Source organism: Roseovarius sp. E0-M6, from assembly GCF_037083845.1.
Taxonomy (GTDB): Bacteria; Pseudomonadota; Alphaproteobacteria; order Rhodobacterales; family Rhodobacteraceae; genus Roseovarius.
On record NZ_JBAPLA010000005.1, the window covers coordinates 56542 to 169285 of the forward strand.

A 112744-nucleotide genomic window follows, 5' to 3' on the forward strand; every position below is an offset into this window, starting at 1 on the left:
CCGCACCGCGCGCCGATCCCTGCGCGGCCTTTCGACAGTAGGGGCAGGCCCGTCGCGGCCCTTGTGCCTGCGCGATGCGCGCCATAGGTTTGAAGCGCAATTGCGAGGAGCCTGCCGATGCTGGCGCAGAGACGTATCCTGTTGATCATCGGCGGAGGTATCGCCGCCTTCAAGTCGCTTGACCTGATCCGGCGGCTGCGCGAACGCGGGGCGCTTGTGACGCCTGTGCTGACGCGGGCGGGAACCGAGTTCGTGACGCCGCTCTCGGTGTCGGCGCTGGCGGGTGAGAAGCTTTATTCGGATCTGTTCGACCTGACCGACGAGGCCGAGATGGGCCATATCGAGCTGTCGCGCTCGGCCGATCTTGTGCTGGTGGCGCCCGCGACGGCGGACCTGATGGCCAAGATGGCGCAGGGACATGCCGACGATCTGGCCTCGACCCTTTTGATGGCCACGGATACGCCGGTGATGATCGCGCCCGCGATGAATGTCCGCATGTGGGAGCATGCTGCCACGCAGCGCAACCTTGCCACATTGCGCGCAGATGGGATCACCGTGGTCGGACCCAACGAAGGGGATATGGCCTGTGGAGAGTTTGGTCCGGGCCGGATGGCCGAACCGCTTGAAATCGTGGCCGCGGTTGAGCGGGCGCTGGCCGAGGGGCCACTTGCCGGGCGGCGGGTTCTGGTGACCTCGGGGCCGACCCATGAGCCGATCGACCCGGTGCGCTATATCGCGAATCGATCTTCGGGGGCGCAAGGGGCTGCCTTGGCCGCGGCGCTGCGCGATCTGGGGGCCGAGGTGATCTTTGTGACTGGCCCTGCACGGGTGCCGCCGCCTGCGGGGGTTACGGTTGTGCCGGTGGAGACAGCTCAGGAAATGCTTGTCGCTGTGGAGAGCGCGCTTCCGGTGGATGCGGCGATCTTTGCCGCCGCCGTGGCGGATTGGCGTATGGCACAAGCCTCCGACCGAAAGATGAAAAAGACCAAGGGCGGGTCGCTCGAACTGCACTTCGCCGAGAACCCGGATATCCTTGCCACGGTGAGCCGGCTGGAGGCGGATCGCCCCGCATTGGTCGTGGGATTCGCCGCCGAGACCGATGACGTGATCGAGAACGCCAAAGCCAAGCGCCAGCGCAAGGGATGCGACTGGATCGTGGCCAATGATGTGAGCCATGCGACCGGGATCATGGGCGGACAAGAGAACGACATCACCCTGATCACCGGTGACGGCGCAGAGGACTGGCCACGGATGGGCAAGGCGGACGTTGCGGCGCGACTGGCCGCACGGATTGCGGAGGTCGTGACCGGCGCATGAAGATTTTGAACAAGATATCATCATGGTGACATTGCAAGTCATGTGGGACGATGGCGCGGACCGGTCGCTGGGCCTGCCGGCCTATGAAACGGCGGGCGCGGCGGGCGCCGACCTGCGCGCCAATTTCGCGGAACATGCCCGCGCCGGTGTGACCCTTGACCCGAGTGAACGGGCGTTGGTGCCGACGGGCCTTAGGATTGCGGTGCCCGAGGGGTATGAGGTGCAGTTGCGCCCGCGTTCGGGTTTGGCGCTGAAACACGGGATCACGCTTCCCAACAGCCCCGGCACGATCGACAGCGATTATCGCGGGCCATTGGCCGTGATCGTGATGAATGCCGGGCAAGAGCCGTTTCATATCGCGCATGGTGATCGTATCGCGCAGATAGTTCTTGCCCCGGTGGTGCAGGCAGAGTTCGTGCTGAACGAGACGCTGACCGGGACCGCGCGGGGCGCGGGTGGGTTCGGCTCAACTGGAGTCGGCTGATGGCGCTGGTTCTGGCGATGGCGGCGGCGCTTTGGGGCCTTGGGATGTTGCTTGGCACGCCGGTGCGTGTGCGGCTGACGATGCTCGGGATGCTTTGGCTCGGGGTTGTCGTGTTGCATGTGGTGCTGCCTGACGGCCATCCCCTGCGCGACGCCACGGGCGAAAGTGCCGTGCCTTGGGTGATGCTGGGCGTGGCGGGCGCGATCATCTTTGCATATTTCCAATTGGTTGGCTGGCTGCGCGAAAAGGCCGAGGCGAGGACTGTCAACGCCGCGCCCGAACCGGGCAGCGGCAAAACATTCACCGAGGCCGAGCTTGACCGTTATGCGCGCCATATCGTGCTGCGTGAAGTGGGCGGACCGGGGCAAAAGCGCCTCAAGCAGGCGCGCGTGATGGTTGTGGGCGCCGGAGGGCTGGGTGCGCCGGTGCTGACCTACCTTGCCGCCGCCGGGGTGGGCCGGATCGGTATGATCGACGATGACGAGGTGGCCAATTCCAATTTGCAGCGTCAGGTGATCTTTCGCGACGCGCAGATCGGCATGCCCAAGGTGTTCGCCGCCGAGGAGGCGGTGCGCGCGCAGAACCCGTATGTGGAGCTGCGGCCCTATCAACGCAGGCTGACGGATGACATCGCCGCGGAGCTTTTTGCCGATTATGACCTGATACTTGACGGGACCGACAATTTCGAGACCCGTTACCTTAGCAACCGGGCGGCGGTTGAAGCGGGTAAGCCCCTGATATCCGGTGCGATTTCGCAGTGGGAAGGGCAGGTGAGCGTGTTTGATCCGGCCAAGGGAGCGCCCTGTTACGAATGCATTTTCCCCGAGGCCCCCGCCGAAGGGCTGGCCCCGTCCTGTGCCGAGGCGGGGGTGGTCGGGCCGTTGCCGGGGGTTATCGGGTCGATGATGGCGGTCGAGGCGGTGAAGATCATCACCGGCGCGGGCGCGCCTCTGCGGGGCGAAATGCTGATCTATGACGCGCTTTACGGCGAGAGCCGGAAATTCACGCTCGCACGCCGCGAGGATTGCCCGGTCTGTGGCAACCAAGGAGAGACGACATGAGCAACGCCCTATTGCAGGATTGGGACACGCCCCACCGGATCGCACCTTTTGACCGTATCGCGGACGCGGATTTCGCGCCGGCTTTCGACGCCGCGCTGAAAACGGCGCGGGCCGAGATCAAGGCTATTGCGGAAAACCCCGAGGCGCCGACATTCGCCAACACGGTCGAGGCGCTTGAGACGTCGGGCGAGGGGCTGGACAAGGTTCTGGCGGTGTTTTTCACGGTGGCCGGGGCGGACAGCAACCCCAAGCGGCAGGAATTGCAGCGCGACTTCAGCCCGAAATTGGCGGCGTATTCGTCGGAGGTGACGGGCAATACCGCGCTTTTCGCGCGGATTGAGGCGCTTTGGCAGGAGCATGACGCGCTCGACCTCAGCCCAGAGCAGGCACGCCTTCTGATGTTGACGCGGCGGCGGTTTGTGCGGGCGGGGGCCGCGCTTACAGGGGATGAGGCCGCGCGAATGAAGGACATCATGGGGCGGCTGGCCGAACTGGGCACGGCCTTTGCGCAAAACCTTCTGGCCGATGAGTCGGGCTGGCACATGGAGCTTGACGAAGCGGATCTCGAGGGGTTGCCACAGTTCGTTGTGACCGCAGCGCGCGCGGCGGGAGAAGAGAAGGGCGCGGGCGGACCCGTTGTCACATTGTCGCGGTCGCTGATCGTACCGTTCCTGCAATTCAGCCCGCGCCGCGACCTGCGCGAGAAGGCGTTTCGCGCGTGGGCCGCGCGGGGGGCGAATGGCGGCGAGACCGACAATCGCAGCATTGCAGCCGAGACGCTGAAACTGCGCGAGGAGCGGGCGGGGCTTCTGGGATACGAGAGCTTTGCGGCCTTCAAGCTTGAGACCGAGATGGCGGGCACGCCTGCGGCGGTGCGTGATCTTCTGACGAGCGTTTGGGGCCCGGCGAAGCGCCGCGCCGAGGCGGATGCCGAGGTTTTGACGGGCATGTTGCGTGCCGATGGCATCGACGGGCCGCTCGAGCCGTGGGACTGGCGCTATTACGCGGAGAAGCGGCGCGCGGCGGAGCATGATCTCGATGAGTCCGAACTGAAACCCTATCTTCAGCTGGACCGGATGATCGAGGCGGCCTTTGCCTGTGCGCACCGCCTTTTCGGGTTGGAGTTCGCGGCTTTGGATGTGCCGCTTTATCATCCGGATTGCCGCGCATGGGAGGTGACGCGGGATGGGGCGCAGGTTGCGGTGTTCATCGGTGATTATTTCGCCCGCGGCTCAAAACGGTCGGGGGCGTGGTGCAGCGCGATGCGCGGACAGGCGAAATTCCCCGAGGTCCAGGGCCCGGTGGTGATCAACGTGTGCAACTTTGCCAAGGGCGATCCCGCGCTTCTGAGCTATGATGACGCGCGCACGCTTTTCCACGAATTTGGCCACGCGCTTCACCAGATGTTGTCGGATGTCACCTATGAAAGCCTGAGCGGCACGAGCGTGGCACGGGATTTCGTGGAATTGCCCAGCCAGCTTTATGAGCATTGGCTCGAGGTGCCCGAGGTGCTGAGCGAGTTCGCGACCCATGCCGAGACGGGGGAGCCGATGCCGGAGGACCTGTTGAACAAGGTGCTTGCGGCGGCCACTTTCGACATGGGGTTTCAGACCGTGGAATACGTGGCTTCGGCGATGGTCGATCTGGCCTTTCATGAGGGCGGTGCGCCCTCGGACCCGATGCAGGCGCAGGCCGAGGTTCTGGAAAACCTCGGTATGCCGCATGCCATCACGATGCGCCACGCGACGCCCCATTTCGCGCATGTCTTTGCGGGGGACGGATATTCCAGCGGGTATTACAGCTATATGTGGTCCGAAGTGATGGATGCCGATGCCTTTGCCGCCTTCGAGGAGGCAGATGGTCCGTTCGACGAGGAGCGCGCGCAGGCGCTTGAGGCGCATATCCTGTCGCAGGGCGGCTCGGAGGAGGCAGAGACACTTTATCTTCGCTTCCGCGGCCGGCTTCCGGGGGTTGAGGCGCTTCTCAAGGGGCGCGGACTTGCGGCCTGATCGTTTGAGTTGCGCCCGACCGGGGCTTGGGCCATGATTGCCCGGTCAGGGGGATGATCCACGATGCGCAAGTTTCTGGTGGTGCTGGACGACAGCCGTGAATGTCTGAACGCGATGCGGTTTGCGGCGATGCGGGCGTCGCATACGCAGGCTGGCGTAGAAATCCTTGCCGTGATTCCGCCCGAGGAGTTCAATCACTGGATCGGTGTGGGTGACATCATGCGCCAAGAGGCACGTGAGCGAATCGAGGCCCATTTCGAAGTGTTCGCCAAATGGATGCGCGACAAGCAGGGCGTCGACCCCGAACTTGTCATCCGCGAAGGCGAGCCGGTGGCCGAGATCATCGCGCAGGTTCAGGACGACCCCGAAGTGGGTGTTCTGGTTCTGGGGGCAGGATCTGATCGCAAGGGTCCGGGGCCGCTGGTGACGCAGTTGTCGCGCAATTCGGGATCGCTGCCGATTCCGATCACCATCGTGCCGGGCGACCTGAGCAAGGAACGACTCGAGGCGATCACCTGAGCAGGGGCGAATTTCGGCCTGAAACCCGTCGCCTTCAGGCGCGGTTACGTGATCTGCTCCAACGCTTTGATTTCGCAGGTTGCAGACGCTCAAAACCGGCTTATATTTTTGAACGGCATCCGCCGAGAGGCGGGGGAGTTTGAATTTAGAATGGTTCCAAATCTTGACACCGGGGGCTGGCAAGCGCATATCTCGGGTCAGATAGAAAGGACCGCCCGATGTTCATTCAGACCGAATCCACCCCCAACCCCGCGACCCTGAAATTCTTGCCGGGGCAGACAGTGCTGGCGTCAGGCACCGCAGATTTCCCGAGCGCGGAGACGGCTGACAAATCGCCTCTGGCCGAGCGTATTTTCAAGGTGGCCGGTGTGACCGGCGTGTTTTTCGGCCATGATTTCGTGACCGTCACCAAGGAGGACGCGACCGAGTGGGACCATGTGAAACCCGCCATTCTGGGTGCGATCATGGAGCATTTCCAATCTGGCAAGCCGATCATGCTTGGCGATCAGGATGCTGCCTCGGGTCATGCGGAACACACCGGAGAGAATGGTGAGATCGTCAGTCAGATCAAGGAGTTGCTTGATACACGCGTGCGCCCGGCCGTGGCGCAGGACGGGGGCGACATCACCTTTCACGGGTTCGAGCGCGGGGTTGTCTATTTGCACATGCAAGGGGCCTGTGCGGGCTGTCCGTCCTCGACCATCACGTTGAAGATGGGGATCGAGAACCTGCTGCGCCATTACATCCCAGAGGTGACAGAGGTGCGACCGGTTGCCGTCTGACACGCTGACACTTGGGATCGATACATCGGCCGCGCATTGCGCGGCCGCTTTGCTGTCGGGGGATCGGGTTCTGGCGTCTTGTGCGGAAACCATGACGCGCGGGCAGGCCGAACGCCTGATGCCCTTGATCCAAGAGATGCTGAGCGTTGCCGGGGTGGATTGGAGCGATCTGAGCCGGATCGGTGTTGGCGTCGGGCCGGGGAATTTTACCGGTATCCGCGTCGGTGTCTCGGCGGCGCGGGGTCTGGCGCTCGCGCTTGACGTGCCAGCGATCGGAGTGAGCGGTTTCGAGGTGATCGCCGATGGCGACGCATCGGGCCGGGCCGTGGTGCCCGCGCCGCAAGGTCAATTCTATGCTTTGGAGGCGGGCCGGCCCGTTCTTTTGCCGGAAAGCGCGTTTACGGGTGAGAGGCTTGCCCATCTGCCGGACCCAGCGGAGATGGCGATTGCGGTCGCCCGCTGCGCGCAGAAGGGTGAGGCGGATGCGGTGCCGCTTTATGTCAAACCGGCAGAGGCCGCGCCGCCGCGCGACACGCCCCCAGAGATCGTCGATGATCCGGTCTGACACGCTTGCCCAGTGCCATGCGCGCGCCTTTGACGGTGAGGGCCGGGCGTGGCACGCGGATGAGTTTGCCGAGCTTCTGGCATCGCCGCAGGTGATTGCCGCAGGCGATGGGCGGGCCTTTGCCATGGCGCGCGTGGTGGCTGACGAGGCCGAGATTCTGACCGTCGCGACCGACCCCGCCGAGCGGCGCAAGGGGCTGGCGCGGGCGGCACTGTGCGAGGTCATGTCCGAAGCCCGAGCGCGCGGGGCCTTGCAGGTGTTTCTCGAAGTGGCGAGCTACAACAGCGCAGCGCGCGCGCTTTATGCCGCTGAGGGGTTTTCCGTTGCCGGGCGACGCCGGGGATATTACCGGCGCGCAGATGCCACGGTGGACGCGGTGGTGATGGTGCGCGCACTCTGAACGCTGCGGCGCGGGCCGAACCGATGCTGCTGGACGCCGATGTGACTGTGATGTTTCATGGCGGTTCCACGTCAACTGCCGGGAGCATGCCATGACCGATTTCCTTCCCTTCTTGCCGGGCTTTCTTGCGGCTTATGCGATCCTGGTGGTGGCGGCCTCGTCGCCCGGTCCGGCGGTTGCGATGCTTCTTGGGATCGCGATGGGGCAGGGGCGTGCGCCCGCGCTTGTCGCGGGGATGGGCATCGCCACGGGCAGTGTCGTCCTGAACCTCGGGACGCTTGCCGGGGTGGGCCTGATCCTGACACAGGCGGCGTGGGCTATGGCGGTGCTTCGGGTGATCGGTGGCGCCTATCTTTTGTGGCTGGCATGGGGGGCCTTTCGCAAGGCCGTGCATCCGCCCCGCATCGATGCCGCGCCGGTCGCCCAGCGCAGCATGTGGCGGCATTTCCTCAAGGGTTTCGCGCTTCAGGTCACAAACCCCAAGGCGATCGTCTTCTGGCTGGCTATCGCGTCGGTGGGGGCCACGGCGGGTGGCGGCCCGGGGGTTGTCGCGCTTTTCGTTGCGGGGGCTTTCGCCATCTCGTTCGGCTGTCACGGGGCCTGGGCGCTTGTCCTGTCGTCGGGGCCGATCCGGCGGGCCTATGGCGCGGCGCGGCGCTGGATCGAAGCGGCGCTGGGGGCGTTCTTCACCTTGGCCGCGGTCAAACTCGCAACCTCGGGCGAGAGTTGAGGTCCGGGCTGACGCCGCTTTTGCCAAGGGGTCAGGTTGCAAAAAATTCATATGACCTGAGCAAATGCGGGTGGACCGGCCCCTTGCGCGGGCTTAGGCTTGGCGCTACGAGACGTCATGCAGATTTACCTCCCCATAGCCGAGGTTTCGGTCAACGCCTTCCTGCTGCTGGGCCTTGGCGGAATCGTGGGTATCCTGTCGGGCATGTTCGGGGTTGGTGGCGGCTTTCTCATGACGCCGCTTCTTTTCTTTATCGGTATCCCTCCGGCGGTTGCGGTCGCGACCGAGGCCAACCAGATCGTTGCCTCCTCCTTTAGCGGGGTTCTGGCGCATTTCAGGCGAAAGACCGTCGATTTCAGGATGGGCACGGTCTTGCTTATCGGGGGGCTTGTTGGGGCCGCGTTGGGCGTTTTGGTGTTCAACTATCTCAGGTCTCTGGGTCAGGTCGATCTTCTGGTTAAGCTTTGTTACGTGGTGTTCCTGGGTATCATCGGCGCGATGATGTTCTTTGAGAGCCTGCGGGCAATCCGCAAGAGCCGCTCGGGCGTCAAAATACCCACCCGCAAGAAACACGGCATCGCACACAAGCTTCCTTTCAAGATGCGGTTTCGCACCTCGGGGCTCTATATCAGCGTGATTCCCCCGCTTCTGATCGGGGTGGCTGTTGGTATTCTGGCGGCCATCATGGGTGTGGGCGGCGGGTTTATCATGGTTCCGGCGATGATCTATCTTCTGGGCATGCCGACCAAGGTCGTGGTGGGCACGTCGCTTTTCCAGATCATCTTTGTCACCGCCTTTACCACGCTTTTGCATGCGACGACGAACTACACGGTCGATATCGCGCTGGCTGTGCTGCTGCTGGTGGGGGGCGTGATCGGGGCGCAGGTGGGCACGCGCATCGGCACGCGGCTCAACGCCGAGCAGCTTCGTATCCTGCTCGCGCTGATGGTGCTGGCCGTGTGCTTCAAGCTGGGTCTTGATCTGTTGATCAAGCCTTCTGAGCTTTACTCGATCGGTGCGGGTGGGGGGCATTGATGCGGTGGCTCATGCTCATGTTCGCCCTTGTGACCGGCCCAGCTTGGGCCGAGGAGGTCGTGCTCGGGCTGAGCCGGGACAAGGTGGCGATCACCGCGACCTTCGAAGGTTCGGACATCCTGATCTTTGGCGCGGTGAAGCGCGAGTCCCCGATTCAGGAGAAAGAGCCTCTGGAGGTTGTTGTTTCGGTGTCAGGCCCGTCGAGACCGGTGACGGTGTGGCGCAAGGAGCGTCAGTTGGGAATCTGGGTCAATTCCGAGAGCGTCGAGGTGGATGGCGCCCCAAGCTTTTACGCGGTGGCCAGCAGTGCCCCGCTGAGTGAGGTTCTGAGCGAAGGCGAGGATCTGCGCCACCAGATCACCCTGTCGCGGGCGATCCGGTCATCCGGCGCGCTGCATGGGTTCAAGGATACGCGGGCCTATACCGACGCGCTGATCCGTATCCGCGAGAAACAGGGCGCCTACACGGTGAATGAGGGGGGGGTGGTATTTGATGAGCAGACGCTTTTTCGCACGTCGATCTCACGTCCCGCGAACCTGACCGAAGGCATGTATCTGACGCGGATATGTCTCACACGTGGGGGGCAGATCGTTTCGGAATATGATGCGTTCATCGATGGCCGCAAGGTCGGGCTTGAGCGGTGGCTCTATACGCTCGCGCATGAGCGGCCGCGTTGGTATGGTCTCATGTCGCTGGCGATCGCGATCGCCGCGGGGTGGGGCGCTTCGGCGATATTCCGTGTGTTGCAACGCCGTTGATCCGACGGCCCGCCCCATGGCCTGGGCAGATCAGAATTCGTATCCAAGCTTTCGCAGGGTGGCACGATCCGGCAGGCCGGTTTCAGGAAGGCCTTCGGACGCCTGAAATGCCGCCATGGCCCGGCGCGATCCGGGGCCCCATTGACCATCAGCTGCGCCCGCCTCGAAGCCGCCGGCATTCAAAAGTTTCTGGATGGCGCGGCGATCATCGCCCGAAAGCGAGAGCGTGGTCCAGCCACAGGCCCCGGCCACGGCATCGAATGCTTCCCTTTGACCGGCAAGTTGAAACAGGGCGTCGTGGTGACGGCCGTTCTTTTCGGTGAGGCGGAGGAACACGCGCTCGGAGTCGTAAAGGGCGCGCATCATGTCTTGGGCAGGGGCTCCGAACAGGCCTGCGCCCTTGTTCGTGGTGAGCGCGCTCCAACGGTCGGCGCGGGCGGCCTGATCGTCGATCCGCAATGTCATCGCGAAGGAATTGCGTTGCAAATCCGGGACGAGGTAATCGTTTTGAACGAAAATGAGCGCGCTTTCGCCCTCGATACAGCGCGCGACGAGCGCGGTAAAGCCGCTCAGTTCGCGCGCGTCATAGGCGGAATAGTTGATCGCGGTGATCTGCGGACTGTCGTCGATGGGGGCGCGGCTTGCCTCGATGGTCCACCAGCCCGAGATGCGGCCCCCGTCACGGTTGGCCAGTTCGAAGGGCGCCAAGGTATAATCCACATCCGGGTAGCGCGCATCGGCCCATGCGACTGTGCCGGGCTCGGCTGTTTGGGCGGTATCGGTCCGGGCCGTCTGTGCGCTGCCGGTCTGGGGCGTCACCTCGGGCGTGGTGGCTGGGGGCATGTCGGCCACTGGGATCGCTATTCCGTATTTCGCCTGAAGATAGGCCATCTGAAGCTGGGCAAGGCTTAATCGTTCGGTTTCAACCCGGCTGCGCGCAACGGCCTGAACAAGGCCGGTCGTTTCGCTGGCGTCCGACAGCGCGAGGTCGATGCGCTGTTGTGCTGCGACCATGTCTTCGAGGATTTGCGCCGCAAGCTTGGGATCGGGTTTCGTGGCAGGGATGGTCACGTCGAGAGGGGCGTCGCCTCTCTCGGCACGTTGTTGGTTCTCGATCAACTGGCGCGCCAGCAGGAGCGCCTCGCGCCGGGCCGCGGCAAGCCCGTGGATCAGCCCGCCGGAATACTTGGCAAGCGTCGCGTCAACTTCGGCGAGGCTTGTCTCGATCCGGCTTAGCTCACTGTCGAGGTCGGAGTCCTGCGCAAGTCCGGGCGTGGCTAGCGTGCAGCAGAGCAGCAACGTGGCGAGCGGTTTGGGCAACATGGATCTCCCGGGTGGTGGCGCAAACGCGAGTTTAGCGGGGCGCATGTGGCGGGCAAGGTCCATGAGCGTGCAAAAGATAGGGATAGGGGCGCGGTGGTTTGAGGGCCACACCCCCCGAAAGCCCGGCGGCACAGAAGGTTCTGTGAGCATCCAAGCGGGCTTCGCGTGGGATATTCCGGCCAAGGTGAGAGGCCCATCCACCGGATGTCAGAATTGATTTACGCCAGTAGCCATGTTTGTTTTGTGAACAGGAAAGCAAAAGGAATCAGTATGATGCATGAGGAAGGAAGAAGTTTAGGCGGGGTGCGCTCAGGGCGCATTGCCCTTGGGTTTGCAGCTTTGGTGATGCTTTTGGGTCTTGCCGTTCCGCAACAAGCTATTTCGGCCGACCGCACGTCATGGACCAAGCGCGTGGAGGTCGCACGGGGGGAGACCGCCGAGATACAGATCATGTATAATATCGACAGCCGGACATGCGAATGGCACGAAAATCCGCCCAAACCACGGTTCAGAACCGCGCCGGCACTGGGAGAGGTAGCGTTTCGGAAGGGAACCACGACACCGCATCAATGCCCCAGCAAGGTGATCGACGCGCATATCGCGCATTATACCGCAGGCAACCGGCCCGGCACCGACAAGTTCCAGATCAACTGGAAATCGACGGAAGGCAGCAGGAAGGTGTTCCGTGTCACCTATATCGTCAACGTCAAATAGGGACGCAACCGGAGCTTTGCGGCGCCATATCGAAATACGTCCGGAGTGGCGGCTATGAACTTTGGGCCGTTGCTATCACGCGCTTTGATGGCGCTTTTCATGCTTCTACTCGCCGGGGCGTCGGCGGCAAGGGCCGAGCGCGATGTGATCATCTTTGCCGATTTTGCCTGCACCGAATCCGCGGCGGGCGATCCTGATGACTGTTTGGCCGTCAAGGCGCTGCAGGACGCGCAAAACATCAACATACTCGCTGTTGTGGCCAGCGGCGGCAATGCCACCCGGCAGGTCTCTCATCGGCTTGGTCGCATGCTGTTTCCCGACCTGCGCATTCTTCCGGGATCGAATCCGCGCGTGCGGTGGCGCACAAAGACGCATGAAATCGTGGCCGATTTGGCCATGAGGGCCGGGGCCGGCGTTTCGGTTCTGGTTCTTTCGCCAGCGGGTGACTTTGCGATGACCCTGCGACAGCGGCCCGGACTATTGGATGTCATCAAGGACGTCGTGCTTGTCGCCGGGCGCGCGCCGGGCGATCGCTTTGAAATGGTCCCGGGAGGGCGGGTTTTGCGCGATATGAACTATGAGAAGGACCGGCGCGCGATGCAGGAGGTTTTGCCACGCCTGTTTCGTCATCGCGTGGCCACCCGGTTTGTGGGGTTTCGGGCGGCGGTGAACACAACCCTGCCCAAGGGTTTCATGGATCGCCGTTTCGTGCCCGACGCGCAGCGCGCATGGGCGAGAAAGACGCGATTCTGGTTCGGGGCGCGGTTGCCACCCTTTGATGTGGTCGCGGCGATGGCGCTGACCCGTTATGTGCGGCGCCTGCAATGCCATCCCGTGAAGGTCGAGGCGGGTCGCGATCTTTTGGTGCGCCCGGCGCGACGGTCTTATTTCAGCTTCTGTGATTGAGGGCGCTGCGCGGCGTTTGTCTGTCTATTTTTCCGCGCGTTCGGCCCCGGCCTCGATCGCGGCGCGTATCCGGCGTTCGAGCGCGCGCTGTTTGGCGTCGGAATGGAATTTCAGGCCGAACATGTCCTTGACGTAAAAGGTATCGACCACCTGTTCGCCGTAAGTCGCGATCACCGCCGAGTTGATATAGACGTTGGCATCCGCAAGAGCGCGGGTCAGATCATAGAGGAGTCCCGGGCGGTCGCGGGTGTCGACCTCGATGATGGTGTAGATTTCGGACCCGTCATTGTCGAACGTGACATGGGTTGGCACCCGGAAGGCGCGATCGCGTTTGCGCACCGGAAAGCGCGAGACGATGGCGTCGCGCGGGATGATCTCGCCCTTGAGTGTCTTGTGGATCATGTCGCGCAGGCGCGGCAGGCGGGCGGCTTCGAACGGGTGGCCGTCGGCATCCTGTACCCAGAAGGCCGCCGTGGCAAAGCCGTCCTTGGTGGTGTAGGTGCGCGCGTCGACGACATTCGCCCCGACAAGCGCGAGAGCCCCGGCAAGCCGTGAGAAGATACCGGGATGGTCAGCCAGCGCGAAACAGGCGCGGGTGGCATCGCGGTCTTCGTCGATGGCAAGGTCGATGCCGATGCCGTTCTCTTCGAGATTGCGCAGCAGGGTGGCAAAGATCACATGCGCGGTCACATGCAGCCCCTGCCAGTAAGGGGGATAATGGCGCGCCGTCTCGAGCTTGAGCGCGGATTTATCCCAATCGACGAGTGCGGCACGCAGATTGCGCTTGGCCTCGGAACCGCGCTGTTCGCGGTTGAGGTCTTCTAGCCCGCCTTCCATCGCGCGGCGCGTCTGACGATAGAGCGCGCGGATGAGCGAGGCTTTCCAGTTGTTCCACGTGCCGGGACCGACGCCATTGATATCGCAGACCGTGAGCACGCAAAGCAGGTCGAGCCGTTCCCGCGTCTGCACAAGCTTGGCGAAATCGCGCACGGTGCGCGGGTCGGCGATGTCGCGTTTCTGGGCCATGTCGGACATCAGAAGGTGATAGCGCACCAGCCATTCGACGGTGTCCACCTCCTTGGGCTTGAGGCCGAGGCGCGTCGCGACCTTGCGCGCGATCCGGGCCCCGAGGATCGAGTGATCTTCGGGGCGGCCCTTGCCGATATCGTGCAGCAGAAGCGCGACATAGAGCACCCGGCGGTTGATGCCCTCGTCGAGGATCGAGGAGGCGATGGGCAACTCTTCCACAAGTTCGCCGCGTTCGATCCGGGCAAGATAACTGATGCATTGGATCGTATGCTCGTCCACCGTGTAGTGGTGATACATGTTGAACTGCATCATCGCCACGATGGGCTCAAACTCGGGGATGAAGGCCGACAATACGCCCAGTTCGTTCATCCGCCTGAGGGCGCGCTCGGGATTGCCATGCTTGAGCAGAAGACCGAGGAAAAGCTTGCGGGCCTCGGGCGTGGCGCGCATTTCAGTGTCGATCAGGTCGATATTGGCGGTCACAAGCCGCATCGCGTCGGGATGAATGAGCAGGCCGGTGCGCAGGGCCTCTTCGAAGAGGCGCAAAAGGTTGATACGGTCCGACAGGAACACCTCTTCGTCGGTGATCGCCAGACGCCCGTGGACCTCTTCGTAGCCGGGTTTGAGCTTGCGTTTGCGGCGCAGGAGACGTTGCAGGAGCGGCTCGGCCTTGACGTGCATCGCCTCAAGCTTGGTCAGGAAGATGCGCGTCAGTTCACCCACCGCGTTGGCATGGCGGAAATAGGCCTGCATGAAATGCTCGACCCCGCGCCGGCCGGCGGTGTCCTCGAACCCCATGCGCGACGCGATCTCGACCTGAAGGTCGAAGCTTAGTTGATCGTTGGGCCGTTTCGTCGCGAGATGAAGCTGACAACGGACCGCCCAGAGGAAATTCTCGGCCTTGGCGAAGAGGTCGAATTCCTCTTCGGTGAACATCCCGTGGTCAACGAGTTCGGACACGTGATCGACGCGGTGCAGATATTTGGCGATCCAGAAGAGCGATTGCAGGTCGCGCAGCCCTCCCTTGCTCTCCTTGACGTTGGGTTCGACCATGTAGCGCTGACCGCCCTGTTTCTCGTGCCGCTCGTCGCGTTCCTCGAGCTTGGCTTCGATGAATTCGCGTGCGGTGCCGCGAAACAGATCGCGCCAGAGACGATGGTCGAGATTGGCCGCAAGCCGCGCATCGCCAGTGATGTAGCGGTGTTCGAGAAGCGCGGTGCGGATGGTGAAATCCTCGCGTCCGAGGCGCAGGCAATCACGGATGGTGCGGCTTGCGTGGCCTACCTTGAGACGCAGATCCCAGAGGATGTAAAGCATCGATTCGATGACGCTCTCGGCCCAGCCGGTGATCTTGTAAGGTGTCAGAAACAGCAGGTCGACATCGGATTCGGGTGCCATTTCGCCGCGTCCATAGCCGCCCACGGCCAGCACGGCGATATGTTCGGCCTCGGTCGGGTTAGGGCGCGGGTGCAGGTGGTGCGTCGCGGCGCGGAACGTCGCGAGCACGATCTGATCGGTGAGCCAGCTGTAGGAGCGTGTTGCGGCGTGCGCCGCGAGGGGCGTGTCGGCAAGCGCGTCGGCGATGGCCGCGCGCCCATTCTTGCGCGCCGTCATGAGGCAGGCCACCACCGCGTTGCGCAGTTCGCGGGCATCTGAGGACGTCTCGGCGGCGGTGTCTATGGTGGCGCAGACCGCCTCTTGGTCGAAGATCGACCGGGCATCGCAGATAAGATCGTCCGGAAGGGGGGCCGCGTCTTTCATCGGCGGCGCCCCTCCGCTACGTGGAGTGTCGTGCGCGCGGAGCGGATCAGAAGCCACCGCTGCCGAAGCTGCGCGGAGCCGGATCGAGAACGACCACCTGCTGGTCACGGATGGTTGCTATCGCCAGCGCGCGCTGATTGGTGCCGTCCGGCAGCAGGCGGAATGCGCCCCCCGTGCCCTGAAACCCCGCCGTCTGAGTGAGCGAGCCACGGGTGAGCGCATCGGACCGCCCCGACCGTGCCAATGCGCCGATGGCGGCGATGCCGTCATAGGCCAGACCGGCGATGGCATGGGGATCATTGCCGTAGGTCTCCTTGAACCGGTTGCGGAACCGGGTCGCGCGGTTGGTGTCGGGAAGGGTGAACCAGCCGCCCTGCAGACCCGGAAGCGCCAAGGTTTGCGGTGGTTGGTCCCAGCGGGTAAGTCCCGCCCACTGGATCGCCTCGGGGGTGAGCCCGTTCTCGGGGAGCATCTGCGCGAAGAGTGGCAGGGCCCCTGCGGTGTTCGAGGTGAGCATCAGAGTGTCGGCATTGGTCTGACGTGCGGTCGATGTCACACGCGGCACGGCGGCCACCACGCCCTCTTGCGAGAAATTGTAGCCCACGCGCCCGGCAACGGTCATCCCGTTGGCCGCAGCGGCGCGCGAAATCGCCTCCTGCCCGATCTGCCCTGCGAGATTGTCGGAACTGACGATCAGAACGTTGGATTTGCCGTTGCGCCGTGCATAGCCGAGAATCCGGTCGGCGGTGTTGTCGAAGGTATTGCCCAGCACGAACAGGTTGCCGCCCGCGATGGTCGCGTTGTTGGAAAAGGCCAACACGTTGACATCGCGAGGGGCCATGGCCACGGCCACCGCATTGGCGGATTCGGCGTGCAGCGGCCCGAGGATGATGCGCGCGCCGTCCGAGACCGCGTTGAGCGCGGCCTGCTGGGCCTTTGCGGCCTGTCCTGCAGTGCCGTAGACGCGCAGGTCGATGCGAACGCCATCCAGATCGCTCACCGCGAGGCGCGCGGCGCTTTCGAGATCGCGGGCAAGCGCGGCCTCGCCGGAATTGGCCGACCCATGTGGCACCAGAAGGGCCACGGGAATCGGCGTGGAGGGGTCGATCTGCTGACCACTGCCGGTGCCGCCAGCCCCGGGCACCGCGACACCGTCACAGGCGGCATGCCACATCATGGACATGAAAATGAAAAGACGGCTCAACACCTTGCGGGCATCGGACAAAACGGCAAACATGGATAAATCTCACTCCCTCGGGGTGCGGCGTGGTTCTCCCGCCGCGTTTCGAGTGGCGATAATAAACTTTGAACCGGGCGGGTCCAGAGATGAATCCCATCACAACGCGAATGCCCGCCGGGCTTTACCTTGTTGCGACACCTATCGGCACGGCGCGCGACATCACCTTGCGCGCGCTTGACCTTTTGACGTCGGGCGACGTGCTCGTCGCCGAGGATACGCGCAGCCTGCGCAGGCTGTTGGAAATTCACGGCATCGCGCTTGGGGACAGGCCGCTCTGGTCTTATCACGATCACAGCGGCGAGAAGACCCGCACGCGCATTCTTGATGTTCTTGAGGCGGGAAAATCAGTGGTTTACGCATCCGAGGCCGGGACCCCGATGATCGCTGATCCGGGCTTTGATCTTGTGCGTTCGGTGCAGGGCGCGGGGCATTCGGTAACCTCGGCGCCGGGCCCGTCTGCCGTGATCACCGCTCTGACACTGGCCGGATTGCCGACGGACAAGTTCCTCTTTGCCGGATTTCTGCCCAACGCCCGGTCTCAGCGAAAAACCGCGCTTCGGGCGCTCTCGGATGTGGAGGCGACTCTGGTTTTTTACGAATCGCCCAAACGGGTCGCGACGATGCTCTGCGATGCCTCCGAAACGCTCGGCGGTGGGCGCGATGCGGCGGTCTGCCGGGAATTGACCAAGAAGTTCGAGGAGGTGATGCGCGGCACGCTCGACGAATTGGCGGAACGCTGTGCGGCGCGCACGCTGAAAGGCGAAGTGGTTGTGCTGGTAGGTAAGGGCCATTCGGAAAAAATTAGGGAATCTGATTTAGAAGACTTGGTGAAAGAGGCGCTTGCGCAGATGTCGGTGCGCGATGCGGCGGATGCGGTGGCGGGCCAAACGGGTGCGAAACGGCGGCAGGTCTATCAGCTTGCGCTTAAACTGGCAGCCGGGACCTAAACGTTTTCGCCCTTAACCTGAGACATGAGCGAAAGGCGTTAAGCCGGGGACGGTTTGTGTCGCTGATTTGATCGGCTTGACGAAGCGTTAACGATAAACTGCTTATGGTGTGAAACGGCGATGGAACGGTGGTAGATTGGCACGAATTGAGGCCCGACGACCTATACAGCCGGGATATGACGAGAGCGTGTTTCACGAGAGTATCGGGAATGCCCAAAGAAATGACTGAACAGGCCTGATGACGAAATTTGACGGTGATGGTGGAGGACTGATGCGATGAGTATGAAGGCACGGACTGCTTGTTCTACGGCGCGGGTAACGCGGGATCGCCCTGCTACGGGCAGCGCGGCACAGTCGAAACGTGATCGTGGGCTGCTCGCCTACCTCGCCGGCAGCGCCGCGGAAGAGCAAGTGATGCTGGATTATCTGTCGCGTGGCGCAGTCTGCCTTGAGCAGCGCTGGCGCGGGCAATCGGGCGAGATCGATCTGATCTTTCGGGACCAAGGTGTGGTTGTATTCGTCGAGGTGAAGACATCGCGCACACATGACCGCGCGATTGCCAGCTTGCGGCCTGCGCAGGTGACGCGGATATACAACGCGGCTTCGGAATATCTGGCGCATGTGCCCGAGGGTCAGCTTGCCGATATCCGCTTTGACTTGGCCACGATGGATGCCTTGGGCGGGATCGGAATCATGGAAAACGCCTTTGGCCAAATGTGACCTGATCCGATTTCCGAATTGAACCGGGCTCTGTGTTGACGCAGTAATGGTGCGAGCAACAAGGGATGAGCCATGAAAATCGCCTTTCAGATGGACCCGATCGGCCCCATCGACATCGACGCCGACAGCACGTTTCGCCTGATGCTCGAGGCGCAGGAGCGGGGATACGAGCTTTTCTATTACACGCCGGACCGGCTCGCCTATGACGATGGGCGGGTGACGGCGCGGGGCTGGCCGGTGACGGTTCAACGTGTCAAAGGCGATCATTACACGCTGGGCGAAGAGCAGCGTGTGGATTTGGGCGATTACGATGTTGTCTGGCTCAGGCAGGATCCACCCTTTGACATGTTCTATATCACCACCACCCACCTTCTTGATCGGCTGGCGCCCGGCACGCTGGTGTTGAACGACCCGTTCTGGGTGCGCAATTTCCCCGAGAAGTTGCTTGTTCTTGATTTTCCCGACCTGATGCCGCCGACCACGATCGCTCGTGATCTCGGCACGCTGCGGGCCTTCAAGGAGCGCCATGGCGATGTGATCCTCAAACCGCTTTACGGCAATGGTGGGGCGGGGGTGTTTCTATTGGTGGAGAGTGATCGCAACCTCACATCGCTGCACGAGATGTTCAGCGGGTTCAGCCGCGAGCCATTGATCGTTCAGAAATTTCTGCCCGATGTGGCCAAAGGCGACAAGCGCGTGATCCTTGTCGACGGCGAGCCGGTGGGCGCGATCAACCGCGTGCCCGCCAAAGGCGAGACACGGTCCAACATGCATGTGGGCGGTCGGCCGGAAAAGATCGAGATGAGTGCGCGGGATCATGAGATATGTGCCGCGATCGGCCCGCTCCTGCGCGAAAAGGGACAGGTTTTCGTGGGGATCGACGTGATCGGCGACTATCTCACCGAAATCAATGTGACCTCACCCACGGGCATTCAGGAGCTTGAGCGGTTCGACGGCACCAATGTGGCTGGCCTTATCTGGGACGCTGTTGAGAGGCGCCGCGCATGAGCCTGATGCGCCCTTTGCTGAATCTCTGGCTGCGCCTGACCGAAAAGACGCATCTGGCGCGCGCGGAGGACCCCGAGACGCTGCGCCGATCATTCGAGAAAAAGGGCCGGTTCTTTTTTCATGGGCCGCGCGGGGCGGTTTATGACGAAGGTGCGCTCGAGCATGAGGGGCGCACGGTGCCGGTTTTGCATGTCGAGGCGCAGGAGGCCGGCGATGGGCCGATCATCCTTTATTTTCATGGTGGCGGCTATGTCTTTGGAAGCCCGCGCACACACGCGGCGATGTTGGCGCGGTTGAGCCGCGAGACGAAGTTGCGCACCGTGCTGCCCGATTATGCCAAGGCGCCCGAGCGGCCATTCCCCGCCGCTCTCGACGATGCGCTTGCCGCCTATCGGGCGCTTGAATGGCACGAAGAGGGGATCGTGCTGGGCGGGGACAGTGCTGGTGGCGGGCTGGCCCTCGCGCTTCTGGGCGAGATCACGCGGCTGGGCTTGCCGCAGCCAAGGGGGGTCTTTACCTTCTCGCCGCTTGCCGACATGACCTTCTCGGGCGAGAGTTTGGTCGAGAACGCCAAGAGCGACGTGGTACTTCCCGCAGCGCGGGCGCGCGAGATGGTCGAAATGTACATGGCGGACCATGATCCCGAAGATCCGCGCGCGACGCCGCTCAATGCCGACTTCAAGGGCGCGTGCCCCGTCTGGATCGTGGTGGGAGATACGGAAATCCTGCGTGATGACGCGGTGCGCATGGCACGCCACCTGCGCGGCGAGGGGGTCGAGGTTCATGATCGGGTCGAGCGCGGCGTGCCGCATGTCTGGCCGCTGTTTCATAACCTCTTGCCCGAGGGGCGGGCCACCTTGCGTGATCTGGGGGTCTGGATCAGGTCTCTTTGAGATTGGTGATCCGGTAGGACACAGCCTCGGCCACGTGCGGGCGGCGCACCTCGACCGCGCCATCCAGATCGGCGATGGTGCGTGCCACGCGCAGAACCCGATGATAGCCGCGCGCCGAAAGACCGAACCGGTCGGCCACGCGGATAAGCAGGTCGCGCCCCTCGGCATCGGGGGTGGCGATCTCTTCGAGGGCCTCGCCTTCGGCATCGGCATTGAGGCGCATGCCGGGCCGGTCGCCCAAGCGGTCCTGTTGCACCGCCCGTGCCGCGGCCACCCGTGCGGCAACCTCTTCCGAGGTGTCGCCACCGGCGGGCAGGTCAAGATCGGCGAAGGCCACCGGCGGCACCTCGATGCGCAGGTCGAACCGGTCCATCAGAGGGCCCGAGATGCGGCCCAGATAATCTTCGCCGCAGTGGGGCACGCGCGCGCAGGCGCGAGCGGGATCAGGCAGGTAGCCGCATTTACACGGGTTGGCCGCCGCCACCAGCATGAACCGGCATGGATAGCGGACATGGGCATTGGCGCGGGCGACCACCACCTCGCTGGTTTCGATGGGTTGGCGCAAGGTTTCGAGCACGGCGCGGGGAAATTCGGGAAATTCGTCCATGAAAAGCACGCCGTTATGCGCGAGACTGATTTCGCCCGGACCTGCACGCCGCCCGCCACCCACGATAGCCGCCATCGACGCGGTGTGATGGGGTTCGCGAAACGGGCGGGTGCGGTTGATGCCCCCTTCGTCGAGCAGGCCGGCAAGCGAGTGGATCATCGAGGTTTCCAGCGCCTCGGATGCGGCCAGCGGAGGCAGGATGCCGGGCAAACGCGCGGCGAGCATGGATTTGCCCGAGCCGGGCGATCCGGTCATCATCAGGTGATGTCGCCCCGCCGCCGCGATTTCGAGCGCACGCTTGGCGCGTTCCTGACCCTTGACGTCGCGGAGGCAACGGCCGGTTGGATCGCTCGTCACCTCGCCGGGTTCGGAGGGCGACAGGGGGGACTGGCCGGTATAGTGGCGCACCACCTCGCCGAGGCTGGCTGCGCCCAGCACACGCGCGGCCTCGACCCACGCGGCCTCGGCGCCTGACGCGCGGGGACAGAGAAGCGTGCGGTTTTCCTCGGCTGCGGCCATGGCGGCGGGCAGCGCCCCGATCACCGGCACGAGTGATCCGTCGAGCGAAAGCTCGCCCAGTGAGGTGGTTTCCTCGACCGCGTCGCCGGGAATGATTTCGAGCGCGGCAAGCAGGGAGAGCGCGATTGGCAGGTCGAAATGGCTGCCTTCCTTGGGTAGGTCCGCCGGGCTCAGGTTGATCGTGATCCGCTTGGACGGGAGTGCGATGGACATCGCGCTCAGGGCGGCGCGCACACGGTCGCGCGCCTCGGAGACGGCCTTGTCGGGCAGGCCGACAAGCGAGAAGCCGGGGAGGCCGGGCGTCACCGCGCATTGCACCTCGACGGGGCGGGCGTCGACCCCCTGAAAGGCCACGGTATATGCGCGGGTGACCATCGCAGCGCCCCCTTTCGAAGATTGCGAAGGGTTAACGATAGGGGCGGCTGGTTTACGAATGGTTAACAAAGTATTTGCGGATTTGGACGAGGCTTCGCACCCGCTCGGTTACTTTTTTGCCATAAAGCTGCGCCGTGATGCGCGGCGCTTCTTGTTTCGGGGGGCCGCGCCATCTACATCAGCGGTCATGAAGCTCTGGACCTCCCTGAAAATGCGCCTGCCCTGGCCAAGCAAACACCCGCGCGTTGCGGTGGTTCGGCTGTCTGGCACGATCGGCGCAGGACCGCGCGCCGCGCTGAGCGATGAAGCGTTGCGCCCGATCCTTGAAAAGGCGTTCAAGCGGGGCAAACCCGCCGCTGTTGCGCTGGTGATCAACTCGCCCGGCGGCTCGCCCGTGCAATCGGCGCTTATCGCCGCCCGAATCCGGCAACTTGCGGACGAGAAGGGCATCCCGGTGCATGCGTTCGTCGAGGATGTGGCGGCCTCGGGGGGATATTGGCTGGCCACCGCTGCCGATGACATCTGGGTCGATTATGGTTCGATCGTTGGGTCAATCGGCGTTATTTCGGCAGGGTTTGGCGCGCATATTTTCCTGTCGCGGCAGGGGTTCGAGCGGCGGGTCTATACCGCCGGCAAGTCGAAGAGCATGCTTGACCCGTTCCAGCCCGAGAAGAAAGAGGATGTGGCGCGGCTCGAGGATCTTCTGGACCAGATGCACGAAGGGTTCATCGCACAGGTCAAGGAGCGACGCGGCGACAAGCTTACGTCGGAGCGTGATCTTTTCACCGGAGAGTTCTGGATCGGAAAACGCGCTGTGAGCCTTGGTCTGGTGGATGGACAGGCGCATCTGGAGCCAAAGCTTCGGGCGCTTTATGGCAAGGATGTCAAGCTTTTGCGATATGGGCGCAAGAAGGGTTTGCTGTCGCGCTTCGGCGCGAGCATGGCCGAAGACGCGCTGGGAGCGGTTGAGGACCGGGCGGAGTTTGCGCGGTTCGGTATCCGCCAATGATCGTCAAGATCGTTTTCTTATTCCTGATCGGGATGGGCGTGCTTGCCATGTTCGGGCGGCTGCGGTTTCCGGGACAGAAGCGGCTTGAATCCGCGAAATGCAAGGGCTGCGGGCGCTACCGGATAGGCAAGGGCCCTTGCCGCTGTGGGAAGGGCGGGCGCGGATGATCGTGTGGTTGTATGCCGGGTTGGGCCTTTTGATCCTGCTTCTGGCGGGTGACTCTCTCGTCAAGGGGGCGGTCAACCTGAGTTTGCGGGTCGGCGTTCCGGCGCTGATCGTGAGCCTGACCATCGTGGCGTTTGGCACGTCGGCACCCGAGCTTCTGATCGCGGTTAACGCGGTTCTGGGGGACAAGCCGGGACTTGCACTGGGCAATGTCGTGGGATCGAACACGGCGAATATTCTTCTGGTGCTGGGTGTGCCGGCGATTCTGTCGGTGCTTCACACAAGTCAGTGCAACACGCGCAAGACCTTTGGCTTCATGATGCTGGCGACGGTCGTCTTTATCGCGCTGGCCTTTCGTGGGGCCTATGACATCTGGGCTGCGGCGGTGCTTCTGGCACTTCTGACCTATGTGCTTGTGGATGCGTTCCGTGATGCAAAATCACACCGGCGCGCGGCACGCGATGGCGCCAAGGCGCGGCAGGTCGATCTCGAAGAAGAGATCGAAGGTGTGGACCCGGACATGCCTTGGTGGCAAATCATCGTCTTTTTGCTGCTTGGCCTTGTGGGGCTCCCGTTGGGCGCGGATCTTTTGGTGCGCAATGCCTCGATCATCGCGGCGAATTATGGGGTGAGCGACGCTGTGATCGGTCTCACGCTGGTGGCTCTGGGCACGTCTTTGCCCGAGTTGGCGACAACGGTGATGGCCGCGATCCGAAAGCAGGCTGATGTGGCGTTGGGCAATGTCATCGGGTCCAACATGTTCAACCTGTTGGCCATTATCGGGATTGCCGCGCTGATCGGCCCGATCCCGGTCGCCCCGGAATTCCTGCGCTTTGACCTTTGGGTGATGCTCGCGGCGTCGCTGATCTTGGTCCCGTTCGTGATGTTCCGGCATGATATCGGACGTGTCTGGGGTGTTCTTCTGAGCGCGAGCTATTTGGTTTACATATATGTGGTGCTGATATGAGCGGCAGGGCACTTGTCACCGGGGGCGCGCGCCGGCTTGGTCGGGCGATGGCGCTGGAACTGGCCGAGCGTGGCTATGATGTGGCGGTTCATTATTCTGGCTCCAAGGCCGAGGCGGGCGACGTGGCCGATACGATCCGTGCCATGGGCCGGAAGGCCGCCACGATTCAGGCCGATCTTACCGACGAGGCACAGATTCAAGGTCTTGTTCCGCAGGCGATGGACCTTCTGGGCGGCCCTGTCGAGGTGCTGATCAACAACGCCTCGATCTTTGAATACGACACGATCAAAAGTGCAACGCGCGAAAGCTGGGACAGGCATCTGGAAAGCAACCTGCGTGCGCCCGTGGCTTTGACGCAGGCGGTGGCGGGCGCGATGCCACCGGCGGGCAGGGATGACCGTGACGAGCCTGTGGCGCGCGGATTGGTGGTGAACATGGTAGATCAGCGGGTGCGCAAGCTCACGCCGGAATTCATGTCATATACGATCGCCAAGATGGGCCTCTGGGCCTTTACCCGCACCGCGGCGCAAGCATTGGCACCGCATGTCCGCGTCAATGCGATCGGACCGGGCCCCACGCTCAAGGCGGCTAAGCAGAGCGAGGCGCATTTCGCCAAACAGCGCGAGGGCACAATCCTTAGGCGTGGTGCCAACGAAGAAGATATCGTAGGGGCCCTGCGCTATTTCCTGGAGGCGAAGGCGGTCACCGGACAGCTTCTTTGTGTCGATGGCGGGCAGCATCTTGGCTGGCAGACGCCGGATATACAGGGCGTAGAATAGGTTTGACCGTATCTGAGTTGTGCACTGACGAGGGTTTTGTCATGAAGCTGTTAAAAAACCTTAATGTTATCAAACATTTGCCGGCGGAATAAAAAACTACCCCATGGTTTCAATGGGTTAAGTAACTGCCTAAATTTTAGGCAGTTTAACGAAGCGGGCTGGATACAACGGAAAATTCCAGCTCACGGAAAGTTATCGCCAGAGTTATCCACAGAAACCGGGGACATGTTTCCTCTTGATCAAGTGGAGATATGATGCAGGGGCAAACCCGGGAATCGGCACAGGCGCAATGAGCGAGAACGCATCCCAGAAAACCGGCCATGAGGTGATCCGCGATTACGTCAAATCGCTGGATGGAAGTCCGGGCGTTTACCGGATGCTCGATTCACAGGCGCGGGTGCTTTATGTCGGCAAGGCACGCAACCTGAAGGCACGGGTGAGCAATTACGCCCGCCCGACCGGTCATACCGGGCGGATCGAGCGGATGATCCGCGAAACCGCGTCGATGATGTTCCTGACGACGCGGACCGAAACCGAGGCGCTGTTGCTTGAGCAGAACCTGATCAAGCAGCTCAAGCCGCGCTATAACGTTCTGTTGCGGGACGACAAAAGCTTTCCCAACATTCTTGTCACCTGCCATGACTATCCGATGATCAAGAAGCATCGTGGCGCGAAACGCGAAAAGGGGGCGTATTATGGCCCCTTCGCGAGCGCCGGGGCGGTCAACCGGACGCTGGCACAATTGCAGCGCGTGTTCCTTCTGCGCAATTGCAGCGATGCGATGTTCGAGACCCGCACGCGGCCCTGCCTGCAGTATCAGATCAAACGCTGCACCGCGCCATGCGTGGGTTATATCAGCAAGGAGGACTATGCCGGGCAAGTCCGCGACTCCGAGCGGTATCTGTCGGGCAAATCCACCGAGATACAGGAAAAGCTGGCGGCGCAGATGGCCGAAGCGTCGGACGCGATGGAATTCGAGCGCGCCGCGGCCCTGCGTGACCGGATAAAGGCGCTGACCCAAGTGCAGACGGCACAAGGGATCAACCCGCGCACGGTGACCGAGGCGGATGTCATCGCGCTCAACCTCGAAAAAGGTCAGGCCTGTGTGCAGGTGTTCTTTGTGCGCGGCGGGCAAAACTGGGGCAATCGGGATTTTTATCCGCGCGTCGGCCCCGAGGTGGAGGAGGGTGAGGTGCTCGAGGCCTTCATCGGGCAGTTCTACGACGGCAAAGAGCCGCCGCGGCAATTGATCCTGAGCCATGCCATCGACAACACCGATCTGATGCAGAACGCGCTGAGCGAGACGCTGGGCCGCAAGGTTGAAATCCTTGTGCCGGTGCGCGGTGAAAAGGCCGAATTGGTGGATGCCGCCCTGAGGAACGCGCGGGAAAGTCTGGCGCGCCGCATGGCCGAGAGCGCGACGCAGGCCAAACTGCTTCGCGGTGTGGCCGAGGCGTTCGACCTTGAGGCTCCGCCCGAGCGCATCGAGGTTTACGACAACAGTCACATACAAGGGGCGCATGCGGTGGGCGCGATGATCGTGGCGGGCCCTGAGGGGTTGATGAAAGGCCAGTATCGCAAGTTCAACATCAAGGGTGATGACCTGACCCCCGGTGACGATTTCGGCATGATGAAAGAGGTTCTGAAACGCCGGTTCAAGCGCCTTCTGAAGGAAGACCCCGAGCGTGAGAAGGGCATGTGGCCCGATCTTCTCTTGATCGACGGCGGGGCGGGGCAGGTCAGTGCCGTGGCGCAGATCATGCGCGAAATGGGTGTCGAAGACATCGCCATGGTGGGTGTGGCCAAGGGCATCGACCGCGACCATGGCAAGGAAGAGTTTCACCGTGTGGGGCAGCGCCCCAAGGCTCTCAGGCACAATGACCCGGTGCTCTATTTCATTCAGCGTCTGCGCGACGAGGCTCACCGGTTTGCCATCGGCACCCACCGCGCCAAACGGGCGAAAGCGGTCGGCGCGACCCCGCTTGACGAGGTGCCGGGCGTGGGGGCGGCGCGCAAGCGCGCGCTTCTGGCCCATTTCGGCAGTGCCAAGGCGGTAAGCCGCGCCAACCTTGCCGATCTCAAGGCGGTGGACGGCGTATCCGCAGCGCTCGCCCAGAAGGTATATGATTTCTTTCACGAGAAGGGTTGATCCACGCAAGTGGCATGGAAAACGGGCTTTCCCCATAGGGACGTGCGGGGTAGACAGGCGGTATGACTGTCACCCTCCCAAACGTGCTTACCATTCTGCGCCTCGTCGCCGCGCCGGCGATCGCCGTGATGTTCCTTTATTTCAACCGGCCCTGGGCGGATTGGTTCGCGCTTGTGCTATTTGTCAGCGCGGCGATCACCGACTGGATCGATGGCTATCTCGCCCGAAGCTGGAAGCAGGAGACGAAGCTGGGTGCGATGCTGGACCCGATTGCCGACAAGGCGATGGTGGTGATCGCGCTTATGGTGATCGTGGGCTATTCGTCGATGTCGCCATGGCTGGTGCTGCCGGCGACCTTCATCCTGTTCCGCGAGGTGTTCGTCTCGGGGTTGCGGGAGTATCTGGGCGATGTGGCGGGCACGCTCAAGGTTACGAAGCTGGCCAAATGGAAGACGACCGCGCAGATGGTCGCGATTGCCTGCCTCTTTGCACAAGGCGTCTTTGAGCATTATTTTGGCATGTCGGTCTTTGGCATGGATAACGCGATGGTGCTGGATATCCTTCAAGGCCGGGAAGAGGACGTTCTTGGCCTTTGGTGGAAGATGGAAGGCATGATCTGGGCTGGGCGGCTTGGCCTATGGCTTTTGTGGCTGGCGGCGGCCCTGACGGTGCTCACCGGGATCGACTATTTCGCCAAGGCGTTGCCACATCTGAAGGAGCGTGACTGATGGATGTTCTATATTTCGCATGGGTGCGTGAACGTGTGGGTCTGCCGCGCGAGCGGGTCGAGACGACGGCCGCCACGGTGCGCGATCTGGTGACCGAGTTGAAGGCCCGCGAGGCGCGATACGAGGCGGCGTTTGCCGACGAACGGGCGTTGCGCGTGGCGGTGGATCAGGAATTGACCGATTTCGACGCGGATCTGAGCCGCGCGCGCGAGGTGGCCTTTTTCCCGCCGATGACCGGAGGCTGAGCCGATGGAGATACGTGTCGAGGCGCACCCCTTCGACCTTGGAGCCGAGACCAACCGGTTTGCCGCGCGCCAGAGTGATATGGGCGCCGTCGTCACCTTCACCGGCATTGTGCGTGATGTGGCGGGCGGCCTCGATCACATGGAGATCGAGCATTATCCGGGCATGACCGAAAAGGCGCTGACCGCCATGGCCGAAGAGGCGGTGGGCCGCTGGGACTTGGGCGATGTTTTGATCATTCACCGCCACGGGCCCATGCGCCCGGACGAGATGATCATGATGGTGGCCACCGCCGCCCGGCATCGTGCCTCGGCGTTTGAGGCTGCTGAATTCCTGATGGATTACCTCAAGTCGCGCGCGCCTTTCTGGAAGAAGGAACACGCCGCCGACGGTGCCGGATGGGTCGCGGCGCGGGACGAGGACGAGGACGCGCTGTCACGGTGGGAGCCGTGACGTAGGGTCAGAATTGTGCGCGTCTGGGGGATGCGTCAATGTTCCTGCAACATTGACAGGAGGCCCCATGTCCGAGCTTATTCAATCCTATGTCACCCGGCTTGATCCCAAGGCGAAAGGTGCGATTCGCGGCACCGCCAAACTGAGCGTCACTGGCGAGGGGTGTGTCATGCTGGACGAGTTCGGCGCGCGGGCGGGGGATGAGCCTGCGGACGTGGTCCTGATGGCCCGGGACGAGGTGTTTCGCAGCATCCTGTCGGGCGACCAGAACCCCGTGATGGCCTATATGTCCGGCAAGCTGAAGGTCGAGGGGAACGCGCAGCGTGCCCTCAAGGTGAGCGCGATCCTCACCGGCTAAGAGGCGCCGCCTGCCCTTAGGGCTGTGGCGGGCTTCGATCACTCTTCGACGACAGTGGCCTGCATCGCCATCAGAATGAGCATGAGCGCGTCCGACTGATTGCGCTGCGTGGTCATGTCCATTGAGGCCGTAATCAGTGCGGCCGGATCACCCGTAAGGCTTTTTAGCTCTGCATCGTCTTTCTGATGGCTCAGGCGACAGGTGAGATCGGTGTAAAAGGATTCGTTGAGATATCCCGCCAGACGCGAGATTTGTGGGTCTTCGGCCCCCATCAACGCATCCTGCACCGCGATCCGCAGGTCGAAATCAATGCCGTCGCAGGGCATCGCGCTTGCGCTTCCCGGTCCAAGGGCGAGGGCGGTGAAGGCGGCGATCACATAGCGTTTCATGGCTGAACTCCTGTCGTTGCGAGGTCGTGTCCGACCGTGTTGCGGACATCGTCGAGATAGTCGGCGAAACAGTCTTCGGCCGTGCCCCGCGATTGGATGATCTTTGAATAATATGGGGTTTCGATTCGGACAATGAAACCCGCCTGCTCAAGTGCTTCGATCACGCGACGGCCGGTTTCGGGCGAGAATAGCAGGATCGTCAGGCGCTGAATGTCGGCCTGATCGAAGCCGGGCGTTGCGGATAGCAGGTTAGCCTTGGCCTTGTGCATCTGAATCGGTGAGAAAAGCCCGCGTTCGAGTCGCGGCACTTCGAGCCCCATGAGCCGACGTTTTTCGGGTTTGTCGATGAGGTCGCGCAGTTGGGTATTATGCGCCTCGATATAGGTTTCCAGCTTGGCGGGCTGTGCGACAAGATCGAAGGCGCGCAGCAGAAAAAGAAATTCCGACAGCACGAATACATTCTCGCTGCGCAGGGTTTTCAGCAGGAGCGGGTCCGGTTCGAGGGAGGCGCGGCACAATTTGTTGTGGAATTCTGTCTTTGACCGACGCAAACTCTCCAGAGTGTTTATGTTTCTCAGATCTGTCATGGGCATGTGAAACGATATTTAGGGGGGCATATCAATGTCAGAATGCCAACTGGAATTTAGGTGGGCAACTAAAAATTAGCATAGCCTTCCCACATTGAGTAGTTGCCGGAGACCTCCTATCCTTTGATCCATGAGACGCAAATCGCTACAAAGGAGCAATACAATGTTTAAGACTTTTAAGATCACCGCCGCCGCCGTTCTTTTGGCAAGTGCCGCACCCGTCTGGGCCGAGATGTCCGACATGGGCGCCTTTCGCGCGCTGAGCGCCGTCGAAGTTGCCGAGACCCCGGTCACCGCGCAGATCAAGCCCATCGAAGTCGCCGATGTTGACAGCGCCGCCAAGGGCGTTCTGAAGAAAGGCGACCGCATTGCCTTTGAAATCGAAGGCGTCGAAGGGGCCAAGGTCTATATCCTCAACATGGACAGCGCGGGCACGATCCAGATGATCTATCCCAACAAGTTCGCGACCGGCGAAGGCGCACAGGAAGAGGCCACGATGATGGTGCCCTCCGAAGGCGCGAAATACGAGTTCGAAGTGAGTGGCGACGGTGGCACCGAAATGGTCAAGGTGATTGCCATCGACGGCGACAGCAGTGCCTATGACGCGATGATCGCCGCGCTTTTCGACGAAAAATCCGCCTTCCCCCGCGCGCTCGAACCTGCGGAAAAGACGGTCAAGAGCCTTGAGGATGTTTTCGCGGCCGGAAGCGCGCAAATCCGGGCGGCGACGCTGGAATATGTCGTCGCTAAGTAATCGCGGGCGTAAGGAGTATTCAGAATGCACAGCATCAGGACATATAGCGCCCCGATGAATGTTGCGCGGATCTGCCTTCTGGCGGGGCTCATGGCCATGGCCGCCCCGCTTAAGGCCGCAGACTGTGGCGACACGCCCGCAGTTCTGGGCGAAACGGCGGATGCGGACATGATCCGCTGCGCCCTGAGCCGCGCGCAGGCCGAGAACAGCGCCCGGTCGTTGACCATCGTCGAGGCCGAACCCGAGATCGAACCCGTGGCGTTCGCCATCAATTTCGAGTTCGGCAGCGCCGAGATCACGCCGGCATCGCGCGAATTGCTCGCGCGGGTGGCCAAGGTCATCGCCGAGGACGAAGAACTTCGCGAGGCCGCCTATTTCGTGGACGGGCACACCGACGCGGTGGGCAGCGAAACGGATAACGAAGCACTCGGCCGCGAACGGGCGCAGGCCACGGCGGGCGCACTTCTGAGCGGGGTCGATTTTGCCATGACGCTCAAGGTGCGCAGCTTTGGTGAGGCGCAGCTTGCCGATAGTGACAACCCGGAAGCCGCGACCAACCGGCGCGTTGAAATCACGCCGGTCGGGCGCAACTGACAAAGGAGACGGCACGATGACAGGTTCTGGAACAGTCCGGCGCGGAGGCCGCGCAGTGGCCGTGCTGACAGCGGCGATGCTGGTGCAGGGATGCGCGAACGGCTTGCCGATCTTCGGTCAGTCGGCACGAACCGAGCAGGTCATCGTGCCGGAACCCGAGCCGACGGTTTCGTCGGCGCAGTTGAATGCGAAGGCGCAGGCCAAACCGGCCTCGACCACCAAGACGAAGGCCGCGGTCAAGCCACAGACGAGGAGCACCTCATTGGAGACCGACACCGCCCATGATCTTGATTTGAATGTCACGTATTTCGTGCGACTTATGGTGCCGGTGGGGTCGGAATTGACCGTCGCCACCAAGGGGGACGGCAATTCGACCAGCAAGACGGTCAAGACATCAGGTGGTCCGCCCTATGCGGTGAGCCTGCCGGTGCCTGAATCCAAGGCCGGCTATCCGATGAAGGTCACGGCGACGCTGACTTCCACTATCGGGCATGTCCTTGAGGGTGAGGTGACACTCCCCAAGGAGCCGGGCGGCGAGGTTGAAATCGTCATGGTGCCCAAGACGTCGAGCTGAGGAGGGAAATTCGATGAAGACAGGATTGAGAACAACATTTTTTGCGGCCATGGTGGCCGCGCTGCCCGGTGCCACGATGGCAGAGTGCATCAATGCATATATGACCGGCCTAGACGAATACGAGGCGGGCCAGCGGACCTCAAAGCCGAGCTTTCGGATCAATGAATTGCTGGTGCTGTGCTTCACGCCAAAGCAATCTGGATTTGTCTCGGTGTTTGACGCGCCAATCGAAGGCGATTTTCAGCAGCTTTATCCCAACAAGCTGACCCATCCGGGCGGTGAGACCTATGCCGAGGTGGCCGCGGGCGAGGAATATTGCTTTGGCACGCGCGACACCTTCCCACTCTATCATCCCGAGGATGAGGGCGTGGGCATCGGCAAGATATCCATCGCGCTGACAAGCCGCGAGGATTACCAGCTTGATGGCAGCGATTATGCCATTCCGGGTCAGAAGGTCGCGAAAAAGACGATGCGGCTGCACCTGAGCAATCACAAACGGTCGCAGGCGAAGTGTTCGGCACGCGACGTCACCTATCTTGATTATCGTATTACCAATTGAGGGGATCTGACATGAGGAATTTCCTGACCAAATTCGTGCTGTCAGCAGCCGTGACACTTGGCCTGACGGGCGGGGCCATCGCACAGGCGCAGATGGAGTGTATCGACCCGAAATCAGATCAGCCGGTGCTTCGAATCGTGAACGGCGACCGCGCCAAACCGAGTGATTGGCCTTTCATTGTGGGGCTTTATCACAAAGGGGCCGGGATTCAGTTTTGCGGCGGATCGCTCATCAATCAGCAATGGGTGCTGACGGCGGCGCATTGCTGGGGCGATGCACAGCCGCAGGACGTGACGATTCACCGCTCCGGCAGCAATGGCAAGCTCGACCCGAACGGGCGGGGTATTGCCAAGCTTATCGTGCATCCCGGTTATAACCCGTCCGACTATAATGTGCATGATGTCGCGCTTCTCAAGCTGTCGGGCAAATTCAACATCCCCAACAGCCAGTTGGCGATCCTGCCCACCAAGGCGGTCGAGAAAAAGCTGGCCGGCGTGCGCACCTGTTCCGAGGTCGCGGGCTGGGGCGCGCTTGAATCGGGCGGGCAATCGTCGAGTTACCTGATGGAGGTGGATGTTCGCCAGCTTTCCAATGACGTTTGCAAACGGGGCTATGGCGATGGCATCCGGTCCGGCCAGGGCCCTCATCTTTGTGCGGGCTACGAGGAAGGCGGCAAGGATAGCTGTCAGGGCGACAGTGGCGGGCCGCTTATCGTGCGGGACGGGCCAACTGGCTTCCTTCAGGTCGGCGTGGTGAGTTTCGGCAAGGGCTGTGCGTGGAAGGGGTTCCCCGGCGTCTATGCCCGGGTCTCGGATCACCGCGACTGGATCTTCAAGATGGTCGCACAGAACTGATCCATGCGACGCTGGTGGACATATGTCGCGGGCGCCCTGCTGGGGCTGGGGGCGATGGGCGCCCCTGCCCATGCAGGGTGTACCGGGGCATATCAGTATCCGGTGGCGGATATCGAAAGCGATATCATGCGGTCGATCCTCGTCTCGACACAGGCCGACATTCAGGAGTTCTTCAATTTCCGCTTTGACGCGTTCTGTATGGATAGCGAGGAATATGGCGCCTATTATGACGTGCAGGAAAATACCCTTGTCGTTGGTGTCGAGTTCTTTCTGGATGTGGCGAACCCGCCGGGCAACATAAACCGTGCGATCGCGATTTTGGCACATGAGGCCGCGCACGCCTTTCAGGCCAAGCACGGCCTTTTGAACATGCTGGTCGAGACGAACCCGCACCGCGTCAAATGCATTGAGCTGCATGCGGATTTTCTATCGGGCGGTTACATGGGCTGGCGATCCGAGAAATATGATATCGACGTCAGCAAGATGACCGAGATGTTTTACGGGTTTGGGGATCAGTATACCGATCAGGACACCCATCACGGGCTTGGACCGGAGCGGTTCATTTCATTCCGTCAGGGGTTTCTGACGAAGGTTGACGACGAAATAACATTATCAAGCGTGGGGATTGCATATGTTTCACAAGCAAAATGCGATGATTAGAGCGGGTTTCGTGGTGCTTGGGCTGGCCGTGGGAGCGGTCTTTGGTTCAGGCGCGCAGGCCCAGCAATTCAAGATGAACATCGGCTGTCCGACGTTGGGTAGCGAGGATCTTGGCAAGTATACGATCGACCAGTTGAACGAAGCTTGTCACAACAGCTCGAGCGGGTCGTCCTCGTCAAGCTCGAGTCAGCCGGTGCAGGTGGCCTCGGCCGAGGGGGGCGCGGCGCTGAGCTGTGGGCAGCACAAGGCGCTGGCCGCCTTCGCCCGGATGAACCCCGGTTTTGTCGAGGGGGAAACCAGTCAGGCAATCGTCGCCAAATACTGTGGTGACGGGGTGCCGGACAATTCGGTTCCACAAGGAAGCCAAGCGGGCGGTGACCTGCTGTCTGGGGTGTTCCGGTTCGAGCGCGGCTATCACACGCAATATTCAGGGGCCAAGCGGCGTATCTGCCAGCCCTATTATTCGGGCGATGCCTATCTTGACCGGGGCAAGATCACCTTTACGTCGGGCGGTCACACATGGCGTGGCACGATCAGCCAGAACTCGTTCGTCTCGATCACTCGCGACGGCGTGACTCCGCGCCCCAAGAACCCGACGAGCATTTCCGGCCCGATGTTGGAGGCGGAACTGTATAACGGGTATTGTGGTTACGGATTTTTCCGTCTGTCGGCGAAATAATCAAAAAACAGGGAGGCCAGTATGAGCAAATTGATCACATGGGGCGCGGCGGCGTTGATGGCGCTTGCCGCCAATGCCGCCATGGCACAGGACACGACCGACGACAGATGCCTCTCGCCGGCGCAGGTGCGCGACAATGACGTTGCCCGCAACGCGGGGGCCATGGGCGAGGGGATCTGTATCTCACAGCTTGAGATTGAGGAGAATGGCCTTGCTTGGCGGTTCACGGTGGTCGAGAACACGGCGCATGCCAAAGGGCCGACGATCTTCCTGTTGCACGACAATGAGCAGGCGGCTTTCGACACGGCCTTTTACGGTATCCGCAAATATGGCGGCAAGCTGGTGGCGGTGGAAGCCGCCGACTCACGCGAATTCAAGGGGCAGGATCCGAACCGTAATTTCGGCACCACCGCCGCCGCGACCGCGCCTTGTAGCCAGATGCGGCGCAAGCCCGCGCCGATCTTTACCGGGGTTCTGATGGACCTTCAGGCGCGGCACCCCGGCTTTATCCTGACACTGCATAACAACGCGAACGGGCACAGCGGCAATGGCGGTAGCGGCGGAATCAGCGCGGCACGGCAAAGCGCGGTTATGAATGGGATGATGGCGCCGAATGGCGGCGATGAGGATGATGCGATCCTTCTGGCCGGGACCAAGCCGTTTGACCAGAACAACGAGGCGCGCAAGACCGTCGCGAAGCTTCACAAGCAGGGTGTGAACGTGATCTATGAACATGTCCGCCCCGACCGAAACGATTGTTCGTTTTCGAACTATGTCGTGCTCAACAATCTGGGGACGTATTACAACATCGAAGCCCAGCACGGGCATGGCGCACAGCAAAAGCGTATGCTGGATATTCTCATGGGGCTGGAGCGGGTCCGCGTTCGCGACAAACGGGTTCAGTAAGCCCAGAGGCCCCGGCCATCCGCCCTTTGGGCTCAGCGCATAAGATCGGGTAGATCGCCCGTCAGGCCCGCGGCCTCACGGATCAGGCCGCGGCGCAGTCCGGGAAGCGCGCCAACGACGCCCATCCCGATATCGCGGCCCAGCCGCAGGATCGGGTTGTCATTTGAAAACAAGCGGTTGGTCAGGTCCGTCGCCATAGCGAGCGTTGCCGTATCGAAACGACGCCATTGCTGATACCGGGCCAGCACATCGGCGGCCCCTATGTCTTCGCCGCGATTGCGCGCGTCGCTCAGAACCTGAGCGAGCGCCGCGACATCGCGCAGCCCGGCATTCAGACCTTGGCCCGCAATGGGGTGCATGCCATGCGCCGCATCCCCCACCAGCGCCACGCGGTCGGCGACGAAACGGTCGGCCAGACTTAGCCCCAAGGGATAAGTATAGCGTTTGCCGCGCAGTGCGATATCGCCAAGGAAATCTCCGAAGCGGGGGCGCAGAACTTCCATGAAATCGGCATCGTCAAGCGCGTGGAATTCGGCGGCGGTCGCGTCGGTTTCGCTCCAGACGATTGAGCTGACATTGCCGGGGAGCGGCAGGATGGCCAGCGGCCCGGATGGCATGAAGAACTGATGCGCGATGCCGTGATGCGGCGCCTCATGCGCGATCGCGGCGACGAGCGCCGTCTGACCATAGCCCCAACCGGTGCGCCCGATGCCGGCGCGCGCCGCCGTGCCCGATCCGCGCCCGTCACAGCCGACAAGCAAGCCCGCTGTCAACGTCTGGCCCGAGGCGAGCCTGATCAGTGCATGGCCCGCGCCCACCTCCTGTGCGACAACACGCTCGCCCGAGATGGGCGTGATGCCGGGCGTTTGGCGAAGGGCCTCAAGCAGCGCGCGGCGCAAAAAGCGATCCTCGCACATATGGCCCATCGGGCCTTCCTCGATCTCGGCGTGATCGAAATGCAGGAAGAACGGAGAGAGCGGCCCTTCGCCCGCGCGCCCGTCCGAAACCTTGATTTCGAGCATGGGTTGCGTGTTCCGGGCGATCCCGTCCCAGAGCCCGAGCCGGGACAGAAGCCTGACCGAGGCCAAGGCCAGCGCATAGGCGCGCCCGTCGAAGGCGGCGTTCTTGCGCACGGCTTCAGGTTCGGCGTCAACGATGGTGACACTGAAGCCTGCTTGGGCGAGGGCAAGGGCAAGGCTGGGCCCGCCAAGGCCGCCACCGACGATCAAGATATCGCTGTGTTGTTCCATGTCGCAAATATGGTGGGTTGCGCGGGATTGTCCATGCGTGACCGTGACGCTACCGTCGCATCGAACGCGAAAGAAGGAATGAGTGATGCAAGAATGGCTTTGGGCAAGCGCCGGGGAACTGGGCCGCGGGATCGGCGCGGGCGAGATTGACGCAGAGGCGCTCACAGACACCTACCTGAGTGCCATCCAAGCCCACCCGGACCGCGACCGCATCTATACCACCGTGACCGAGACCCGCGCCCGCGCCGAAGCTGCCGCCGCGGCGAGGCGCGCCCGCGCGGGTCAGAGGCGTGGACCGCTCGACGGGGTGCCGGTAAGCTGGAAAGACCTGTTTGACAGCGCGGGAACCGCAACCGAGGCGGGGTCGAAACTGTTGGAGGGGCGGGTGCCTGAGCAGGATGCTGAGGTTCTGCGCGCCGCGACGATGGCCGGGCTGGTATGTCTGGGCAAGACGCATATGAGCGAGCTGGCCTTTTCGGGGCTGGGGCTCAACCCGATGACGGCGACGCCGCCGAATGTGAATGATGCGAATGCGGTAGCGGGCGGGTCGTCTTCGGGGGCGGCGGCAAGCGTGGCCTTCGGCCTTGCCGCCAGCGCCGTCGGTAGTGACACGGGCGGCTCTGTCCGCGTGCCCGCAGCGTGGAACGACCTTGTGGGCCTCAAGACCACCGCCGGACGCGTCTCATTTCGCGGCGCCGTGCCGTTGGCCGAACGATTCGACACGGTTGGCCCGCTGGCGCGGAACGTGGAGGATTGCGCTTTGATGCTGGCTGCGCTCGAGGGGCGGCACGACCCGGTGGACCTTCGCGATGTGAGCCTCAAGGGCATGCGCCTGGCCGCGTTGCAAGGGCTGGTGATGGAGGAGACGCGGGACGCCCCGCGCAAAGCTTGCGCGTATGCGATTGACCGGTTTCGCGATGCGGGCGCCGAGGTGGTCGATTTCGTGTCGCCCGAGATTGACGAGGCGATGCCCATGTCGGGCGTGCTCTTTACATCCGAGGCCTATGGGATCTGGGGGGAGCGGATCGCGGCGCATCCCGAGAAGATGTTCAAGCCGGTTCGCGAGCGGTTCGAGCAGGGGCGCGCCTTTGGGGCCGCCGATTACGTGGCCGCATGGCGGCGGCTTGAGGTGTTGCGCGCGCGTTGGGCCGCCCGGACCGCCGGGTTCGATGCGGTGATCCTACCCACCGCCGCCAACATGCCCCCCGATGCGGCCCGGTTGATGGAGGATGGCGAGTACTACGTGGCCGAGAACTTGCTGACCTTGCGCAACACGCGGGTGGGCAATCTCATGGGGCTTGCTGCGATCACCTTGCCGACCGGACATCCAAGCTGTGGCGTGATGCTTTGCGGTGTGGCGCATGGCGAAGAGCGGCTTTTGCGGGTTGCCCGCGCGGCCGAGCTGGCGCTGTCTTAAACCGTTGAATTTGAGTATTTTTGGAGCATCGAGGCACGAATGCCAAAAATGCCACAATTTCGGGGGCTTGCGGTGGTTTTACTGGACCTGAGGCGCGTCCGCAGGTAGTTTCGGGGGAAACGGGGCGGCAATGATCCCGTGAACCTGAGGCAGTATCGAGATGTTTCCCGAGCGGTTTGAGACCCTTCCGGAGTATGCGTTCCCGCGTTTGCGGGCGCTTTTGGACGCGCATGCGCCCGGTGGCGATGTCGTGCATATGACGATCGGAGAACCGAAGCACGCCTTTCCGGGCTGGATCACAGATGTGATCGCGCGGGAGGTTGCGGGCTTTGGGCGCTATCCGGTGAACGAAGGTATGCCCGAACTGTGCGAGGCCGTGGCGGATTGGGTCGCGCGCCGCTATGGGGTGAGGGTTGATCCGCAACGCGAGGTTCTGGCCCTGAACGGCACGCGCGAAGGACTTTATAACGCGATGATGGCGTTGTGCCCCGAAGAGAAAGCCGGGCAGCGGCCGGTCGTGCTGATGCCCAATCCGTTTTATCAGGTCTACATGGTGGCGGCGTTGAGCGTGGGGGCCGAGCCGGTCTTTCTCAACGCGACGCGCGACACAGGGTATCTGCCGGATTTCGACGCGGTGCCCGCGGAGGTGCTCGAGCGGACGGCGGCGGTTTACCTTTGCTCCCCGTCCAATCCGCAGGGGGCGGTGGCCGACAGGGCCTATTGGGCGCACCTGATCGATCTGGCCGAGCGGTATGATTTCAGGATTCTTGCCGACGAATGCTATTCCGAGATTTATCGCGACACGCCGCCGGCCGGCGCGCTTGAGGTCGCGCGCGAGGTCGGGGCCGATCCCGAGCGGGTGTTGATTTTTCACAGCCTGTCGAAGCGGTCGAACCTTCCGGGGCTGCGCAGCGGCTTCGTGGCGGGCGGGCCCGAGTGCATCGCGCGCATGCGGCAATTGCGCAATTATGCCGGAAGCCCGCTGCCGATGCCGCTTCAGCACGCGGCGGTGGCCGCGTGGTCCGACGAGGCGCATGTGGACGAGAATCGCGCGCTGTATCAGGAGAAATACGCGATCGCCGATGACATCATGAGCGGGATCGCGGGATATAGCGGTCCCGAAGCCGGGTTTTTTCTGTGGCTTGAGGTCGAGGACGGCGAAGCCGCGGCCCTCAGGCTTTGGCGCGAAACCGGCGTCCGGGTTCTACCCGGCGCCTATCTGAGCCGCGATACCGCCGGGGGCAACCCCGGCAAGCATTACATCCGGGCCGCGATGGTGGCCCCAAAAGACGAGATGGCACAAGGGCTTGGACGCCTGCGTGACTGTCTCCTGAACTGACGAGGACGAGGGCAACATGGCATATCAGGCACGCGGACGCGATCCGCTCTTGGACAGCAACATGGCGGAAGTGATCGAGAAGCGCGGCAAGGAATTGCTGGGTTTCGGGCTTCTTGGGCTGGGCGCGATCGCGGTGGCCATGTTCGCGAGCTACAGCCCCGATGACCCAAGCTGGCTCTCGGCGGTGGATGCGCCGGTGCAGAACTGGCTTGGCGCCTTCGGGGCCAAGCTTTCGGCGGCGTTCTTTATGATCGTGGGCTGGGGTGCGTGGGGCATTGCGGCGCTTCTGGCGGTATGGGGGATGCGGTTCATCTTCCATCGAGGTCAGGATCGGGCGATGAGCCGGGTGATCTTCTCGCCGATCTGGATCGCGGTGCTTGCGCTTTACTGGGCGTCTTTGCCGCCGAGTGTGAACTGGGGTGAGGCCCACAGCTTTGGCCTTGGGGGTCTCTTTGGTGATACAATCCTCGGGTCCATGCTGGGTATTCTGCCGTTTTCGGCCAGTACCGGGCTCAAGCTTCTGGCATTGGCGCTCGGGGCTCTTTCGGTGGTGATGGGGGCCTTCGTGCTTGGATTTTCGCGCGATGAACTGCGCCGGATCGCGCGGTTCCTGATCGTGGGGGTCATCATGACCTATTCCTGGCTTGCCGGGTTGGCGGGACGGGGTGCCAGTGGTGCGCTTCATGCCGCCCGCACTGGCGCGGAGCGTCGCGCAGACCGGAGCGCGCGCCGTGCGGAGGCATCTTCGCAGATGCCTGACCTGCCCGAGGAGCCGCGCGTGACGATCGTGCCGCCACGCCTGAGCCGCAGCACGGGCATGCGCTATGAGGAACAGGTGACCGAGCCTGTGATGGCGCCTGCCCGCCCGTCCGAGCCGGCCCCGGCCGAGCCGCAAAAGACAGGCGGCCTTCTGTCGCGTATGCCGTCGTTGATGCGGCGGCCCGATCCGGCCCCACAGGCGGAACCGCAGATGCACACCGACGACCCGGCGCCGCAGCCGCAGGGCGAGGACCGGATCAAGGCCAAGATCGCCGACGTGATCAAAACGCGCGTGCGCCAGAACCCAGGTCTTCAAGCCGAGACCGTCGCGCCGCTGACCAAGGGGCGTGGCCGTGGGCCGATCCCGCTTGTTCTGGATACCAGCGTGCCGCGTGTGGCGCGCGACCTTCCGCCCGAGCCGCCGCTGACCGCCGGTGCGGCCCTGCCGCCGGAACCGCCCCTCACGGCGGGCGGTTCGCAGGCCACCGCATCCGACTGGATGTCGCAGGAGGCGCCCTATGTCGCCACCGAGGCCCAGATGTATCACGATGAGAACTTGGTCGAGGATATCGCGCCGATGGACACCGCGCCTGTTGCGCCCGCCACGCCGCGCATTCCCGTGCCGGAGCCCAAGAAAGTGGTGCAACATACCGCGCGGAAGGCCCAGCAGCCTTCGGCCCGCGCCGCCGCCGAAGCACAGCCCAGCTTGCAGTTCGACGAAAAGCCGGATGTGCAATACGAGCTTCCGCCGCTGAACCTGTTGACCAGCCCCGAAACAATCCAGCGCCACCACCTGAGCGACGAGGCTCTGGAGGAGAACGCGCGGATGCTCGAGAATGTGCTCGATGATTACGGCGTGAAGGGCGACATCGTGAGTGTCCGCCCCGGCCCCGTGGTGACGATGTATGAGCTTGAGCCTGCGCCGGGTCTCAAGGCGAGCCGTGTCATCGGCCTTGCCGATGATATCGCGCGCTCGATGGCGGCGCTTTCGGCGCGGGTTTCGACCGTGCCGGGGCGCAGCGTGATCGGCATCGAACTTCCCAATGACAACCGCGAGATGGTCGTCCTGCGCGAGATCCTTGCCACCCGTGATTTCGGCGATGGCAATCAGCAGCTTCCGCTGGCCTTGGGTAAGGATATCGGCGGCGATCCGATCGTCGCGAACCTTGCCAAGATGCCCCACCTTCTTATTGCCGGGACCACCGGATCGGGGAAGTCGGTGGCGATCAACACGATGATCCTGAGCCTTCTTTACAAGCTCACACCGGATGAATGCCGTCTGATCATGATCGACCCAAAGATGCTTGAGCTCAGTGTCTATGATGGCATTCCGCATCTTCTGAGCCCCGTTGTTACCGACCCCAAGAAGGCCGTGGTGGCCCTGAAATGGGTCGTGGCCGAGATGGAAGAGCGGTATCGCAAGATGTCCAAGATGGGCGTGCGCAACATCAACGGCTATAACAGCCGTGTCGAGGATGCGCTCTCGAAGGGTGAAATGTTCAGCCGCACGGTGCAGACCGGGTTTGATGATGAAACCGGCGAGCCGGTGTTCGAAACCGAGGAATTCGCGCCCGAGAAAATGCCCTATATCGTCGTGATTGTCGACGAGATGGCCGACCTGATGATGGTCGCGGGCAAAGAGATCGAGGCCTGCATTCAACGCCTCGCTCAGATGGCGCGGGCGTCGGGCATCCACCTGATCATGGCCACGCAGCGCCCTTCGGTCGATGTGATCACCGGCACGATCAAGGCGAACTTCCCGACGCGTATCAGTTTTCAGGTGACCTCGAAGATCGACAGCCGCACCATTCTGGGCGAGATGGGGGCCGAACAGCTACTGGGGATGGGCGACATGCTCTATATGGCGGGGGGATCGAAGATCATCCGCTGTCATGGTCCTTTCGTGAGTGACGAAGAGGTCGAGGAGGTGGTGACCAACCTCAAGGCCTATGGTCCGCCGTCTTATGTGGGTGGCGTGGTCGAGGGCCCTGACGACGAAAAGGCCGACAATATTGATGCGGTGCTTGGCCTTGGTGGCAATACCGACAGCGAAGACGCACAATATGACGAGGCCGTGCAGATCGTCCTTCAGGATCGCAAATGCTCGACCTCGTATATTCAGCGCAAACTGGCCATCGGGTATAACAAGGCGGCCCGCCTTGTGGAGCAGATGGAAGAAGAAGGCCTTGTGAGTTCGGCCAACCATGTCGGCAAACGTGACATTCTCGTTCCCGAACAGTGAGGTGGTGAACTTTGCGCGGTGCTCGGGCGTTGTGGCTTGAACCTTCAGGAGAGTAAGCCGCGATGAGCGAAGGGCAGAACGCTGGCGATCTTGTGGATGCGGTGGTGGACCTGGCGGATGAAAGCGATCAAGTGTCGATCCGCGACATGGTCGAAACCATTGGTCATCGCGGGTTTGGGCCGCTGATCTTCGTGCCCGCGTTGGTGGTGGTGTCGCCGCTGGGCGGGATTCCCGGTGTGCCGACGTTGTTTGCCTTGGTGATCGCGCTTATCGCGTGTCAGATCCTGGTGGGGCGCGGGCATATCTGGTTGCCTGACCCGGTAGGCGCGCGATCGGTCGACAATGAAAAGCTTCGCAACTCCGCATGCAAGGCGCGACCGGTGGCGGATTGGATGGACAAATGGCTGGGTCGCAGGCTAGACTCCCTTACCGGGAAGACCGCGCGCACGCTGGCTGCTGTCACGGTTGTCGGTCTTTGCATCCTTGTGCCGCCGCTCGAGCTTATCCCGTTTGCCGCGCTGGGCCCGATGCTGGCGGTGGCGGTTATCGGCCTTGCGCTTACCGCGCATGACGGCGGCTTGATGCTGTTGGGGCTATGTGGCGCGACGGTGGCCTTGATAACCGGGGTCAACATGCTGATATCCATCTGAGACCGCGTGATATCGCATAACACGACCGCCGGACCTAGGTTCAGCCGCATCCAATACCGAAGGAGCGAATCAATGACATTCAGAACCCTGCTGGCGGCTTGTGCCGCAGTTCTGGCAACCACATTCCCGGCTGCGGCCGAGAAGCTGCCGTTGACCGATCTGTCGCGCTATCTCAACAGCCTCAAGACCGCGAGTGGTGAGTTCACGCAGATCAACGATGATGGCACGATCACCAAGGGCCGGATCATCATCAAGCGGCCGGGCCGGGTGCGTTTCGAATACGCGCCGCCGGACAAGACGTTGGTTGTAGCGGACGGATCAACCGTGGGTGTGGTCGATGGAAAGTCGAACGAGCCGCCGCAGGGGTATCCGCTGAACAAGACGCCGCTGTCGATCATCCTTGCGCGGAATGTCGATCTGACGCGGGCGCGGATGGTGACGGGCCACCGTAGCGAAGGCAATAAGACCATCGTGCGTGCCCAAGACCCGCAGAACCCGGAATATGGCAATATCGAACTCGTGTTCACAGGCGATCCGGTCGAACTCAGGCAATGGGTGATCAACGATGGCAACGGTTCACGGACAACGGTTGTCTTGGGTGATCTGAAAGAGGGGGGGGCTTATGGCGACGACCTGTTCGTGATCCCCGGTCTTGAGGATGTCGGGCCCGTCGACCGCTAAAGCTTTGCGCCGAAACGCCTTTAGCTTTGCAGGTCGATATTGTGTTTTTGGAAGGCGGTTGTCGCGTTGGTGTGCGGATAATCCTGTGAAGGTACAGGGACACCCAGAAACGCACAGAGCGGTTCCCATCCTGAGCCTAGGTCGTGGATCAGGAGCCGGTCCGCCGGGATGGCGGATTTCACCTCGGCAAGATGTGCGTCAAAATCTGCTATTGCGCGCTCTTTGGTGTCAAGCCGGTCGCCAAGGAAGACATCGACGAACTCTTGTATCTGGCGCATATGCGGCGCATCGGGCGGCATTTCGGTCTCGCGAAAGATTTTGATCGTCTTGCAATAGGATGCATACCATCCTTCGGGGTCACGCACCGACAGGATCACCTTTGCGTTCGGGTATTGCTTGGCCGACTCGCGCCAAAGATGGGCGCCGGGCCAGTCGACCTGAGAGCGATACCCGGCAAATAGAAGATCCAGATCAAGGGGCGCGCCGCCGCAGAAATAGTCATGCCACGGCTGCGCCTTTTCAGGATTGTCACGAATTTCATGCATGTGATGGCAGGGCCCGAAGCCAAGAATGGTCAAGGCTTCCCGCAGGGAGTCCGTGCCTGTGCGGCCAAAACCAGCACCGATGATTTCCAATGCCATCCGTAAATAACCTTTGTTGGATATGTCCTTAAATTTATGTGTGGTTGATACAGTGTGCCTCAACGTGGTTCTTGGCAACGAATATTTTTCTGAGGAATGACCTCTTCAATTGCGCTCATGCTGCGGGAGCGACAGCGCCAGCATCAACCTTGCCACCCCGGCTGGAGTGGCAAGGCCGGGCCCGATCAACACCGCATCCGCAAGGAGCATGCATATCGGGCGCTGGCTTGCTTTTCGCCTGATCGTTTCAGCCGCAGCGGCGCAGTTGTCTGCGATACATCGCGGCCCGGCTCTCAAGTTCACCCGAGACGCGCATCAGCCACGGCTTATTGCGGTAGGAGCCGCGTTTATAGCCGGTTCGACCTTCGTGATAGGCGAGATACTGATTTCGCGTGTCACTGAGTGAAATACCCAACCGTTCGCGAGAGCCGTTCATGTACCAGCCCATGAAATCGGTGGCGTCGCGGATATTGTCGCGCCGTGCGCGCCCCCGGCCCTGATCGACGAGATATTCGTCCCATGTGCCATCAAGCGCCTGACTATAGCCGAAGGCCGAGCTTTGCCGGCCCGTCGGAATAATGCCCAGCGTATAGCGCAGCGGTGTGCGCGCATCGCTGTCGAATTTGCTTTCCTGATAGATCGTGGCCATCTGCACGTGAACGGGCACGCCCCATTTGCGCTCGGTCGCGCGGAATGCCCTGAGATAGCCGGGTCTCTGACTTAGGATCGTGCAGGCATTGTCGAGCCCGGAGGGCGATTCACCCAAGCCGCCGCCACGGCCACAGGCCGCGACAAGCATCAACAATACCAGTGCGCGAAGGGATCTGCTCATCTGCCTCTCGCTTTCGGTTTTTTTATGTTTTCCCCAGTCTATCGCATTCGTCGCGCCCTGTGAATCGCGAATTTCACACGCTCAGAGCAGAAGCGCGAGAAGCAACGCAAGCCCCGGAGCGGCAAGCAGGGTCGAGGTCAGCACGAGCCCTGCGGCAGCTTCGTCATCGGCCCCGTATTTCGCGGCCAGAAGGTAGGATGTGACAGCGACGGGTGTCGCCATCTGCACCACGAGCACGCCAAAGGCCACGGGCGGCAGATCAAGGACACACCCGATGCCCCACGCGATCCCCGCGCAAAGGATCAGCTTGACCACGCTCAGCGCCATGGCATGCCCGAGCCGCGCGGCCGACAGGCGCGCCATGGCGACGCCCAGCGTGATAAGCATCAGCGGAATGGCCATCTGCCCCGCAAGATCGAGCGTGTTGGTGATCACCGGCGGCGTCTGCCAGCCCTGCCAAAGAAAGAGTCCGCCAAGGCAGGTGGCCCAGATCATCGGTTCGCGCAGCATGCGGTGCCACGCCCCATGCCCGGCGACCATCCGGATGCCCACAGTGAACATCAGGATGATCGACACGGCGAGGATCACCACCGCGATTTCCAACCCCTTCTGACCAAAGGCGAAAAGCGCGAGCGGCAGGCCAAGATTGCCCGTGTTCCCGAAGGTGAGCGGGGCGAGGTAGCTGCGCAGGTCGAGGCGCAGCGCGGCGAGCAGCGGCAGGAGCATTGCCGCGATGGCGACATGGGCCAGAACCGCCGCCAGCGTGACCTCGGCCAGAGCGGCGAGATCGGCCTCGGCGCGCATCAGCGCGGTGAAGATCAGGCAGGGCAAGGCCAGCGTCATCGCGAGCCGCGTGACGAATTGCAAAGGATAGTCGAATCCCAGTCGGACCCACGCGAATCCGACCCCCGCCAGAAGGAAAACGGGCGCGACGATACCCAAGACTGTCATGGTGAGGTTCACAGACTGTTTCCCGCTGTTTCCGGTTAGACCATTGGACAAAACGCCCTTGAAACCATTAGGATCACCCGTTAGGGGCTGCAATGTCATGTTGAAAACGCGCGCGAAATATAATCTCGGACAGGTGGTCCGGCACAAGAAACACCCTTTTCGAGGGGTCGTTTTCGATGTCGATCCAGAATTCGCAAATACGGATGAGTGGTATTCTTCGATCCCCGAAGAAAGCCGTCCGGTCAAGGATCAGCCGTTTTATCACCTTCTGGCCGAAAACGATCAAAGCTACTATGTCGCCTATGTCAGCGAACAGAACCTTGTCGCCGATTACTCCGGCGTCCCGGTTGAACATCCCGATATCCCGGACCTGTTCGGCCCGTTCGAAGACGGGCAGTATCCGCTTCATTTCCAGTTGAATTGATTGGGTGGCGGGCCGGGCTGAAGCCCGACCTACCTTTACGGGCCGCGTAGGCCCGCCTATCAATACCCGAGCGCGCACCCGTCCTTGCGCGGGTCCGATGCGCCCTCAAGCACGCCGTCGGCCCGCATGAGGATGGCCTGCGCCCCGCCGATGGGATCGTTGCCGACAAACACGTCATGGCCCAGATCGGTCAGCGCCCGGCATGTGACCGGGTCATAGCCACGCTCGACCTTGAGGCGCCCGCCCTCGGCAAAGGCGCGGGGCGCGTCGATGGCCGTCTGTGGGTCCATTCCGAAATCGACAAGGTTCGAGGCGAAGCGCGCATGGCCCGCTGGCTGATAGGCGCCGCCCATGACACCGAATGGCATCGTCACCTCACCGTTTTGTCCCAACATGCCGGGAATGATCGTGTGCATCGGCCGCTTGCCGCCCTGCATTTCATTGGGGTGGCCGGAGGTCAGGGTGAAGCCCGCGCCGCGGTTCTGCAAAAGGATGCCGAACTTTTCGGAGGCGATGCCGGAGCCGAAGCCGTGAAAGATCGAATAAATGAGTGATACGGCCATGCGATCGCGGTCCACGACGGTGATATAGACCGTGTCGCGATGAACTGCCTCGGTCAGGGGCGCGGCATCGGGCATGGCGCGCCGCGGGTCGATCAGATCGGCAAGGCGGGCGGCGGTTTCGTCGGACAGCATGAAGTCAAGCCGGGCGGTATGATCAGGATCGGCAATGATCCGGTTGCGCGCGTCATAGGCCAGCTTGGTCGCCTCGGCCTCGAGATGGAGGCGTTCGGGCCCCATCGGATCGAGCGCGGCAAGGTCGAACCGCGACAGGATGTTGAGCATAAGGATCGCCGCTGGCCCCTGTCCGTTCGGCGGATGCTGAATGATATCGGTGCCTTTGTATTGCCCTTGCACGGGTGTGGCCGGGGATCCGGTATGAGCGGCGAAATCATCGGCGGTGTGAACACCGTTCAGCGCGGCGAGCGCGGCCAGCAAATCGTCGGCCACCTCACCCTCGTAAAAGGCGCGGGCCCCGTCACGTGCGATCCGGCGCAGCGCCTCGGCCTGACCGGGTGCGCGGAAAATGTCACCTTGTTCAAACGGCGCGCCGCCCTTGGTGAAATGTGTGATCCCGTGCCCCTGAAGCGCCTTGCCCGCATCGGGCCAGTCATGGGCCACGCGGGCGGCGACGGGAACACCGGCGTCGGCGTAATGGATGGCCGGGGCGAGGATACGGTCAAGTCCAATCTTCCCCTCGGTTTCGCTCAGGGTGTAGAAGGCTTCGATCGCGCCGGGAATGGTCACCGCTTCGGGGCTGTCGATCGGCACGGTCTTCAAGCCACGGTCGCGCAGGGCCTCGGCGCTGGCGGCGGCGGGCGCGCGCCCCGATCCGTTATAGGCGCGCGGTGCCTCGCCGGGGCGGGACCAGAGCGCGAAGCAATCGCCGCCGATGCCGGTCATGTGGGGTTCGCACATCCCCAGCAGAACCGCGCCGGCGATGGCCGCGTCCATGGCATTCCCTCCCGAGTCCAGAATCGAGAGCGCGGCGCGGGCGGCCAACGGATGAGATGTGGCGCACATGCCATTGGTGGCGAGTACGGGAGAGCGGCCGGGAAAGTGAAAATCGCGCATTGTCGGTGTGTCCTTGCTGTCTTTGGTCGGGACATTAGGGGCAAGTGCACGGAAAGCCAAATGGCAGTTCATGCGGCGCGAATTTCGGAAGGTGTGGGGAAAAATAGAGCCTCGGCGCCGCGTACTGGGTGGGGGCTGTTAAACGCGACGCCGAGGGAAGCTGTTGCAGCTACAAGGCAATATATGCCCCGTCATTCTGACTGCTTTGCGAAGTAAACGAGGCATTTTCGGGGCATTTACCGATGACGACCCGTGTCGCGCAAAAAGTCACGGGGGGTCACTCCGAAGGTGAGTCGAGGCCGAAAACAAGCGCCAGACGGTTGCCCTTTGCGGTGCGCTCATAGCTGAGCGAGGTGGTCAGCCGCCGGATCAGGAACCAGCCGAATCCCCCCTCGGGCAGATGGGCGCGCGGGCGGTTTTGGTCCGGTGCCTCTCCGGGCGGCAGGGAAAGGCCGGGAAGCGGCTTACCGGGGTCGGTCACCACCACGTCAAGCGAGGCGTCGGAGACTGAGAGCGTGACCGTGAACCGCGCGCCGGGATGGTCGGCGCAGGCGTGTTCAACCACGTTATTGAGCACCTCGGCCATCGCGATTTCAACGTCGCCACAGACTGAATCGGGAAGGTCGCGTGACCAGAGCCATGCGCGAATGTCCGAGAGCGCAGAGCGGACGGCGGTATCGGAGGCCGTCGCTTCGGTTTCGAACCTGCCTGCTGAGCGGGGGGTGTTCAATATCTCGCTCCCGTCGCGGATGTGTCTTGCCCGGTGGCGGTCAGCCGGCGGCCCTGGGCGTGGCGTCGGCCACGCTGCGGTGAATGGCAAAGACGGTATCCATCCGGGTGAGGCGGAACACCTTGTCCACATCTGGGGTGAGGCCGGCAAGATGCATGTGACGACCGCTGCCAAGCTGTTTCATGGCGCCGACGATGGCCCCGAGGCCGCTGGAATCCACGAATGTGACCTGCGACAGGTCCATGATGATATCACCCGCGCCATCGGCGGTCAGGTCGCGCATGGAATCGCGGAACTGGATCGCGGCGGCGGCGTCAATACGGGTTGCGTTGACGGTAATGAGGGTGGCCCCGTTGGCCGGACTGCTTGACAATTGCATGATGACTCGCCTGATGACTGGAAACACGAGACAGGCTAGACCCAATTCCTTACCATTCGGTATGCAGGGACGAAGTTTCAGGAGGATATCAGGATGAAAGACGTCGTAATCGCCGGAGCCGCCCGCACGCCGATGGGGGGATTCCAAGGGGATTTCAATAACGTAGAGGCATCCACCCTTGGAGGTGCGGCCATTCGCGCGGCCCTTGAGGAGGCCGGTGCCACAACCGTTGACGAAATTCTCATGGGCTGTGTTCTGCCCGCCGGACAGGGGCAAGCCCCGGCGCGTCAGGCGGGCTTTGCCGCCGGATTGGGCGAAGAGGTGCCGGCGACAACACTTAACAAGATGTGCGGCTCGGGGATGAAGGCGGCGATGATGGCCTGCGACCAGATCGGCCTAGGCCATGCGGAGACGATGATTGCCGGTGGAATGGAGAGCATGTCGGGCGCGCCCTACCTGCTTCCCAAGATGCGCGGGGGCGCACGGATCGGGCATGGGCAGGTGATCGACCACATGTTTCTCGATGGGCTTGAGGATGCGTATGACAAGGGGCGCCTAATGGGCACCTTCGCGGAGGATTGCGCGGAGCATTACCAGTTTACCCGCGATGCGCAGGATGCCTATGCGATCGGGTCGCTTGAAGGGGCGCTCGGGGCGCAGAAAAGCGGCGCTTTCGCACAGGAGATCGCGCCCGTGACTATCCGCGCGCGCAAGGGTGACACGGTTGTCGAGGCCGATGAGCAGCCTGCCAAGTCCCGGCCCGACAAGATACCCACGCTGAAACCCGCCTTCCGCGAGGGAGGCACGGTGACGGCGGCCAACTCAAGCTCCATCAGCGACGGGGCGGCGGCGCTTCTGTTGGCGTCGCGTGCGGCGGCGGAGGCGCAGGGCCTGACCGTCCGGGCGCGCGTCGTGGGGCATGCGAGCCACGCACAGGCGCCGGGATGGTTCACGACAGCGCCGGTGCCCGCGGCCCGCAAGCTTTTGGAGCGGATCGGATGGAGCATAGGCGATGTGGACCTGTGGGAGGTTAACGAGGCGTTCGCGGTCGTGCCCATGGCTTTCATGCATGAAATGGGCCTGCCGCGCGACATCGTTAACGTGCATGGCGGGGCCTGTGCGCTGGGGCATCCGATCGGGGCGAGCGGGGCACGAATCATGGTGACATTGCTTAACGCGATGGAGAAACGAGACCTCAAACGCGGTGTCGCGGCGATTTGCATCGGCGGCGGCGAGGGCACCGCAATCGCGATTGAGCGCGTGTGAGATTTCTGCCTCCGGCGGGAGTATTTGGCGAAAGATGAAGCAAGGGGTCGGGCCATGAGGATCGACTATGGCGAGACAGGGCGCGTCATCGCGTCACTGTGTGAGGGCGAGAGTGACGAGGTCGCGCTGATGGCGACGGTGGTGTGCGAGCTGCACCATGCGGACGATCGCTTTGACTGGACCGGGTTTTACCGGGTGACCGAGCCCAACCTTTTGAAAATAGGCCCGTATCAGGGCGGGCATGGCTGCCTTGTCATTCCGTTTTCGCGCGGGGTGTGTGGGGCGGCGGCGCGGACCGGGGAGGTCCAGCTTGTCGAGGATGTGGAGGCGTTTCCGGGCCATATCGCCTGTTCCTCGACCACGCGGTCGGAGATTGTTCTGCCGGTATGGGACGGGGCGGGCGGATTGCTGGGGGTTCTGGACATCGACAGCGATGCGCCCGGCGCGTTCGGACCGGCGGATTCCGAAGGGCTAAGCGCGATCCTCACGCAGGTCTTCGACCGGGTTAACGCAACCTGACGGCAGCGTTTCGCAACGTCGGTATTCATGTCGGTATCCACGTCGGTATCGCGTCGGTGCATCGGGGCGGTGTGCCCCGGTGTTAACGCAGCGCGCGGGGCAGTGCGTGAAATTTTGTTTGAAAATTTCACGCGACTCGCTCATCGTGAAAAATACGAGGATTTTTTCACGAAGGTGAGCGCGGTGGATCAGCCCCCCGACATCGAAAACCGCCCGACGCTTGGCGCCGACCTGCGGGCCTTGCGCAAATCGCGTGGGGCGACGCTGAGCTGGCTGGCGGGTGAGCTGAACCGATCGGTGGGTTGGCTGAGCCAAGTAGAGCGCGATCTGTCGCAGCCTTCGGTGGGCGATCTGCGCCATATCGCCGCCGCGCTCGATGTGCCGCTCTCGATGCTTTTTGGTCATGCCGCAGCGCCCGCCGAGGAGGCGGGACACGTGGTGCGCGCCGGCGCGCGGCGGCAGATCGGCTCGGGTGAGGGCGGTGGCGGACTTGTCGAAGAGCTTCTGAGCCCCGACCTGACCGACGATTTCGAGATGGTGCATTCGACCTTCGCGCCACGCAGCCGCGCGGGCGAGATCATCCGGCGCGAGACGCAGGAGGTGGGGTTCATGATCTCGGGGCGGCTCGAACTTTGGATCGAGGGGCGGACGCTGACCGTGGGGCCGGGTGACAGTTTCCGTATCCGGGGCGAGGCGCATGAATGGATCAACCCCTATGACGAGGCGGCGGTGGCGATCTGGGTGATCGCGCCGCCGGTGTATTGAGGAGAACCGGAATGAGGGGATCATGTCTATGCGGTGCCGTACGGTTTGAGGTGGCGGCGTTGGACGACCCGCTGGCCTGTCACTGCGGGCAGTGCCGCAAGCAGTCGGGGCATGTTTTTGCCGCCGGGCGGGCGCGGAAGGATGCGCTTGTCTTCGAGGCGGACGAGACGCTGCGCTGGTATCGCGCGAGCGGGGAGGCGACGCGGGGGTTCTGCGGTGCTTGTGGCGCGACGCTTTTCTGGCGGGCGGACGAGGGGGACAGTATTCGCGTGGCGCTTGGATCGCTGGAGCGGCCCTCGGGCCTGCGGCTTGGGCGGCATGTCTGGGTGGAGGCCAAGGGCGACTATTACGACATTGCGGACGGGGTTCGCGAGGAGAGGGGGGAGCCATGATCAGGGGATCGTGCCTGTGCGGCGGCGTGACATTCGAGACGGAGGCCGCGCCCGAGGGGGCTTCGGCCTGCCATTGCGGGCAGTGCCGCAAGCAATCGGGGCATGTCTGGGCCTCGGCCTTCGTGCCGAAACCGGCGCTGAACATTTCGGGCGAGGTGACGTGGTATGCGGCGTCGGAGAGTGCGGAGCGCGGGTTCTGTCCCGGATGCGGGTCGTTCCTTTTCTGGCATGCGCATGACGAGGACACGATCAGCTTCGCGTTGGGATCGGTGGACGGGCCCACCGGCCTGACGCTCGAAAAACATATCTTTGTCGCGGACAAGGGCGATTACTACGAGATCGGGGACGGGCTACCGCAGAGGGATCAGGGATGATCTGGGACGTGCTCACCGGGTTCGATGCGGCGGTTCTGGCGGCGTTCATCGGCGCGGGGTTTCTGTTGAACCTGACCCCGGGGGCGGATTTCGTCTTTGTCTCGGCCAGTGGCATCGCGGGCGGGCCACGGGCGGGGGTGGCCGCGGCGGTGGGCATCAATGCGGGCATCGTGCTGCATATCGTCATGGCGGCGGCGGGGGTTTTGGCGCTTCTGAGTGCGTGGCCCTTGGCCTATGACGCGATCCGGTTCGCGGGGGCGGCCTATCTCGTCTGGCTGGCGGTGCAGGCATGGCGCAGCGCCGGGGACACCGGGGCCGCGCGCGCCGCGCTCTCGCCATGGCGGGCGGTGCGGCGGGGGTTTCTGACCAATGTGCTGAACCCCAAGACCGCGCTTTTCATCTTTGCGTTCATTCCGCAGTTCACCGATCCCGCGATCGGGCCGGTCTGGATGCAGATTCTGGTGTTGGGCGCGATCTTCCTGATCGTGGGGTTCGCCTTTTCGCTGAGCCTTGGGGCGGCGGCGGGGACGTTCGCGCATGTTCTGAAACGGCGGGCGCGGCTTCTGAGCCGGGTGTCGGCCGTGATGTTTGGCGGGCTGGCTGCGCGGCTGGTCTGGGAGTGAGTATTTTGGGAAAGATGAAGGGCGCGCGCGGGTGCGCCCCGATCAAATGAAAAGGGAGAACGAGACATGGCTGATTTGCCGGGCAAAGCGAAAGTTGTGGTCATCGGAGGCGGCGTCGTGGGCTGCTCCGTGCTCTATCATCTGGCCAAGAAGGGCTGGGGTGAGTGTGTGCTGTTGGAGAAGAATGAACTGACCGCCGGGTCAACATGGCATGCGGCGGGAAATGTGCCGACCTTCTCGACCAGTTGGGCGATCATGAACATGCAGCGCTATTCGACCGAGCTTTATGCACGGTTGGGTGATGAGGTCGATTACCCGATGAATTATCATCAGACCGGCAGTCTTCGGCTTGGTCATTCCAAAGAGCGGGTGCAAGAGTTTGAGCGTGCCTGTTCGATGGGACGTTATCAGGGCATCGACATGGAGATGCTGAGCCCCGATCAGGCCAAGGAGCGTTATCCGTTCCTTGAGACCCATGACCTTGAGGGCGTGCTGTGGGATCCGACCGATGGCGATATCGATCCGGCGCAGGTCACGCAGGCCCTTGCCAAGGGCGCGCGCGACATGGGGGCGAAAATCGCGCGGTTCTGCCCCGCGACCGGGGTGACGCAAGATGGCGACGGCTGGATCGTGCATACCGAGACGGGCGATATCGCCTGTGATTACGTGGTCAATGCCGCCGGGTATTATGCGCAGCGTGTCGGAGAATGGTTCAAGCCTTATGGCGGGCGCACCGTGCCGATGATGGTGATGAGCCATCAATTCCTGCTGACCGATCAGATTCCGGAACTTGAGAACTGGTCGAAGGAAAATGATGGCAGGAAGCTTCCGCTGCTGCGGGACGTGGATGTGTCCTATTACCTGCGCCAAGAGAAAAACGGGATCAATATTGGCCCCTATGAGCCAAATTGCCGGGCGCATTGGACCGATCCGACCGATCCGATGCCCGACGACTTCAGCTTTCAGCTTTGGTCGGACGACCTTGACCGGATCGAGGATATCGTGGCCGACGCGATGGCGCGGGTGCCTGTTTCGGGGGCCGCCGGTGTCAGCCGGATCATCAACGGCCCGATCCCCTATGCGCCTGATGGCCTGCCGCTGCTTGGGCCGATGCCGGGGGTGAAGAACGCGTTCGAAGCCTGTGTCTTTACCTTCGGGATCGCGCAGGGCGGTGGGGCCGGCAAGGTTCTGGCCGAGTGGATCGTCGATGGCGGCACCGAGTGGGACATGTGGTCGGTCGATCCGCGGCGCTATACCGATTATACGGATCACCAATATTGCGTGGACAAGGGCATGGAGGTTTATGGCCACGAATATGCCATGCATTTCCCGCATCACGAATGGCCCGCAGGCCGCGACCGCAAGCTGAGCCCGGTGCATGACCGCGTGACGGAGCTGGGCGGTGTGATGGGGGCCTATAATGGGTGGGAGCGGGCCAACTGGTTCGCGAAGCCGGGCGACGACACCTCCGAGGAGAGCACGCACACTTGGGACCGCGAGGGGCCTTGGCAGCAACGCATCAAGGAAGAGTGCGAGGCGGTGCGCGATGATTGTGGCGTGCTGGACCTTCCGGGATTCACGCGGCTTTGGATCAGCGGCGCGGGGGCCGATGACTGGCTGCGCGGGTTCGTGACAGGGGGCATCCCCAAGGTCGGGCGGATGAACCTTGTTTATGTGGCGGACACGCGGGGGCGCATCCTGACCGAGCTGTCCTGTATCCGGCTGGCCGAGGACAGTTTCGTGCTGATCACCGCCGCCACGGCGCAGTGGCATGACGGCGAACTGGTGCGCAATGCGCTGCCCGAGGGGTTGGAATGCCGCGAGACCACCACGGAGCGCGACGCGCTTCTGGTGGCCGGGCCGAAATCGCGCGAGGTGCTGAGCGGGCTGACCGATGCCGATCTTGAGGCGGGTTGGCTCACCCATCAGCATTGCACGGTGGCGGGCAAGAAGGCGTTCCTGATCCGTGTGAGCTTTACCGGTGAACTGGGCTGGGAGGTTCATGCCGCGAACGAAGGCATGCCAGCGATTTATGACGCCATTCTGGAGGCTGGGGCGAAGCCCTTTGGCATGTATGCGCTCAATTCCTTGCGGATCGAGAAGGGATACCGCGCGTGGAAGGGCGACCTTTCGACCGATTACAGCATGCTGGAGGGCGGTCTGGAGCGGTTTGTCAAGTTCGACAAGCCGCAGGACTTCAACGGCAAGGCCGCGCTTCTGGCCGAGAAGCAGCAGGGGCGGAAAAAGGCCTTCGCCATCCTCAAGGTCGATGCCGGGAACGCGGATGCGCCTTACATGTCCACGGTCTGGAAGGATGGCGAGGTTGTCGGAGAGACCACGAGCGGCGCGTGGGGCTACCGCGTGAACGCAAGCGTGGCGCTGGCGATGCTGCGCGCCGACATCGCCGAACCGGGCACGGAGTTGGAGGTGGAAATCTATGGCGAACGGTGCAAGTCTGTCGTTCATGGGGATGATCCGTTGTGGGATCCCGCGAACGAAAGATTGCGTGCGTGACGCTTGAGACTTACCTGCTTTATCTGGGTGTGCTGGCGGCGTTTTTTCTGACGCCGCCGGACACCAGCCAGCTTTTGATCGTATCCAACAGCCTTCGGCACGGGCTGCGCCGGTCGCTGGCGACGGTGGCGGGTGATCTAAGTGCCAATGCGGTGCAAATGACGCTGGCCGCCTTTGGGCTGACGGCGGTGATCGCGGCGAATGCCGATGTGCTGTGGATCGTGAAATGGGCCGGGGTGGCCTATCTGGTCTGGATCGGTCTGCGGCTGATGCTGACGCGGGGTGGCGGAGAGCCCCCCGGTGCGGCGGCGCGTGGGCGGCTTTTTCGCCAGGGGTTCGTCACGTCGTCGGCCAATCCTTATGCGGTCGTTTTTTTCGGCGCGCTGTTTCCGCAATTCATCGACACCGGCGCGGCGATCCTGCCGCAATTGGTGATCCTTGGCGGGACTTACCTTGTCGTGGATGGGCTTGTCCTGTTGCTTTGGGGGTGGGCCGCGCGGCGGACACTGGGCCGGATCAGGGCGCTGAGCGACGTGTGGATCAACCGGGTGTCCGGCGCACTGATGATGGGGGCGGCGGTGCTTCTGGGGATCAAGGATATCGGTCGGGAGCCATCGCCGTGACCGTTCCGGCGACCATGAGCGGTGTCTACCTTACCGGTCATGGCGGGCCCGAGATGCTGACATGGCGTGAGGATATTCCGGTGCCGCATCCGGGGCCGGGTGAGGCCCTGATCAAGGTGCTGGCGGCGGGGGTGAACAACACCGACATCAACACCCGTGTCGGGTGGTATGCGCCTGATGTGACGGGCGCGACCGAAGAGGGCGATCAGGGCGTCGAGGCCGGGGGGTGGGCCGGGGCGCTGAATTTTCCGCTGATCCAAGGCGGTGATCTTTGTGGAGAGGTGGTGGCACTGGGCGAGGGTGTAACGGAAACATGCCTTGGCGTGCGCGTCATCTGCCCGATCAACCAGCCACGCCCGACGGCCGAGAACCCGGTGGCCTTCGAGGCGTTGGGTTCGGAGTTCGATGGGGCCTTTGCGCAATTCTGTGTTGTGCCGGCGGGCGATCTTTTTGATGTTACGCGTTCCCCGTTGAGCGATGTGGAGCTGGCCGCCATGCCCTGTGCGTTTGGCACCGCCGCGGGGCTTTTGCACCGGGCGGGCGTGGCGCGGGGACAGCGGGTGCTGATCACCGGGGCCTCGGGCGGTGTGGGTCTGGCCGCCGTGCAGCTTGCCGCGCAGATGGGCGCGGAGGTGACGGGCGTGGCGTCGGCGCGCAAGCACGCGATGGTCCGTGAAGAGGGTGCGCGGGCGATGCTTGATCGGGACGAGACGCCGCCAGAGGGGCACTATCACGCGGTCATAGACCTTGTCGGTGGTGCGGGCTGGGGCGCGCTGATCGACGCGCTCAGACCGGGCGGGCATTACGCCGTTGCCGGTGCTATCGGCGGTCCGATGGTGGAGGCCGATCTGCGCCGCATCTACCTTCGCGACATAACGATACATGGCTGCACCTATCAGCCGCGCGAGGTGTTCGGCGGGCTGGTGGACATGATAAACAACGGTGCGCTTCGTCCGCGTATTGCGGCCACGTTCCCCGTGTGGGAGATTGCGCGGGCACAGGTGGAATTTCAGGACAAATCCCATGCCGGCAAGCTGGTTCTGCTCCCGTGGCGGGATCGGCTGGGCGCGGAGACCGAGGAGGTATCGAATGGCTGAGATCACACTTCTGGATGGCTCGATTGGGCAGGAGATGGTCAAGCGGGCGGACGAACCGCCTTCGCCGCTCTGGTCGACGAAGGTTATGATGGACCACCCGAAACTGGTGGGTGAGGTTCATCTCGATTATTTCGAGGCGGGTGCCACTGTGGCCACTACGAACACCTACTGCGTCCTGCCCGACCGGCTTGCGCCCGAGGGTATGGAAGATCAGGTCGGGGCCCTGACGCGGGCGGCGGTGATGGCCGCGCGCCGGGCGCGGTCGGCCCATGGCGCGGGCCGCGTGGCCGGGGCGATCGGGCCGCTGGTGGCCTCGTACAGGCCCGACCTGTGTCCGGAGCCCGAGGTGGCCGCCGCAAGTTATGCCGAGCCGGTTCGCCTGATGCGGGACGATGTGGATCTGTTCCTGATCGAGACGGTGGCATCGGTGCGGCATGCCGAAGGCGCGCTACGCGCCGCGTGCGGACAGGGCAGGCCCGTGTGGCTGTCGATCACGGTGGATGACGAAGACGGTGCGCGCCTGCGCTCGGGTGAGGGGGTCGGAGAAATCGCAACGCTTCTGGAGCGGTTCGAGGTGGCGGCGGTTCTTGTCAATTGCTCGCGCCCCGAGGCGATCGATACCGCACTCGAGGTCGTGCGCGGGTTCGGCATTCCCTTTGGGGCCTATGCCAACGGGTTCACACGGATCAGCGAAGGATTTCTGGAAAGCCGGCCCACGGTGGATGCGCTTGAGGCGCGCCGCGATCTGGATCCGCAGGCGTATGCGCGTTTTGCCATGGGGTGGGTCGGAATGGGCGCGACCATTGTCGGCGGCTGCTGTGAGGTGGGGCCGGCGCATATCGCGGAGATCGCCCGGCAGCTTCGCGACGCCGGGCACAGCATCGTGTGACGGTGGCTGTGTGCGCGGGTCAATCCCGGCATGACATCGCCGCGAGCGATTGGTCTCGGGGTCGCATATGTGCGATGATGACCGCATGACGACGTCGCGGGATATGTCGCTGATCCGCTTTGATCTTTTGCTGACCGATGGGTTCGTGCTGACGGAATATGCAGGTGTTGTGGATCAGCTCAGGCTGGCGAACCGGGTGCTTCTGCGGCCCGCTTTCGCGTGGCGGTCGCTGTCGAAGGCGGGCGGCCCGGTGGCGTGCCGATCGGATGCGGTGGTTGAGACGGTGCCGTTCGAGATGCGGCCCGAGGCGGATTACGTGTTCGTTCTTGGCAATTCGGACCCGATGCACGCGGGCCTGTCGATGGGGCGGGTGATTGATGCATATGTCGCGCGGCAGACGAAAGTGATCCTTCTGGCCGAGGCGGCGGCGCGGTTCATCGAGGAGCGTGGCGATACCGGGCTTTCGACCCATTGGGAGAACCGTGCCCTGCTTCAGGAGCAGATGGACTTGCAGGACGGCAACCAGACGCTTGCCACCGAACGCGGCCAGATCATCACCAGCGCGGGAATGGGCAGCACGGTGGACGTGGTCCTGACGCTGATGGCGCGGCATATTCCGGCAGCAACAGTCTCGACCGTGGCCGACATCCTTTTGCATGACCGCATCCGCGATCTGGGCACATTGCAGCCATTTGGCGGCAAGTCGATCGCGCTTACGGGGGATCCGGAACTCGATCTTTCGATCGAACTGATGCAGGCCAATATCGAGGAACCGCTCCCGATTGCCGAGATTGTGCGCCTTGTGGGCGTCTCGAGCCGGTCGCTGGAACGGCGGTTTCGCAAGGTTCTGAACGCGCGGCCGGCGGAATACTACCGGGCGCTACGGCTTAACCGGGCGAACAACCTGCTTTTGAACACGAGCCTGCCGATCAACGGGATCGCCCTGGCCTGCGGCTTTCCCAGTGGGTTCACACCGCATTACCGCGCGCATTTCGGTCTCACACCACAGGCGGCCCGACGGCGGCGGCAAAGCTGAGATCGGGCAGGGGTGATGCCGTGTCCGGGGTCTCACAGGAGCGCCCATGGGCTTTGGACAGGGAGCGGTGCCAGCGGTTGATCAGGAGACGGCTTTACAGCGTGTTGCGCAAAATTGGATTCAATTGGACAGGCGAACGGGTTGTGCCGCGCAAACCCTGCCTCGCCTGCCCTGCTGAATGCCCGTTTCTGATTGAGCGCAATACGCTCTAATCACATGGTTCGGCCATGTCTGGTTGTGATGATCGTAACCCGCTACAGTTGGCCTGAAAACAAAGTTTTGGAAAGATTGCGAGGGCGCGCATGATGGAGGATGATGACGACTGCGACGCGCCATTGCCCATTCCGCGTTACGAGGACGCCGAACTTTTTGTCCTTGACACTGGTGTCGGCTGGGCCGACCTGCGCGTGTCCGTCGGCCCCTTCTTGGGCGAAAACTACACATTCACGCTTGTGATCGGTGATCCGCTGGACGAGCTTCGAAAGTTCGAGAAGGAGCTGGCGGGCGGACAAACCGCGCACATGCTGCTCCGAAATGAACCGGGTGGGGTTGAGGTTCGCGCCACACCCGAACACCCCGACGGCTGGGTGCATTTGGAGATCTGGATCCTTGATTACCGGGACCGGCGAACATTGGACTTCGAAGCCCACTGCCCCGCGCATGCCCTGATCACGTCCATGCGCACCAAGATCGGTTTTCTTGCGCGGGAATACGAATAACCTGGGCCTGACCGAGAAACGCGGCGCAGCTTCTGGCAGAGACTGAGGGACCGACTGCTTGGCACTGCCAATGATTGAGCGAAGGTCTAGCGATAACTTCAATGCACTTTTTGATCAATGCGAGACTGTTGATCACGACATGCATGGGGATAGTGGATTGCGTCGAAACGCGTTAGGGGAGATGCCGGTCCGTTTGAGTGAAACAAGCTCCGCTTGATGCGCATCCCGGTAACTCCGCCGCGCCGCCGACAAGGTTGGTTTTGGGCCGATCATGTCCTTGAACTCTGCTTGGTGACCGCAGTTTTATAAAGTTCCTTCCCCGTGCGTTGGTGCAACGTGGGTTTCCCCGGCTGCATGTGCGGCCAACGTTCACTTCATGCGGCACGATGCCCATCGCCCCGCTGATGCCGGCGCGGTGGGCGGAAAATGGTTTCGTGTATGCGGGGAGATGGGTAGAGTCGTGGCAGGAGGATCGACATGACCCAGACCAGTGTGACCGAAAAGCTGTTGCAGGCGATCAAGGCACATGTGCCGTTCGAGGGCTGGAGCGAGGCCGCGTTTCGCGCGGCGGCGGAGGATGCCGGGATTGACATGGCCGTGGCGCGGGCCGCCTGTCCGCGCGGTGCGCCCGATCTTGCCGTGGCCTATCACGAGGCGGGCGATGCGCTTATGGAGGCGCGGATCGAAGCGGCGGACATGAGCGAAATGCGCTTTCGCGACCGGATCGCCGCTGCCGTGATCTGGCGGCTGGAGGCCGTGGAGGACCGTGAGCTTGTGCGGCGCGGCATGACACATTTCGCGCTGCCGCAGTATGCAGGCGAGGGGACGCGCCTGATCTGGGGCACGGCGGACCGGATCTGGACCGCGCTGGGCGACACGTCGCGCGATGTGAACTGGTATACCAAGCGCGCTACGCTCTCGGGGGTTTATGCGTCGACCGTGCTTTACTGGCTCGGTGATGCGAGCGAGGACATGGTGGCGACACGCGCCTTTCTTGACCGGCGGATCGACGATGTGATGCAGATCGAAAAGGTCAAGGCAGGGGTGCGGGACAACCGCCTTCTTTCGACGCTTCTGGCCGGGCCAGCGCGCCTGATGGAACAGATCAAAGCGCCCGGAGATCATACGCGCACCGGCATGCCGGGCCGGTGGTCGGGGCCGACCTGAGGAACACTTACCCATGAGCAAGACAATGCAGGCCGTTGAGATCAGCAAACCCGGCGGGCCGGAGGTTCTGACTGTAACCGAGCGACCGATCCCCGAACCGGGGCCGGGCGAGGTGGTGATCCGCCTGGCTTGGGCCGGGGTGAACCGGCCTGACGCGTTGCAACGCGCGGGCATGTATGCGCCGCCCGCGGATGCGAGCGATCTGCCGGGGCTGGAAGGCGCGGGCGAGATCGTGGCGCTGGGCGAGGGTGCCGAGGGGTGGCGGACAGGCGACAAGGTGTGCGCGCTTCTGCCCGGCGGCGGATATGCCGAATATGTCGCGACACCCGCAGCACATTGCCTGCCCGTGCCTAAGGGCATGGCGCTGCGCGAGGCGGCCTGTTTGCCCGAAACCTTCTTTACCGTCTGGTCGAACGTGTTCGAGCGCGGCGGGCTCAGGGGCGGGGAGCGGTTTCTTGTCCATGGCGGATCAAGCGGGATCGGGACGACGGCCATACAGCTTGCCAAGGCGCGGGGCGCGCGGGTGTTCACCACCGCGGGATCGCAGGAGAAGTGCAGCGCCTGCCGCGATCTGGGGGCCGATTTGGCGATCAACTATCGCGATGAGGATTTCGTGGAGGCCGTGCGGGCCGAGGGCGGTGCGCATCTGATCCTCGATATGGTGGGTGGCGATTATATTCCGCGCAATGTCAAATGCCTTGTCGATGACGGGCGGCTTGTTCAGATCGCGTTTTTGCAGGGTCCGAAGGTGGAATTGAATTTCGCGCAGGTGATGATGCGGCGACTGACCATCACGGGAAGCACTCTTCGTCCGCAGAGCGATCTGGCCAAGGCGCGGATTGCCGAGGCCCTGCGCCGCGAGGTCTGGCCGCTTCTGGATGCCGGGCGGATCGCGCCGGTGATGGATTCGGAGTTCGCGCTTGGCGATGCCGACAAGGCCCATGCGCGGATGGAGGACAGCGGCCATATCGGCAAGATTGTCCTCAAGGTCGATCCGGGCGCGTGACCGCGCTGATCATATTCGCGCTGATGGCGGTGAGCTTGGCGCTGACCCTGTGGTGTCTGCGGCGGTCGAAGCCTTTGGCGTGGGAGTTCGCGCCGGTGACGGAGAGCGCGCCGGGCCGTCCCGAGTTCGACACGCTTCTGGATTACGAGACGCGCTTGGGGCAGGCGCATTCGCCCTCGATCCTGACGCGGGCCGACGGGTTTTCGGTGCTGTGGTTCGAAGGATCGGCCGAGGCGCAGGCGGATATTGACCTTTATGAGGTGAGCTTTGCGCGGGGGCCGGAGGGCTGGCGCGCGAGCGAGCCCGAACCGCGCGTGAGGCGCGATGCGATCGGTCGCGCGATGGAGCCCGGTCAACTGGTCGTGACGCTGGGCAATACGATCGAGGACGAGGAACGCGACGGCGGCCTTTTCGCGACGGTGGTTTCGGTTGGCGGCTGGGCCATGGCCTCGGTCGCGCGGGTGGCGATGGGCGCGACCGGGCCGCGCCGGGCCGAAAAGCTTAGCCTGTCGCCGATGCTTAACCGGTCGATCCTCGTGAAATCGCCGATGGTTGCCTATTCCGACGGGAGCCGCGCCTTGCCCGCGTATTTCGAGATGGGGCAGATGCACGGGCTTTGGGTGCGCTTCGCGCGTGATGGCCGTGTGTCCGACGTGCGGCGCATGGATGGCCCCGGGCTCAAACCGATTCAGCCGATGGTGGTGCCGCTGGACGGGCACCGCGCGGTGGCGTTCCTGCGGGATTTCGATGTGGGGCGGGGGCGGCTCCTGATCTCGCAGACCGGGGACGGGGGTCAAAGCTGGAGCGCGGTGCGCGAAACCGCGATGTTCAACCCGAGCGCGCCGGTTGCCGCGCTGCCACTTGGGGCGGGGCGCATCCTGATGGCGGCGAATGACGATCCGGGCGCGCCCGATGACTTGCGCCTGTCGATCAGCGGAGACGAGGGCGAAAGCTGGACCGTGCATCACCGGTTTGCCGGTGAGGGGGCCGCGCTACGCTATCCCATGCTGCGGCGATTGGAGGATGGGCGGATCGCGCTGAGCTATTCGCACGGAACCAAGCGGGGCGTGCGCGTGCATGTTATGACCCTTAGTTGGATCGAGGCGCAATCAGAGGGCCGGGGCACATGACCGGGCCGGTGACATATGTCTATGTCGGTGTGCTCGCGTCATGGCTTGGATTCGTTCTGTTCCTGCCATGGACCGAAGCGGAAATGGCGGTGGTGGCCGGCGTCTTGCTTGGGGCCGGACTGATCCACGGGCTACGGAACAGCATGGCCGTGCGCGGACTCGTGGCGGTGCTTGAACCGCTGGGCATCGTGCTTCCGCTGCTCGCGCTGTGGCATATGGGGGTGGCCGTGGTGCCCGGTGCCGTGTCGTGGACCGGCGGCTGGAACGGCTGGGCGCTGTTGGCCTTTTTGCTGGGATATGTCGCGTTTTTGGCCGCGTCCATGGGTGTGACGCGCGTGACCGCGTATCCGTTGGGCTATCGCGCGGGCCCGGTGGGGATCATGGTTCTGGTGCTGTGCCTTGTCGGGCTGGCGACGGGACAGATCCTGTTGCCGGTGATCGCGGTGGCGGGGCAGGTCATGTGGACCCTCCGCATCGGGAGCAGCAACTGGTTCGATCATGTGCTGCATGTGCTATTGGTTCCGGTCGTCGCGATTGAACTGATTTCGAGGTTAATATGAGCTTGTGGTCCAAAGTATCGCGCCGCGCGGGAAACGTAATGCACAAGGCGCGCTTTCGACGGTCCTTGCGGCACTTGCACGGGCCCGAGGGCACCACTGTCGCGGAGGGCGGCATCGTGGCCGTGGTTCTTGTGAGGGACGGGATGTTCTATCTTGATGAGTTCCTTGCGCATTATCGGGGCCTCGGTGTCGATCAATTCGTCTTTTGCGACAACGGGTCGACCGATGGAACGGTCGAGCGCCTGAAGTCCGAACCGAATACGGTCATCCTGCAATCATTGTTGACATGGGGCGAGATCGAGAATGATTTCCGCCGGCATGCGGCCGAAACATTCGCGCGGAATCGCTGGTGCCTGATCGTGGACATGGATGAGATGTTCGAGTTCGACGGGGCAGACATGCTGGGGCTGCGGGGGCTAACCGGATACCTTGATGCCGAGGGGCACACCGCACTGGTGGCGCAGATGCTGGAAATGTATTCTGACCGACCCATCCGCGAAACGGCGGAGATGCCTTTTGATGAGGTGTTGAACCAGTTCCACCATTACGATCTGAGTGAAATAGATGCGCATGACTATCATGACCCCGACCTGAGCTTTGCGTGGTATCTTGAGCGCAACCGACTGTCGTCGGAGGCGGTGCAGGTTTTGTTTGGTGGGGCGCGGTCGCGGGTGTTTGGTGAGCATTGCTGTCTGACCAAACATCCGCTGGTCAAGGTAGCAGGCGACCTTGAGCCTGCGGTGCATCCTCATTGCGCTGTTCATTCGCGCGTCGCGGATTTCACGGCGCTGATCCGGCATTACAAGTTCGCCAACGATCCCGTGACGCGGGACGAAGACACGCTGGCGCGGGCGGCGATCCAGCATGGCGAAGACCGGTCGCGACTCAGGCGTTTTGATCATAGGCCCGACCTTAGGCTTTATGCGCCGGTGTCGCGCCGCTTTGAGGGGCTGGCACCCTTACAGGACGCCGGATTTCTTGTGACATCGCCGTGGTTTGAGGCGTATCGCGCGGCGTTGGCCACAGCCGGGCGCACCTGAAACCGTTGCATGGTTACGGTGCTCATGTGCGGAATCACCCTCGAATCCCCTACCTGCAACGGGTGGAATCGCGGGCAAGCCCGCCAAGCGAGATCGCGAAAGCGACCCTTTATTGCCGTATTTTCAGCAGCGCATATTTCGGGAAAATCCAATAAACACTAAGAAATGCGCGCTTTTGCGGGGGTTGCCACAATCCCGTGTGATCAAAACGTCACAACGAAGGCGACATGCTGGCAAAGCGGCGGGGCTTCGTTGACCTGAAACGGCAAATGGCGCATTCCATCTTCAAGCCGGTTCCTTCAGGGTCGGCGGAACATGAACACATTCCTGCTTAGGAGGGACACCTTATGAAAAAGCATCTGCTTAGCACCAGCGCCATCGCCCTCGGCGTCGCTGCTGCTGCGCCGGCTTCCGCTCAAGAGTGGAACCTGGACTGGGGCGGCTTTATGAGCCAGCACGTCGCATGGGTTGACGCATCGGGCACGGCTCTGCCGGCCGGTTCGGACTATGACGGCGTTGACACCCACAACAACTCCGAGATCATCTTCTCCCCGTCGATCACCCTCGACAACGGTCTGACATTTGGTGTGAACATCCAAATGGAAGGCAACAACAACGGTGGCGGTGCAACCGGTATCGACGAGTCGTACATGACGATCTCGGGCGACACTCTGGGCCGCATTGAAATCGGCAACGAGAACTCGGCTGGTTACAAATCGATGGTTGCCGCTCCTGGCGTGACCTCGATGTACATCAACTCGCCCTCGATCTCGACCTTCATGCCCAACACGGCAGCTGGTCTGGGCTTCGGCTTCCGCGGCGCGATGGCATCGGCTTACACCGAAGTTGGTCGTAACAACGACGTCAACCGCATCAGCTACTACACGCCTGACTTCAACGGCCTGACGCTTGGTATCTCCTATGCGTCGCGCGGTAACGTCAACGCGGGTAACACCTTCAGCGTCAACAAAAACGCTGTTCTGTCGGACATCTTCGACATCGGTGCATACTACAGCCAGACCTTCGGCACGACCAGCGTCACCATCGGTGCACGTTACGGCACGGGTGACACGCCCGTCGCAGGTTTCTCTGACCCCGAAATCTGGGCCATCGGCGCACAGGTCGGCTTCGCAGACTTCACAGTCGGCGGTCACTTCGCTCAGGACGACAACGGCGCACCGAACGGTGCTGGCGATCAGGAATCCTGGAGCTTCGGCGCGACATATGACGCCCCCGGCGCATGGTCGTTTGAAGCCCTGTACTTCCACGGCGAAAACGACAACGGTCTGCCCGCAGCCGGCACCAACGACTATGATGCATACCGCATCGGTGCCAGCCGTGACCTGGGCCCCGGCGTTGACTGGGACATCTACGCAATCCAAGCCGAAATCGACACCCCCGGTGTTGCAGGCACGGACGTGGAAGCCACGATCATCGGCACGGCCATCAACCTGAGCTTCTAATTCTCAGATTGATTTGCTAATAGGCGAGGGGGGCGAAAGCCTCCCTCGTTTTCTTTTGTCCAAGGCCAAGGGTGGATCTGCATCGCGATGAAGAAAAGCATCATCTGGCTGGCTTCCTACCCGAAATCGGGCAACACCTGGACGCGCATCTTTCTTGCCAACTATCTGATGAATTGGGAAAAACCTGTGCCGATCAATCAGGTCCACAGGTTTGGCATGGGCGATTCCATCCCGAAGATGTATCATATGGTCGCCGGGAAAGAGATTGATATCAATAACATGCACCTCACGCTGGGATTGCGTGACAGAGTGCTCAGAGGTGTGGTCGCTAACAATTCCGATGTGAATTTCGTCAAGACGCACAATCAGCGCGGATCGCTTTACGGGGTTGAGATGATCCCCGAGAAATACACCCGTTCGGCCATCTATATCATGCGCAACCCGCTCGACGTCGCGGTGTCCTATGCGCGCCACTATAATATCAGCTACGATCTCACCGCCGAGGCGTTCTGTCGAAGCGATACGCTGAACGGGCCTGATCCGTCGTCCGTGGTGCAATTCCTGGGCTCCTGGACGGATCACGTAAAAAGCTGGACCCGGTTTTCACAGTTCCACAAGGTGATCGTGCGCTATGAAGACCTTCTGGACGATCCCGAGACGCATTTTACCAAGATGCTCAAGCTTGTCGGAGTTCCCGTGGACCCTGACCGCCTGAAAAAGGCGATCAGGTTTTCGAGCTTCAAGGAGGTTGCGGCGCAAGAGGCAGAGTATGGTTTTGCCGAAAAGCCGGACTCGGCCGAAAAGTTCTTTAACTCCGGGCAGTCGGGGAAGTGGCGCGACAAGCTTCCCAAGAAGGTCGTGGATCAGATCGTCAAGGTGAACGGGCCCACGATGGAGAAATACGGATACCTGCCATGAGCAACCTCAAGCGTGTGATCTGGATCGCGTCTTATCCCAAATCGGGCAATACGTGGATGCGCAGCCTGTTGGCGCATTACTTTATGCCTGCGGGAAAAGCGCCTGATATCAATAACCTGCGTCAGTTCACCACGGCGGATGTGCGGCAGGATTTCTTTGATGCGGCCAATAACGGGCCGTATCAGGGTGAAAACCTTGAGGATTGGATGAAGGTGCGCGGCAAGGCGTTGCGCCTGATTGCGGGGTCGAAGCCGTCGCATCATTTCGTCAAGACACATTGCCAGCCGGTACAGATGTTCGGGGAACACGTGATTCCGCCTGAGGTGACAGCGGGGGCGATCTATGTCCTCCGTAATCCCTTTGACCTTGCTCCGTCATTCGCGCGGCACCAATCTTCGGATCTCGATACCGCGATCGAGCGTATGGCCAATCCTGAAACGGTGATGGGCACGCCCACGGGAATTTTCGACCTGTTGGGTCGGTGGGACGATCACGTCAGCCTGTGGACCGGGGCCGAGGGCCTCAAGAAACGGGTCATCCGCTATGAGGATCTTTTGGCGAAGCCCGCGCGCGAGATGCGGGCGCTTTTGGGGCATTACCTTGGGCAGGATGTGGATGCGCGCAAACTGGCCGCGGCCATCAAGGCGACGGAATTTTCCAAGATGCAGCGGCAGGAGAAGGAAAAGGGCTTTACCGAGCGACCCGAGGGTATGGAAAGCTTTTTTGCCAAGGGCAAATCCGGTGTCTGGCAGGACGATCTGACGCCCGCACAGGTCGGTCGCATTCGCGAAGCGTTCCTTCCCGCGCTTGAGACGTGGTATCCCGAGATGCTGGACATCACGCGAGAGTTTGCCGAACAGGGCTGAGATGTGATTGGCCTTGGGGCGTATGCGCGCTAGGGTTTGGTCCATGATACAGGAGCTATCCATGAAACGATTTTCGCTGTTGCTGGGCCTTGTGGTTCTGGCGGCCTGCACGGTGCGCACGCCTGTCATGTCCATGCGACTGGGCCCTGATCCGGTGGTGGCCGGTGGCACGTTTTCCTCTCCGGGGGGGGTGTCATTGGCGGCTGAAGTCATGGAAATTAACGGAAAAACAGGGATTTGCGGCGTCTGGGCCGAAAGTGAGAACCAATCCGTTCTGACCAAGAACCGATCGCAACGGGTTCTTGATCCGGCGTCGGTGATTCTTGGGAACGAGGCGCTTCTGACCGGGTTGCAATTCCTGCGCAAGGTGCCGCCGGCGCGCGATTATGGCGGTATGGAGGCCAATTGCGTGGTGGTGGAGCGGCCATGGCGCGCGGCGGATGCGCGCAAGCCAGTGCAACTCGTGGTTCCGCCGCAGATCATCTATCGCGATATCGACCTGTCGGGCGGTATCACGGTTCGCTTCCGTCCCGGCGGCCCTTCGGCGCATCCTGACGATCCGAAGCCATGGGACTGATCGGGGTCCGGGCGACCCAAGTGATCTGTGCGATCAGGGCGGAGTCTGTGCTGAACCATTGGTGATGTTGGCAGTCATGTGCGCGCGATTCTCTGCGATCTCCAGTGCGCGCAGGGCGAACCGCTCGGCCAGAGGGGCGAGGGCTGCGGCCTTGGGGTCTGCGGCGCTGCCCGCCTTGGCGCGATCCGAGATGCCCACGAAGATCACGGCGAAACGGTAGAGAGCGAAGGCCTTGTGAAAGAGCTTCAGCGGAGCAGAGCCGGGCCGTGCCGCCCTGTAACGCGCGACGAATTCATCCAGATTCGGAAGCTGCATCTCTTCAAGATCGACGCCAAGAAGTCCGCCGTATTCATCCGGGCCCGTGTGCCATGGCATCACGCAGAAACCCAGATCAGCCAGCGGGTGTCCAAGGGTGGACAGTTCCCAGTCAAGGATTGCGACGACCTTTGGTTTTGTCGGATGAAACAGCAGGTTCCCGATCCGGAAATCACCGTGGCAAAGCGCGTTGATGCCGTCGTCTGGAGGCTGATTCGTGACCAGCCAGCCGTGCAGCCGTTCAATCTGCGGGATCGGTCCCGAGGGGGAGGCACGGTATTGGCGGTCCCACCGGGCGATCTGACGCTCGAAATAATTGCCGGGACGACCGAAATCGCCAAGCCCGACCTCCTCGGGGCAGAGCGTGTGCATCGCGGCAAGGGTATCTGCCACCGCCATCCAGATCGGGCGGCGTTCACCGGGCGGCAAATCGGCCAGCGACGTGTCGGTAAAAACGCGCCCCTCGACACGCTCCATCAGGTAGAAGGGCGTGTCGAGCAGATCGGCATCACCGTGGTAGAGCACCGGGGCAGGCACGGGAACGTCCGTGTCGCAGAGCGCCTCGAGCACCCGGTATTCGCGGTCAATCGCGTGCGCCCCTTTCAGGATCGGACCGGTGGGTTGCTTGCGCAGAACAAGCCGCCGGTGACCCCAGTTCAGGAAATACGTCGGGTTGGACTGACCGCCCCCTATCCGCTCCAGCCGGAAGTGTCCGGTGTCGCAACCGAGGTGCCGGGTCAGGAACGGGCCAAGCGGCCCGGGGTCGAAATCCATGCTGCCTGTGGTCGCCGGGGCGGTCATGGCGCCGTGTCCCAGTGCCAAAAATCGGTTCCCTCATTTTCGAGATGGCGATTCAGGACCATCTTGTGCACCTCGTCGGCACCATCGACCAACCGGGCCTGACGGGCATAGCGGTAAATCCATTCCAGAGGCGTATCCTTGGAGTAGCCGCGCGCGCCGTTGATCTGAATGCCGACATCCGCCGCCTTGTGCAGCAGGTTCGCGACATGGATCTTGGCCATCGAGATTTCTTTCTGGGCAAAGCCACCGCGGTCGATCTCCCATGCGGCCTTGAGCACGAGAAGGCGGCCGACTTCGATCTGCATCGCCAGATCACCCAGCATCATCTGCACGCTTTCCCGATCGGCCAGTCGCACGCCAAAGCCTTCGCGCCGCGCGGCATACTCGGTTGCGATTTCAACGCAGCGTTTGGACAGGCCCAGCCACCGCATGCAATGCGTGAGCCGCGCGGGGCCCAACCGGGTCTGGGTTACTTTCAGGCCGCGACCTTCGCCGAGCAGCACGTTTTCGGCGGGAATACGCAGCCCGTCGAAACGCAATTCGCAATGGCCGCCATGTTCTTCCGGGCCCATGATGGGGATGCGGCGGGTGATCTGCCAACCCGGATCGTCGCGGTGAAACAGGAAGGCGGTGTGGCCGCGCCTGACGTCGTCGGAGGTACGTGCGACAAGCATGAAATGCGCAGCTTCACCGGCCCCGGTAATGAACCATTTGTTGCCGTTGACGATATAGTCATCACCGTCGCGTCGCGCCCATGTCTGCATCATGCCGGGGTCCGAGCCGCCGCCCGGATGCGGCTCGGTCATCGCGAAGGCCGACCGCGCCTCGCCTTGGGCGATCGGTGCGAGCCAACGCTTTTTCTGAGCGGGTGTTCCGAGTGTCTCAAGCACCATCATGTTGCCGTCATCCGGCGCTGCGGAGTTGAACACCACAGGCCCGAAAATCGAGCGGTTCATCGCCTCGTAGGCTACGGCCATGCCGACCTTGCTCAGCCCGGCTCCGTCGTTTTCGGGCGACAGTTGCAGACACCACAAGCCTTCGGCCCGGGCGCGTCCGCGCATCTCATCAAGGACATCCTGCGCGATGTTTTCATGCGCGTCATAGGCCGCCGGGTCAGATTCAAGCGGGATCAGGTGGGTCTCGACGAATGCCGCGATGCGGTCGCGATACGCGGCAATCTCGGGGGAGATGGTAAAATCCATGTGTGTGTTCACAATCCTGAAACAAGATGCCCGCCATCGACCGCCACGATTGACCCGGTCATGAAGGCAGAGGCATCGGAGGCCAGCAGAAGAAGGGGTGCATCGAGGTCGGTCAATTGCCCCAGACGCCGTTGCGGAATGCGACGGATCAGCGCCTTTCCGGCGTCGGTCGCAAAGAAGTCAGCGTTGATCGGGGTTTCGATATAGCCCGGGCAGAGCGCGTTGACGCGGATGCCGTGGCGTGCCCATTCCAGCGCCAGCGACTTGGTCAGTTGCGCAACGGCGGCCTTGGAGGCGGCATAGGCGGCAACACCGCCAGCCACCCGCAAACCGAGGATCGACGCGATGTTGACGATGGTGCCACCGCCGTTTTCCGTCATCCCGTTGGCGGCGGCCTGAGCGACTGCGAAAACGCCGCCGAGGTTGGTGTCGATCACCTGATCAAAGGCCTCTGTGTTCATCTTGAGCGCCGCGCCTTCGCCAGCGATTCCGGCGTTGTTGATCAGCACATCATAGGCCGGGCCCGCCTCAAACAGCGCCGCTATGCTCTTGGAACTGGTGACGTCGAGTGCGGCAGCTTTGGCCGTGAGACCCTTCTGGCGTAACTTTTCGGCTTCGGCCTCAACCCGGTCCAGCCGCCGGGCGGCCAGTGTGACCTCCGCGCCGGCCCCGGCAAGCAGCGCGGCAAAATGCAGGCCAAGGCCACTTGAGGCACCGGTGATCAACGCGCGCTTTCCGTCCAGTCTCAGTTCCATAGGCTTGCCCTCAGTTTCGTTTGTGGCGTCGTGCGGCGTTGTGCCGCTTGGGTGGCGCCGGAGATCGTCATGTTCTTTTCGCGATCCCTCAGCCGAATGAACCTGTCCGTATCGCGCGGGGATTGCCCTGAAGGGCCTCGGCGGTCTTGTCGGGAAGGTTTCTTATCTGTGCGCTTTTGACAAGGCCAAGCGGACCATTGGCAAGATGATAAGCGCGATCGGTCGCGCGGCGGAACGCCATCATGCCGTCAAGATCACGAAGCGCGTCGAGGTGTTCAGCGGGCTTGGGCAGGCGCGCGCAAGCCTTCGGGGCGCTTTATAAGATGAGGAGAAAGGCGAGAATGAATACGCGAGACCCGATCAGGTTTCGGGCCATCGAGACGGGGGACAGATGGGATAATGATCTTTGAACCGGCGCGCGAATGTGTGGGGGTCGGGTGTTGAAGGCGCCGCAGCCTTTTTTGACAAAGGCTGCGGCAACGCGGTTGTGAGGCCCGACGAGACTCGGACATCAAGTGCGCTTTTGGTGGGTCAATCGACCACAACCGGCGCCGTCGCCCACGGCAGGGCGATGACAAGCAGGCCGAACCAGACGAGCAAAAAGAGCAGCAGGACCAGCGCCGCGGCAGCTCCGGACGGTGCGTACCGCCAACCACCCCCACGACGATAGACCCAACGGTCATGCGTGTAGGGCCATGCCGGCCATGCGAAAACGGCGAAGAGCAGTAGCAAAATCATCAGCCAGAACCAGAATACTTCCATCGGAATTCTCCTTTCCTTTGTCTCGGATGCGCGGCACGAGCCATTCGGCTCCTCACTGACCAAGCGCCGCGTCAGCGTGCCTTTCGAGGTCAATGTCGCGGGGGCTGTCGGATATCAGGAGCCGTTGTTCGCACCTGTCAGGATCGACGCCGCCCGCACGCTCCGGGTTTTTGATCTCTCTCTCTCAGCTCAACCAAGAGAGAGCGGGTCCGGTTCCGGGGGCGGCTCAGGGCGGTGGTGTATCGCGCCACTGAGCCGGGTTAATGCCATTCACCGGCAAACCCCCGGAAGGGACGTGTTCAGTCGGAGCGGGATTGGAGCTGTTCGTAGTCGAAGTTTTCGATCGTATCCAACTCCTGTGCGGTATAGGGCATGTCGTAGCGTGGGCCGGTGGCCGGTGAAACACCCCTGTAATCATAGGGATAGGCGAAATACCCGCGCCGACCATAGGTTGCCGCATCCGTTACGAGAGCGCCGATCGCCCCATCCTCGATTATGATGTCAGCGATGTAGCCATAGCGAACACCATCGGACAGATGCGCGTAATCGCCGATCAGGTCGGTGGCCTTGAAGATGTTCGGGCCGGCGACAAGATCATCGTCCACAGGTTCGGTGGACTCGGTGTCGGCTTGGGTGATCACTTCTTCATCCATCCAGTCGTCATCGAAGACGTCATATTGGTCGATGGTTTCTTCGGTCACGGGCACCGTTGCCTGCGCGACCGTATCGCCCATTTCGACCTCTTCCCACGGGACGTAAACATGCGTGTCGCCGATGTCCCATACGCCGCCAACCTCAGTGATCAGGCCGAGAACCTCTCCTTCGTCACTGAAGATGACGTTCTCCACATCCCCGACCGTTTCACCGTTGGCGTCAATGACTTCGGTGACGTCAAACATGTTCTCCACGCTCCAGCCGCTCGTGTAGAGCGTGCTGTAATTCCAGCGCGCGAGGACCTCGACATTGTCCTGTGCAAGCAAAGGGCTTGCTGTGACAAGGGCCAGTGTGCTGGCCGCTAAGCGAGTGCAGTTCATCATGGCGTTAAATCCTTTCTGCGCTGTTTCAACTCATCTCTTGACCTTCGAAAGGTCACACCCCCAGTCATGCAGCTTGCGGCGTTCGGGTCGTTAACACGCGTTAATGCCTAGCGCCGGGGCGCATGATCCATGGGGCCAATCTGCTCCGCTGGCAGGTTCGAGGCCAAGATCGCGAAGGAGCATCCCGATCTGGAGGGCGGAAAAAATCGTTTTGTGACAGACGGAGAAATCAGCTTTTGGCGGAGGCCGTGAAAGACATCTTGTGGAGGTGACCAGCCACCGGGCCATGAACGCTCGCTGATTTTAACAAGCGTTAAAGTCAGCGACCACCTCGTCCTTTACGCTCCGGCGCGAATCCTTTGGTCGCGGTGCGCAGAATCAAAGCCTGTCTAGCTTCGGCAATCCCGCTTCGGAAACAAGGAGATGAACATGACCGATGTCTTGCTATGTCACCCCGTGCGCACGCCAATTGGCAAGTTTGGCGGCAGCCTCAAGGATAGTCCTGCCGCCGAACTCGGCGCTTGTGCAGCCAGTGCAACGCTGGAGCGTGCGGATCTTGCGCCCGACGGTGTGGGCGCTGTCGTTTTCGGGCATGTCATTCAGGCTGGTTCGGGAATGAACACCGCCCGTCAGGCGGGGCTTAATGGCGGATTGCCTGAGAGCGTGCCCGCGATGACCGTGAACCGGGTCTGCGGTTCGGGTGCCGAAGCCATTGCCGCCGCCGCGCGGCTTGTCCGGCTGGGTGAGGCCGATTGCGCAGTAGCGGGCGGCATGGAGAATATGGATCAGGGGCCTTATCTTCTGAATCGGGCGCGATGGGGGTACCGGATGGGGCCGGGGAGCGTGGATGATGCCACTCTGCGCGACGGTCTGAACGATGCCTTCTCGGGCAAGCACTCGGGATGGCATACGGAGGCTCTGGTTGCGGAGCGGCAGATTTCTCGAGAGGCGCAGGATGCGTGGGCCGCGCGCTCGCAACAGCGGTTTTCCGCCGCCGAAGCCGAAGGCCGGTTCGAGGATGAGATCACGCCTGTACCGGTCAAAGCAAAATCGGGTGAACAAGAGTTCCGCGCCGACGAGTCACATCGACCAGACGCGACCAAAGAAAAGCTATCCAGTCTGAAGCCGGTGTTTCGGGAGAATGGAACAATCACGGCAGGCAATGCTCCGGGCCTGAATAGTGCGGCGGCAGCGATGATCGTTGCGTCGCGAAAGTTTGCCGAGGTCAACGACCTCAAGCCATTCGCGCGGCTGGTTGCAACCGGGGTCGGTGCCGTGGAGCCTGGCATGTTCGGCCTCGGGCCGGTCCCGGCAGTTCAACAGGCACTGGATCGTGCGGATTGGGGCGTCGAGGATATCGAGCGCGCCGAAATCAATGAGGCCTTCGCCGCCATTGCCATCGCGCTGACCCGGGAAATCGGGTTGAGTGAAGATATCGTGAATGTGGAAGGCGGGGCGATTGCGCATGGCCATCCCATTGGGGCGACCGGAGCGATTCTGACAACGCGGCTGATGCATTCGATGGCACGCGATGGGCTGAAACGCGGTCTTGTCACGCTCTGCATCGGCGGCGGGCAGGGTATCGCGCTGCTGCTTGAGCGCGAAACCTGAAACCTGTCACCTAAGTATCATACAGACGTGAAAGGACAAATCTATGACGACGACCGAGAGAGCCGCCCTTGTCACCGGTGGTGTTCAGGGGCTGGGGGCCGCTGCGGCGCGGGCGCTAAAGGAGGCGGGTGCGCGTGTTGCCGTCACCCATCTGGGACAAAGCGAACGCGCCAAGGATTTCGGCGCCGAGACCGGCATGCCCGTCTTTGAATGGGACGTGAGCGATCACGATGCCTGTGTCCGCGGCATTGCCGAAGTCGTGGACGAGATCGGACCGATCGACATCCTTGTCAATAATGCCGGGGTCAATCGCGATGGTATGTTCCACAAGATGGACCTCGAGGATTGGGATGCGGTGCTGCGGGTCGATCTGGGATCGATGTTCAACGTCACGCGGCAGGTGATCGGTGGTATGCGCGACCGCGGGTTTGGCCGGATCATCAACATTTCCTCGGTGAATGCGGCGAAAGGGCAGGCGGGCCAGACCAATTATTGCGCCGCCAAGGCGGGGGTCGAGGGCTTTACCCGGGCTTTGGCGCACGAAAGCGCGCAGAAAGGTATTACGGTGAATGCCGTGGCACCCGGCTATGCCGATACGCCGATGGTTGACTCAGTGCCTGACAAGATCATCAAGAATATTCTGGAAGATGTGCCCATGTCGCGGCTTGCCGAACCGCAGGAGATCGGACGCTGTGTCCGGTTTCTTGCCTCGGACGATGCCGGTTTTATCACCGGTGCGACACTGCCTGTGAACGGTGGTCTGAACATGGGCTGACGCCTTACAGTGGATCGTTGAAATCTGAAGGGATCACAATGACAGAGACCCAACAAAATCATGACAAGGACGAAGAGCAAGACGCCGAGGCGCGCGCCGAGGAGCGTGGCGACCTTGGGGCCGAATTGCCCGAGATCGAATACACGTCACCGTTTGAAATGCCCGACCGCTACAGCACCAAGAGCCTTGATCGCGCCTTCAATGCCCATCTGGCGCGGTTCACACTCGGGGTGTCGCCCTATGGCCTTGCGTCGACATACTACAACTGGTGGGTGCATCTGATGGGTGCGCCGGGTAAGCAGGCCCAACTGGTCGAGAAGGCGGCACGCAAGTCGATGCAGCTTGGTCTTTATGCCGCAAAGGCGGCGCATGATCCCGATACCGAGCCTTGCATCGACCCGCTGCCGCATGATCACCGGTTCGAGGACGAAAGCTGGCAGCGTTGGCCCTATAACCTGATTTATCAAAATTTCCTGCTGACGCAGCAATGGTGGTACAATGCAGCCCGCGATATCGACGGAGTCCGTGACCATGATCAACGTGTTGTGTCCTTTGTGACGCGCCAGATGCTCGACCTTTTTTCACCCTCGAATTTCATCGCCACCAATCCCGAGGTCGCCACGACCACGAGGAAGGAGGGGGGCGCGAACCTTGTTCGTGGTGCGCAGAACTTCTTGGAAGACTGGGAGCGCACCGTGGCGGGCAAGCTGCCTGTCGGAACCGAGGATTATCTTCCGGGCCGCGATGTGGCGACCACGCCGGGCAAGGTTGTTTATCGCAATCGCTTGCTCGAGCTGATCCAGTACGCGCCTAAAACGGAAAAGGTACAGGCCGAGCCGATCCTGATCGTGCCGGCCTGGATCATGAAATACTATATCCTCGATCTCAGTCCGCATAATTCGTTGGTGAAATACCTTGTCGAACAGGGGTTTACCGTTTTCATGATTTCGTGGCGCAACCCGACGGCCGAGGATCGCGACAAGGGCATGACGGATTACTTCGCGGCGGTCGATGAGGCGATGGAGGCGGTCGGTGCGATCGTCCCCAAGGCCAAAATTCACGGGGTCGGATACTGTCTTGGCGGCACGCTGATGGCGGCGAAGGCGGCGCAAATGGCGCGCGATGGCGATGATCGACTGGCGTCGATGACGCTTTTTGCGACGCAGACAGATTTCGAGGATCCCGGTGAACTTCAGCTCTTTGTCACGGAAAGCGAGGTTTCGTTTCTTGAAAACATGATGTGGGACCAAGGGTATCTGGACACCAAGCAGATGGCGGGCGCTTTTCAACTTCTGCGCTCGGCTGATCTTATCTGGTCGCGCTATGTGCATGAATACCTGATGGGGAGCCGACAGGAAATGTTCGACCTGATGGCATGGAATGCCGATGCGACCCGGATGCCCTACAAGATGCACAGCGACTATTTGCGCCACATATTCTTGGGCAATGAGTTGGCGCAGGGGCAATATCGTCTGGGTGGCAAGCCGGTCGCGATCAGCGACATCGAGGTGCCGGTCTTCTGTGTTTCGACGACGTCCGACCATGTTGCGCCTTGGCGGTCGGTCTACAAGCTGCATCTGTTGGCCGACACCGATGTGACCTTCGTTCTGACCAATGGCGGCCATAATGCCGGCATCATCAGTGAGCCGGGCCATGAGGGCCGTGAGTTCAGCATCCATGAGACCGAGGCGAGCGATACCTATCTGTCGCCCGACGCATGGCAGAGCGCCGCCGAACGGCGCGAAGGGTCATGGTGGCCCGCGCTGACCGCATGGTTGACCAAGCGGTCCTCGGGCGAGACCGAACCGCCTACTATGGGCAAGAAAACAGGGCGCTACCGGCCGATCGAGGACGCGCCGGGCAGCTACGTGTTTCAGCGATGAGCCAGGACAAGACCATCCAAAACCGCCCGGTCGACAGGCTCAAGCCCGGTGAGCGCGCCGAACTCACGCGCGAGGTCGGAGATGGTGATCTGCGCCCCTTCGTCAGTTTCGCAGCGGATGTCACAGGGCATGGTGTGGACCGGGCGCTTGCCGCTGATCCCGGCTTTCGCGGTGCGCTGGCGCAAGGCGGTTTCGCCGTCTCGATGCTGGTGACGCTTATTGCCACCCGACTGCCGGGGCCGGGGATGCGGTTGAAAAGCATCTCGCTCGATTTCGACGAGGCCTTGGTCGAGGGTGATGTAGCGCTGGCCGAGGTGACAGTGGCGTCGGTCGATGAGGCGTCGGGCGCGGTTGCGCTCGACTGTCTTTGCCGGTGCGAGGCGGGGGGGACCATCGCGTCGGGCCGGATCGAGGTGACAGCCCCTTCGGAGCGCATTGACCGGCCTTTCGGGCAGGCGGTGGCGATGCAGCACGCCGCCCCCCCGCCGGACAGGTTGGAGCGGATCGAGGAGCTGGCGCGGGAGCGCGGGCCCATCCGCATGGCGGTTGTCTGTCCGGTGGATGTGCCGTCGCTCTGTGGTGCGCTTGATAGCGCGGCAGCGGGATTGATCGTGCCGGTGCTGATCGGGCCGGATGCGGATATCCGCCGGACCGCCGAGGAGGCCGGGGCAGATATTTCTGATGTGCAGATCATTGATGCCGCCGGGCCGGAAGAGGCCGCGGAGATTGCGGCGCAATTGGCCTCTGACGGCGACTGTGCCGCGCTGATGAAGGGCAAGCTTCACACCGATACCCTGCTGCGTGCCGTTCTTGGTATGCCGGGATTGCGGGGGCCGCGCCGGATGAGCCACGTCTTTGTCGAGGATGTGCCGGGCTATCCCCGGCTTTTGCTGGTGTCGGATGCGGCGGTGAATATCCATCCCGATGCCGATGCGCTGCGCGACATCGTGCAAAACGCGATCGGGCTTGCGCATGCGCTGGGCGTTGAGCGGCCCAAGGTGGCGCTGCTTTCGGCCGTCGAGACGGTGACCGAGGAGATCCCTTCGACCATCGCCGCACGGAAGGTGCGCGAAATGGCCGAACGGGGCGAGATCACAGGGGGCGACGTGGACGGGCCGTTGGCCATGGACAACGCTGTGTCCGAGCAGGCGGCGCGGATCAAGGGGATCACCTCAACCGTTGCCGGGCGGGCCGATATCCTGATCGCCCCGGACCTTGAGGCCGGAAACATCCTTGCCAAGGATCTTGACTATCTTGCAGGGGCCGAGGCCGCGGGCATCGCATTGGGTGCCAAAGTGCCGATCGCATTGACAAGCCGGGCCGACACCCCGCGGGAGCGGCGTGCCTCGGCGGCGCTTGCGGTGCTGATGTCGGAACGCAAAGACGACTGAAGGAAGCGGGCGATGGACAGAAATCTGATCGTGACGATGAATGCGGGTTCCTCAAGCTTGCGGTGCGCGGTGTTCGAACGCGGCAGCGACTCGCCCGATCCTTTGTTACGCCTCAGCCTTCGGGGTCTGCCAGAGGCGATGATATGGGAGCGTAAAGACGAGCGCAGCGGCGAGAGCCTTGAGGAAGAGCTCACCCCGCCCAAGGTGGACAGCGACGCGCAAGCGGTGGCGTTGGCCGAGATGAAGGACAGGCTTCTGGCCGAGGTGGCGTCGGAGCGGATCGCGGCGTTTTCGCACCGGGTGGTCCATGGCGGGCGCGATCACACTGCGCCGGTCATTGCGACCGAAGAGGTGATGACTGATCTAGATGCGTTGTCGCCGCTTGCGCCAAGCCATCAGCCCCACAACCTTGCCGTGATCCGAGACCTTTCAAGTGGGTTTCCCGGCATCCCGCAGGTGGCGTGTTTCGACACCTCTTTTCACCGCGATCTTGCGCAGGTGGACCGCGTCTTTGCCCTGCCGCGCGACCTGAGTGAAGAGGGGATCGTGCGCTATGGGTTTCACGGCCTGTCATATGACCATGTCGCCACAGCTCTCGATGATCTCGCACCTGAGCTATCGGGTGGGCGGGTTGTGGTTGCGCATCTTGGGCACGGCGTCAGCATGTGTGCCCTCAGGAACGGGATATCGGTGGCGACCACGATGGGGATGACGGCGCTTGACGGGCTTCCGATGGGGCGGCGGCCCGGCTCGCTTGATCCGGGTGTCGTGCTTTACCTGATCGAGGAGCGCGGAATGGCACCCGCCCAGGTGCGCGAGATGCTTTATGATCGCTGCGGGCTACTTGGCCTGTCCGGGATCAGCAGCGATATGAATGTCCTTATCCAAAGCGATGCGCCCGAAGCACGAGAGGCGGTGGAGTTCTTTGTCTATCGCTGCCAGCGCGAGATCGGCTCGCTCACTGCGGCGCTTGGCGGGATTGATGCGCTTGTCTTGACTGGCGGTCTTGGCGAACATGTGCCCGACATACGCGCCCGTATCTGCGGCGGCCTTGGCTGGCTTGGGGTGGAGATTGATCATGGAGCCAACGACGCGGGAGAAACCCGTATCTCGGCGCCGGAGGCACGGGTGCCGGTCTTCATGATCCCGACGGATGAGGAAAGCGTGCTGGCGCGTGACGCCGAGACAGTGCTCGAAGATTGAGAAACGCGGATTGCGGCGCGAATAAACGGGGTCAGAGACGGGTGACGATACGCCAAGCGGTCCGCAAGCGCCTGATGGTGGCGCTGGAAAGCCCGTAGTATTTGCCGATTTCGCTATCACTGAGCCCGTAGTCAACCATCGCCGAGAGCGACGCGCGCGGCATGTCTCCAAGCATCTCCGCGATACCGTCCTCCTCCTCATCGGGGATATGGTCCTCACTGTCGGGGGTTTTGTGGAATCGGGCCATTGGCTCCTCCGCGGCGGGATCAACGACCCCAATTCGCAGGTTTTGCGCGCCCATGCATTGACGCTTGTTAATGAATTTACGGTCTAAACATGGCACCTACCTTTCACAGATTTCTATCCGTTTTTCCGTTTTCCGCCAATGTCAGGGCCGATGAGGAAACGGGATGCGGTTTGACACCAAGAGGATGCACATCGTGAAAATCAGTGAAATCATGACCCGTGCCGTGATCCGGGCCACGCCCGGCACGACCATCCGTGAGGCGGCGGAGAAAATGCGATCATATGGCATTGGCACCCTGCCGATATTGGAGGGGCGCAGGAGGCTTGGCATCGTCACCGACCGGGATATCGTGATCCGTCTGCTGGCAGATCATGGTCCGGTTGCGAAGATGCCGGTGATCGAGGCGATGTCGCCGAAACCTGCATGTTGCTTTCCAGATCAGGATGTGGCCGAGGCGGCGGCGCTGATGGGGGACCTTCAGATCATGCGCCTTCTGGTGGTTGATCGGAACGATGACCTTGTCGGTATTCTTTCGGTCGGCGACATTGCCGAGAACGCCTCGGAAGAGTTGGCCGGGCAGGCGCTTGGCGAAATTTCCGAAAAACGCCGCTCGGCCTTACCGCCTATCGCGTCGCGGGTCAGCGCACAGAGATGATTTCACTTCGCAGTCGATCAAGATCGACCTCTGCGATGTGTGCCAGCGTCTCGACGTCGTGAATCCTGATATCCATGTGATCCATTGTCGAGATCACCCCGTTTCGATTGAGGCGCCTGAGCGTTCTACAGACATGGACGGAAGAGAGACCGACGAAATCGCCCAGATCCTTTTGCGTCATCGGCAGATGGTATTCTCGGTTCTTGCTTTGCCTGATCGCAGTCAGGCGAAGGCACAGTTCAATCAAGGCATACGCGATCCGCGATTCAGCCGTTCCTTTGCCAAGGCGCAGCATGCGTTCGGACATTCGCGACATCGAGGCGGCAATTGTCGTGGCCTCAAGCTTTCGTATGGTTGGATCGGTCGCTTCCAGTTTCGACCATTCCGCACGCGGCACAACTGCGAGCGACGCGCGCGAGAGTGTTTCGATCTGAATCCAGCTGCTGTGGCCGTCTGCCGATGTCGGATGCAGAATTTCGCCGGGCAGGATGACGTCGATGATTTGACGTTCGCCGTCGATCGTCGACTTGGACAAAGCCAGCCAACCCGACAGGACACAATACGTGGCGGTGTTTTCCTCTGCCTCGACCTTGAGGATTGTGCCCGCGCAATATTCGCGCTTTCGGGTTTGCAAGGCTTGGCGCATCTCGCAAGATGCGGTTGGAGAGGTCAAAAACTCCAACTCCGGAGATAAGACCCGTTCGCCTTTGTTCTCGGTTCCTTCGACGTGCATGAGTGGTCCCCTGATCAGTATGGAAGTGAGTGTCCTTCAGTCGTGCCAAGCAAAGAGGCATAGATCACAGAGCAACGTCGGCAGAGGCTTACCGTAAGCGCGCCACAGGCACGCACCACAAAACCACCTAACCCTAAACTCAGCATTCCCTGCCAAATGCAATGTGCCCGAACAACGCAAGCCGGCAGAACATTGTTCCGCATTTGCGCTGTGCTCACCCGAAGATTTACCCATGTTAATGCGGGGTCGGGTTTGGCCCTCCATCGTCGCGAATGGAGTTTCACGATTGGATGAAGGGGAGCGCATAGATGACCGCCAAGAAAACAGCCGATAAAGCGAAGAGCGACAAACAGAAGTCAGTGACCGGGGATATTATGGAGCAGGCGAAAGGCATGCTTGCTTTTAACCCGATGATGGGTCCGCAGGTCGAACAGTTCTGGAAGATGCAGGAGAATGTCCTGCAAGACGCCGAAGCCTTTTCTCGGGGTTGGTTCGAGCGCCGTCATGAAGCAGCTCAAAGTGCACTTGATGCCACGCGCGAAGTTGCTGGCAACGGTGCGGCAGAGCCCACATCCGCGCGGCGGGCCGTCACCGACTGGAACCGTCACTCTCTTGAGCGTATGACCGAGGATTTTCAGGAATGGATGAAGTTTTGCACCAAATGTGCCGGTCATCTTTCCAAGGCAGAATTGCAGGCCGGAGAACAAGAGATGGAAGAGGTCAAGAAGGCAACGGCGGCGGCGTCTGAAAAGTCCAAACACTCCACGCCGGTCTGATAATGGCTTTGGCAAATGCCAGTGCCATTAATAAAGCTTGGCGAGGGGCGTGGAAGTCTTGCCGCCATCGGCACGGCGTTCGACCCTAGATGCAAATATCCGGGAAAAGGACGTCAGGGGCCGGGGCGACCGTGACGAGATTTGGGTATCCCGTGACACTTCGCCTGCTGGGTCTGGCGCATTGTGGTGGACAGTATGAAGAGGCTCGCAAACCTTGCGCAGCAGCCCGGACATGGCGACGCAAAGGCCGTGAGAGTTGATCAACAAAAACCCATTGAACGCGCAAAAGCCCTGAAGACAGCCAATCTGCTGTTTCGGGGCGCTGCTGTGTTCGATGGAATTCGCAGTTCCATGTTTGGCGATTAGGGCAGGAGGGGTTGCATGCCGGAAGACACGAATAGCAAGGCTTTCGCCCGAACTGTCGAGGATGTGGTTGAGGAGCTTGAGGCCGATACGTCTTCGGGCCTGTCCGAGGATGAGGCGCAGCGGCGGCTGAAGTCTTCGGGGCCAAACAGGCTCAGGCGGAAGAAACGCAAAAGCCTCGCTTCGATACTCAAGCATCAATTCGAAAGCGTCATCATCTGGCTGCTGGCCTTCGCTGCCGTGATGTCCTTTGCCTTCGGCGATATCCCCGAGGGTATCGCGATTACCGTGGTGATCGTCATCAACGGTGCCATCGGTTTCTTTACCGAGCTTCGCGCGGCGCGGTCGATGGAAGCTTTGATGCGGATCGCCGAGGTGCGCACGCGGGTCCGGCGAGGCGGGTCCGAGCAGAAGATAGATGCCCCCAAGCTGGTGCCGGGGGATGTGGTGGTGCTTGACGCGGGCGACGTGGTGACCGCCGATCTGCGGCTGATCGAGGCGTCGAACCTTCAGGCCGACGAATCCGTTCTGACGGGCGAATCCGTTCCGGTGGACAAGAGCGTGGACCCCGTGGACGAGGATGCCGCCCTCGGCGATCGCAAAAGCATGGTCTTCAAGGGCAGCGCGATCACCCAAGGCGCGGGCGAGGGTGTGGTCGTCGAAACAGGCATGGATACCGAAATCGGCCGGATCAGCGACATGGCGCAAAGTGCCGAAGGCGAGGCGGCCCCGCTCGAACAGCGGCTTGATCAGCTTGGTCATCGTCTTGTGTGGCTGACATTGGTGCTTGCCGTGTTGACCATCGGTGCGGGCCTGCTGCACGGCAATGAGGTTACGATGATGGTGCAGACCGGTGTCGCGCTGGCCGTGGCGGCGGTGCCCGAGGGGCTTCCTGTGGTGGCCACGCTCAGCCTTGCTCGCGGTATGTGGCGGATGAGCCGGCGCAACGCGCTGATCACGCGCCTGTCGTCGGTCGAAACGCTGGGCGCGACCACGGTGATCCTGACCGACAAGACAGGCACTCTGACCGAAAACCGGATGACGGCGGCATGCTACTTTCTCAAGGATGCCGAGATCGAGGTTGAGGATGCCGGGGAACGCTTCGTAAGCGATGATGAACCGGTCGATCCGGACTCCGACGCGCGATTGGCGTGGGCGCTGCGTGTGGGGGCGCTGTGCAACAATGCAGAGATGGGCGATGAGGCCGATGATGACCACTCGGGTGATCCCATGGAAGTGGCGCTGCTTGCGGTGGCCAAAGCGGCGGGGATGGCGCGGGCCGATCTTCTGGATGACTATCCCGAAGAGCAGGAGCACAGCTTTGATCCCGACCTCAAGATGATGGCCACGGTTCATGAAGACGATGACGGGCATGTCTTTGCGGTCAAGGGCGCGCCCGAGGCGGTCCTAGAGGTTTGCGGGCAGGTGATGGGGCCGGATGGCCCAGAGGAGTTGGACGACGCAGCGCGTGAGGACTGGGTCGAGCGCAACGCGGCGGCGGCGCGCGGCGGTCTCCGGCTTTTGGCCTTTGCCATGAAGCGCGCAGACGCGAGTGCCGAGCCGTATGAGGATCTAATTCTGCTGGGCCTTGTCGGCCTGCGCGACCCGATCCGTGATGAAGTGACGGAGGCCATCTCGGACAGCCGCGCGGCCGGCGTGCGCGTTGTCATGCTGACTGGGGATCATGCCGATACCGCACGGGCCATCGCCGAGAAAGCCGGTCTTAGCGATGGAGAGCTTAGCGTTGTCGAGGGGCGCGGCGTTGAAGGGATAGACCCTGAAACCGCAGACGAGGATCAGCGTCAGCGCATGCTTGACGCGGATGTCTTTGCACGGGTCGCGCCCGAAACCAAATTGACGCTTGTTTCGATCCATCAGGAGGCGGGCCAGGTGGTGGCCATGACCGGTGATGGTGTGAACGATGCCCCCGCCCTCAAGAAGGCCGATATCGGCGTTGCCATGGGGCAGCGCGGGACACAGGTCGCGCAGGAGGCCGCGCATATGGTGCTGCGCGACGATGCGTTTTCGACGATCATCGCGGCCATGCGGCAGGGCCGGGTGATTTTCGGCAATATCCGCAAGTTCGTCATCTATCTGATGTCCAGCAATGTGGGTGAGATTTTGGCAGTTGGCTTTGCCGTCGGAGTCGGGTTACCGGTGCCGCTTCTGCCACTCCAGATCCTGTTTCTTAACCTTGTCACCGGAGTGTTTCCCGCCTTCGCGCTTGGCTTCGGTCGCGGGGACGAGAACATCATGAAACGTCCGCCACGCGACCCGGAGGAATCCATCGTCAATCGTCAGGGCTGGATCCTCATGGCCGTGCTGGGCCTGTCGATTGCGGTGGCGACACTTGGCGCATTCGTGCTCGGGCTCAGGTGGCTCGGTCTCGGGACGGACGCGGCGGTTACCGTGGCGTTCCTGACACTGTCGCTGTCGCAGCTTTGGAACGTGTTCAACGTGCGTGACAGTGATGTGGGGATCTTGCGGAACGATGTGACGCGCAACCCCTATGTCTGGGGCGCGATCCTGTTGTGCCTTGGCCTTATCTCGATCGCCCTGTGGTATCCGCCTCTGGCAACGCTTCTGCGTCTCGACGTGCCGGGGCCGAGGGGACTTGGGCTTGCCGCCTGCGCAAGTCTGGTGCCGTTTGTCCTTGGCCAGTTGTGGATTCTGGTTGTCCGGTTTCGGTCAAAGGCTTGAGGAAGGTGCGCGCGGTCGCTTCCACGCCGGGCGACAGGGCGAAAAGAAGGCCACAGTTTAACCGGCGTTAAGGCGTGGCCGATGCCTTGGGGTCACGCTGGGTCGCGACACGCTGACCGGCTCAAGGCATTCATTCGAACAAAGAAGGACGCTCATGCAGACACCCCTAGAACTTGCATTCAAGGACATTGAACCTTCGGAGGACATCAAGGCGCTTGTGGCCGAAAAGGTGGCGCATCTTGAAACTTTCTTTGATGGTATCACGAGTTGCCACGTCTATATCCGCGCCCCGCATCAAAGCCAGCGCAAGGGTAACCTTTATGAGGTGACCATAGAATTGCGTGTGCCGGGCGATGAGCTTGTGGTGCGGCGCGATCAGGATGACACGGCAGAACATCAGCATCTCAAGGTTGCGGTGCGTGATGCCTTCGCGGCGATGGCCCAAGAATTGAAACGCTGGAAGGCGCAGATCAAGGGGGATGTGAAAACCCATGGCGGGCCGCTTCAGGGCAAGGTCGTCGAAATCCATCATGACGAAGGTTACGGACAAATCATCGCGACCGATCATCGGCTGATCTATTTTCACAAGAACAGCGTGGTTGACGGCAATTTTGAAGACTTGCAGCCGCGCGATACGGTTGAGTTGGTCGTGAAGACCGGCGAAAGCGAGATCGGACCGCAGGCCAGCACCGTGCGCCCGATCAGTTCGCTTCAGTACGATCCGCACCCCAAGCGGAGTGGACAATGAGACAGGTAATACAGGAGGACCGATAATGAAGGTCGACACGGTTATTGTCGGGTCGGGCAGTGCCGGGCTCTCGGCCCTGCGCGAAGTGCGCCGTTACACCGAAGATTTCCTGCTGATCAATGACGGCCATTGGGGCACAACCTGTGCGGCGGTGGGCTGTATGCCGTCGAAGGCATTGATCGAAGCGGCCAATGCGTTTCACAGGCGACTCGACCTGAACGAATTCGGGATCAGCGGCGCGGACGGATTGCGCGCTGATATTCCCGCCGTTCTGAGACGGGTGCGCAAGATGCGCGACGATTTCGTGAAAGGGCCCAAATCCATGCCGGACAAGCTTGGAGATAGGGCGATCTCGGGTCGTGCCCGGCTTTTGGGCCCTGATCGGATCGAGGTGAATGGTGACGAGATAGAGGCGCGGGCCATCATCCTTGCCCCCGGCAGCAGCCCGGTGGTGCCGGGGCCGTGGGAGAAATTTGGCGACCGCATCCTGACCACCGACACCCTGTTCGAGCAGACCGATCTGCCGCCCCGCGTCGCGGTGGTTGGCATGGGCGCAATCGGTGTCGAGATGGCACAGGCGCTGGCGCGGCTGGGGCTGAATGTGGCCGGGTTCGATGCGGCCGACGAAGTGGCGGGCATCGACGACGCGCGCGTTCTAAATGCGTTCCGGCCACAGATCGAAGCGGAGATGACGCTGGCACTGGGTGCGCCTGCGGACCTGGAAGAGGCGGGTGCCTCCATCAGGGTAACGGGACACAGCAGCAGTTTTGATGCCGATGTGGTGCTGGCGGCAATGGGACGGCGCCCGAATGTCGATGATCTGGGGCTTGAGACGCTTGGTGTGGCGCTGGATGACGCCGGGCTACCCGAGGTGAATCCGGTGACGCTTCGTATCGGGGATCTGCCGGTCTTTTTGGCGGGCGATGCCAATGGCTACAGGCCGCTTCTGCATGAGGCGGCGGATGGTGGGCATATCGCCGCGCGTATGGCGGCGCCAGAGGCGCCCGAGGGTGGTCTGTGTCGCCGCACCCCGCTGACAATCGTGTTTTCCGCGCCGCAGGTGGCGCGGGTCGGTCTGCCGCTTTCGGACATGGGTGATCATGACGTCGTATCGGGCTGTGTCGATTTCTCGACGCAGGGCCGCGCCCGCATGGCGCAAACCGCTGCGGGGGTTCTGCGTGTTCACGCCGACCGTGAAACCGGGCGATTGCTCGGGGCGGAAATGTGCGTGCCGAGTGCGGAACATCTATCCCATCTGCTCGCCCTTGCGATCGAACAGGAAATGACGGTGGACGATATCCTCGCCATGCCGTTCTATCACCCCGTGCTTGAAGAGGGGCTGCGCAGCGCGCTCAGGGATCTGGCCAAGCAGGTGCCTGCGAAGGGCGGGTCCGACCTGTCGCGCTGCAAGGAGCTTGGCCATGACGCGCTTGAGTGATCGGCGGGTGTGGTCAGGCTGCATCGTTGCGTTGCTGAGAGTGCGGGCACCCGCGGGCTTTCAATTCAGGGTTTCGGTAGATCATCGTGATGGTCCTCGTGCGTTTCGTCGGGCGTGCTGACGGCCTCGAACCCCGCCACCACGTCGAGCAATTCACGAGTGATCGATTCCTGCCGCTTGCGGCGGTAGGCCGCAGTCAGATCATCCTGCCGTTCCTCGATATTGCGCTCGGCACGTTGCATGGCGGCAAGCCTTGTGGCGTGTTCGCTGGCCAGTGCTTCGGCCAGGGCGCGGTATAGGATCACGAAAAGCCGCTGACGGACGAGCCATGACAAAAGCTGCTCGGGTGGCATCCGAAAGAACGGCAGGCCCGGACCGGGCCAGTCGGCATCTGCCAGTCGCGCCAGCGTGATCTTGGGGATTGGTAGCAGCCGGCGTTCATGCGGATCGGCATTGACGCGGCCTTGCCGCCGGTTGTGAACGAGCCGGACGCGGGCCACCCCCTCTGTTCTGATCCAGCGGTCGATTTCAAGGATCACCGCCTGAACGGTCGACGTGAGGCCAGCAACGGAGCCCGGCAGGGCGAAACTCTGGTCGGGCGTGTGGCCTTCGGCCTCAAGCCTTGCGGCGGCACGGGCGCCTATGACGGCGAGGAAGACGGCCTGATCGCCCAAGCGGTCGGCGCCGAAGCGGGTGATGGTTTCGTTGTAGCGGCCACATAGACCGCGGTCCGATCCGATGACGATCAATGCCTCGCCACCCTTTCCGGGTGCGGTTTCCGGCAGGGGCCGACCGTGAGCGCGACGATCATGCAAGAGCGCGGTCAAGCCGAGTTCTATGGTGTGTTCGAAGTCCGCGAGCGCGGCCTCCGCCTGCTCGTACTGATGGATAGAAACCGCGGAAAGCGATTTCATGGTTCGGACGATCGACCGGATGTCGCCTGCGGTTTCAAGCGCTTCTGACAGACCTTCAAGCGTCTCCATCGTCCGCGGCCTCCTCCTCTTCTTCCGCGGTCTGCCCGAGCACGTCGCGCATCCGGCACAGAAGTGTCTCTCTATCTTCCTCCCGAAGCTTGTCTCCGTCGGTGATGCGCGCGGCGAGGTCTGACATTTCCTCGCGGACAAGTTTACAGATCTTGGCCTCGGCCTCGGCCACATCGGCGGGGTCGAGCGCGTCAAAGAGCCCTTCGGTCGCGGCCAGCAGGGCGGCGATCTGTTCCGGGGCGGAGAGGTGGACATGCTCGTTCTGTTTGAGAACCTCGCGCACCCGTGTGCCCCGTGTCAGCTTGGCCCGGGTCTCGTCATCAAGTTGAGTGCCGAAGCGGGCAAAGCTTTCAAGCTCTTCGAACTGGGAATACATCAACCGCAGGCTGCCGGCGACGGCGCGAAAGGCCGGAAGCTGTGCCTTGCCGCCCACCCGGCTTACCGAAGAGCCGATGTCTATGGCGGGCAGATGCCCCTTTTCGAAGAGGTCCGGCGAGAGGTAAATCTGACCATCCGTGATTGAAATGAGATTGGTCGGAATAAAGGCCGAGATGTTCTGTGCCTGAGTTTCGACAATCGGCATCGCGGTGAGCGACCCGCCCCCCTGTTTGTCGCGCAGATGTGTCGCGCGTTCCAGAAGCCGGGAATGAATATAGAAGATGTCGCCCGGATAGGCTTCGCGCCCCGGCGGTCGGCGCAGGAGCAAAGACAATTCACGATAGGCCCGCGCGTGGCGGGTCAGGTCATCATAGACGATCAACGCATCTTGTCCGGCCTCCATGATCTGTTCGGCCATGGCCGTGGCGGCATAAGGCGCGACGAATTGCAGCCCCGGCGCGTCATTGCCGCCCGCGACGACAACGATCGTGCGCTCAAGGGCTCCGCCCTCGCGCAGGCTCTGGATGACGCGGGCGACCGCCGAGGCGCGCTGACCGATGGCACAATAGATCGACACGACGCCGCTATCGCGCTGATTCAGGATCGCATCGACGGCGATTGCGGTCTTGCCGGTCTGCCGGTCCCCGAGGATCAACTCCCGCTGACCGCGCCCGATCGGGATCGCGGCATCCACCGCCTTGATCCCCGTTTGCAAGGGCAGGTTCACCGGCGCACGGTGCATGATCGGCGGTGCCGGGCGCTCGACGTTCTTGCGTGTCTTGGCCTCGATCGGTCCGCCATCGTCAAGGGGCTGACCAAGCGCATCGACCACCCGGCCCAACAGCGCCTCGCCCACCGGGACATTGACCACTCGGTTGGTGCGGCGAACCCGGTCTCCGGGCCTCAAACGTTCGGTGTCGCCAAGGACGATGACGCCAATGCGCCCCTCGCGCAGGTTCGAGGCGACCCCCATGATTCCATAGGGGAACTGCACCAGTTCGTCGGCGTGCAGATCGGTGAACCCGGCGACCTGCGCCACCCCGCTGCCGACCGACAGGATGCGCGCGATTTCGGCGGTTTCCAGGTCCGGCTCAACCTGTGACAGGGCTTGGTCCACCGGATCGAGGAGTGACTTTTCGAGATCGGCAAGAAATGTCATGCGTCGGACCGCTCCTTTTGGGTCGCCTCGTCCTGTCCTTCGTCGTCGTGGTCCTGATCTTCGGATCGCGAGGTTTTGGATTGTGCGGCCGTGTCGAGAATTTCGCCGATGGTCGCTTCCAATCGGTCGAGATGCCGCCCGGCGGACCATTCTGCGGTCTGCTCGCCGATTTTCAGCCGCAGACCGAGCAACACGTCTTCGTCCTCGGAATATTCGACCGGGATATCGGTCTCGAGCGTCTCGTGCAGGGCGCGCGTGATCTTGCCTCGGGTCGCGGAGCCAAGTGTGTGGCCGGTCGCCACGCTTGCGCCATCGGCCTTGGCAGCGGCATTCGACAGCCGTTTCGTCGTGTCTTCGTCAAGCGCGCCAAGCCGCGCCACGAATGTGGTGGCAATGCGTTCAGAAAGGTCGGTATCCGCGAAATCACGCAGCACCCGTTGCGTGACGTCGATAATCTGCGCGCCGGCGCGGCGCCTGAGATTGCGGACGAAGGACTCGCGCTCTTCTTCGAGGTTGCGCTGCCACGTTGCGCGCTTTTCTTCCATGTCCTTCTTGACCTTGGTTTCAAGTTCGTCGCGCAGGTCCTCGGCCTTCGCGCGTGCCTCTTCGAGTTTCTCCTCGCGGGACTCTTCGAGTTCGCGGCGCTCTTCTTTCAGGCGCTCGGCCTCGTCCTCGGCCTCGTCGCGGGCACTGCGGGCTTCTGCCAGCCGGTCTTCGATCCGGGTCTCGCGGCGGCGCATGGCCTTGGTGATCGGCCGATAGAGAAACCGCTGGAGCAGCCAGATCAGGACCAGAAAATTGACGATCTGAGCGGCGGTTGTGAGCCAGTCGATCTGCAAGGGTTCAGCCCCCGGCCGCTTGTGACGCAAGGTCGGTGAAAGGATTTGCGAAGATCAGGATCATCGAGACCACAAAGCAGTAGATCGCGGTGGATTCGATCATCGCCAGACTCACAAAGAGGGTGCGTGTGATCGTGGAGGATGCGTCAGGTTGCTGCGCGATCGCCTGCAATGCCTGAGCCGCGGCCCGTCCTTCGGCAAGCGCCGGGCCTATTGAGCCGATGGCGATGGTGAGGCCGGCGGTCAAAATAGAGATCGCGGCGATCCAGAGGCTCGGGTCCATGGGTCAGTCTCCTTTGGTGTTGGCAGTGTCGGGTTCGGGGTCATTCTCATCCTCGTCGCCGCTATGCGCTGGATGCGCGCGGCTGGCTGATGCGATGTAGACCATCGCGAGGATGGCGAAGATATACGCCTGTATCAGGCCGGTCAGCAGCCCGAGGAGCTGCATCACGATGGGAAAGAAAAAGGGTGCAATGCTGATCAGGATTCCGACGATGACGGTGCCGCTCATCACGTTTCCATAAAGCCGCACAGCCAGTGCGAGGGTGCGCGACAGCTCGCTGATCAGGTTGAAGGGCAGCATGAACGGCGTCGGGCTGATATAGGTTTTGAGATAACCGCCCAAACCCCGCCGCGCGACCGAGAAGAGCGGCACGGCGATGAGAACACAAATCGCCAGTGCGGCGGTGGTGGACAGCGATCCGGTGGGCGGCTGATAGCCGGGCACGACGGTCAGCAGGTTGGCCGTGGCGATGAAAAGAAAGAGCGTTCCGATGAAGGGCAGGTAGCGGCCGGGATTTTCGGCGCCCACCTCGTCGATCTGATCGCGGATCGTGGTGACGATCACTTCGAGCATCACCTGCCAGCGTGAGACGGTTTCGCCTTCGCTCAGCCGCGAGGTGATGAGCGCGGACACGACGACGAGGATGGCCATCACCAGCCAAGTGAAGGCGACCGTCGCGGTAAGTTGCCAGCCTTGCCACTCATAAATAATCCAGGCGTCGGGACTTATCTCCATGTCGGCCTCTCGTTGCCGGTGTCGGCGCGTCGCGTGGCCAGAATGCGGATGACGATGAACCCGGCCAACCCGGTCAGCAGCGCGCCGGCCCCGGCTCCGAGCGCGAGCGCGCCAGCGAGGGCACCCAGAACCAGCGCCGCCCGTGCCACCGCCAGCGCGATGAAGGCGATGGCGGCGCGTGGCCCTTTCAGCGCCTGCACCGACATCCACAGAAGCCCCAGATACAGGGCGCCGACTGCCGCCCCTCCAAAACCTGCGCCGATGAGTGTCTGAACATCCATTGTCATGTGGTGGCCTCCGTTGTTCGTTCTTCGTTTGCCAGAAGCCGTGACACGATGAGGGGCGCTACGATGCAGGTTGCCACCGCCGCGAGCACGGAGGCGGTATAAAGTTCTTGGGGCACCGCCCATGACCCGAGGGACAGGCCGTGTGCCATGACGATCAGAAAGATTTCGGCGCGCGGCACCATGCTCATGCCGATCAACCATCCGGTCTTTCGCCCGGCCACGGCCCAAGCGGCAAGTCCGGCCCCGATGAGCTTGCCCGCGAAGAGCGCGAGGAAAAGCGCCATCGCGAGCGTCAGGGCGGTCCAGATAGTCTCAAAGCCGACTGAAAGGCCGACCGAGAGAAAGAAGAACGGCCCGAACAGGGCCAATACATAGGCAAAGGCATCGTCAATCTGACGTTCTTCGGGATCGCGACTGAAGGCGAGGCCGGCAAAAATGGCCCCGATGGCCATCGAGAAGCCGAGCATATCGGCCAAGGCGGCAATGAGGAAAACAGTTCCAGCCGCGAAAACGAAGGGGCCGGTTTGGCGGTCAAACCGGCTGAAGAGGGCGGAAAGCCTTGGCTCCGCAAAGCGCGAGAAAAGATAGCATACACCTGAAAAGAGAGCAATTTTGGCAAGTTGGACACCACCAGCCCAGACCGCTTCGCCGATCATGGCGTTGCCGTTTTGCAGGTTCGGAACCACCGCGAAAACGATTCCGAGCAGAACCACCGCCGAAACGTCGTCAATCTCGGCCACGTCGAGCATCAATGCGCCGTTGTCGCTCTGCAAGGCGCTGGCCTCTTCCCAGGGGGCGGTCGAGATGCCAATGCTCGTGGCGCTTGCCGCGATCCCTGTGAGAAGCGCCGGGACCAGCCCGAAGCCTGGCCACGCCCAGATAAGCGCAAAGGCCAGCACGGCAGGCAGTATCATGTTTGGTAGCCAGATCGCCGCAGCGCGCCGCATCTGACCGGCAAGCCGACCCAGATCGCTTTCGATCCCGACCCGGAACAGGAGCGCAACAAGCCCGATCTGTGCCAGAAGTCCGATCCCGTCATCAAGGCGTTGTGTCAGAAACCCAAAACTTTGGTCGGCGGCAGAGATCGCGACACCAAGACCGATGAAGGCGACCAGAGCGGGCAGCGCCATCTTTCTTAGCGCGCTGCGCAGCGGAATGCCGAGCACCGCGACAACGCCGAGCAGGAGCATGAACTGCCCATAGCTTTCATGCGCTTCAGTCATCGCGCCCCTCCCGCTGCACCCAGTACCAGGCGTTCAGGCTTCCGAGGGCGGCACCAGCGAGGAGCAGGGCAAGGGTCCACGACATGTCACTTGGCCAGCGGCTGTCGATCCACAGACCGAGGGCGATACCGGCGATCACCGGCACGGCAACCGCCCAGCCGACCATGCCGAACATGGCCAGCCCGTGCCACGGGCTTTGATGCCGCCGCTTGCGGGCCTCTTCCATCGCGCGGGCTTTGCGGGCGATGGTTTCGGTTTCGTCCTCCTCCTCTTTCATCTCTCGGTCATCTCCAGATCGCGAAAGCGGCGGATCATGCTCGCCTCCAGCCGGGCAAGTGCCGCGCGCGCCTCGCGCTCGGTTTCGTCCTCGCGGCGGTATTCGTCCTCGACGCGTTGCCGCAGCCGCGCGAGATCATCCCCCTCGACCGCGCCGCGCACCGCCACATATACTTGTTCCCCACATTTGATCAGCGTGCCGGAATTCACCGCCACATAGCGGTCCGGGCCCTCCTCGGGCTCGTAGACAAGGATACCCGGCACCAGTTCGGACACGTAATCGCCGTGCCCCGGCAGAAGACCGAAATGCCCCTGAGGGGCCTCGGCGACGATACGGCGCACATCGCGGTCGATACAGCGGCGCGCGGGGGTGAGCACCTTAAGCCGCATCTGCGGTCTCCTCGATTTCGTCGACACTTCCGATCATGTAGAAGTCTCCCTCATCGCGATCCTGAAATTCCCCCGACAGGATACGCTCGCAGCTCGACAGGGTGTCTTCGAGCGGCACGAACCGCCCTTCCTCACCGGTCATTGCCGAGACCGAGAAAAACGGCTGGGTGAGAAAACGCTCGATCTGGCGGGCCTGCCGCACCGTGGCGCGGTCCTTCTCCGAAAGCTCTTCGAGGCCGAGCATGGCGATGATATCCTTCAGCTCGTCGTATTCGGCGAGCGTGTTGCGCACCTTGCGGGCCACGCGGTAATGCTGTGTGCTGACCGTGCTTGGCGTCAGCATCTTGGAAAACGACTGCAACGGGTCGATCGCCGGATAGAGCCCCTCGGACGCCTTCTTGCGCGATAGCACGATCGAGGCGGAGAGATGGGAGAACGTGTGTGTGGCCGCAGGGTCGGTGAAGTCGTCGGCGGGCACATAGACCGCCTGAATCGACGTCATCGAGCCACGATCGGTCGAGCAGATGCGCTCCTCAAGGTCCGCCAGTTCAGTGCCAAGAGTCGGCTGATAGCCGACGCGTGAAGGAATGCGCCCCAGAAGGCCCGACACCTCGGACCCGGCTTGAACAAAGCGGAAGATATTGTCGATCAGCACCAACACGTCGCGGCGGCGTTCGTCGCGGAACCATTCGGCCATGGTCAGCGCCGCATGCCCGACGCGAAAGCGAACGCCGGGGCTTTCGTTCATCTGGCCAAAGACCATGACCGTGTTGCCGAGAACCCCGGCCTCGTCCATCTCGCGGTAAAGTTCCTCGGCCTCGCGGGAGCGTTCGCCGATACCGCAAAAAAGGCTCACCCCTTCATATTCGGCGACCATGTTGTGAATCATTTCGGTGATCAACACCGTCTTACCCACGCCGGCACCGCCGAAAAGGCCCGCTTTGCCGCCCCGCTCCAACGGGCTCAGAAGGTCGATGGCCTTGATCCCGGTTTCGAAGATTTCACCCTCGACCCGGCGCTGCGACAGCGGCACGGGATCGCGCAGGATCGGGCGGCGCTGGACATCTTCCAAGGGCGCGCCTTCGTCGATGGTCTGACCGAAAAGATTGAACATACGGCCCAGCACAGCCTCGCCCACCGGCACCTCAATGGGCTGTCCGGTGTCACGCACGGGCAGGCCGAGCCGCAAATCGGAGGTGGGATCAAGCACGAGTCCCCGCGCAATGCCTGAGCCCGGAAGCGCCGCCACCTCTATGCTGATCTCGGGATCGCTGAGTGTCACCAACCGGGAGGCAATCGCAGGAAGCGGCCCCTTGAATCTTATGTCGGCGATACCGCCTTCGATGGCGACGATATGTCCGATCCGGTCATCACGCTCAGGCATAGGGACTCCTCCCACTTAAGACCTGCAATCTACGAGGCCCGATGGAGAAGTCATTGATCCAAGTTAAGGACACACGAACGCGCAGCGGACATGTGCGAGGGACATATCTCGCTCATCCTTCGCTTGCCGATCCTGACACGGGTCACCCCGGCAGGGGGTGCAATCCGAAGATGACGAGGAGGCGGGGCGACGCGCGTATGAGGGCGCCTTTGCCCTGATGGTGGCGCGCTAACATGTGTTAATGCGCGCACCGGGCACCGGTGCCATCCAAGAAGGAATTGCCGACATTCCCGCGCCACACCAAGATCGGAGACCTAGGACATGAGGACGTATCAGACCCGGCCCGGACCCGATGACGACCCCGAGAGGCCCACGCCTCCGCCCCCCGAGGAACCGGTAAAGCCGGTGCGGGAAGATCCGCCGGAGCCGGATGAGACACCCGAGCCGCCCGATGAAACGCCGCCACGCAATCCCGGCGAAATCCCGCAGCCCCCCGGCGAAGTCCCCTCACAGCCGCCTCCCGAGGTGCGGGCGACGTGGGGCGCTTGATTTCCAAGCAATGTCCGGGGGCCTCCGGCTAACCGATTTTGACCGAAATTCACTCAAACCGAGCGGTAGATGATGGCAGATATAGAGACCAAACGGGCCGAAATGGTCGAACGGCAGATAAAGGGGCGCGGTGTGCGCGACCCGAAAGTTCTTGAGGCGATGGGAAGGGTGCGCCGCGAGGCGTTTCTTCCCGAACATCAGCGGGACGCTGCTTACGCGGATCGCCCGTTGCCCATCGCCGACGAACAGACAATATCACAGCCCTATATCGTTGCCCTGATGGTCGAGGCGCTGGCCCTTTCGGGTGGTGAAAGAGTGCTCGAGATCGGGGCGGGATCGGGATATGCCGCTGCGGTCTTGGCCGAGATCGCGGACGAGGTTTTCGCCATCGAACGCCACGGAACACTGGCGTCCAAGGCGTCAGCGGCGCTTCAGGATGCGGGCTATGAGAATGTCCGGGTCCGCCACGCCGACGGCACGAAGGGCTGGGAAGAGGAAGCGCCATTTGACGCGATCCTTGTTTCTGCGGCGGCAGAGTCTGTGCCGAAAGTCCTGTTGGAGCAGCTTGCCAAGGGGGGACGAATGGTCGTGCCGGTCGGCAGCCATAAGCAGGCGCAGGAACTCTTGCGGTATACACGGCAGGGCGATGACCGGTTCGATCGGGAGGATCTTGCCGATGTCCGGTTCGTCCCCCTGATCGAGGAACCGGTGAACGAGGGGGAGCCGAACGGCGCGGCAAGGGTAATCGAGCCGCGCAGGCAATCAGGCGGTGATTTGCCAGAGCTGATCCGATCGCAGGCCGAGCCGTTCGAGACCATCGACGATGCATCGCTTGATCCGTTGATGGAGCGGATTGGTGACGCGCGGGTGGTACTGATCGGGGAGGCCAGTCACGGCACCTCGGAATTTTACCGGATGCGCGCGCGGATCACCCAGCGTCTGATCGAGGAGAAAGGTTTCAACATGGTGGCCGCCGAGGCCGACTGGCCCGATGCTGCACGGATCGACCACTACGTGCGCCACCGCGAGGCGTTGCCCGCCGATTGGGAGGCTTTCGCCCGCTTTCCCACATGGATGTGGCGCAACGAGGAGACGCGCGACTTTGCCGACTGGCTGAGTGATTGGAACGGGCGTCTGGACATGGAAGACCGCGCCGGATTTTACGGGCTTGATCTTTACAGCCTTTACACTTCGGCGCAGTCGATCATCGACTATCTGGAAGATGTGGACCCCGAACTCGCGCGGACCGCGCGGGCCCGCTATGATTGCCTCAGCCCTTGGGAAGCGGACCCGGCGGCCTATGGCAGGGCGGCGCTGAGTGGCGAGTATCGGGCATGCGAGACCGAGGTCGTGACCATGCTGGCCGATCTGATGCGAAAGCGGCAGGACTATACCGCGCAGGATGGCGACCGTTTTCTGGATGCGGCGCAGAATGCCGCGCTGGTGGCCAATGCGGAGAAGTATTACCGCGTCATGTATTATGGTTCGCGTGCATCATGGAACCTGCGCGACGATCATATGTTCGAGACATTGCAGAATGTGATGAATTTCCGCGGATCCGATGCCAAGGCCGTCGTCTGGGCGCATAATTCCCATATCGGAGATGCCCGCGCGACCGAGATGTCGCAGCGTGGCGAACGCAATCTGGGAGAGCTTTGCGCGCGCGGTTTCGGGACCGACAGTTATCGGATCGGATTTGGAACCGATCATGGCACAGTGGCTGCGGCAAGTACGTGGGGCGGCGAGATGGAGGTCAAGAATGTCCGTCCGGCCCACGAACAAAGCTATGAGCGGCAATTCCACCTGACCGACCTGCCCGGTCTGATCCTGCCGTTGCGCGCGGGCCAGGAGCTTGATGTCACGACGGCGCTGTCCCATCCGCGGCTGGAGCGCGCTATTGGCGTGATCTACCGGCCCGAAAGCGAACTGGCGAGCCATTACTTCGAGGCCGAGCTGCCGCGTCAATTCAATGAATACATCTGGATCGACGAAAGCCATGCGGTCAGTCCGCTGGATACGGATGTGAAGGAAGGGCTGCCCGACACCTATCCTTTCGGAACGTGAAACTGCGACCGGCGTGGGATACTTGCCAAGCAAGGAGTTGAGCCATGTCTGATATTTCGGATGACGCCGAGCGAATCGAGGAGCTGCGCGAACGGATCAACCGTCATGACCGTCTGTACTACGTGGAAAACGCGCCTGAAATTTCAGACTCGGAATACGATGAGCTTTTCAAGGAACTTCAGAAGCTGGAGCAAGATAATCCCGATCTTGTGACATCCGACTCGCCCACACAGCGCGTTGGCGCAGAGCCTGTATCCGAACTTGACAAGGTTGATCATGTCGCGCCGATGCTCAGCCTTGATGCGGTGCATTCCGTGCAGGAGATCACCGATTTCATCGAACGGGCCCGCGATGAGGCAGGGGACACCGACGCCACGTTTGTCGCGGAGCCAAAGTTTGACGGGCTGTCGATCGAGGTTGTGTACGATGACGGACGCTTCGTGCGTGGGGCAACCCGTGGCAACGCCGAGACGGGCGAGGATATCAGTCACACGTTAAGGGCGGTTCGCGCGCTTCCCATGCGGTTGGTGGACGCGCCGGATACGGAGGGCCAGATCGCGCTGCGCGGCGAAGCGATGCTGCCGGTCCCGAGCTTTCAAAAGCTCAACCGCACGCGGGTGGAGCGCGGTGATGCGCCGTTCACGACCCCACGCAACGCCGCTGCGGGCCTGTTGCGTCGGCTTGATCCGTCGCAAGTCGAAGAGACGCGTTTGGCCGTTACCTTCTACGATGCAACCGGAATAGACATCGACACCGCCGCAACGCAATGGGCGCTTCTGGACAGGCTTCGAGATTTGGGCCTGCCGGTTTTGGGTGACAGCGTGCGGTGTGGCTCGTTCGAGGATGCAAAGGAGTTTCACGGCACCCTGCGGGATAGCCGCGACGATTTCGATTACGAGATCGACGGTATCGTTCTCAAGCTTGACGCGCGCGGCGATCGCGACGCGCTTGGCACCCGTAGCCGCAGCCCGCGATGGGCGATAGCCTGGAAATTTCCGCCAAGGACCGAGGAAACCCGGATAGCGGATATCGTGTTCAGCGTCGGGCGGACCGGTGCAGTGACGCCTGTGGCACTGCTTGATCCGGTCGAGGTGGGAGGTGTGACCGTGGCGCGCGCCACGCTTCACAACATCGAAGACGTGCATCGCAAGGATATTCGCGTTGGTGACACTGTGCGCGTCGAAAGGGCTGGCGACGTGATTCCAGAAGTTGCCGAACGTGTTCCGCAGCCGGGTGTCGAGCGGGCGGACCCCCTCGAGATGCCTGATCGCTGCCCATCCTGTGGTGCCAAGATCGAAAGGTCGGGCCCTCACGCTCATTGCCCTGCGGGGATCGCCTGCCCGGCGCAGTTGCAGGCACGGTTGGTGCATTACGGCGCGCGCGGCGCGATGGATATCGAAGGTCTCGGCGAAAAGACCGCCGAACAGCTTGTCGAGCGTGGATTGGTGGAAGACATCGCCGATCTTTACGACCTGAGCGTGGCGAATCTGGAGGATCTGGACGGGTTTGCCCACCAGTCCGCCCAGAAGCTCCATGACGCGATCCAAGACCGAAAACAGGTGCCGCTTGATCGGTTATTGGGCGCACTCGGTATCCGTCATGTGGGCGCCGACGCCGCCCGCCGCCTTGCCCGTGCGTTCGGCACGCTGGAGGCTCTGAGAGAGGCGGCGACGCGGGATATCGACAGAGTGGCGGGTATTGGCACCGAAACCGCCGAAAGTGTTCGGGCGTTCTTTGCCGAAGACCGCAACCGCGAGGTGCTCGACCGGCTGTGTCAGGCGGGCGTGTCACCACAGCCGATCAAGGATGCGGGATCGTCGCTCGAAGGCAAGACATTCGTCTTGACCGGCTCGCTGAAAAACTGGACCCGCGAGGAGGCGACGGAGGAAATCGAGCGCCGTGGCGGGCGCGTGACGTCTAGTGTCAGCAGCGAGACCGATTATGTGGTCGTGGGCACCGATCCCGGCTCCAAACTCGAGGATGCACATGACGAAGAGACCGACATATTGGACGAAGACGCGTTCCGCGAGATGCTTGACTGAAAGAGAGGGGCGATGCCCGTACACAACAGTGAAATCGCGTCGATGTTCGACCATGTTGCGGACCTTCTTGAAATCGAGGATGCGAACCGCTTTCGCGTGCGCGCCTATCGCAACGCCGCCGACACGATCCGTGACCAAAGCCGGTCGGTGGCACAGATGCTTGACGAGGATGAGGATCTGTCGGAGTTGCCAGATATCGGTGACGACCTTGCCGAGAAGATCGCCGAGATCGTGAGCACCGGCCATCTGTCCATGCTTGATGACCTTGCCGGGGACGTGCCCGAAGCGATCGTTCATGCCACCCGTATTCCCACCATCGGGCCGAAGCGGGCGCGGGCGCTTTTCAAGGAACTGGACCTGGGATCGGTCGATGACCTGAAAGAGGCCGCCGAGGATGGCAGGATCGCGGAAATCGAGGGCTTTGGTGAGAAAACTCAGGAGAAAATTCGCGAGGAACTGAAAAAGAACGACATCACCGAAAACCGGATTCGGCTTGATATAGCTGAAGAATTTGCCGAGCCGCTTCTGGATTGGGTCCGGCAGATCGACGGTGTGCAAAAGGCTGATATTGCCGGAAGTTACCGACGGCGCAAGGAAACGGTGGGCGATCTGGATATCCTCGTGGCCGGTGACAAGGGTGATGCCATCATCGACCGGTTCACCGAGTATGACGAGGTCGAGGAGATCGCCTCACAGGGCAAAACGCGCGCGACCGTGACGCTGCGCTCGGGCCTTCAGGTGGACCTGAGGGTGATCCCCGATGCAAGCTGGGGGGCCGCGATGCATTATTTCACCGGCTCGAAGGCGCATAACATTGATGGGCGCCGCCGCGCGCAGGCGCGTGATCTGAAGCTAAACGAATACGGCCTCTTTGATGGCAAAGAGCGGATCGCCGGAGCGACGGAAGAAGAAGTCTATGACGGGATCGACCTACCTTGGATCGCACCCGTGTTGCGCGAAAACCGGGGTGAGATAGAGGCCGCCGAAAAAGGCGAGCTTCCCGATCTTGTGACGTTGGACGATATCAAGGGCGATCTGCACGCGCACACCAAAGCCTCGGACGGCAAAAACAGTCTGCGCGAGATGGCCGAGGCGGCACGAGACATGGGCCATGAATATCTGGCGATCACGGATCATTCAAAAAGCCAGACGCAAGCGGGCGGGCTGAGTGAGGATGATCTTGAGGCACAGATTGAGGAAATCGCCGCGTTGAACGACGAGATCGACGGTATCCGTGTTCTGGCCTCCTGCGAGGTGGATATCCTTGAGGATGGACAGCTTGATTTCCCGGATGCTCTTTTGAAGAAGCTGGATATTGTCATCGCGTCTGTGCATTCGAAACTCGATTTGTCCGAGAAGGCGCAAACCGAGCGGATCATGCGGGCGATGGATAATCCACAGGTCAACATCATCGGCCATCCGACTGGACGCATGATCGGTGAACGCAGCGCCTTTCCTGTCGATATGGAGCGGCTGGTGGAGACCGCCAAGGACACCGGCTGCATGCTTGAGCTTAATGCCAACCCGAGCCGGCTTGACCTCAGGGATGTGCAGTGCCGTATGGCGGCCGAACACGGTGTGCCAATCTCGATCTCGACTGACGCGCATTCCACAGGTGGTTTGGGCAACATGCGCTATGGGGTCTATCAGGCTCAGCGCGGCTGGCTCTCTGCGTCGCAGGTGATCAACACGCTAAGCTGGAATGACCTGTCAAAGCGTCTGCGCAAAGCCTGATGAGTCGTCGTTTTTAACCCGCGTTAATGATGATCGGGATGCATACGGGTAGCGTCCTCGACGTCAAGCAAGAGACGGGCACTTGGCGCATCAGACCGGGCCGCCCGAACTGTTAATGGGGGCCTTGTGGTGAACCGCAGGTTTTGCGCCACTGCCGACCGGTCATGCCGCATGGTTGGAAATATCTTGCCGCTGACGACACCGAAGGGTCCACAGGATCACAGAGGAGATACGATCATGAAGGGCTTTCACATGGTCGCCGGAAAGGGCACGGAAAAGGCGGCACAGGGACGATACGAATTTAGGGTATGGCTGCGCGATTGGCCAAAAGCGGCATCGGCGCTTCAGCGGTTCTGGCCTCTTGTCGGTGCTGAACGGCGGTCCGACATCTACCTGCTTAACGCGCGGAGCCCCTATCGACTTGTGAAGCTGCGCGCCGGCGACCGGCTCGAATCCAAGCGACGGGGCCACGAGCTTGGGCCGCTTCAGTACTGGGTTTCAAACTCCTATCCCATCTTTCCTCTCGCTCGCCCGGAACTGCACTTATTGGCGCAGGAATTGGGGGTGGCGAGGCTCCCGTTCGACGCCGGGCTTTCCCCCGCTCATCTTGTCGCGCGACTTGGCGCTTCGACACCGGAGATTATGCCCGAGCCGGTTTACAAGTCACGTCTGCTTTTCCGCAAAGGCAGCAGTCGCGTTGAACTGAGTCGGGTCGCCGCTGGTGGTCAGAACCGTGTCACGCTCGCGCTTGAGGATCCTGACCCGAAATCCGCCCTTCAAGCTCTCGACACATTGCGCATAGGCCATCTGCGCAACCGCTCTTATGGCGAGGTGCTTTGCCGTCGGGTGCTTCCACGAGCGGAGGCGAACGCGAACTGAACTCCAGCAATCTGAAAGGATCATCGAATGAAACGTCTCGAGGGGAAAACCTGTATTGTCACTGGCGGCAGCAAGGGCATCGGTAAGGCCACGTGCCTGCGGCTTGCCGAAGAAGGTGCGCGCGTCGCGGTGACCGACATCGCGGAGGATGATGGCAAGGCGGTGTGCGACAGCATTGCGGAGAAGGGGGGCACAGCAGCATTCTGGTCGCTGGATGTGGCGGATGCCGCGGCCGTCCACCGCGTCTTCGATGACATCGCCGAGCGGTTCGGTCAGATCGACGTTGTCGTGAACAACGCGGGGATTTCCGGGATTAACAAGCCGACACATGAAATTGAAGCCGAAGACTGGCAGAAGGTGATCGAGGTGAACGTGAACGGCGTTTTCTACTGCACCAAGGCGGCGGTGCCGCATCTTCAGAAGGCGGGCGGGGGCAGTATCGTGAACCTCTCGTCGATCTACGGATTGGTCGGGGCCCCGGATCTCCCACCCTATCACGCCTCGAAGGGGGCGGTGCGGCTGATGACCAAGACCGACGCGCTTCTTTATGCCAAAAAGGGCATTCGCGTGAACTCGGTTCACCCCGGCTTTATCTGGACCCCGCTGGTTCGGGAACTTGCCGAGGAGTCCGAAGAGGGCGTGGATGCCTTCCGCAAGGCGCTTGATGATCTGCATCCCATCGGCCATGTCGGAGACCCCGAGGATATCGCCGCCGGGATCGCGTATCTTGCGTCGGAGGATGCGAAGTTCGTGACTGGGTCGGAGCTTGTGATCGACGGTGGATACACGGCGAAATAGGAGTCCGCGAGGGTGATAGCTTGGTCGCGGTGTCGCGCCGGGGTGGTTTCCCTATCCCGCGCATATCGGCTAAATGAAGGCCGTTGAGGTCATCGGGCTGAGATCAAGGCGTTTCGCCTTTCGCTGATGTCTTAGGACAAAGGCAAAACGCTTTGGTCTCTTCATCGCTCGTGAGTGGTCATGGGGGACGAGCAATTGATGATGGCCAGTACGCAGGATTCGTAGGTTCTGCTGATCAAAGCCGTTCGCTGTGGGCGCTATGAAAGCCTGCTTTGCGGACGAAGCGGGCTGTCGCACATGCAGCGTTTGCTCACGCAGAAATCCACCGCGTCTGCGGCAGGTCCTTTGCTGCGAGTTAACCTGCGTTGTCTGGGCGATCATTGGCACACCTCATCAAACGTCGAAGCCAATTTCGCGTTTCCGTTGCGTGCAAGCGGAGCCAGAAAAGGAAAAACTTTGTCATCGAAAACTTCAACACAAAGAAGGGGTCGCCGTAGTGATTGACGGGTATTCACCTCAGCGGCACACTGTGCGCAAGTGCCATTCCTCAGCTGGAGAGGTCTTCGCGATGGCACCAGATGATATGTCCGTCTGCAAAATCCCGGCGTGGCGGGGCCGTTTCTTCACAAATTGATCCGATGCGTTTGGGACAACGGCGCTGAAAGGGACAGCCGCTCTCGGGGGGGCTAAGCTCGACCACATCGCTTGCTGCCAGGGTTGGGGTGAAATCCGGATCAGGCTCGAGAACAGCGCCCAAGAGAATCTCTGTGTAAGGATGCGCAACTGATCCGTAGACATCTTGTGTCGAACCGAGTTCGCAAAGGCGCCCCTGATAGAGAACGGCGACGCGGTCGGACAGCGCCTTGACCACGGCAAGGTCGTGGCTGACGAATATGTAGCTGGTATCATTGTCACGCCGAAGATCGTCCAAGAGTTCAAGCACCGCAGCCTGAACAGAGACATCAAGCGCCGAGGTGATTTCGTCGCAGAGCACCAGCTCGGGCTGCGCCGCGAAGGCGCGGGCGACGGCGACGCGCTGTTTTTCCCCGCCTGAGAGTTGGCTGGGAAGCCGGTCTAGATAGTGCGATCCAAGGCGGACCTGTTCCAGCAATTCGGCTGATCGATCCAGCAAGGCCTGTCCGGTTAACCCGAAATAGAGTTTCAGCGGCTGGGCGAGTATCTGAGAGATGGTCTGGCGCGGGTTCAGGCTTTCATCCGGGTTCTGGAAAATGAGCTGCACCTGACGAAGATGTCGGCTGTCTCGATCCTCTACCTTTGCTGGCAGATTTTCCTGATCTTTGAGTGTGGTTTTTCCGCGAATTGGAGGCAGCAAGCCGGAAATCGACTTCAGGATGGTTGATTTTCCCGACCCGCTTTCGCCGACCAGCCCCAGGGTTTCACCATGGCGAAGCGCGATGCTTATGCCGTCGACGGTGGCCACTGTGTGTGTCTCGCGCCCCAGCAACCGGTCGACAAGCCCCGGTTGGGTGTAAGAAATCGCAATGTCTTTCAAAGTCAGCGAAAGTGCCGCGGGCAGGTTTCGCATCCCGGTTTCGCGTTCACCGGTCAACGGGATGGAGCGAACGTGTTCAGGCAAATGACAGCGCGTGCGGATTCCGTCGGGCTGTGGCGCCAGCTCTGGTCGACTTGTTCTGCATTGCTCGGTGGCGATGGCGCACCGAGACACAAAGGCACAGCCCTCTCCCGCCTGACCCGGTGCTGGCGGACGCCCGTCGAGCGCGCGAGGCAGACATTTATCCGACAGCTTTGGAATTGAAGCGAGCAAGCCGCGCGCATAGGGGTGCCCCGGATCGCGCAAGACCTGTCGTGAAGCGCCTTCCAAAACGACTTCGCCCGCATACATCACCACGACCCTATCGCAAACGCGCGCGATCGCGCCCAGATCATGGCTGACATAGACCATCGCCATGCCGGTATCTCGGGCAAGATCGCGCAACAGTTCTAGAATGTGCGCCTGGGTCGTCACATCCAGACCGGTTGTCGGTTCGTCCAGCAACAACGCTTCAGGTTCTCCGGCAAGTGCCATTGCAATCGCCACCCTTTGCTGTTGACCCCCCGAAAGCTCGTGTGGGTACCGCCGGGCAATTGCTTCCGGATCGGGCAAGCGCACTTGGCCGAGCAGGTCGATGACACGCCCGTCAAATCGGTCTTCGCTCAAAGAACTATGCAGCCGCAGTGCCTCGCGGATCTGCGCGCCAACCCGCAAGCTCGGGGTCAGGGATTGGCCGGAATTCTGCGGGATCAGCCCTAATCGCCCGCCGCGAATGCGTTCAAACGCGCGCTGGTCCTGCGCAAACATGTCGATTCCGTCAAAATGGGCTTTGCCCTCGAGGACCTTCAGGCCAGTTTTCAGGTAACCCATCATCGCGAGGGCAAGTGTGCTCTTTCCAGAACCACTCTCGCCGACCAGACCTATGCTTTCTCCGGTGCCGACGGATAACGAAATATTCCGCAAAACCGGCAGCATCCCTCCGGCTCGGCCACGGAACCCAATGCTGAGGTTTTCAACGTCGATAACAATCTTTGAAGTCTCGGTATCTCGCATCATACAGGTGCCTTTTGCGCGCGATCGATGCCAAGGGCCTTGGCCAAGGCGTCCGCGGTCAGATTGATGCCGATGATCAGGGACGACAGTCCGACCATCGGGGCGAGAACCCCAAGCGGCGAGAATGACATGAAGCCGCGCGCGTCAGCGATCATGAGACCCCAGTCAGGCGTGGGAGGCGACACGCCGAAGCCCAGAAAGGACAATGACGAGAAGGCCAGCAGCATCCACGACCAGCGCATTGCACCCTCGACCAGCAGTGCGTCGCGCACATTAGGCAATAGTTCGCGCCAAATGATCGTTGCTCTTCCATGCCCCCTAGCGCGAGCGGCCTGAATGAAATCACGGGCAACGACATCATGGGTGGCGGCGCGTGCGATCCGGATTACAGGGATGCCGTAGAAAAAAGCCAATGTGGGGATAAGCACCTCGATCCCTGTCCCGAACGTGACGATCAGGACCAGCATTTTCAATATCCATGGCAGCGATAGAAACGCATCCACTATCCGCATCAGAACCTCGTCCAGCCGCCCTCCGGCCAGACCGAAAAACACCCCGACCAGACCGCCCCAAAGCACCGCAAGCGGTGAGGCGATACCTGTGACAAGGATGGCTTCACGTCCTCCAAGCAGGGTTCGGGTCAAGATGTCGCGGCCCAGATGATCAGTCCCGAGCCAATGCTGGGCCGAGGGTTTGGAAAGCATCAGGGTCGAGTTCATTTCGGTATAGTCATAGGGCACGAGCCACGGGCCGGTCAGAGCCAGGATCAGGTGCGTTGATACCAAAGCCAACCCGATTGCCCCCGAAGGACGCGCGGAGATGTCTTGTAAAACCAGAAGAAGCCGCTGGAACGGACCCGGACGCCGGTAGATAGGAATATCTGTCATTGGCTTAAACCCTGCGCATGTGAATTGTCCGCAACCGCGGGTTGGCAATCATGGTCAGCAGGTCGGCCAGCAAGTTCACGCAAACATAGACCGACGCGATGATCAGGGCGATTGCCTGTGTTACCGGCAAATCGCGATCCGAGATACTGTCGATCATCATCCGGCCCAGACCCGGATAGTTGAAGACGGTCTCGATCACGACCACTCCGCCCAGCAACCACGCGATTGTAAGGGCCACCACGTTGATTGTCGGCAGAAGCGCATTTGGCAGAATATGTCGGAACACGATTTGCCAGTAAGGCACGCCTTTCAGAAGAGCCATTTGTGAATAATCCGACGCAAGAGTTTCGATGACGGAAGATCGCACTGTGCGCAGAATATGCGCGGTCATCACAAGTGTCAGAACCCCAATGGGCAAGAGCACTTCGGGAAAGAACTCTATCAATGGTGCGTCGGCAGAGGTCAGAACAATACCAGGAACCCAACCCAGCCAGACCGAGAAGACAAGGATCAACAAGGTTGCCGAAACGAATTCAGGTATCGTCATCGCGGAAATCGCAGTGGTCGAGACAAAGATGTCTACCGGCCTGTCGCGCCATAGGGCTGCAACGATACCAAGGAACAGCGCCAACGGAATGCCAACCAGCATTGCGCCCGACGCAAGAAGCAAAGTGTTGCGCAACCGATACCCGACAAGTTCGGAAATCGGTTTCTGTCCGTTGGCCGATAGACCCAGATCGCCCTGCAACGCGTTTGTTGCCCATTCCGTGTACCTTGTAAGCGCCGGGCGGTTGAGCCCAAGATCCTCACGGCAATTGGCAAGCAATGTGCCTTTCGCCTCGCGCTCCAAAAACGCTGTGCAAGCATCGCCGGGAAGCATTTCAACACCGGCAAAAATGATCACGGAAACAAGCCAGACGGTGATCGCCCCAAGGCCCAACCGTCGCAAGAGCATGGACAGCATTACTTTATCCAATCGCGAGAAAAGGGATGAAGGAGATGGGGGCGCATGTCGCGCCCTCATCAAAAAGGTCAGTTGACCGTTACAAGGTGCCAGCGCACTGCGTTGTTTTCTACCGCATCAAGGTTATCGACCCGCGAGGTTGTCCCGACCAAACGAGTCACATGATAGGGGATAAGCGTGCCCGCAGTCTCCCAAAGATGCTCTTGTGCCTGAATATAGAGCGCACGCCGTTTGTCGAAGTCCAGCTCCTGTCGAGCCTGTGCCAGAAGCGCGTCAAATGTGTCATCCTTGTAGTAGCTTTCATTCCACTTGGCCGTGCTCAGGTAGATCTCGTTCAGCGCCTGATCCGCCGGGCGTTCGTTCCAGCGTGTTGTGACAGCATCCTTTTGCATCCAGACTTCGCTCCAGAAACCATCTGACGGCACCTGAACTATATTCACCCGGATCCCGGCAGCGGCAGCCTGGTTTTGGTAAACCTCGGCCAGAATGGGCCAGGTCGGCTCCAGCGTCGCAACGTGCAGTTCAACGTCCAACCCATCGGGATAACCCGCTTCGGCCAAAAGCGCCTTGGCACGTTCGATGTCCTGTGGGCAGTCAATATCGGCGCGGTACTGATCGCGCGCACCAACAGGGGTGTCGCAGGCAACTACAGCGCCGCCACCCATCACAAGATCAACCATGCCTTGACGATCCGCCGCCAGTCGAAGCGCCTGACGCACGCGCGGGTCGTCAAACGGAGCCACATCGGTGCGGAAGACAAGGCCACGCCAGTTACCGGTCGGGATGGTTTGAATGTTGAAGCGATCCGATCCTTCCAGCATCACCTTCTGCTGAGCGGTAATGCCCCGCTCCATGTCAATCTGCCCGCCAAGCAGGGCCTGAAGGCGCGCCTGCCCGTCGGTGATACCGATGATTTCCATTTCGGCCACACCCGGAGCACCTTCAAAATAGTCCATGTTGGCTTCGAGAGTGGTCGTGCCTTCTGCATCAAAATCGATCACGCGGAACGGACCGGTCCCAATCCCGGTTTCAGCGATCATATCGCCCGAGTCTTCGGGGATTATTCGCAGGCGGTAGTCCATCAATAGGAGCGGCAAATCAGCGAAAGACCCATCCAGGGTCAACTTTATCGCATTGTCATCTACCGCTTCGACCTTGTTGATCATGGCAATGGCCGACCGCGCCGGGCTGTCCATATCCGGGTCGAGTACGCGCTCCAGCGAATAGACCACGTCTTCGGCCCCAAAGGTAGACCCGTCGTGGAACATGACACCGTCACGCAGTTTCAGCGTCCATTCTGTGGCATCTTCGTTGGCGGACCAGCTCACCGCCAAGTCCGGCGATGGGCGTCCCTCCATGTCAGGCCGCACAAGGCGGCTCATGATTTTTTCGGTAATCTGAAACACTCGGCCCTTCGAGATCGGGTCAAGGCTTGAGGCCGATCCCGATCCAACTTCATGCGCCTGACGAAAGACGCCGGTCGGCTCGGCCCAGGCCAGTGAACCTGAAAGCGCCAGAGCAGAGACCGCTCCTAGAATAGTTTTCATTTTTTCCTCCCATTGGGGCCCTCCAAACCGTCGTTGTCAGGCGGAGACACCTCCCTGAGAGTCCTGCGGGCATGCCGTTTGGTCAAACGAAAAAATATACGGTCATGGGTGGCAATATATTTATCCATGTCCGGCCAAAATGATATTTGCACCAACGGGCGAAAACAGTTTTGACTAAAGCCATCAACGGGGCTCGGGGACTGTGAAATGGATGCAAACAATGTCATTTTGACAATCGGCGGGGGCGGTTTCACCCATGCATCTGACCCGGAACTTGATGATTTCTGCCTCCGTTTTGTTCCGGATAAACCGAACCTGGGATATATTGGTTGGGCAAACGATGACGACGAAGAGCGGGTGATCAGGTTTTACGATCGGTTCCGCGATGTCGCGGGATCATCGACACATCTGGCCCAGGGCGCTTCGGGGTCCGAGACGCGTGACTGGCTTGCAGGCAAGCATATGGTCTTTCTGGGAGGTGGCAATACAACCCGCCTGATCGCCGCGCTATCGTCTGATGACCAGATGGCGCATTTTGCAGCGGCAAATGCGAATGGTTGCGTGTTGGCCGGCGTCAGTGCCGGTGGTGTTTGCTGGTTTGACTGGATTTTATCTGACTCCGGCGGATGCGGATACGTGCCTTTGCAAGGCCTGTCGCGGGTTCGTGGCGGTGTTTGCCCACACTACAGCTCCGAAGTCGCCCGAAAGCCGTTGTTTGAAGCTGCGGTTGCACGCCGCGTTGAGGGCGCCGCCTATGCGATCGATGACGGCGCATGCACTGCGGCAGTCAAAGGCGTGGTTCAGGGGTATTTCTCGGCACGTGATACCGGTGCAGCCTATAGGATAACGCGCCAGAGCGGCACGGTTGGATCAACGCGTCTCCCGATCTTTGAGTCAAAGTGAGCTGGCGGTTTTGGCTTCGGCTTCAATCCATTCACACACGGTGCGGATCGCACTGTTCTTGCGCGCGTCATGATGCTCCAGCAGGTGAAAGGCCCGGGTAGGCCGCAAATCAGTTTCGAAGGGTTTTATCAACTGGCCGCTAGCGACATCGCCATCCATGAAAGGAAACACACCAAGTGCAACACCTTGCCCATCCTTGACGGCACGCTGGACCATATTGGAATCGACAATGGTCAGCTCGCTTTCGATGGTCAGGTCCAGACAACCGGCGAGCACGAACCAATTTTCCCATTCACTACGGTCATGCTGATGGATGATCGTCAGTCCGGCCAATTGACAAGGATCCGTCAGTGGGCCGGTTGCACGCGCAAGATCCGGGCCGATAATCGGAGAGTATCGTGCCTCCATAAGGCGCGTCGCCTCAAGCCCCCGCCATGCCCCGACGCCCCAATCAATCGCCAAATCCGATTGCATCTGGTTGCTATCGGTGATCCGTGATCCGTGATGCACCACGAGGTCGATCTTGGGATGCTCCTTGCTGAACTGAGCCAGTCGCGGCCCCAACCAGCGAGATCCGAAAATCGGGCCAACAGCAATTGAAACAGTTTTGCGTGGCACCACGATGTGTTTTTCGACTTCGACCTGTATTTCGTCGAAAGCCGAGGTAAGAACCCGGGCAAGTGAGCCGCCACGCTCTGTCAGGCTGACCGCCCGCGTGTGACGGTTGAACAGTTTACAGCCCCAGTCTTTTTCAAGCTGCCTGATCTGATTGCTAACCGTTGTCGCGCTGACGCAGAGTTCGGCTGCTGCGTCTTTGAAACTGAGATGACGTGCGGCGGCCTCAAAGGTTCGAAGTGCGGTAAGCGGCAATCGCCGGGCATTTATCGGCACGTCATTCCTCCGGATGAATGAAGAATTTGCAATCCATAGCGCCCGCAAATCTCGTTTGTCAAAATCATTGTGAACCATGACCCTTCGACATGGATGAAACCTAGCTCTTTCTTTCGACGGAGCGACAAATAGGGGAAATGCCTTGGTGAAGGTCGCCATTTTCGGAGTCGGAGCAATGGGGTCGGTTTACGCTGCCCATTTCGCCGAGGCGGGACAGGACGTCGTGGCGATTGATCCCTGGAAGGCCCACACAGATGCCATATGTGCCGATGGGCTGCGGCTGGAGGGGCCGGGCGCTGATCGAATTGTCAGCGGAATTACCGCGTCCGGCGATCCCGGTCTGGCGCGCGGCGCTGATCTGATCATCATAGCGACCAAGGCATCCGGGGTCGGCTCGGCGGCGCGCGCCGTGTGTCCATTCGTGACCCCTGACACGACCGTTCTGACCATTCAGAATGGGCTTGGGGCCGACGAGCGGATTACCCGCCATCTGTCCAAAGAAAACGTGCTGCTAGGTGTTGCCGACGGGTTTGGTGCGTCGATGCAAGGGCCGGGCCATGCGCGCCACACGGCCATGAAGCTGATCCGGTTGGGCGAATTGACAGGCGGCCTGACGCCGCGACTGGAACGCATCGCCTCGCTCTGGCAGAACGCGGGCCTGACCGCGCGTGCGTTCAGCGATATACACCAGCTGATCTGGGAAAAGCTGCTGTGCAACGTCACCTTGTCTGCCCCCTGTACCGTGCATGACTGCACCGTCGGAGAGCTGATGGGCCATCCTGCAAAATGGGCTGAGGCTCTGGAATGCATGCAAGAGGCCTATGCTTGCGGCAACGCCCGGAAAATAGCGTTTTCATTCGACGATCCAGAGGCCTATGTCACCACCTTCGCCAACATGGTGCGACATGCCAGCCCTTCAATGCGACTGGATCACCAAGCTGGTCGCGCGTCCGAGATTGACTTCATCAACGGGGCGATCCCGAATATCGGTGAGCAATACGGCATC

Annotated in this window: 115 protein-coding genes (2 of these 115 running past the window's edge); 79 read left to right on the forward strand and 36 right to left on the reverse strand. The window is 61.8% G+C overall.

All coding sequences use genetic code 11. The annotated features are described in order from the left end of the window. The 12 genes from V8359_RS13245 to V8359_RS13300 all read left to right on the forward strand — a co-directional run. On the forward strand, positions 1–41 hold the 3' portion of the coding sequence (locus tag V8359_RS13245) for a ChaN family lipoprotein (protein ID WP_336429444.1). It extends 733 nt beyond the left edge of the window; 41 of the gene's 774 nt are visible here — the last part of the coding sequence; the start codon falls outside the window, past its left edge; its stop codon occupies positions 39–41. Positions 42–117: 76 nt separating this feature from the next. Beyond that, the gene (gene coaBC, locus V8359_RS13250; RefSeq protein ID WP_336429445.1) at positions 118–1317 is read left to right on the forward strand and encodes a bifunctional phosphopantothenoylcysteine decarboxylase/phosphopantothenate--cysteine ligase CoaBC; all 1200 of its coding nucleotides are present in this window, start codon (positions 118–120) and stop codon (positions 1315–1317) included. Between the two features lie 22 nt (positions 1318–1339). Next, positions 1340–1801 (forward strand): dUTP diphosphatase, encoded by a 462-nt coding sequence (dut, locus tag V8359_RS13255; protein WP_336429446.1) that lies wholly within the window; start codon positions 1340–1342, stop codon positions 1799–1801. Further along, entirely contained in the window at positions 1801–2862 is a 1062-nt protein-coding gene (locus tag V8359_RS13260) for a HesA/MoeB/ThiF family protein (protein ID WP_336429447.1), read from the forward strand. The genes dut and V8359_RS13260 overlap by 1 nt, the downstream gene beginning before the upstream one ends. Next, positions 2859–4871, forward strand: a complete 2013-nt coding sequence (locus tag V8359_RS13265) for a M3 family metallopeptidase (protein ID WP_336429449.1) — start codon at positions 2859–2861, stop codon at positions 4869–4871. Before V8359_RS13260 ends, V8359_RS13265 begins: the two co-directional genes overlap by 4 nt. A gap of 63 nt (positions 4872–4934) precedes the next feature. Next, entirely contained in the window at positions 4935–5390 is a 456-nt protein-coding gene (locus V8359_RS13270) for a universal stress protein (protein ID WP_336429450.1), read from the forward strand. A gap of 218 nt (positions 5391–5608) precedes the next feature. Beyond that, complete coding sequence (locus tag V8359_RS13275) at positions 5609–6172, forward strand: NifU family protein (RefSeq protein ID WP_336429452.1); 564 nt, start codon at positions 5609–5611, stop codon at positions 6170–6172. After that, positions 6162–6737: a tRNA (adenosine(37)-N6)-threonylcarbamoyltransferase complex dimerization subunit type 1 TsaB gene (gene tsaB, locus V8359_RS13280; protein ID WP_336429453.1), complete on the forward strand. Its 576-nt coding sequence runs from the start codon at positions 6162–6164 to the stop codon at positions 6735–6737. Before V8359_RS13275 ends, tsaB begins: the two co-directional genes overlap by 11 nt. Continuing rightward, a complete protein-coding gene (locus tag V8359_RS13285) occupies positions 6724–7137 on the forward strand; it encodes a GNAT family N-acetyltransferase (RefSeq protein WP_336429454.1) in 414 nt (137 codons plus the stop codon). The genes tsaB and V8359_RS13285 overlap by 14 nt, the downstream gene beginning before the upstream one ends. Before the next feature lie 91 nt (positions 7138–7228). Beyond that, complete coding sequence (locus V8359_RS13290) at positions 7229–7867, forward strand: LysE family translocator (protein WP_336429455.1); 639 nt, start codon at positions 7229–7231, stop codon at positions 7865–7867. Between the two features lie 117 nt (positions 7868–7984). Beyond that, complete coding sequence (locus V8359_RS13295) at positions 7985–8902, forward strand: sulfite exporter TauE/SafE family protein (protein WP_336429456.1); 918 nt, start codon at positions 7985–7987, stop codon at positions 8900–8902. Continuing rightward, positions 8902–9660, forward strand: coding sequence for a TIGR02186 family protein (locus V8359_RS13300; protein ID WP_336429457.1), 759 nt, complete (start codon positions 8902–8904; stop codon positions 9658–9660). Before V8359_RS13295 ends, V8359_RS13300 begins: the two co-directional genes overlap by 1 nt. Before the next feature lie 30 nt (positions 9661–9690). Here the strand turns inward: V8359_RS13300 and V8359_RS13305 are convergent, their stop codons facing one another. Then, complete coding sequence (locus V8359_RS13305) at positions 9691–10983, reverse strand: peptidoglycan-binding protein (protein ID WP_336429458.1); 1293 nt, start codon at positions 10981–10983, stop codon at positions 9691–9693. A 273-nt stretch (positions 10984–11256) separates the two neighbouring features. Here V8359_RS13305 and V8359_RS13310 point away from each other — a divergent pair, with 273 nt between their 5' ends. Together V8359_RS13310 and V8359_RS13315 are read left to right on the forward strand one after the other, a co-directional pair. Then, complete coding sequence (locus tag V8359_RS13310; RefSeq protein ID WP_336429460.1) at positions 11257–11697, forward strand: hypothetical protein; 441 nt, start codon at positions 11257–11259, stop codon at positions 11695–11697. A 99-nt stretch (positions 11698–11796) separates the two neighbouring features. Then, positions 11797–12603 (forward strand): hypothetical protein, encoded by an 807-nt coding sequence (locus tag V8359_RS13315; protein WP_336429461.1) that lies wholly within the window; start codon positions 11797–11799, stop codon positions 12601–12603. A 24-nt stretch (positions 12604–12627) separates the two neighbouring features. Here the strand turns inward: V8359_RS13315 and V8359_RS13320 are convergent, their stop codons facing one another. Together V8359_RS13320 and V8359_RS13325 are read right to left on the reverse strand one after the other, a co-directional pair. Next, positions 12628–15393, reverse strand: coding sequence for a [protein-PII] uridylyltransferase (locus V8359_RS13320; RefSeq protein ID WP_336429462.1), 2766 nt, complete (start codon positions 15391–15393; stop codon positions 12628–12630). A 46-nt stretch (positions 15394–15439) separates the two neighbouring features. Next, complete coding sequence (locus V8359_RS13325) at positions 15440–16630, reverse strand: penicillin-binding protein activator (RefSeq protein WP_336429463.1); 1191 nt, start codon at positions 16628–16630, stop codon at positions 15440–15442. Between the two features lie 89 nt (positions 16631–16719). On the opposite strand from V8359_RS13325, the gene rsmI reads away from it, so the two are divergent. From rsmI to V8359_RS13345, 4 genes are all read left to right on the forward strand, one after another. Then, entirely contained in the window at positions 16720–17580 is an 861-nt protein-coding gene (rsmI, locus tag V8359_RS13330) for a 16S rRNA (cytidine(1402)-2'-O)-methyltransferase (RefSeq protein ID WP_336429464.1), read from the forward strand. Positions 17581–17856: 276 nt separating this feature from the next. Next, on the forward strand, positions 17857–18300 hold the full coding sequence (locus V8359_RS13335) for a YraN family protein (protein ID WP_336429466.1): 444 nt from the start codon (positions 17857–17859) through the stop codon (positions 18298–18300). A 72-nt stretch (positions 18301–18372) separates the two neighbouring features. Then, positions 18373–19308: a glutathione synthase gene (gene gshB, locus V8359_RS13340; RefSeq protein WP_336429467.1), complete on the forward strand. Its 936-nt coding sequence runs from the start codon at positions 18373–18375 to the stop codon at positions 19306–19308. After that, entirely contained in the window at positions 19305–20201 is an 897-nt protein-coding gene (locus tag V8359_RS13345) for an alpha/beta hydrolase (RefSeq protein ID WP_336429468.1), read from the forward strand. Before gshB ends, V8359_RS13345 begins: the two co-directional genes overlap by 4 nt. Here V8359_RS13345 and V8359_RS13350 read toward each other — a convergent pair. After that, the gene (locus tag V8359_RS13350) at positions 20188–21702 is read right to left on the reverse strand and encodes a YifB family Mg chelatase-like AAA ATPase (RefSeq protein ID WP_336429469.1); all 1515 of its coding nucleotides are present in this window, start codon (positions 21700–21702) and stop codon (positions 20188–20190) included. The genes V8359_RS13345 and V8359_RS13350 overlap by 14 nt on opposite strands. 205 nt (positions 21703–21907) lie before the next feature. Here V8359_RS13350 and V8359_RS13355 point away from each other — a divergent pair, with 205 nt between their 5' ends. The 8 genes from V8359_RS13355 to V8359_RS13390 all read left to right on the forward strand — a co-directional run bounded on the left by V8359_RS13355 (position 21908) and on the right by V8359_RS13390 (position 28553). Next, a complete protein-coding gene (locus V8359_RS13355) occupies positions 21908–22711 on the forward strand; it encodes a S49 family peptidase (protein WP_442970381.1) in 804 nt (267 codons plus the stop codon). 163 nt (positions 22712–22874) lie between these two features. Further along, positions 22875–23843: a calcium/sodium antiporter gene (locus V8359_RS13360; protein ID WP_336429471.1), complete on the forward strand. Its 969-nt coding sequence runs from the start codon at positions 22875–22877 to the stop codon at positions 23841–23843. Then, positions 23840–24622, forward strand: coding sequence for an SDR family oxidoreductase (locus V8359_RS13365; protein WP_336429472.1), 783 nt, complete (start codon positions 23840–23842; stop codon positions 24620–24622). The genes V8359_RS13360 and V8359_RS13365 overlap by 4 nt, the downstream gene beginning before the upstream one ends. Before the next feature lie 289 nt (positions 24623–24911). Next, positions 24912–26771 (forward strand): excinuclease ABC subunit UvrC, encoded by a 1860-nt coding sequence (gene uvrC, locus V8359_RS13370; RefSeq protein WP_336429473.1) that lies wholly within the window; start codon positions 24912–24914, stop codon positions 26769–26771. 62 nt (positions 26772–26833) lie between these two features. Next, positions 26834–27499, forward strand: a complete 666-nt coding sequence (gene pgsA / locus V8359_RS13375) for a CDP-diacylglycerol--glycerol-3-phosphate 3-phosphatidyltransferase (protein WP_336429475.1) — start codon at positions 26834–26836, stop codon at positions 27497–27499. Then, positions 27499–27744, forward strand: a complete 246-nt coding sequence (gene moaD / locus V8359_RS13380; RefSeq protein ID WP_336429476.1) for a molybdopterin converting factor subunit 1 — start codon at positions 27499–27501, stop codon at positions 27742–27744. Before pgsA ends, moaD begins: the two co-directional genes overlap by 1 nt. A 4-nt stretch (positions 27745–27748) precedes the next feature. Next, the gene (locus tag V8359_RS13385) at positions 27749–28195 is read left to right on the forward strand and encodes a molybdenum cofactor biosynthesis protein MoaE (RefSeq protein WP_336429477.1); all 447 of its coding nucleotides are present in this window, start codon (positions 27749–27751) and stop codon (positions 28193–28195) included. Between the two features lie 67 nt (positions 28196–28262). Then, positions 28263–28553, forward strand: a complete 291-nt coding sequence (locus V8359_RS13390) for an SCP2 sterol-binding domain-containing protein (protein ID WP_336429479.1) — start codon at positions 28263–28265, stop codon at positions 28551–28553. Positions 28554–28591: 38 nt separating this feature from the next. On the opposite strand, the gene V8359_RS13395 is transcribed toward V8359_RS13390, so the two are convergent. After that, positions 28592–28942, reverse strand: coding sequence for a hypothetical protein (locus V8359_RS13395; RefSeq protein ID WP_336429480.1), 351 nt, complete (start codon positions 28940–28942; stop codon positions 28592–28594). Further along, positions 28939–29460 (reverse strand): hypothetical protein, encoded by a 522-nt coding sequence (locus tag V8359_RS13400; protein ID WP_336429481.1) that lies wholly within the window; start codon positions 29458–29460, stop codon positions 28939–28941. Before V8359_RS13400 ends, V8359_RS13395 begins: the two co-directional genes overlap by 4 nt. 232 nt (positions 29461–29692) lie before the next feature. On the opposite strand from V8359_RS13400, the gene V8359_RS13405 reads away from it, so the two are divergent. Genes V8359_RS13405 through V8359_RS13440 form a run of 8 tightly spaced genes read left to right on the forward strand, consistent with a single transcriptional unit; the run spans position 29693 to position 35109 of the window. Continuing rightward, a complete protein-coding gene (locus tag V8359_RS13405; RefSeq protein ID WP_336429482.1) occupies positions 29693–30283 on the forward strand; it encodes a DUF4384 domain-containing protein in 591 nt (196 codons plus the stop codon). A 24-nt stretch (positions 30284–30307) separates the two neighbouring features. Further along, positions 30308–30877, forward strand: coding sequence for an OmpA family protein (locus V8359_RS13410; RefSeq protein WP_336429484.1), 570 nt, complete (start codon positions 30308–30310; stop codon positions 30875–30877). A 16-nt stretch (positions 30878–30893) separates the two neighbouring features. Further along, the gene (locus tag V8359_RS13415; RefSeq protein ID WP_336429486.1) at positions 30894–31451 is read left to right on the forward strand and encodes a hypothetical protein; all 558 of its coding nucleotides are present in this window, start codon (positions 30894–30896) and stop codon (positions 31449–31451) included. A 13-nt stretch (positions 31452–31464) separates the two neighbouring features. Continuing rightward, entirely contained in the window at positions 31465–32010 is a 546-nt protein-coding gene (locus V8359_RS13420) for a hypothetical protein (protein ID WP_336429488.1), read from the forward strand. An 11-nt stretch (positions 32011–32021) separates the two neighbouring features. After that, positions 32022–32864: a serine protease gene (locus V8359_RS13425; RefSeq protein ID WP_336429489.1), complete on the forward strand. Its 843-nt coding sequence runs from the start codon at positions 32022–32024 to the stop codon at positions 32862–32864. Positions 32865–32867: 3 nt separating this feature from the next. Then, on the forward strand, positions 32868–33524 hold the full coding sequence (locus tag V8359_RS13430; RefSeq protein ID WP_336429490.1) for a hypothetical protein: 657 nt from the start codon (positions 32868–32870) through the stop codon (positions 33522–33524). Continuing rightward, on the forward strand, positions 33496–34203 hold the full coding sequence (locus tag V8359_RS13435; protein WP_336429491.1) for a hypothetical protein: 708 nt from the start codon (positions 33496–33498) through the stop codon (positions 34201–34203). The genes V8359_RS13430 and V8359_RS13435 overlap by 29 nt, the downstream gene beginning before the upstream one ends. 21 nt (positions 34204–34224) lie before the next feature. Beyond that, positions 34225–35109: a hypothetical protein gene (locus tag V8359_RS13440; RefSeq protein ID WP_336429492.1), complete on the forward strand. Its 885-nt coding sequence runs from the start codon at positions 34225–34227 to the stop codon at positions 35107–35109. Between the two features lie 32 nt (positions 35110–35141). On the opposite strand, the gene V8359_RS13445 is transcribed toward V8359_RS13440, so the two are convergent. Continuing rightward, on the reverse strand, positions 35142–36359 hold the full coding sequence (locus tag V8359_RS13445; protein WP_336429493.1) for a UbiH/UbiF/VisC/COQ6 family ubiquinone biosynthesis hydroxylase: 1218 nt from the start codon (positions 36357–36359) through the stop codon (positions 35142–35144). Between the two features lie 85 nt (positions 36360–36444). On the opposite strand from V8359_RS13445, the gene V8359_RS13450 reads away from it, so the two are divergent. The 5 genes from V8359_RS13450 (at position 36445) to V8359_RS13470 (ending at position 43447) form a co-directional block, all read left to right on the forward strand. Then, the gene (locus V8359_RS13450; protein ID WP_336429494.1) at positions 36445–37776 is read left to right on the forward strand and encodes an amidase; all 1332 of its coding nucleotides are present in this window, start codon (positions 36445–36447) and stop codon (positions 37774–37776) included. A gap of 160 nt (positions 37777–37936) precedes the next feature. Further along, a complete protein-coding gene (locus tag V8359_RS13455) occupies positions 37937–39115 on the forward strand; it encodes an aminotransferase class I/II-fold pyridoxal phosphate-dependent enzyme (RefSeq protein WP_336429495.1) in 1179 nt (392 codons plus the stop codon). Between the two features lie 16 nt (positions 39116–39131). Then, entirely contained in the window at positions 39132–42116 is a 2985-nt protein-coding gene (locus V8359_RS13460; RefSeq protein ID WP_336429496.1) for a DNA translocase FtsK, read from the forward strand. A gap of 62 nt (positions 42117–42178) precedes the next feature. Then, positions 42179–42766: an exopolysaccharide biosynthesis protein gene (locus tag V8359_RS13465; RefSeq protein ID WP_336429497.1), complete on the forward strand. Its 588-nt coding sequence runs from the start codon at positions 42179–42181 to the stop codon at positions 42764–42766. Positions 42767–42838: 72 nt separating this feature from the next. Continuing rightward, a complete protein-coding gene (locus V8359_RS13470) occupies positions 42839–43447 on the forward strand; it encodes a LolA family protein (protein WP_336429498.1) in 609 nt (202 codons plus the stop codon). A gap of 20 nt (positions 43448–43467) precedes the next feature. Here V8359_RS13470 and V8359_RS13475 read toward each other — a convergent pair whose 3' ends face one another. The 3 genes from V8359_RS13475 to V8359_RS13485 all read right to left on the reverse strand — a co-directional run bounded on the left by V8359_RS13475 (position 43468) and on the right by V8359_RS13485 (position 45883). Continuing rightward, on the reverse strand, positions 43468–44088 hold the full coding sequence (locus V8359_RS13475) for a sulfotransferase family protein (protein ID WP_336429499.1): 621 nt from the start codon (positions 44086–44088) through the stop codon (positions 43468–43470). A gap of 247 nt (positions 44089–44335) precedes the next feature. Next, positions 44336–44920: a transglycosylase SLT domain-containing protein gene (locus tag V8359_RS13480; RefSeq protein ID WP_336429501.1), complete on the reverse strand. Its 585-nt coding sequence runs from the start codon at positions 44918–44920 to the stop codon at positions 44336–44338. 81 nt (positions 44921–45001) lie between these two features. Continuing rightward, positions 45002–45883, reverse strand: coding sequence for an AEC family transporter (locus V8359_RS13485; RefSeq protein WP_336429502.1), 882 nt, complete (start codon positions 45881–45883; stop codon positions 45002–45004). A gap of 85 nt (positions 45884–45968) precedes the next feature. Here V8359_RS13485 and hspQ point away from each other — a divergent pair, with 85 nt between their 5' ends. Continuing rightward, positions 45969–46295 (forward strand): heat shock protein HspQ, encoded by a 327-nt coding sequence (hspQ, locus tag V8359_RS13490; RefSeq protein ID WP_336429503.1) that lies wholly within the window; start codon positions 45969–45971, stop codon positions 46293–46295. Between the two features lie 59 nt (positions 46296–46354). On the opposite strand, the gene V8359_RS13495 is transcribed toward hspQ, so the two are convergent. From V8359_RS13495 to V8359_RS13505, 3 genes are all read right to left on the reverse strand, one after another. Further along, complete coding sequence (locus V8359_RS13495) at positions 46355–47929, reverse strand: gamma-glutamyltransferase family protein (protein WP_336429504.1); 1575 nt, start codon at positions 47927–47929, stop codon at positions 46355–46357. A gap of 277 nt (positions 47930–48206) precedes the next feature. Beyond that, positions 48207–48659: an ATP-binding protein gene (locus V8359_RS13500; RefSeq protein ID WP_336429506.1), complete on the reverse strand. Its 453-nt coding sequence runs from the start codon at positions 48657–48659 to the stop codon at positions 48207–48209. A 40-nt stretch (positions 48660–48699) separates the two neighbouring features. After that, positions 48700–49038 carry an STAS domain-containing protein gene (locus tag V8359_RS13505; RefSeq protein WP_336429507.1) on the reverse strand — a complete coding sequence of 113 codons (339 nt, stop codon included), beginning with the start codon at positions 49036–49038 and terminating at the stop codon, positions 48700–48702. Between the two features lie 93 nt (positions 49039–49131). On the opposite strand from V8359_RS13505, the gene V8359_RS13510 reads away from it, so the two are divergent. From V8359_RS13510 to V8359_RS13610, 21 genes are all read left to right on the forward strand, one after another. Then, positions 49132–50304, forward strand: a complete 1173-nt coding sequence (locus tag V8359_RS13510; RefSeq protein WP_336429508.1) for an acetyl-CoA C-acyltransferase — start codon at positions 49132–49134, stop codon at positions 50302–50304. 54 nt (positions 50305–50358) lie between these two features. After that, complete coding sequence (locus V8359_RS13515; protein ID WP_336429509.1) at positions 50359–50823, forward strand: GAF domain-containing protein; 465 nt, start codon at positions 50359–50361, stop codon at positions 50821–50823. Between the two features lie 183 nt (positions 50824–51006). Continuing rightward, a complete protein-coding gene (locus V8359_RS13520) occupies positions 51007–51588 on the forward strand; it encodes a helix-turn-helix domain-containing protein (RefSeq protein ID WP_336429510.1) in 582 nt (193 codons plus the stop codon). 11 nt (positions 51589–51599) lie between these two features. Beyond that, complete coding sequence (locus V8359_RS13525; RefSeq protein ID WP_336429511.1) at positions 51600–51980, forward strand: GFA family protein; 381 nt, start codon at positions 51600–51602, stop codon at positions 51978–51980. Then, on the forward strand, positions 51977–52354 hold the full coding sequence (locus V8359_RS13530; protein WP_336429512.1) for a GFA family protein: 378 nt from the start codon (positions 51977–51979) through the stop codon (positions 52352–52354). Before V8359_RS13525 ends, V8359_RS13530 begins: the two co-directional genes overlap by 4 nt. After that, on the forward strand, positions 52351–52977 hold the full coding sequence (locus V8359_RS13535; RefSeq protein ID WP_336429513.1) for a LysE family translocator: 627 nt from the start codon (positions 52351–52353) through the stop codon (positions 52975–52977). Before V8359_RS13530 ends, V8359_RS13535 begins: the two co-directional genes overlap by 4 nt. 66 nt (positions 52978–53043) lie before the next feature. Next, positions 53044–55491: a GcvT family protein gene (locus tag V8359_RS13540; protein WP_336429514.1), complete on the forward strand. Its 2448-nt coding sequence runs from the start codon at positions 53044–53046 to the stop codon at positions 55489–55491. Continuing rightward, positions 55488–56114, forward strand: a complete 627-nt coding sequence (locus V8359_RS13545; RefSeq protein ID WP_336429515.1) for a LysE family translocator — start codon at positions 55488–55490, stop codon at positions 56112–56114. Before V8359_RS13540 ends, V8359_RS13545 begins: the two co-directional genes overlap by 4 nt. Beyond that, the gene (locus V8359_RS13550) at positions 56111–57211 is read left to right on the forward strand and encodes a zinc-binding dehydrogenase (protein WP_336429516.1); all 1101 of its coding nucleotides are present in this window, start codon (positions 56111–56113) and stop codon (positions 57209–57211) included. Before V8359_RS13545 ends, V8359_RS13550 begins: the two co-directional genes overlap by 4 nt. Beyond that, complete coding sequence (locus V8359_RS13555; protein WP_336429518.1) at positions 57204–58100, forward strand: homocysteine S-methyltransferase family protein; 897 nt, start codon at positions 57204–57206, stop codon at positions 58098–58100. The genes V8359_RS13550 and V8359_RS13555 overlap by 8 nt, the downstream gene beginning before the upstream one ends. A 67-nt stretch (positions 58101–58167) precedes the next feature. Further along, the gene (locus V8359_RS13560) at positions 58168–59136 is read left to right on the forward strand and encodes a GlxA family transcriptional regulator (protein ID WP_336429519.1); all 969 of its coding nucleotides are present in this window, start codon (positions 58168–58170) and stop codon (positions 59134–59136) included. Between the two features lie 302 nt (positions 59137–59438). Continuing rightward, positions 59439–59855, forward strand: coding sequence for a hypothetical protein (locus V8359_RS13565; RefSeq protein WP_336429520.1), 417 nt, complete (start codon positions 59439–59441; stop codon positions 59853–59855). 477 nt (positions 59856–60332) lie between these two features. Then, positions 60333–61022: a COQ9 family protein gene (locus tag V8359_RS13570; RefSeq protein WP_336429521.1), complete on the forward strand. Its 690-nt coding sequence runs from the start codon at positions 60333–60335 to the stop codon at positions 61020–61022. A gap of 13 nt (positions 61023–61035) precedes the next feature. Beyond that, positions 61036–62028: an NAD(P)H-quinone oxidoreductase gene (locus tag V8359_RS13575; protein WP_336429522.1), complete on the forward strand. Its 993-nt coding sequence runs from the start codon at positions 61036–61038 to the stop codon at positions 62026–62028. Beyond that, positions 62025–63158, forward strand: coding sequence for an exo-alpha-sialidase (locus V8359_RS13580; protein ID WP_336429523.1), 1134 nt, complete (start codon positions 62025–62027; stop codon positions 63156–63158). Before V8359_RS13575 ends, V8359_RS13580 begins: the two co-directional genes overlap by 4 nt. Then, complete coding sequence (locus tag V8359_RS13585) at positions 63155–63718, forward strand: hypothetical protein (protein WP_336429524.1); 564 nt, start codon at positions 63155–63157, stop codon at positions 63716–63718. The genes V8359_RS13580 and V8359_RS13585 overlap by 4 nt, the downstream gene beginning before the upstream one ends. A gap of 38 nt (positions 63719–63756) precedes the next feature. Next, positions 63757–64758, forward strand: coding sequence for a glycosyltransferase family 2 protein (locus V8359_RS13590; protein WP_336429526.1), 1002 nt, complete (start codon positions 63757–63759; stop codon positions 64756–64758). A gap of 347 nt (positions 64759–65105) precedes the next feature. Next, positions 65106–66221, forward strand: coding sequence for a porin (locus V8359_RS13595; RefSeq protein ID WP_336429527.1), 1116 nt, complete (start codon positions 65106–65108; stop codon positions 66219–66221). A gap of 87 nt (positions 66222–66308) precedes the next feature. After that, positions 66309–67139 (forward strand): sulfotransferase domain-containing protein, encoded by an 831-nt coding sequence (locus tag V8359_RS13600; RefSeq protein WP_336429528.1) that lies wholly within the window; start codon positions 66309–66311, stop codon positions 67137–67139. Further along, positions 67136–68005 carry a sulfotransferase domain-containing protein gene (locus V8359_RS13605; protein ID WP_336429530.1) on the forward strand — a complete coding sequence of 290 codons (870 nt, stop codon included), beginning with the start codon at positions 67136–67138 and terminating at the stop codon, positions 68003–68005. Before V8359_RS13600 ends, V8359_RS13605 begins: the two co-directional genes overlap by 4 nt. 61 nt (positions 68006–68066) lie before the next feature. Next, positions 68067–68582, forward strand: a complete 516-nt coding sequence (locus tag V8359_RS13610) for a hypothetical protein (protein ID WP_336429531.1) — start codon at positions 68067–68069, stop codon at positions 68580–68582. A 33-nt stretch (positions 68583–68615) separates the two neighbouring features. Here V8359_RS13610 and V8359_RS13615 read toward each other — a convergent pair whose 3' ends face one another. The 6 genes from V8359_RS13615 to V8359_RS13640 form a co-directional block, all read right to left on the reverse strand. Continuing rightward, entirely contained in the window at positions 68616–69698 is a 1083-nt protein-coding gene (locus V8359_RS13615) for a phosphotransferase family protein (RefSeq protein WP_336429532.1), read from the reverse strand. Then, positions 69695–70900 (reverse strand): acyl-CoA dehydrogenase family protein, encoded by a 1206-nt coding sequence (locus V8359_RS13620; RefSeq protein WP_336429534.1) that lies wholly within the window; start codon positions 70898–70900, stop codon positions 69695–69697. Before V8359_RS13620 ends, V8359_RS13615 begins: the two co-directional genes overlap by 4 nt. Before the next feature lie 8 nt (positions 70901–70908). Next, on the reverse strand, positions 70909–71655 hold the full coding sequence (locus V8359_RS13625) for an SDR family NAD(P)-dependent oxidoreductase (protein WP_336429535.1): 747 nt from the start codon (positions 71653–71655) through the stop codon (positions 70909–70911). 88 nt (positions 71656–71743) lie between these two features. Next, positions 71744–71899 (reverse strand): hypothetical protein, encoded by a 156-nt coding sequence (locus V8359_RS13630; protein ID WP_336429537.1) that lies wholly within the window; start codon positions 71897–71899, stop codon positions 71744–71746. 287 nt (positions 71900–72186) lie between these two features. Beyond that, a complete protein-coding gene (locus V8359_RS13635; RefSeq protein WP_336429538.1) occupies positions 72187–72417 on the reverse strand; it encodes a hypothetical protein in 231 nt (76 codons plus the stop codon). Between the two features lie 299 nt (positions 72418–72716). Then, the gene (locus tag V8359_RS13640) at positions 72717–73454 is read right to left on the reverse strand and encodes a PRC-barrel domain-containing protein (RefSeq protein ID WP_336429539.1); all 738 of its coding nucleotides are present in this window, start codon (positions 73452–73454) and stop codon (positions 72717–72719) included. A 429-nt stretch (positions 73455–73883) separates the two neighbouring features. On the opposite strand from V8359_RS13640, the gene V8359_RS13645 reads away from it, so the two are divergent. From V8359_RS13645 to V8359_RS13665, 5 genes are read left to right on the forward strand one after another with little or no spacing between them, the layout of a single operon-like run. Further along, positions 73884–75065 (forward strand): thiolase family protein, encoded by a 1182-nt coding sequence (locus V8359_RS13645; RefSeq protein ID WP_336429540.1) that lies wholly within the window; start codon positions 73884–73886, stop codon positions 75063–75065. A 43-nt stretch (positions 75066–75108) separates the two neighbouring features. Next, positions 75109–75840 carry an acetoacetyl-CoA reductase gene (gene phbB / locus V8359_RS13650; RefSeq protein WP_336429541.1) on the forward strand — a complete coding sequence of 244 codons (732 nt, stop codon included), beginning with the start codon at positions 75109–75111 and terminating at the stop codon, positions 75838–75840. A 38-nt stretch (positions 75841–75878) separates the two neighbouring features. Then, entirely contained in the window at positions 75879–77723 is a 1845-nt protein-coding gene (locus V8359_RS13655; protein ID WP_336429542.1) for a PHA/PHB synthase family protein, read from the forward strand. Further along, entirely contained in the window at positions 77720–79114 is a 1395-nt protein-coding gene (locus V8359_RS13660) for a bifunctional enoyl-CoA hydratase/phosphate acetyltransferase (protein WP_336429543.1), read from the forward strand. The genes V8359_RS13655 and V8359_RS13660 overlap by 4 nt, the downstream gene beginning before the upstream one ends. A gap of 12 nt (positions 79115–79126) precedes the next feature. Then, positions 79127–80317 (forward strand): acetate/propionate family kinase, encoded by a 1191-nt coding sequence (locus V8359_RS13665; RefSeq protein ID WP_336429545.1) that lies wholly within the window; start codon positions 79127–79129, stop codon positions 80315–80317. 31 nt (positions 80318–80348) lie between these two features. Here the strand turns inward: V8359_RS13665 and V8359_RS13670 are convergent, their stop codons facing one another. Beyond that, positions 80349–80564 (reverse strand): hypothetical protein, encoded by a 216-nt coding sequence (locus V8359_RS13670; protein WP_336429547.1) that lies wholly within the window; start codon positions 80562–80564, stop codon positions 80349–80351. A gap of 193 nt (positions 80565–80757) precedes the next feature. Here V8359_RS13670 and V8359_RS13675 point away from each other — a divergent pair, with 193 nt between their 5' ends. Continuing rightward, positions 80758–81219, forward strand: a complete 462-nt coding sequence (locus V8359_RS13675) for a CBS domain-containing protein (protein WP_336429549.1) — start codon at positions 80758–80760, stop codon at positions 81217–81219. Here the strand turns inward: V8359_RS13675 and V8359_RS13680 are convergent. Then, positions 81203–81952, reverse strand: a complete 750-nt coding sequence (locus V8359_RS13680; protein WP_336429550.1) for a Crp/Fnr family transcriptional regulator — start codon at positions 81950–81952, stop codon at positions 81203–81205. The genes V8359_RS13675 and V8359_RS13680 overlap by 17 nt on opposite strands. Positions 81953–82260: 308 nt before the next feature. On the opposite strand from V8359_RS13680, the gene V8359_RS13685 reads away from it, so the two are divergent. From V8359_RS13685 to V8359_RS13700, 4 genes are all read left to right on the forward strand, one after another. Beyond that, positions 82261–82728: a hypothetical protein gene (locus V8359_RS13685; protein WP_336429551.1), complete on the forward strand. Its 468-nt coding sequence runs from the start codon at positions 82261–82263 to the stop codon at positions 82726–82728. Between the two features lie 381 nt (positions 82729–83109). Next, positions 83110–85791, forward strand: coding sequence for a cation-translocating P-type ATPase (locus V8359_RS13690; protein WP_336429553.1), 2682 nt, complete (start codon positions 83110–83112; stop codon positions 85789–85791). 154 nt (positions 85792–85945) lie between these two features. Beyond that, a complete protein-coding gene (locus V8359_RS13695; protein ID WP_336429554.1) occupies positions 85946–86539 on the forward strand; it encodes an HPF/RaiA family ribosome-associated protein in 594 nt (197 codons plus the stop codon). Between the two features lie 25 nt (positions 86540–86564). Beyond that, entirely contained in the window at positions 86565–87977 is a 1413-nt protein-coding gene (locus V8359_RS13700) for a dihydrolipoyl dehydrogenase (protein ID WP_336429555.1), read from the forward strand. A gap of 65 nt (positions 87978–88042) precedes the next feature. Here V8359_RS13700 and V8359_RS13705 read toward each other — a convergent pair whose 3' ends face one another. The 10 genes from V8359_RS13705 to atpD are packed head-to-tail and all read right to left on the reverse strand — an operon-like array spanning position 88043 to position 95914. Then, entirely contained in the window at positions 88043–88960 is a 918-nt protein-coding gene (locus V8359_RS13705) for a F0F1 ATP synthase subunit gamma (RefSeq protein WP_336429556.1), read from the reverse strand. Further along, positions 88947–90497, reverse strand: coding sequence for an alternate F1F0 ATPase, F1 subunit alpha (locus tag V8359_RS13710; protein WP_336429557.1), 1551 nt, complete (start codon positions 90495–90497; stop codon positions 88947–88949). Before V8359_RS13710 ends, V8359_RS13705 begins: the two co-directional genes overlap by 14 nt. Beyond that, a complete protein-coding gene (locus V8359_RS13715) occupies positions 90494–91336 on the reverse strand; it encodes a F0F1 ATP synthase subunit delta (RefSeq protein ID WP_336429558.1) in 843 nt (280 codons plus the stop codon). Before V8359_RS13715 ends, V8359_RS13710 begins: the two co-directional genes overlap by 4 nt. 4 nt (positions 91337–91340) lie before the next feature. Further along, complete coding sequence (locus tag V8359_RS13720; protein ID WP_336429560.1) at positions 91341–91619, reverse strand: F0F1 ATP synthase subunit C; 279 nt, start codon at positions 91617–91619, stop codon at positions 91341–91343. Positions 91620–91622: 3 nt separating this feature from the next. After that, positions 91623–92354, reverse strand: a complete 732-nt coding sequence (locus V8359_RS13725; protein ID WP_336429562.1) for a F0F1 ATP synthase subunit A — start codon at positions 92352–92354, stop codon at positions 91623–91625. Next, entirely contained in the window at positions 92345–92641 is a 297-nt protein-coding gene (locus V8359_RS13730) for an N-ATPase subunit AtpR (RefSeq protein WP_336429564.1), read from the reverse strand. The genes V8359_RS13725 and V8359_RS13730 overlap by 10 nt, the downstream gene beginning before the upstream one ends. Beyond that, complete coding sequence (locus V8359_RS13735; RefSeq protein ID WP_336429566.1) at positions 92638–93864, reverse strand: cation:proton antiporter; 1227 nt, start codon at positions 93862–93864, stop codon at positions 92638–92640. Before V8359_RS13735 ends, V8359_RS13730 begins: the two co-directional genes overlap by 4 nt. Beyond that, positions 93857–94141, reverse strand: coding sequence for an AtpZ/AtpI family protein (locus V8359_RS13740; RefSeq protein WP_336429568.1), 285 nt, complete (start codon positions 94139–94141; stop codon positions 93857–93859). Before V8359_RS13740 ends, V8359_RS13735 begins: the two co-directional genes overlap by 8 nt. Then, on the reverse strand, positions 94138–94530 hold the full coding sequence (locus V8359_RS13745; RefSeq protein WP_336429569.1) for a F0F1 ATP synthase subunit epsilon: 393 nt from the start codon (positions 94528–94530) through the stop codon (positions 94138–94140). The genes V8359_RS13740 and V8359_RS13745 overlap by 4 nt, the downstream gene beginning before the upstream one ends. Further along, the gene (atpD, locus tag V8359_RS13750) at positions 94520–95914 is read right to left on the reverse strand and encodes a F0F1 ATP synthase subunit beta (protein WP_336429571.1); all 1395 of its coding nucleotides are present in this window, start codon (positions 95912–95914) and stop codon (positions 94520–94522) included. Before atpD ends, V8359_RS13745 begins: the two co-directional genes overlap by 11 nt. 321 nt (positions 95915–96235) lie before the next feature. Here atpD and V8359_RS13755 point away from each other — a divergent pair, with 321 nt between their 5' ends. The 6 genes from V8359_RS13755 (at position 96236) to V8359_RS13780 (ending at position 103980) form a co-directional block, all read left to right on the forward strand. Further along, positions 96236–96463, forward strand: coding sequence for a hypothetical protein (locus V8359_RS13755; protein WP_336429572.1), 228 nt, complete (start codon positions 96236–96238; stop codon positions 96461–96463). A 69-nt stretch (positions 96464–96532) separates the two neighbouring features. Continuing rightward, complete coding sequence (locus V8359_RS13760; RefSeq protein WP_336429573.1) at positions 96533–98527, forward strand: protein-L-isoaspartate(D-aspartate) O-methyltransferase; 1995 nt, start codon at positions 96533–96535, stop codon at positions 98525–98527. 44 nt (positions 98528–98571) lie between these two features. Further along, positions 98572–100569 (forward strand): NAD-dependent DNA ligase LigA, encoded by a 1998-nt coding sequence (ligA, locus tag V8359_RS13765; protein ID WP_336429575.1) that lies wholly within the window; start codon positions 98572–98574, stop codon positions 100567–100569. A gap of 12 nt (positions 100570–100581) precedes the next feature. Further along, positions 100582–102303: a DNA polymerase/3'-5' exonuclease PolX gene (gene polX / locus V8359_RS13770; RefSeq protein WP_336429576.1), complete on the forward strand. Its 1722-nt coding sequence runs from the start codon at positions 100582–100584 to the stop codon at positions 102301–102303. Positions 102304–102540: 237 nt separating this feature from the next. After that, entirely contained in the window at positions 102541–103182 is a 642-nt protein-coding gene (locus V8359_RS13775) for a hypothetical protein (protein ID WP_336429577.1), read from the forward strand. 27 nt (positions 103183–103209) lie between these two features. After that, positions 103210–103980: an SDR family NAD(P)-dependent oxidoreductase gene (locus V8359_RS13780; protein ID WP_336429579.1), complete on the forward strand. Its 771-nt coding sequence runs from the start codon at positions 103210–103212 to the stop codon at positions 103978–103980. A gap of 547 nt (positions 103981–104527) precedes the next feature. On the opposite strand, the gene V8359_RS13785 is transcribed toward V8359_RS13780, so the two are convergent. The 4 genes from V8359_RS13785 to V8359_RS13800 form a co-directional block, all read right to left on the reverse strand. Continuing rightward, on the reverse strand, positions 104528–106549 hold the full coding sequence (locus tag V8359_RS13785) for an ABC transporter ATP-binding protein (protein WP_336429581.1): 2022 nt from the start codon (positions 106547–106549) through the stop codon (positions 104528–104530). Continuing rightward, the gene (locus V8359_RS13790; protein ID WP_336429583.1) at positions 106546–107433 is read right to left on the reverse strand and encodes an ABC transporter permease; all 888 of its coding nucleotides are present in this window, start codon (positions 107431–107433) and stop codon (positions 106546–106548) included. The genes V8359_RS13785 and V8359_RS13790 overlap by 4 nt, the downstream gene beginning before the upstream one ends. Positions 107434–107437: 4 nt before the next feature. Further along, on the reverse strand, positions 107438–108397 hold the full coding sequence (locus V8359_RS13795; protein WP_336429584.1) for an ABC transporter permease: 960 nt from the start codon (positions 108395–108397) through the stop codon (positions 107438–107440). Between the two features lie 68 nt (positions 108398–108465). Continuing rightward, the gene (locus V8359_RS13800) at positions 108466–109944 is read right to left on the reverse strand and encodes an ABC transporter substrate-binding protein (protein ID WP_336429586.1); all 1479 of its coding nucleotides are present in this window, start codon (positions 109942–109944) and stop codon (positions 108466–108468) included. 207 nt (positions 109945–110151) lie between these two features. On the opposite strand from V8359_RS13800, the gene V8359_RS13805 reads away from it, so the two are divergent. Continuing rightward, a complete protein-coding gene (locus V8359_RS13805; RefSeq protein WP_336429588.1) occupies positions 110152–110847 on the forward strand; it encodes a Type 1 glutamine amidotransferase-like domain-containing protein in 696 nt (231 codons plus the stop codon). On the opposite strand, the gene V8359_RS13810 is transcribed toward V8359_RS13805, so the two are convergent. Beyond that, positions 110839–111816, reverse strand: a complete 978-nt coding sequence (locus V8359_RS13810) for a LysR substrate-binding domain-containing protein (protein WP_336429589.1) — start codon at positions 111814–111816, stop codon at positions 110839–110841. The genes V8359_RS13805 and V8359_RS13810 overlap by 9 nt on opposite strands. A gap of 67 nt (positions 111817–111883) precedes the next feature. Between V8359_RS13810 and V8359_RS13815 the strand changes: the two genes are divergently transcribed. Further along, a protein-coding gene (locus tag V8359_RS13815; protein ID WP_336429591.1) for a ketopantoate reductase family protein crosses the window boundary here: on the forward strand, positions 111884–112744 show its 5' portion. Its footprint extends 75 nt past the window's final position; only the first 861 of its 936 coding nucleotides appear in the window; the start codon lies at positions 111884–111886; the stop codon falls past the right edge of the window.

Coding starts and splice junctions, on each gene's coding strand:
- coaBC (WP_336429445.1), top strand. CDS start 118: ATGCTGGCGCAGAGACGTATCCTGTTGATCATCGGCGGAGGTATCGCC.
- dut (WP_336429446.1), top strand. CDS start 1,340: ATGGTGACATTGCAAGTCATGTGGGACGATGGCGCGGACCGGTCGCTG.
- V8359_RS13260 (WP_336429447.1), top strand. CDS start 1,801: ATGGCGCTGGTTCTGGCGATGGCGGCGGCGCTTTGGGGCCTTGGGATG.
- V8359_RS13265 (WP_336429449.1), top strand. CDS start 2,859: ATGAGCAACGCCCTATTGCAGGATTGGGACACGCCCCACCGGATCGCA.
- V8359_RS13270 (WP_336429450.1), top strand. CDS start 4,935: ATGCGCAAGTTTCTGGTGGTGCTGGACGACAGCCGTGAATGTCTGAAC.
- V8359_RS13275 (WP_336429452.1), top strand. CDS start 5,609: ATGTTCATTCAGACCGAATCCACCCCCAACCCCGCGACCCTGAAATTC.
- V8359_RS13285 (WP_336429454.1), top strand. CDS start 6,724: ATGATCCGGTCTGACACGCTTGCCCAGTGCCATGCGCGCGCCTTTGAC.
- V8359_RS13290 (WP_336429455.1), top strand. CDS start 7,229: ATGACCGATTTCCTTCCCTTCTTGCCGGGCTTTCTTGCGGCTTATGCG.
- V8359_RS13295 (WP_336429456.1), top strand. CDS start 7,985: ATGCAGATTTACCTCCCCATAGCCGAGGTTTCGGTCAACGCCTTCCTG.
- V8359_RS13300 (WP_336429457.1), top strand. CDS start 8,902: ATGCGGTGGCTCATGCTCATGTTCGCCCTTGTGACCGGCCCAGCTTGG.
- V8359_RS13305 (WP_336429458.1), bottom strand. CDS start 10,983: ATGTTGCCCAAACCGCTCGCCACGTTGCTGCTCTGCTGCACGCTAGCC.
- V8359_RS13310 (WP_336429460.1), top strand. CDS start 11,257: ATGCATGAGGAAGGAAGAAGTTTAGGCGGGGTGCGCTCAGGGCGCATT.
- V8359_RS13315 (WP_336429461.1), top strand. CDS start 11,797: ATGCTTCTACTCGCCGGGGCGTCGGCGGCAAGGGCCGAGCGCGATGTG.
- V8359_RS13320 (WP_336429462.1), bottom strand. CDS start 15,393: ATGAAAGACGCGGCCCCCCTTCCGGACGATCTTATCTGCGATGCCCGG.
- V8359_RS13325 (WP_336429463.1), bottom strand. CDS start 16,630: ATGTTTGCCGTTTTGTCCGATGCCCGCAAGGTGTTGAGCCGTCTTTTC.
- rsmI (WP_336429464.1), top strand. CDS start 16,720: ATGAATCCCATCACAACGCGAATGCCCGCCGGGCTTTACCTTGTTGCG.
- V8359_RS13335 (WP_336429466.1), top strand. CDS start 17,857: ATGAGTATGAAGGCACGGACTGCTTGTTCTACGGCGCGGGTAACGCGG.
- gshB (WP_336429467.1), top strand. CDS start 18,373: ATGAAAATCGCCTTTCAGATGGACCCGATCGGCCCCATCGACATCGAC.
- V8359_RS13345 (WP_336429468.1), top strand. CDS start 19,305: ATGAGCCTGATGCGCCCTTTGCTGAATCTCTGGCTGCGCCTGACCGAA.
- V8359_RS13350 (WP_336429469.1), bottom strand. CDS start 21,702: ATGGTCACCCGCGCATATACCGTGGCCTTTCAGGGGGTCGACGCCCGC.
- V8359_RS13360 (WP_336429471.1), top strand. CDS start 22,875: ATGATCGTGTGGTTGTATGCCGGGTTGGGCCTTTTGATCCTGCTTCTG.
- V8359_RS13365 (WP_336429472.1), top strand. CDS start 23,840: ATGAGCGGCAGGGCACTTGTCACCGGGGGCGCGCGCCGGCTTGGTCGG.
- uvrC (WP_336429473.1), top strand. CDS start 24,912: ATGAGCGAGAACGCATCCCAGAAAACCGGCCATGAGGTGATCCGCGAT.
- pgsA (WP_336429475.1), top strand. CDS start 26,834: ATGACTGTCACCCTCCCAAACGTGCTTACCATTCTGCGCCTCGTCGCC.
- moaD (WP_336429476.1), top strand. CDS start 27,499: ATGGATGTTCTATATTTCGCATGGGTGCGTGAACGTGTGGGTCTGCCG.
- V8359_RS13385 (WP_336429477.1), top strand. CDS start 27,749: ATGGAGATACGTGTCGAGGCGCACCCCTTCGACCTTGGAGCCGAGACC.
- V8359_RS13390 (WP_336429479.1), top strand. CDS start 28,263: ATGTCCGAGCTTATTCAATCCTATGTCACCCGGCTTGATCCCAAGGCG.
- V8359_RS13395 (WP_336429480.1), bottom strand. CDS start 28,942: ATGAAACGCTATGTGATCGCCGCCTTCACCGCCCTCGCCCTTGGACCG.
- V8359_RS13405 (WP_336429482.1), top strand. CDS start 29,693: ATGTTTAAGACTTTTAAGATCACCGCCGCCGCCGTTCTTTTGGCAAGT.
- V8359_RS13410 (WP_336429484.1), top strand. CDS start 30,308: ATGCACAGCATCAGGACATATAGCGCCCCGATGAATGTTGCGCGGATC.
- V8359_RS13415 (WP_336429486.1), top strand. CDS start 30,894: ATGACAGGTTCTGGAACAGTCCGGCGCGGAGGCCGCGCAGTGGCCGTG.
- V8359_RS13420 (WP_336429488.1), top strand. CDS start 31,465: ATGAAGACAGGATTGAGAACAACATTTTTTGCGGCCATGGTGGCCGCG.
- V8359_RS13425 (WP_336429489.1), top strand. CDS start 32,022: ATGAGGAATTTCCTGACCAAATTCGTGCTGTCAGCAGCCGTGACACTT.
- V8359_RS13430 (WP_336429490.1), top strand. CDS start 32,868: ATGCGACGCTGGTGGACATATGTCGCGGGCGCCCTGCTGGGGCTGGGG.
- V8359_RS13435 (WP_336429491.1), top strand. CDS start 33,496: ATGTTTCACAAGCAAAATGCGATGATTAGAGCGGGTTTCGTGGTGCTT.
- V8359_RS13440 (WP_336429492.1), top strand. CDS start 34,225: ATGAGCAAATTGATCACATGGGGCGCGGCGGCGTTGATGGCGCTTGCC.
- V8359_RS13445 (WP_336429493.1), bottom strand. CDS start 36,359: ATGGAACAACACAGCGATATCTTGATCGTCGGTGGCGGCCTTGGCGGG.
- V8359_RS13450 (WP_336429494.1), top strand. CDS start 36,445: ATGCAAGAATGGCTTTGGGCAAGCGCCGGGGAACTGGGCCGCGGGATC.
- V8359_RS13455 (WP_336429495.1), top strand. CDS start 37,937: ATGTTTCCCGAGCGGTTTGAGACCCTTCCGGAGTATGCGTTCCCGCGT.
- V8359_RS13460 (WP_336429496.1), top strand. CDS start 39,132: ATGGCATATCAGGCACGCGGACGCGATCCGCTCTTGGACAGCAACATG.
- V8359_RS13465 (WP_336429497.1), top strand. CDS start 42,179: ATGAGCGAAGGGCAGAACGCTGGCGATCTTGTGGATGCGGTGGTGGAC.
- V8359_RS13470 (WP_336429498.1), top strand. CDS start 42,839: ATGACATTCAGAACCCTGCTGGCGGCTTGTGCCGCAGTTCTGGCAACC.
- V8359_RS13475 (WP_336429499.1), bottom strand. CDS start 44,088: ATGGCATTGGAAATCATCGGTGCTGGTTTTGGCCGCACAGGCACGGAC.
- V8359_RS13480 (WP_336429501.1), bottom strand. CDS start 44,920: ATGAGCAGATCCCTTCGCGCACTGGTATTGTTGATGCTTGTCGCGGCC.
- hspQ (WP_336429503.1), top strand. CDS start 45,969: ATGTTGAAAACGCGCGCGAAATATAATCTCGGACAGGTGGTCCGGCAC.
- V8359_RS13495 (WP_336429504.1), bottom strand. CDS start 47,929: ATGCGCGATTTTCACTTTCCCGGCCGCTCTCCCGTACTCGCCACCAAT.
- V8359_RS13505 (WP_336429507.1), bottom strand. CDS start 49,038: ATGCAATTGTCAAGCAGTCCGGCCAACGGGGCCACCCTCATTACCGTC.
- V8359_RS13510 (WP_336429508.1), top strand. CDS start 49,132: ATGAAAGACGTCGTAATCGCCGGAGCCGCCCGCACGCCGATGGGGGGA.
- V8359_RS13515 (WP_336429509.1), top strand. CDS start 50,359: ATGAGGATCGACTATGGCGAGACAGGGCGCGTCATCGCGTCACTGTGT.
- V8359_RS13525 (WP_336429511.1), top strand. CDS start 51,600: ATGAGGGGATCATGTCTATGCGGTGCCGTACGGTTTGAGGTGGCGGCG.
- V8359_RS13530 (WP_336429512.1), top strand. CDS start 51,977: ATGATCAGGGGATCGTGCCTGTGCGGCGGCGTGACATTCGAGACGGAG.
- V8359_RS13535 (WP_336429513.1), top strand. CDS start 52,351: ATGATCTGGGACGTGCTCACCGGGTTCGATGCGGCGGTTCTGGCGGCG.
- V8359_RS13540 (WP_336429514.1), top strand. CDS start 53,044: ATGGCTGATTTGCCGGGCAAAGCGAAAGTTGTGGTCATCGGAGGCGGC.
- V8359_RS13555 (WP_336429518.1), top strand. CDS start 57,204: ATGGCTGAGATCACACTTCTGGATGGCTCGATTGGGCAGGAGATGGTC.
- V8359_RS13560 (WP_336429519.1), top strand. CDS start 58,168: ATGTGCGATGATGACCGCATGACGACGTCGCGGGATATGTCGCTGATC.
- V8359_RS13565 (WP_336429520.1), top strand. CDS start 59,439: ATGATGGAGGATGATGACGACTGCGACGCGCCATTGCCCATTCCGCGT.
- V8359_RS13570 (WP_336429521.1), top strand. CDS start 60,333: ATGACCCAGACCAGTGTGACCGAAAAGCTGTTGCAGGCGATCAAGGCA.
- V8359_RS13575 (WP_336429522.1), top strand. CDS start 61,036: ATGAGCAAGACAATGCAGGCCGTTGAGATCAGCAAACCCGGCGGGCCG.
- V8359_RS13585 (WP_336429524.1), top strand. CDS start 63,155: ATGACCGGGCCGGTGACATATGTCTATGTCGGTGTGCTCGCGTCATGG.
- V8359_RS13590 (WP_336429526.1), top strand. CDS start 63,757: ATGCACAAGGCGCGCTTTCGACGGTCCTTGCGGCACTTGCACGGGCCC.
- V8359_RS13595 (WP_336429527.1), top strand. CDS start 65,106: ATGAAAAAGCATCTGCTTAGCACCAGCGCCATCGCCCTCGGCGTCGCT.
- V8359_RS13600 (WP_336429528.1), top strand. CDS start 66,309: ATGAAGAAAAGCATCATCTGGCTGGCTTCCTACCCGAAATCGGGCAAC.
- V8359_RS13605 (WP_336429530.1), top strand. CDS start 67,136: ATGAGCAACCTCAAGCGTGTGATCTGGATCGCGTCTTATCCCAAATCG.
- V8359_RS13610 (WP_336429531.1), top strand. CDS start 68,067: ATGAAACGATTTTCGCTGTTGCTGGGCCTTGTGGTTCTGGCGGCCTGC.
- V8359_RS13615 (WP_336429532.1), bottom strand. CDS start 69,698: ATGACCGCCCCGGCGACCACAGGCAGCATGGATTTCGACCCCGGGCCG.
- V8359_RS13620 (WP_336429534.1), bottom strand. CDS start 70,900: ATGGATTTTACCATCTCCCCCGAGATTGCCGCGTATCGCGACCGCATC.
- V8359_RS13625 (WP_336429535.1), bottom strand. CDS start 71,655: ATGGAACTGAGACTGGACGGAAAGCGCGCGTTGATCACCGGTGCCTCA.
- V8359_RS13630 (WP_336429537.1), bottom strand. CDS start 71,899: ATGATGGCGTTCCGCCGCGCGACCGATCGCGCTTATCATCTTGCCAAT.
- V8359_RS13635 (WP_336429538.1), bottom strand. CDS start 72,417: ATGGAAGTATTCTGGTTCTGGCTGATGATTTTGCTACTGCTCTTCGCC.
- V8359_RS13640 (WP_336429539.1), bottom strand. CDS start 73,454: ATGATGAACTGCACTCGCTTAGCGGCCAGCACACTGGCCCTTGTCACA.
- V8359_RS13645 (WP_336429540.1), top strand. CDS start 73,884: ATGACCGATGTCTTGCTATGTCACCCCGTGCGCACGCCAATTGGCAAG.
- phbB (WP_336429541.1), top strand. CDS start 75,109: ATGACGACGACCGAGAGAGCCGCCCTTGTCACCGGTGGTGTTCAGGGG.
- V8359_RS13655 (WP_336429542.1), top strand. CDS start 75,879: ATGACAGAGACCCAACAAAATCATGACAAGGACGAAGAGCAAGACGCC.
- V8359_RS13660 (WP_336429543.1), top strand. CDS start 77,720: ATGAGCCAGGACAAGACCATCCAAAACCGCCCGGTCGACAGGCTCAAG.
- V8359_RS13665 (WP_336429545.1), top strand. CDS start 79,127: ATGGACAGAAATCTGATCGTGACGATGAATGCGGGTTCCTCAAGCTTG.
- V8359_RS13670 (WP_336429547.1), bottom strand. CDS start 80,564: ATGGCCCGATTCCACAAAACCCCCGACAGTGAGGACCATATCCCCGAT.
- V8359_RS13680 (WP_336429550.1), bottom strand. CDS start 81,952: ATGCACGTCGAAGGAACCGAGAACAAAGGCGAACGGGTCTTATCTCCG.
- V8359_RS13685 (WP_336429551.1), top strand. CDS start 82,261: ATGACCGCCAAGAAAACAGCCGATAAAGCGAAGAGCGACAAACAGAAG.
- V8359_RS13690 (WP_336429553.1), top strand. CDS start 83,110: ATGCCGGAAGACACGAATAGCAAGGCTTTCGCCCGAACTGTCGAGGAT.
- V8359_RS13695 (WP_336429554.1), top strand. CDS start 85,946: ATGCAGACACCCCTAGAACTTGCATTCAAGGACATTGAACCTTCGGAG.
- V8359_RS13700 (WP_336429555.1), top strand. CDS start 86,565: ATGAAGGTCGACACGGTTATTGTCGGGTCGGGCAGTGCCGGGCTCTCG.
- V8359_RS13705 (WP_336429556.1), bottom strand. CDS start 88,960: ATGGAGACGCTTGAAGGTCTGTCAGAAGCGCTTGAAACCGCAGGCGAC.
- V8359_RS13710 (WP_336429557.1), bottom strand. CDS start 90,497: ATGACATTTCTTGCCGATCTCGAAAAGTCACTCCTCGATCCGGTGGAC.
- V8359_RS13720 (WP_336429560.1), bottom strand. CDS start 91,619: ATGGACCCGAGCCTCTGGATCGCCGCGATCTCTATTTTGACCGCCGGC.
- V8359_RS13725 (WP_336429562.1), bottom strand. CDS start 92,354: ATGGAGATAAGTCCCGACGCCTGGATTATTTATGAGTGGCAAGGCTGG.
- V8359_RS13730 (WP_336429564.1), bottom strand. CDS start 92,641: ATGACAATGGATGTTCAGACACTCATCGGCGCAGGTTTTGGAGGGGCG.
- V8359_RS13735 (WP_336429566.1), bottom strand. CDS start 93,864: ATGACTGAAGCGCATGAAAGCTATGGGCAGTTCATGCTCCTGCTCGGC.
- V8359_RS13740 (WP_336429568.1), bottom strand. CDS start 94,141: ATGAAAGAGGAGGAGGACGAAACCGAAACCATCGCCCGCAAAGCCCGC.
- V8359_RS13745 (WP_336429569.1), bottom strand. CDS start 94,530: ATGCGGCTTAAGGTGCTCACCCCCGCGCGCCGCTGTATCGACCGCGAT.
- atpD (WP_336429571.1), bottom strand. CDS start 95,914: ATGCCTGAGCGTGATGACCGGATCGGACATATCGTCGCCATCGAAGGC.
- V8359_RS13755 (WP_336429572.1), top strand. CDS start 96,236: ATGAGGACGTATCAGACCCGGCCCGGACCCGATGACGACCCCGAGAGG.
- V8359_RS13760 (WP_336429573.1), top strand. CDS start 96,533: ATGATGGCAGATATAGAGACCAAACGGGCCGAAATGGTCGAACGGCAG.
- ligA (WP_336429575.1), top strand. CDS start 98,572: ATGTCTGATATTTCGGATGACGCCGAGCGAATCGAGGAGCTGCGCGAA.
- polX (WP_336429576.1), top strand. CDS start 100,582: ATGCCCGTACACAACAGTGAAATCGCGTCGATGTTCGACCATGTTGCG.
- V8359_RS13775 (WP_336429577.1), top strand. CDS start 102,541: ATGAAGGGCTTTCACATGGTCGCCGGAAAGGGCACGGAAAAGGCGGCA.
- V8359_RS13780 (WP_336429579.1), top strand. CDS start 103,210: ATGAAACGTCTCGAGGGGAAAACCTGTATTGTCACTGGCGGCAGCAAG.
- V8359_RS13785 (WP_336429581.1), bottom strand. CDS start 106,549: ATGATGCGAGATACCGAGACTTCAAAGATTGTTATCGACGTTGAAAAC.
- V8359_RS13790 (WP_336429583.1), bottom strand. CDS start 107,433: ATGACAGATATTCCTATCTACCGGCGTCCGGGTCCGTTCCAGCGGCTT.
- V8359_RS13795 (WP_336429584.1), bottom strand. CDS start 108,397: ATGCTGTCCATGCTCTTGCGACGGTTGGGCCTTGGGGCGATCACCGTC.
- V8359_RS13800 (WP_336429586.1), bottom strand. CDS start 109,944: ATGAAAACTATTCTAGGAGCGGTCTCTGCTCTGGCGCTTTCAGGTTCA.
- V8359_RS13805 (WP_336429588.1), top strand. CDS start 110,152: ATGGATGCAAACAATGTCATTTTGACAATCGGCGGGGGCGGTTTCACC.
- V8359_RS13810 (WP_336429589.1), bottom strand. CDS start 111,816: ATGGTTCACAATGATTTTGACAAACGAGATTTGCGGGCGCTATGGATT.